Below are 115343 nucleotides of genomic sequence, written 5' to 3'. Positions count from 1 at the left end.
GAATTTTTCGGATGGTTGAAAGAAACCTTATAACAAAAGAAAGGGCTTGAAATATTTCAAGCCCTTTCTTTTGTTTATTTAGCACTATCATCCTTTAAGTGCTAGTCCCACATTTATTTTATTGATTACCTTTCTTTCCAAAGATGGACAATTTGATATATTTTGCAGGTTTTTCTTTGATATCTTTCATCAAATAATCTAAGCTTTGCGAAGCATTATTCAAATTATCATAGAGCTTTTCATCGTTTATCAGTAATCCTATTGAACCCTGCCCTTTATTAATCTTATCTACAATGGTTTGAAAATCTGTCATTGCCGTATTCGCTTTATCCATGGTTTGTTGAAAATCCAGCTTAGCAGTTTTGTCTGTTATCGTGTTTAAATTGGACATAATTGATGTAATCTGTCCACTATTATTTTTAAATGTATTGGTAATGATTTCCAAGTTAGACATGATCGTGTTCAATCGCTTTCTTTCTGAGCCAACTAATCCTTCAACATCTTTTGTTATTACCTCAACATTTTTTAAGGATGTAGATATACTGTGAACACTTTTCTTGAAATCATCTTGAAATTGATCATCCAATACAGCATTGACAACAGTCAATACAGAGTCTAATTTTATCGTGATATTTTCTACTCTTTTTTGAATGGGTTCCACTTTATCCATAATATTCGCTTGAATACCGGAAGCTAATCGGTCTCCATCTTTAGCAAATTCCTTGCTATCGCCCATTTCAAAAACAATCGCTTTTCCTCCTAGTAAGTCGGTGCTGGATATACGAGCTACTGTATTTTTAGGTATTTCATATTCAGAATTAATTTTAAATTCTGTTAAGATACTCCCATCTGGCTGTAAGGTCATTTTTGACACACGACCAATCTGATATCCATTTACCAATACGGGTTTGGAAGCTGTCAAACCATCGACTGCTCGATATGATGTATAAAAAGTATGATCACTGCTAAATACATCATTACCTTTCAAAAAGCTATAACCTATAAATAATAAAGCTACTGCAACTACGGCTAAAATTCCAACTTTGGTCTCGTTTGATACTTTCAAAATAATATTTCCTTAAGTTTTTTGAACACAATTTATGCTTTAAACAAGACAAAAGCAAATATGTTTAGCGTTCAACGCTTTTTTTGTAAGAACTTATTGCTGAAACTATATTTTGAACGATCTCTTGTTGCCCTTCGTCTGATAACATAAAAGCCTCTTCTGTACGATTACTCATAAAGCCGATCTCAGTCAATACAGCAGGCATTCCTGCCTCTGCTAGTACAGCTAATCCTTGCTCTAAAATTCCGCGGCTCACTCGTCCAGAATTCACATATTCTTGTTGCATCAAATTTGCCAATTTCACACTTTTCTCACGGTATTGATTTTTCATCAACGAAAAGATGATATAGCTTTCTGGATCTTTGGGATCAAAGCCTTGATAATTCTCTTTATAATTTTCTTCGAGTAATAGCGAAGCATTCTCACGAATAGCAGCTGTTTGTTGTGATAAGCGATGAGATCCCGAAACTATTGTTTCTGTTCCTTTGGAAGATCCTCCAGGTGCAGAATTGCAATGGATGGAAATAAAGATGTCTGCTTTAGCGGCATTAGCCATACGGATGCGTTTATACAAATCGATAAATTCATCTGATCTTCTGGTATACATCACACGTACTCCTGGTAATTGCTTTTCGATTTCCTTTCCTAATCTCAGAGCTACTTCCAAAGCAATATTTTTTTCCAAAGAACGGGAACCTCTTGCACCAGAATCTTTACCACCATGCCCAGCATCAATGACAATAGTTCTAATTTGATAGGCAGGCGGAGGAGTTGCACTCGTCAGTACCATGAATAACAATATCGCTGGTGCTAAAAAAAATATAAAATTCCGCTTTCTAATATTCAAATTTGATTTCATGTATATATTTTTAATTTCTATCATTTAAATAACAAAATGTAATGAGTATTATTGTATGCAAAATAGGAAATGTTAATCTCGTTAAAAAACGCCACTTTCTATTTGTTTTTGACTAATTTTGTCCATCTTAGTTTAATATTTTTACAAAAATAACATTTGTCTTTAATTTTGAAGTCGTTAACACACATTTTAACAATATTTCTTATACTTTCGATAAATGCTTTCTCAGCAGTTTCGCAAAGCAAAACTCCATTAAAGACAACTTCAAAAAGTCTTAAGGACTCTACTTCTCTCCAAAATGTACCAGATTCTATACGGGTTAAACGCGATTCTACGCTTATAGTCAAAGACAGTACCAAAAATAAAGGAGGACTTCAGGCAGAAGTAAGTATTATTGCACGTGATTCGCAACGTACTGAAGTTGACAAAAACATCAGTCATTTATATAAAGGAGCGAAGGTTAAATATCAAGATTTCGAATTATCAGCAGATTATATTCGACTCGATCGAAATAAAAAGCAAATTTTTGCCTCTGGTGTCATCGATCATAATGGAAAATATGTCGGTCGCCCTATTGTGATTTCTGGAGCTGAAAGTCCAAAAACAGTCGATTCACTTGTTTATGATTATGAAAAACAAGAGGGTAACACTTACGGGATTATGACGGATGTGGACGGTGGTTTCATTCAAGCAAAAGTCGTTCGTAAAAATATGTACGATGAAATGTCCTTGTATCACGGACTCTATAGTACCTGTAATTTACCCGAACCACATACGCATTTTGGAATTTTCCTAACGAAAGGTATTGTTACAAAAAACCAAATTATCGCTGGTCCATCCTATCTGGTCGTCCAGAATGTTCCTTTAAAATTTATTGGCTTCCCATTTGCTTTTTTTCCTAAACCAGATAAACGTTCTTCTGGTTTTTTATTTCCTTCCTTTGGAGAAGATTATACAAGAGGATTTGCCATGCGTGATATTGGTTGGTATTTAGCCTTCAATGATTATTGGGACAGTGAAGTAAGGGGTACTTTATATTCAAAAGGATCGTGGGAAGCTTCTATCAACACCAGATATACAGTCAACTATAAATACAATGGAGGTTTTAATATTCGCTATGCTTCCACAAAAGCGGGTGTAGAAGGAACCGACAATTATGGGACAAATAAAGATTTTAATGTTACCTGGAATCATACGCAAAGACAAGAAGCAAATCCAGGAACCTCTTTTTCTGCTAATGTAAACTTTGGAACGGGCTCTTACTTTAGAAATACGGGTGCCAATGGGACGAACACTTACAATGATATCACGAAGAATAACATGTCCTCTTCGATCAGTTATGGACGTGTATTTGCCGACGGGAAAATCAACTTTACTTCCAGCTTAAGTCATCGTCAAGACATGAGTACAGGTAATGTATACTTACAGCTCCCGAACTTTAGTTTAAACGTATCTTCTTTTAATCCTTTTGATTCCAAAGATCGCGCAGGCGAGCAAAAATGGTATCAACGGATTAATGTGGGCTATAGCTTACAGGGAACAAATACCTTGAATACTGGTGATTCTACTTTGTTTTCAAAACAAACATTGAAACAATTTACAAATGGATTTCAACACAATATTCCAATCAGTTTATCTTTAAATGCGTTCGAATATTTTCAATTCAATACCAGTGTAAATTATACGGAAAGATGGTATTTACAAAGTACGCGTCAGCGAATGGAAAATACAAAAGAGGGATATATTCCTGTAAAAGATACCATACAAGGATTTAGAAGAGCATATGATTATTCTGTATCATCTGGATTATCGACCAAAATATATGGTATGTATCCTAAGATTGGTAACATTCAAGCAATCAGACACATCATTACACCATCTATTAATCTAAACTACAGACCAGATTTTTCGGATGCTACATATGGATTTTATAAGAACTATGTCGATCAATACGGTATGATCAACCGCTATTCGATCTTTCAAGATAATGTTTATGGATCCCCTTCAGCAGGAAAATCAATGGGTATAGGTTTCTCTGTTGATAATAATATTGAAGCAAAAATAAAAAGCAAATCCGATACCACAGATGGAGGGTTTAAGAAGGTTCCTTTGATACAGGGGCTCTCAATCAGTGGAAATTATAATTTTGTAGCAGACTCCATGAAACTCTCCCCTCTTACTTTTTCTGGGAGAACAGCTTTATTTAAAGAAAAAGTTAATATAAACTTTAATGGAACATTGGATCCTTATGCGATTAATCAAGCGGGACAACGTTATAATAAATATGTGATTAATGAGGGTAAACTTGCACGCTTAACTAGTTTTGGTTTTTCTTTTGATTATAGCTTCAATCCTAAGGCTGCCCAAAACAGAAATAATAATATTGATTCTTTACGTAATCAAATTGGGAGCAATATGACACCAGAACAAGCGCAGGCATTGTCACGTATCAGTTCCGACCCTAACGCATTTGTTAATTTTAATATTCCATGGAATTTAGCGGGTTCATTCAGCTTCCAGTATTCTAAACCAGGACTCGAATCAACCATTACGAGCACCATAAATATTCATGGTGATTTTAGTTTAACGCCAAAATGGAAAGTTACTTTTAATTCAGGTTATGATCTTAAAGCAAAGGAAATAACCTTGACACAATTCAATATTTATCGAGATCTCCATTGTTGGGATATGGCATTTGGATGGACTCCATTTGGAAGGTATCAGAGTTACAATGTCACGATTCGAGCGAAATCTTCAATATTACAAGATTTGAAACTTTCGAAAAGAAATAGTTCAGGAGGCAGTTATTATTAATAACTGCTTTTTTATTATATTACATAATGAAAGCACAAATCATTACCATAGGAGATGAAATACTAATTGGCCAAATTGTCGATACCAACTCCGCATGGATCGCTACTCAGCTTCAAAATAACAATATCTCAATTACACAAATTCTTTCCATATCAGATCAAGAAGGAGCTATTTTGAAGGCATTATCTGAGGCACAAAACCAAGTGGATCTTGTATTGATTACGGGTGGTTTAGGTCCTACAAAAGACGATATTACAAAACAAACTGCTGCAAAATATTTTAATACCTCATTAGAAAAAGATCAAACTGTATTGGAACATGTTATCCAACTTTTTGAATCTCGTGGTAGAGAAATGTTAGAAATAAATAACCATCAAGCAGACATTCTTGTTGGAAGTGACGTCTTGTTCAATCAGTATGGAACTGCACCAGGGATGTGGATTCAAAAAGAAAAAACTATTTTCGTATTCCTACCAGGTGTTCCATTTGAAATGAAACATCTGATCGAAACACAAGTACTTCCCCGAATTTCGAATCGAGATAACAGCAATTATCTTGTACAGGAAAATATAATAGTAGGCGGAATTGGAGAGTCTTTTCTTGCAGAAAAAATAGCGGATATAGAAGCAGATTTACCTCCATCTATAAAACTAGCTTATCTTCCAACTTTATCGTTTGTTAGATTACGTCTATCTGGCAACGGTACTGATGAGCAAGAGATAAAAACAACAACACAATTATTTGCTAACAGATTGATCGCTAGATTAACGGATCATGTAATCGCCAACTATGATACAACTATTGAGGCATTTCTGGTTAAGAAATTCATCGATCTGCAATTGACCTTGACAACTGCAGAAAGTTGTACAGGAGGTAGTCTCGCAGCCATAATTACGACTATACCTGGTTGTAGTGCTATGTATGTTGGTGGTACAATCCCCTATTCTAACACACTTAAACAGCAGTTGTTAGGTGTACAAGAACAAACATTATTACAGTTTGGAGCAGTGAGTGAGCAAACAGTGATTGAAATGGCTGAAGGTGCTAAAAATAGATTTGGAACAAATTATGCGATTTCTACAAGTGGTATTGCTGGCCCAGACGGAGGCACTTTAGAAAAACCAGTGGGTACGGTATGGATTGCAATTGCAGGTGAAAAAGAAACCATCACCAAAAAATTTCATTTTCATAATGAAAGAATTATTAATATCGAAAGAACGAGGCAATTAGCTGTATATATGCTTTGGCAACTCCTAGTCAAAGAACATCAAATAGGGGTTGAATATTGAAATATTATTCCGTGAAAATTGATTTATCAGAAATTATATTTTACTTTGTAAAATATAAACCTTAAAATAACTAACTTAGTATTTAAAAGGATTGCAGCTTAATTATTATGGCATTGTATAAATTATTACTTCCAAAAATGGGGGAAAGTGTATCTGAAGCAACAGTAACAAAATGGTTAAAACAACCAGGAGATACGATCGTTGAAGATGAAGCAATTTTAGAAATAGCAACGGATAAAGTGGATTCCGATGTTCCTTCTCCAGTAAAAGGAATTTTAAAAGAACAACTTTTTTCTATTGATCAAGTGGCTCAAGTAGGTGATATAATCGCTATTATTGAAATTGAAGGAGATCAAACAGAGACAGAAATCGCTACTCCAACAACAACACAAGAACAAACTCCAATTGTTGAAGAGATAGAGACAGTAGTACCCAAAATACAGATTGAAGATCAAAAGATAGAAATACCTGGGTTAAATCAGATACAACCTATCATTGAAAATCATCAGTCTACCCTACATAATAGTCTGAGATTTTATTCGCCTTTGGTCAAGAATATCGCTGCTCATGAAGGTCTAAACCAACAGGAATTAGATCAAATTACAGGCACTGGATCAGAAGGACGTGTGACAAAAGAAGACATCTTAAAATATGTGGCAAGCAAAGGAAGCAAAACTATCCATGCGACTTCGGTTACCGAACATTCTGTGATCTCAACAAAAGCTGACGAGAAAGTTGCAACAAAAGCTAACGAAACGGTTCACACGATAAATTCTGGTGGAGATGAAATCATCGAAATGGATCGTATGCGAAAGCTGATTGCTGATCATATGGTAAAAAGTGTTCAGACCTCACCTCATGTATGTTCGTTCGTCGAAGCTGATGTAACCTCACTAGTCAATTGGCGTAATAAAGCGAAAGAAATTTATAAAAAGCGGGATGGAGAAAACATCACCTTTACGCCCATTTTTATTGAAGCTATTGCAAAAGCCTTACGGGATTTTCCAATGGTAAATGTTTCAGTCGATGGTAACACAATCATCAAAAAGAAAAATATCAATATCGGAATGGCAGCTGCTCTTCCAAATGGAAATTTAATCGTACCTGTTATCAAAAATGCAGATCAATTGAGCTTAGTAGGTCTTAGTAAATCTGTCAATGATCTGGCCAATCGTTCTCGATCTAATCAGTTAAAACCTGATGACACGCAAGGAGGAACATTTACATTCACTAATATTGGTGCGTTTGGTAATATTATGGGAACTCCCATAATTAATCAACCTCAAGCCGCTATTCTGGCAGTTGGTACGATCAAGAAGAAACCTGCTGTTATCGAAACAGAACATGGAGATTTAATCGGTATCAGACAGATGATGTATTTGTCTTTATCTTATGACCATCGTGTGATTGATGGTGCTTTAGGAGGTACATTCTTAAAGCGAGTAGCCGATTATTTAGAAAATTGGGATATCAATAGAGAAATATAAAAATCTTAATACATAAAAGAGGCTGTATCATAAGTGACTTTTCAATTTTTGTAACCAAATTAAATTTGGATACCTAAAGTTTTATAACTAAAACGGGCTTTTTTCGATTTGAAAATAGCCCGTTTTTTATAATCTATAAATAAAACAGAGAATGTTCAAAATTTTATTCTGTTTTAAGATTGTTGATTTTATTTATGATACAGCCTCTTTTCATATAAACACAAGTCTATTTTTGTTACGCGTTTAAATGTTTTTGGATAACAATTCGATATCTAAAATACAATAAAATGGAAGAGGTCAACAAACCTAAGGTCAAGCCATACCAAATTCCCTCTACACCCCATCCCAGATAAACTCCCATAAAATAACCACTTGGTAAGCCGATGATCCAATAAGCAATAAACGTAACCAAAGTTGGGATATTTACATCTCCCATACCTCTTAATATTCCTAGACCAACAACCTGGGTTCCATCAAAAAGTTGAAATAAACCTGCTATCACCAACAAATGAGCGGCAATAGTCACCACTGCCATATCGTTGGTAAAAATAAAAGGAAGGTAGTTATTAAACATGGCTAATATCGTTGCTGTCAATGTCATAAACACTAACACCAATTGATAAGATGAAACTGCAAAACGTTGGAGACGGAAGAAGTTTTTATTACCAAAACTATTCCCTGTTTTAATGGTTGCAGCCGCCGCAATACCACTTGCCATCATATAGGTCATCGCTGCTAGCTGAATAGCGACTTGATGAGAAGCCTGTTCGACGGCACCTATTGTTCCTGCTATCAGAGAAGCTCCCGCAAATGCACCTATCTCAAAAACATATTGCATAGCCACTGGTGCACCTATTGTTAATATTTTTCGAATTCGAATAATGTCAACAGTCCAAATTTTAAACTTATTGATATAAGGTTTAAAATACGATGATTTCATCACATAAAATAACATAACGACCATCATCATCACACGATCGATCAACGTGCTATACCCGACTCCACTAACGCCCATTGGTTTAATACCAAACATCCCTTTAACAAAAATAACCGCTAAAATAATATTCAGTACATTACCCCAAATGGTGATATTCATCGCTTGTTTTGTGAATCCCAAGCCTTCAGCAAATTGTTTAAAAGCACTGAAAATCATTAAAGGTAAAATCGATAGACTCAAGATGAGCAAATAAGGTTTTGCTTCTTTCACAACAGCAGGATCTTGATCAAGATGATCAATAGCCAGCATAGATCCAAAATAAACGAGGCAAAACAACAACACACCTGCCAACGCATTCAACCAAATACTATTTGAAAGTAACTTAGCACACTCCTCCTTATTATCACGCCCGTTTTCTTGCGCTATCAATGGTGTAATACCATAAGCGATACCAAGGCCAATAACCATCACAACCATGAATACAGCATTAACCAATGAAACCGCAGCCAAAGGAATTGTACCCGCAAAATGCCCTACAATTACACTATCCGCCATATGTACCAATGTATGACCGAGCTGAGAGATCACAACAGGACCTGCCAACATAAAGGTACTCCAATAATAAGGTTTGTAAGATTTTAATCGCTTCAACATATTTCCCGCTTAATTATTTGAAAAGATTTCAAAAGTACGAGATTTTTATCATTCCAAAGTCTCTTATTTGTCAACAAATCATGATGAGCGTATGAAATATCTATACTAAATTTTTACAATCTAAATGTCAATATTTCCTTAAATACTGTTTCATTTTTAAAATATTGCTGTAACTTAGCATTTATAATTTATTAAAAAAGTACCAAGATGTATAGTCAAATATTTGCATTTCTTAACATAGGAACATCAGAAATGATGTTGATTTTAGTAATCGCTCTTTTATTATTTGGTGGTAAAAAACTACCTGAATTGGCTAGAGGCCTAGGTCGTGGAATTAGAGAATTTAAAGATGCTTCAGAAGGCATTAAAAGAGAAATTTCAGATCAGATTAATAATTTTGAAAAAGATATTGATTTAAAGACGGAAGTGAATCCATTAGCTGAAGTTCAGGTTGCAGAACAAAAAGTAATAGAAGCTGCTGAAAATGAAAAGGCTGAGGACACTGAGAAAAAAACACCTCAATTTACAGCACCTGAAGGCACCATACAATACAGCCGCCAACCAGAATATGGCGAAGAGCCAAATCATTTTCAATACGGTTATTCTGATCATTTCGCAGAGACGGATCAAACAGAAGAAGCGATCGAAAAAACAAGTGTTGATCCTGCAAAAAAAGAAGACGCTCCTTCAAAAGAAGCCTAACTTTAAGCAAATTATTTTCAATAAGATATGTCAAATAAAGCTGTTGGATGATTTCCAACAGCTTTCTATTTTAATAAATATTACAGTCCCTATTTATGACACACGAAATTATCGTTTCGAAAGAATTAGCAATAAGCGAAAGACAAGTACGAACAACAATTGAATTATTGGACGAAGGAGCTACTGTTCCATTCATTTCTCGTTATAGAAAAGAAATGACGGGTAGTTTAGATGAAGTGCAAATCACTACCATCCGTGATCGCATGCAACAACTGCGTGATTTAGACAAAAGAAAAGAAGCGATCTTAAAATCTATTTCAGAGCAAGGAAAATTAACCCCTGAATTAGCAAACAAAATTCAAACAGTAGAAACAATGGCTAATTTGGAAGACATTTATCTTCCTTACAAACCCAAACGTAAAACACGCGCGAGTGTGGCACGTGAAAGAGGACTTCAACCTCTTGCTGATGTCTTATTGGCACAAGGAAATACAGATTTTAATGCTTTAGCGGAGTCTTTAATTGATGAAGAAAATGGTGTAAAATCTGTGGACGAAGCATTGGCTGGTGCGCGAGATATTATTGCTGAAGTAATTGCTGAAAACGCAGAGATAAGAGATAAAACACGTAAAATATTCTTAGATAAAGGACAATTTGTATCGCGTGTTGTTCCTGGAAAAGAGGAAGCTGCCATTAAATATAAAGACTATTATGAATGGTCTGAATCTTTGAAAAATGCACCATCGCATCGTGTACTAGCCATGCGTCGTGGTGAAAAAGAAGAATTTCTTTATTTAGATATAGAAGTCGTAGAAGAAGAAATTATTCCTGTCATTGACCATATCTACATCAAAGCTGCTAACGAAGCCGCAACGCAAGTTCGCTTGGCTTTATTAGATAGCTATAAACGTTTGTTAAAACCCTCTATGGAAACAGAGATTCGTGTCTTGACGCGTCAAAAAGCGGATGAAGAAGCTATTAAGGTATTCGCAGATAATGTGCGCCAGTTGCTCCTAGCAGCTCCTTTAGGTCAAAAAAGAATTTTAGCCATTGATCCAGGATTTAGAACAGGTTGTAAAACTGTCGTATTGGATCAACAGGGTGCTTTACTAGAAAACACAGCCATCTTCCCTCACAGTGGTGCTGGTGGCCTAGCAGAAGCAAACCGCACCATTCCATTTTTAGTAAAAAAATACGATATCGAAGCCATTGCTATTGGTAATGGAACAGCTGGACGTGAAACCGAGGATTTCGTTCGTAAATTGAATCTAGATCATGTGATCATTGTGATGGTTAATGAAAGTGGGGCTTCTATTTATTCTGCATCAGAGACGGCAAGAGAGGAATTTCCAGATCAAGATATTACGGTTAGAGGGGCTGTTTCTATTGGTCGTCGATTAATGGATCCGCTTGCTGAATTAGTAAAAATAGATCCCAAATCTATTGGTGTTGGGCAATATCAACATGATGTCGATCAAAACAAGTTACAGACATCCTTAGATGATACGGTGATGAGTTGTGTTAACAATGTTGGTGTGGAGTTGAATACGGCATCGAAACAAATTCTAGCTTACGTATCTGGCTTAGGTCCTGCTTTGGCACAATCGATCATCAATTACAGAAAAGAAAATGGGCCTTTCAAATCACGTCGTGAATTGAAAAAGGTTCCTCGTTTAGGTGATAAAGCTTTTGAGCAAGCGGCGGGTTTCTTACATATTCGCAATGCGGAGAATCCATTAGATGCTTCTGCTGTACATCCCGAACGTTATAAATTGGTTGAACAAATGGCAAAAGATTTGTCAACAAGTGTTCATGACCTGTTGAAAGATGCGGAACTAAGAAAAACAATTCCTTTGAAAAATTATATTTCTGATGAGGTTGGGCTTCCTACTTTGAATGATATTCTCGACGAACTGGCAAAGCCAGGACTAGATCCTCGTGAGAAATTTGAAGCATTCTCTTTTACAGATGGCGTGAACGCCGTTTCTGATCTAAGAATAGGAATGAAATTACCTGGAATCATCACGAATATCACTAATTTTGGTGCATTTGTAGATATCGGTGTCCATCAGGATGGTCTCGTACATTTAAGTCAGTTATCCAACCGTTATGTATCGGATCCACATGAAGTGGTAAAAGTACAACAACATGTTGAAGTAACAGTCACTGAAATTGATGAGAAAAGAAATCGTATCGGTCTTTCGATGAAAACAAATGAAGCTCCTTCTTCCCCAAAGCCAAAAAAGGATCATAAAAACTTTAAACCTAAAGAAAAAGAACCTGAAACAGATATGGCTTCTAAACTAGCAGCACTGGCAAGCAAATTTAAATAAAAACAAAAAGGACGATTTAAATGAAATCGTCCTTTTTATTTACAATATTTTCTATTTTAGAACTATGTTAACATTCGAAAAATTTTCAACTTCTGTTGCCTTGGCATTTCCTCCTCCTGAACTTTCAGTTTTGTTGGAATCACTGTGGTGGGATAAGAAAGGAGATTGGCAAAAAGCACATGATCTCATAGATCACCTACAGGATGCAAAATCGGCACATGTTCATGCTTACCTACACCGCAAGGAAAAAGATCTTTGGAATGCGCGATATTGGTATAACCGTGCTAAAAAACCAGCGTATATAGGTTCTTTAGATGATGAATGGGAAGAGCTCGTTAAAACTTATTTGTAATGATAGTGGTAGGGGCTAAAAAGAGCTTATCATAAAATAACTTCGGACTGTTACATACAGTCCGAAGTATAATTTTGAATAGCTTACTGGAGCTATTAATATCCTGGATTTTGAATTAATTTGGTATTCCTGTTCATCTCATCTCGATGAATAGAGATAAAATACATTTTATCTAACCAATTTCTATTTTCAATTCCTGGAGCAATCGTATTGACAGTATACGAATAGTTATAATTGTCTGGGTTGTACTGATATAAGCTAACGAGTTTACCTGCTTTCAATGTTCCAAAAATATTGATCAATGTTACCTGTCTTCCTAAAGTTTCCTTAGCAATCATCCAACGACGTGTATCAAAAAAACGGTGTTCTTCATAGGCCAACTCTACCCGTCTTTCATTTCGATAACGCCCTTTCAGACTTGCTCCTGATTCAGTAACGGCTGGCATACCTGCTCTAAAGCGTATTTTATTTAACCAGGTTCTTGCTTCAGCGTCTTCTCCAAGTTCAATACAAGCTTCTACATAGTTTAATACGGCTTCTGTGTATCGAAGAACTGGCCACGGTACGTGTTGTCTGGTATTTTGATCGACCATAGCAGGATCAGCATCCACAAATTTACGCATGTAATATCCTGTATAACTACCATTCCAATCTTCGACAGGAGAGTTTCGCGTATCTAAACCATATTGAATAGATTTGACTCCCGAAGCATTTGTTATTTCATATTGTCCAGTTTGAATTTGATTAAAAGGATCTCTGTTTTTGACATCATCTGTCCGAGGTTTCCATGTTGCACCGTCATAAAGAATAGAAGCGCCTAGTCTAGGGTCACGATCTTTATAAACATTTGCCTTATGTGTTGGGTTATTCCAATCAAACTTCTCTCCGGACAATGTTTCATAATCATCTACCAATAATTGTATTGGACTATTTCCTGACCAATTATGATAACCATTTGGTCCATTATTACGTCCAACATACGCACCTGCTTCATCCTTTAAATCATTGAAGAATCTTCCAAAGATCAAATCGCGTTTAGCATCGACATCAGCAACCTTTGAATTTCCTCCCATTGCTAAAGCGATATAATTAGCTCTTCCTTGCGTTGGAGAGGCAGGTGCTGACAAATCCAATTTGTACGCTAATTCTGATTGATCAAGTACTGCTTTTGCCGCTGTTTTAGCTTTTTGCCAACGTTCATTACGATTTCCCGTTACATATCCCAGATATTCTGGATTTGCATAGGCAGAGATGACAGTTGATTTTGCTTTTGCTGTAGGAACATCATGCAGGTCGGATGCAGCATACGTCAAAACTCGCGCTTTCAATGCTAGTGCAGCAGCTTCACTCGTACGACCATCTACTCGTGCTGTCCCTGCCAATAATGTGGCGGCATCATCACAGTCTTTAACGATAAAATTGACACATTCCTCATAGGTATTGCGTGCAACTGTAAGATCCGTATCTTCTAATGAATAAATCTTCGTGATAAGCGGGATTGCTCCATAAAACCGCAACAACTGTTGATAATAATAAGCCCGCAAGAAATAAGCTTCGCCCAACATTTGTTTGGCTTTCGCTTCATTATCAAACTTTGGCTCGATTAGATTTGCAATTGCGATATTAGTCGCACGGATACGTTTATACATATTTCCATATTCATATGCGTCAACAATCCATCCCTGATCAGCTGGATTTGATCGACTTTCCGTAATGGTATTTATACCTCTTCCCGGATGCGTAAACATGGATTCATCCGTTAATGACGCTAACATTTGCTCATTAAAACCACCTTGTCCCAAGCCATTATATAAGTCATTCACAAATGCTTGTGCTAATCCTGCGTCTGTCCACACTAATTCTTGCGGAACTTCAGACAAGGGTTTTGTATTGACAAAATCATCATTACAACTTGCAAATAGCCCTGTAAATAATAAGGCTGAAATCGGTATATAGAATAATTTTATTGTTTTCATAATAATAGCGAATTAGAAAGATAAAAGTATACCCGTGTTAATTAATCGGGCCTGAGGATAATAATGTCCTAATGTATTGGTTGATTCGGGATCATACATTTTTAATTTTGACCAAGTCAACAAATTCATACCACTGGCATATATTCTGAAACTTGAAATCCCGAGACGCTCTGTCACTTTAGCACTTAAATTATAACCAATCTCTACATTTTTTAACCGTAAATAATTATTTGAATGCAACCAATAGGTATTTCCTCCAGAATAATATTGATCTGAACGATCCGTGATACGTGGATGTTCGGCACTTGGATTGTCGATAGTCCATCTATTTTCATAAAATTCATGCAGATAATTTCCGATAGCTCCTGATTCGTCAGTTGCGATACGAACCTCTCCTCCCATTGCTCCTTGGAACAAAATAGAAAGGTCAAAATCTTTATAACGAAGACCTAGATTCAAACCTCCTTGAAAAGTAGGATTTGTATTCTTATCTGTACGTACACGATCATCTGGAGTAATTTTACTATCCCCATCGTAGTCTTTGTACTTCATATCCCCAGGTCTAAGATTATTGGTAATCGACGAATAGTCTAACGTGTTACTATTGATTTCTTCTTGGTTTTTGAATACGCCATCGTATTGATAGTACAATCCAGAATTGATTACTCTACCTGTAGTTTGCTGCCACAATGGAGCCCCAGGAGCTTCATCCCAAAAGATAATTTTATTTTTAGCATAACCACCGTTCACCGAAGCATTGTATCCCCAATCTCCCTTTTGATCACGATACCCTAAGTTGAACTCCCATCCTTTATTATCTACTTTTCCAATATTCTCAGCGGGCAATGTCATACCTGTACTTTGAGGAATGGAAGCATTTTTTCTCCAAAGAATAGAATTACGACTGTTTTTAAAGATGTCAAATTCGAAATTCATCTTTCCTCCTAAAAATTGTGCATCAATACCTAAGTTGTAGTTATTGGCAACTTCCCAAGTGATAAAATTATTAGGAACACGGCTTTCGTACAATGTTTTGACCAAATCATCTCCTATAATATAGGTTCCGAATTTATACGTAGAGAAATATTGGTATTCTTGGAGAGCTCCATCGTACTCGATATTATCATTTCCCATTTGTCCATAAGAGGCACGTACTTTGAAATACTTAATTGCGGCAAGATTATCCTTCCAAAACTTCTCTTCAGAAGCCACCCAACCCAACATAGCACCAGGAAAGAATCCATAACGAGAATTTCCAGGGAACATATAGGAACCATCATAGCGCCAAAGTAGTTCGGCAATGTATTTAGATTTATAGTTATAATTGAAACGACCAAAGTAATTCAATCGCGCACGTTGCCACGCTGCTCCATCATTATTTTTCTCGCCATCACCACCTGCAAACAAATAGTCGATATTATCGGAAAGAAAATAACGTCGATAAGCAGAAAAATTGTCATTTTGAATTGTTTCTCTATTTGCTCCTGCTAAAATATTAAAGGTATGGTCACCGATCACTTTATCATATGACAATACTCCGCCTAATAGAATATTCAATTGATCTTCGTCCGCTTGATTTAAACGAGGATCAGCAGGACCACGTTTACCGGCAACCAATTGAGGTGTTACTCCATCAGCTTCATAAGCTCCTTGCCATGTATATAAATACCAAGGCGTTTCCCATTTTTTAGTTTTCTTAATATATTTATCTACCGCAGCATTTCCTGAGAACTTCAAACCTTCGACCCAAGGAATGGTAATATCAATTTGTCCATTCGTTTGGAAGTAGTAACGTTTGTCTCTATCGTATCCTGTTTTATTCGTCGTGATGACTACAGGATTTTCACCATTTTCGATATCAGGCCCAGGCATTCCATTTGGCCAATATGCAGGTTGTGTAGGATTTCCGCGCATTAACATTCTAAAGATGGTCCCTGCTCCTTTGGTTGGGAAATTCCGATTCTCTTGACGACCTAAAACACCAAATTTGGTTGTGATGTATTTACTAATCTTCGCATCAAGATTAATTCTTAGATCATATTGCTTATATCCAGTTGCCGAATTTTTATAATAACCATCTTGATTCTGGTAACCTAATGAAGCTAGGTATTTTACATCCTCATTTCCTCCTGTTATTTGTAAATTATGTTTCTCTTGTGGTGACCAGTTTTTCAATGTTTCACCATACCAATCTGTATTTGGATGTCCCCAAGGATCTGTTCCATCTTTAAATAGTTGAACATCTTCTGGTGTAAAAGGAGCTGAAACAGTTGTATTATTTGGACGAACATAGTTGCCTGTACTCTTGAAGGCTTCTTGTGCTGCCGCCCATTCAGATACAGGTAGTTTATAAATCTCTAATTCATTTCTCAATTCTGAATATTCGACAGCATCTGTCAATTCTGGAATTACTGTTGGCTGTGAAAAACCTTTATTAAAGCTGTATGATAATTTTGGTTTACCATTCGTTCCTCTTTTTGTCGTCACTAAAATAACACCATTTGCAGCTCGAGCTCCATAAATAGCTGCGGAGGCATCTTTTAAAACGGAGATATTATCAATATCAGCTGGATTTAAACGTTCAAATCCACCTTGACGTGCAGGGATTCCATCGATAACAATTAAGGGGCTAGAATTTCCCAAGGTGTTTGTACCTCGAATACTAATGGTAGAACCATCATAACCAGGTTCTGCAGATCCGTTTGTTGCAATGACTCCAGGTACCCGACCAGCTAAAGCATTCGAAACATTTAGAGCAGGTGATTTCGCAAGTTCATTACCTTTAACCGCGACTACAGATCCGGTAACCGTTTCCTTTTTCTGAACACCATATCCAACCACAACCACTTCATCTAGGTTGGAGTTTGAGTTACTCAGGCTAACCAAAATACTGGTGCGACCTTTGACTTCCTCATCTGTTGAAATCATTCCGACCATTCGAAAATTCAACTTACCATGAATAGGAACGTTATTTAAACTGTATTCCCCATCTTGATTTGTCGTCGTAGCTAGATTTGTTCCGACTACAGAAACGGTTACTCCTGCCATTGGAGATCCATTATCAGCATTAGTTACTACGCCTTTAACAGTAATTTTTTCTTGTGCAACATGTAAGAAAGTAGGACTCTTAGGATTTGCAAGTACTGGTGATTGGAAAATAGTAGATAAGGAAAATATTGTTCCTATCCAAAAAGCTCTTTTCCATTGATTTTGATTTAAATTAAGATTACTCATAATTTTTGATTTGGTTTAACATAGTTGATAGATGATATTAAATCAACGAAAAATGCTGTTTCTTTGGCAAGAAAATGCCAATAATTAAGAAAAACAGAATCTTTGGTAGATTTAATGGGTTTAAATTGGTATTGTATACATAACACTAAGATTGTATAATGTACACCATCTAATATACTCTAAATTATTCTAATTTGAAAAAAAATAAGCTTTTTTTATTTGATAGGTAAAATTAGGTTACAAAAAATAAGCATTAAAAACCATTGGGTAGCTAAACTTTAAGGATTAAGAAGTTATCAACAATTTTATGTGAATAACTCATTAGAATGTGAATAAGCATATCGCGATGCAGTCTATTGATAAAATTACCAAGCTCTTCATTCGGTCACTAAAAATAGACTAGAAAATTCAAAATTATTTAATAATAATGAATTACGCTTTAATAAAGCACTATTTAGATAACAAAGACTTGATTTAAATAGGCTAAAAGTAGTATTTGAGCGTTTGAAGTTTTCAACATTTAAATACACATGTGTGGAAAAGCTTAGTATCCAGTCAATAGGTTATCCACAATGTTGATTAACATTGTGGGTAACTACATATCTCCCAATTAATCATATTATAAAATAGACAGCTACATATTTTGTGATAATTCAGGATAAACACCTTTCAGTCTTACTCAAGGGCTATTGAACCTGTGTACAGAGCGATAGAAAGATACAATAATGTTAGGACCACATATGAGCTAAAAAATGATCACACCAGTGCAAAGACACAGTCAGGAAATCATTAAAAACCAAAAATAGCATAGCTCAGCTGTAAGGAGATATCCGTACCAAGAAAAACCAATGTAAGGATATATCCGTATAGCTTTTTATAATTGTAAGGATTTAACCGTTTAACTATCCGAATGCTGTAAGGATAATTCAGGATAAGACACAGTATAAAACATGGGGTTCAACTGGTAAACTAGTAGGGAGCTGGTTCGTACCTGATTCGTACTTTGTTCGTACCTCGTTCGAACAAAAACGAATCAGGTACGTTTGAAGTACGAACAAAGTTCGTTTAAAATACAAGGTAAATTAGAATTTGATAACGACTTAGCTCCTATCCCAATACTTCCAAACATTTTCTTACTTGACCTGATCTATTATGACAGGGTGCACATATTTAAGATAATCAGTATTACAATTTTATAAGGATTAATTCTCAAACTCAGGTTAGTATGAGTGTTAGATAGGAATAGAGATTTCCATGCATATCCATGAGGAACATAATAAAAAAAGAGCTATTCAGATTTGAATAGCTCTTTGCAAAATGGATAAATTAAATTTATGCGAACAAATCAGAACTTAAATAACGGTCACCGCGATCACAAGCAATGAAAACGATAACACCCGCTTCAAGTTCATTTGCAACTTTTAAAGCGGCAGCAAATGCACCTCCTGTACTCATACCTGCAAATATTCCTTCTCTCTTCACCAGTTCTCTAGCCATTTCGGTAGACTCTTTTTGAGATATATCAATGATCCGATCGACACGGGAAGGATCAAATATTTTTGGCAAATATTCTGCAGGCCAACGGCGAATTCCAGGAATAGAAGATTCTTCGGTGGGTTGACAACCAACAATTTGAATAGCAGAATTTTGTTCCTTTAAATAAATAGAATTACCCATTATCGTACCTGTTGTCCCCATAGCACTCACGAAATGGGTTATCTTTCCTTCAGTATCCCGCCAAATTTCTGGGCCAGTCGTTTTGATGTGAGCTCCATAATTATCGGGGTTGGCAAACTGATTCAAAATGAAATATTCTCCAGTACGACCTTTCTCTTCCGCATAGTCGCGACAGATCTCCATCGTATCTAACAAGATAACTTTTGCTCCATATGCCTCCATCGTCAATGTACGTTCTCGTGTAGAGGTAGAGGGCATCACTAATTCCAAGTGCAAGCCATACATCCCTGCGATCATAGCTAAAGCAATACCTGTGTTCCCACTTGTTGCTTCAATCAGTTTCGTATCTTTCGTGATTTCGCCTCTTTCGATTGCCGAACGAATCATATTCAAGGCTGCTCGATCCTTTACACTACCTCCTGGGTTATTTCCCTCCATTTTCGCATAGATTTTCACCTTTCTATTTTCGTGAAACTGCGTGATTTCGACTAACGGTGTATTTCCAATGGTGTCTATGATGTTTCCCATATTTATATTAAAGGTTTGGAATCAATGAATTTAGTAAGCGCTTGATGATAAACGGTCGTGTAGGGTTCAACGGAATTCGTTAACCAAACATTTCCTCCTATAATAGAATGATGACCGACAATTGTATCTCCTCCCAAAATAGTTGCTCCTGAATAGATAATCGCATAATCTTCTATGGTAGGATGACGCTTTACATTCGAGAGCACTTTCTCTACACTCAATGCTCCAAGAGTCACTCCTTGATATAGTTTAACATAATTACCAATCACACAAGTCTCTCCTATCACCAAACCTGTACCATGGTCAATGTATAAATGATGTCCGATATTTGCCCCTGGATGGATGTCAATACCTGTCTTAGAATGTGCGTATTCTGTTAAAATACGAGGTATCAAGGGGACACCAAGTTCATGTAGCTTATGCGCAATTCGAAAAATACTAATCGCAAAAAAACCTGGATACGTACGGATAACTTCTCGATGATTTTTAGCTGCAGGATCTCCTGCTATTAAAGCCTCAGCATCCGCACTCATTAACGCATATAGGCTTGGTAAAGATTGAAAAAAATCTTGTGCTACTCGAAAGTGATCGCATACTTCACAAGCCTTGGATTTGCTTAGCAATTGTTCCAATTCTATCTCGGATTGTCCAAAAGCGAGCTTCACATCCTCCACCGATTTTATTCCACCAGCATTTCGCTCTGGAAACAATAAATCTAAAATATGGACAGCCCAGCTCGATATTTTTTTATTGGAAGGCATTTCAAATACCTCCAATTGTTTTTGATAAATATGTTCGTAAAAATTATTCATGGCTTTAGGCCTTATTGTTATATAACAACACAAATATACTATACTTATATGGTAGATAAAATATACAATTTTACAAAACTAATTTTTCAAAAAGTAATTGTAAAGTTATTGCTGGATCTTCACACAATCCTGGATGTACAGCCGAACACTGAATAACCGTACTTCTTTTTGCTGTCAACCACCGAAAACGTTCAGTCTGATCCAGCAAGGCTAGTTTTCCGCCTTCTTTTGCTCCTGTGCAGATGTTGACAAATGATTTTAAATGTGCTTTTATCATGTGCATGTCAACGTCAGGACATAATAATCGAACACGAGATTCATCAATTTGGAACAACATATTCGCAAACCGATGTTTCCTGCAGTACAATGCTACACCAACATTAATAAATTCTTCTCTCTCTACACGTGGTACCAGTCGTACCACTGCATACTCATACAATGTTTTTTCTGGCATCTTCTATTTGATTTAAAAAGTGATCGGCATGCGCTAATCTATTTCTTAAAAATGACACGTAAACTTCTCGAGCATCACGAGCACTTAGGTTTCTCGTTTCATCATCCAACCATTCATCAGGTACAACATCTACAATGTTGCGGATTACTTCTTCTGTAAAAAGAGGACGATATTTTGCATCAATCTCTGAAACTTGACTGGCATTTTTCAACAGCACATGATCCTTTATTTGAACAAATGGTTTTAGAGCTTGCTCCTCCCAATTATCCCAACTATGATGAAAATACAGAGAGGCTCCATGATCGATTAGCCATAATTCATGGTGCCATATTAACATATTCGTATTTCGAACAGTTCTGTCGACATTCATTAATAAAGCATCTAACCATACTATTCGAGAAGCTTCTTCTCCACTAATCTGGTCAACGTTTGCATCAAATGTAATTGCTCCATTTAGAAAATGAACACCCAAATTCTTACCTATGCTAAATTTCAGCAGATCTTGAATTTCTTCATCTGGTTCTGTCCGACCAAAAGATTCATCCAGGTCTGCAAAAACAATCTCAGGCATACGAAGATCAAGTAAACGAGCCAACTCACCTCCTATCAATTCTGCAATTAATGCTTTTTTTCCTTGGCCTGCTCCCCTGAATTTAATGACATAGCTAAAACCATCGTCTGCATCAACCAACGCTGGCAACGATCCTCCTTCACGAAAAGGTTGTAAATAGCGTGTAATCTTTACCTCTCTTATTTCTGGTTTTTTAGTACTCATTTTTTTGACTTTTTTGATTTCTACTATCCAAGCAATAAATCCTTTAATCAAATATCAACATTTTTCCTTTTTATTGTAGGATTTCATCCAAATTGGACACAACTGTGACGCTTAAAAATGGTTATTTCTAATTATATTTGTGACAATAGTTCACTTCATATATCTGGTGAAATACGTAAAAATAGTTATGAACACAACTCAGGAATATAATACCGTTATCCAGCATTGCCAAGATTTGTTTATCAAAAAAACGAAAGATTATGGAACAGCTTGGCGAATTTTGAGGTTACCCTCCATTACCGATCAAATCTATATCAAAGCACAACGTATCCGGACTTTGGAAATTAAAAAGGTCTCTAAAGTGGGTGAAGGAATTCTAGAGGAGTACATTGGTATCATCAATTACTGTATCATAGGAATGATTCAGCTTGAATTGGGAGAGGAAGGAGAAGAGAACTTAGATCCTAATTTTGTGAATGAAAAATATAACGAAAAAGTAACTGAAACCAGGGATTTAATGTTTGCAAAAAACCACGACTATGGAGAAGCATGGCGTGATATGCGAATTTCTTCGCTGACTGACCTGATATTAATGAAGATTCATCGTGTTAAACAAATCGAAGATAATGATGGTGAAACTATTGCTTCTGAAGGAATCAGAGCCAACTATCAAGATATGTTGAATTATGCTGTTTTCGCTTTAATAAAAATGGGATTAGCTAATACCAAATAAAATGGCATCAGAGATCGTTAACAATCACAATAAAAGTCAAAAAACCAATTACCTTCTTTGGTTCGCTCGCTTATTCACTGGCTTATTATTTATTTTTTCAGGTTTTATTAAGGCAAATGATCCGACCGGATTTGGCTATAAACTAGAAGAATATTTTCATGTATTTCACCTAGACGCTTTAAATGATTACGCGACAACAATTGCCGTAGTTATCTGTGCATTTGAAATTATATTGGGGGTATGGTTATTACTAGGTTTTTACAAACGTTTAGTCGCGTGGGGCCTTTTGCTCCTGATTATCTTCTTTACTTTCCTAACCTTTTACTCGGCATTTTTTGAAGTCGTAACTTCATGTGGATGTTTTGGTGATGCCATTCCATTGACTCCTTGGCAATCATTTGGTAAGGATCTTGTATTACTCGTGCTCATCCTGATTATTTTCATATACCGCAACCAGATCAACCCACTTATAAAAAATTCGTTTAGCCGTGGACTTTTGGCTACAGTAACAGCTGTTATATCTTTTGGAATTGGCATTTATACCGTCAACTACCTGCCATTTATTGATTTTTTACCCTATAAAGTTGGCAACAATATACCAGCATTGATGGTATTGCCAAAAGGGAAAGAGGGCGATGTTTATGAACAGATCTACAACATGAAAAATGTGAAGACTGGGGAAACAAAAAAAATCACAGATAAAATCTATATGTCTGAGAAGGTTTGGGAAGATACAAATTGGGAAATTATAGGCGAACCAGAAAGCAGGTTAATAAAAAAAGGTTATCAAATACCTATTCCAGATTTGTTGATTACAGATGCCGAAGGTAACGATCATACTCAAGAAATTATCAACAATCCGTATTACAATTTAATAATCGTAGCAAAAGATTTATCAAAATCCAATATAGATGCTATTGAGAAGATAAATAAGATCGCGACAACACTAACAGAGAGCTATAATCTGAGAATTGTGTTATTAACTGCAAGTTCGTCTGAAGAATCGGATTATTTAAGTGATAAATTGCATTTGATTTCAGAGGTATTCTATGCCGATCTTATTCCTCTTAAAAGTATGGTACGTGCCAATCCTGGGATTCTACTGTTGAAATCAGGAACAGTAATTAATAAATGGCATTACAACTCTTTTCCTGAAGCAAAAGAGATCGAAGATCAATATTTAAGTTTAGATAAATAATAATAAGTATGCCTAAACCTATATTTTTAATTGGCTACATGGGCAGTGGGAAGACCACGTTAGCCAAGAAACTAGCAAATAAATTAGCATTACCTTTCATTGATACAGACGATGAAATCGTCAAAGAGGTTGGGATGTCAATTACAGAGTATTTTCAACAACACGGTGAGGAGAAATTCAGAGCATTAGAACGGTTACAGTTACAAAAAACAGCAAATCAAGAAGTAATTGTTTCTACAGGTGGCGGCTCTCCTTGTTTTTTTGACAATATGCAATGGATGAATGAAAATGGTATTTCTGTTTACTTACAGATGTCTACTAAATCATTATTTGACCGCTTATCTCAATCAAAACCGAATAAAAGACCTATTTTAATTGGAAAAACAGAGCAAGAATTATTTGATTTTATTGACGAAAAACTGATAGAGAGAGAACCTTTTTACCGTCAGGCACATTTGGTTATTGATCATATGAACACATCTGTAGAGGAGCTTATCGTATTATTACAAAAACAGCTATAACATCCTTTTCATATGATTAGCAAAATAAAATGCTTTCTTTTTATTGTTTTTATTCCTGTTTTCTTTGTTTCTTGTTTTAGAAATAGTACTTCAACGGACGTATTAGTAAACAATAAAAACCTGAATTTAAAAACAGTAGAAGAGCTTTATCAATTTTTAACATATGATGAAAATCGGTATCCGCTTATCAGCCTTCATCGCGGGGGACCTACAACAGGCTATCCTGAAAATGCAATTGAGACTTTTGCATTTAATGCCAGTTATAGACCTATCATTGTAGAATGTGATGTGCGCTTAACGAAAGACTCTGTTTTGGTACTGATGCACGACAACACCTTGGATAGAACTTCCAATGGTTCTGGTCAAGTTGAATCAAGCACACTTCAAGAGTTAAAGAATTTGAGACTAAAAGATTCGAATGCTAAATTAACGCCTTACCGAATTCCGACTTTAGAAGAAGCCTTAGCTTGGGGTAAAGGAAAAGTTGTTTTCACATTGGATGTGAAACAAGAAGTTCCTTATGATTTAGTGATTCGGGCTATTCGTAATCAAAAAGCAGAAAGTAATGCTGTAATCATTACTTACTCGGCAAGTCAAGCTTCAATTGTTCATAATTTAGCCTCAGATTTAATGTTATCAGCACCTATAAAAAATGCCACTGATTTGCGACGTCTAAATGACCGGGATATCCCTGATAATAGAATTGTTGCTTTCATTGGAACTAGAGAAGCTGACAAAAGCTTGATCAATGAGCTTCATAATCATGGCATTATGTGTATCTTAGGCACACTGGGTAACTTAGATAAACAAGCGAAACAAAAAGGAGATCAATTGTATGCCAAATTTATTGAAAATGGGGCAGATATCTTAAGTACAGACCGACCTCTTGAAGCTGGTCGGGTCTTAGATTTTTATATCAAAAAAAGAAACATTACATCCAAGTTTATTCAATAAACCTGCTAACGATACATCCGGATTAAAAAGATCTTTTCTTATTAGGAGTAAGAAAAAGCAATGATTTATCATACTTTTGCTTTTGATTAAAACGAGTTTCATAAAACAAAATAGGCATCTGTAGATGCCTATTTTGTTTTATCGGATTATTTCTTCATTGTACCCTGATCACGTAATCGGACATGCCAGCTAAAGGCTTCTTCTAGGATATGTGGAGTATGTCCTCCTCGGTCACAAGCTCGGTCATAGTAGTCTTGTAGTTGTTCCTTATAATCAGGATGTACACAATTCTCAATGATTACTTTTGCACGTTCCCGAGGTGCTAGACCTCTTAGATCAGCTAAACCAATATCAGTTACCAAGATGTCTACATCATGCTCGGTGTGGTCCACATGAGATACCATGGGCAATACATGGGAGATACGATCCTCTTTTGAAGCTGCTTGAGTCACGAAAATACTTAAGTATGCATTTCTAGCAAAATCTCCTGATCCTCCAATACCATTCATAATATTGGTACCAGAAGTATGCGTAGAGTTCACATTGCCATAAATGTCAAATTCAATCGCTGTATTAATTGCGATAATACCTAGACGACGAATTAATCCTGGAGTATTTGAGATATTCTGTGGTCTTAAAACCATTTTATCTCTGTATTTATCCAAGTTTGCAAATACACGATCATAGCATGCTTTGGAAACAGTGATAGAAGAAGCCGAAGCAAAATCTATTTTCCCTGCATCAATCAGATCAAAAGTACTATCCTGCAATACCTCTGAAAACATAGTCAGATTACGGAAGTTGCTATTTTTAAAACCCGTCAAAACAGCATTGGCAACTTTACCAATGCCAGCTTGTAAAGGCAATAGGTTTTCTGATAAATGTCCCATTGCGACCTCTTTTTCAAAGAAGCTTAGAATATGGCTCGCAATAGCCGTTGTCTTATCATCTGGTTCTGCAATATCTGCCGGACTATCTTCAATGTTGGTAAAGACTATTCCAACGACTTTAGCTGGATCTAAAGCGATCGTTTTTCTTCCGATTTTATTTTCAGGAGCAACAATAGGTATTACATTTCTTCTGGGATAATCTTCTGCCTGATAAATATCATGAATACCGCGAATAGCCATTGGAACTGCTGTATTTACTTCCAGTATTACTTGTTTCGCCAAAGCAGCAAAAGTCGCTGAATTTCCAACAGATGTAGTTGGAATAAAACTACCATCAGCCTCTATTGCTGTCACTTCTAAAACGGCAATATCAACAGCTGCCAAATTTTTATTATGTAATAATTCGGCTGTTTCACTTAAATGTTGGTCTATAAATAAAACCTCACCAGCATTAATCTTCCCTCTTAATATACGATCAACTTGAAAGGGCATACGCTTAGCCAAAACACCTGCTTCAGCCAATTTACCATCTGTACCGTGTCCTAAGGACGCACCTGTAATCAATGTTATTTTTAAAGGATCTGTCTTAGCACGTTCTGCCAATGCTGGCAAAACAACCTTACTATCGCCTGCTTTTGTGAATCCACTTGAGCCAACGACCATACCATTTTTAAATAGCTGTGCAGCTTGCTCTGCTGTAATTACTTTATCATGTAAACTTTCCAGTTTAATTCTATCGTACGACATATACTTTTAACTTATTTCTTCAATTTACTAATATTCTCACACTAGATATATTTATTTAGTTGTTTGAATATTAGCATAAACAATATTAGGTTATTTTTTTTGCTCCAACTTATTGCAATTCGTCACAAAATTATCCAATAAAGACGATACATTTGTAATGGGTTATAAATCAGAAATTAACATTTAAAATTACACAGATTGATCAGATTAACAATTAGAATTTAAAAAATTAATCAACTAATAATCAAACAATTACAATTAATAAAAAGTATTAAAATGTAATACACACTTACTTACAAGGTTAAAACAGTAAGTAATAGAGGTGAGTAACGACTTACATTCGTGAAGAAATACATCGCTATTGCATAAAAATTTTAACTTTGTAACGGAAACTGCAAAGAACATGAATAAAAAAAGCACTATAATTGATCCAAAATATGTCAATCGTTATTATGTAACAGAGGTTGACTCTTTTGAGGATAGTATCTACTGTCATCATGCGATTATTGGTGAAAACTTTATCCCTGAGCACGTTCACAATAAGGATCAATTTCTATATACAGAAGGTGGTGTTGTTTTTTTAAAAACGGCAGAAAAGTCTTATTTTCTTCCAGCTAGACATTATATATGGATCCCAGCGGGAGTTCGACATAGCATACATCCTAGCACACCTCAGGTGGTGATGCGTAATCTCTATTTCCCGAAATACGAAACAGATCAAGAGTTCTATAAAAAAGTAAACATCTATCCTGTTCATGATCTATTAAATGAATTGATCATGTTTACAAATCGTTGGAATGGAAATATCTTTCCTGTAGAAGAACCTAAATATTCTTTAGCAAAAGCTTTTAAACTCTTGCTACCAGAAATCTCTCAGCATGAACTTCCATTGGCCTTACCTTATCCAAATAATCAGAAACTAAAGGATATTGTGACCTATTTGGAAAGTCGTATTGAGGAAAATGTCAGTTTCAAAGTCCTCTCTCAAAAATTCAACATTAGTGAACGTACTTTAGCAAGACTCTTTCAAAAAGAATTGAATATGTCTTTTATTCAATACTATACCATACTCAGAATGTTAACAGCGCTAAAACTTCTTTTAGATGAAAAGTTGAGTGTTAACGAGGTTGCACTAAAAGTAGGCTATAGCAGTTTGCCAACCTTTAGCAATACATTCAATAAAGTTATTGGAGTAAGACCTAGCGAATATGTTAAACAAAAAGAATTGTTAATCTAATTTTTTTAAGTATTTTAGGTCGCGGATACCTAAAATCTTAATAATGAATTATAAAAAACTATTTTTTGGTTTGGCGGGAATTGCACTATGCGTTTTTGTTAATGCTTCATCTCTCCACAAAAAACCAAAAGCCATTCAATTATTCAACGGGAAGGATATTAAAAATTGGACTCCCAAAATTAGTAAACACAACGTTGGTGAAAACTATGCGAATACTTTTCGTGTAGAAGATGGTTTATTAAAAGTAAGATACGATGGCTATGATCAATTTGATCAACAATATGGTCACTTATTCTACAACAAAGAGTTTTCTGCTTATATATTACGTGTTCAATACCGTTTCGTAGGCGATCAAGCGAATGGAGGAGAAGGTTGGGCATGGCGTAACAGCGGCGCTATGTTACATGGTCAGGATCCTAAAACCATGCTTAAGGATCAAGACTTTCCGATTTCGATTGAAGGCCAATTGTTAGGTGGTGATGGAAAAAATGAACGCACCACAAGTAACTTATGTACACCGGGAACCAATGTGGTTATCAAAGGAAAATTATTTACTCCTCACTGTCTCAGTTCTACATCAAAAACATATCATGGGGATCAATGGGTAACAGCAGATTTTCTAGTTTTAGGAGATTCTATTATTCAACATTTCGTAAACGGAGATTTGGTGTTGGAATATGAAAAACCGCAATATGGGGGCGGTAATGTGAGCAACTTCGACCCTAAACAAAAGAAAGATGGTCAATTAATCAGTAAAGGAAGTATTTCATTACAAAGTGAGAGCCACCCTATAGATTTCAAAAAGGTTGAATTATATGATCTAGCACCTTATATGAAAAATCCAGAGAAACTAAAAAAGGTTATCGCAGAAGTAATGAAAAAATAGAAAGGAAGTGCATAAAAAAAGTGTCGAAATCTCGACACTTTTTATTTACATTCATTCGCTTGGAAAAGAGAAAATCCAGGTAAAGTACAAACATAAAGAAAAGGGATACAGAGAACTGTATCCCTTTAAATTTTATACTAAAAAGCTTAAACTAATCCGTTAACAAACTTAGTTAACTTAGATTTGTTGTTAGAAGCTTTTTTCTTGTGGATAACATTTTTCTTAGCCAAACGATCAAGCATAGAAATTACACGAGGCAATAAAGTTTTAGCTTCTTCTGCTGAAGCAGTAGTGCGTAATTTTTTAATTGCGTTACGAGTAGTTTTTGCTTGGTAACGGTTTCTTAAACGCTTTGTAGCGTTTGCTCTAATTCTTTTGATCGCTGATTTATGATTTGCCATTTTTTTAGCTAATTTTTATTCGTTCTTTACTTAAAATTCGGAATGCAAAAATAACATCTTATTTCTAATATTCAAAATCTATTTTAAAGTTTTCTATACTTATCTTTGCATCATGCAAAAATTATCAATGGATCAGCTGCAACGTGCTGATGTTGAAACGTTCAAAAATCAAGAGAAAACTGCTATCACGTTAGTGCTAGATAATGTGAGGAGTATGCATAATGTCGGATCAGCTTTTAGGACAGCTGATGGGTTTGCTATAGAAAAAATATTTTTATGTGGCATCACCGCAACTCCTCCTCATCGCGAGATTGAAAAAACTGCACTTGGCGCTACCCAGTCTATTCCATGGGAGCATGTTCAAGAAACAACAAAAGCTGTTAACCTATTAAAAGAACAAGGATACACCATTATTGCGATTGAACAAGCGGAAAATAGTATCATGCTACAAGAGTTTACCCCATTAAAAGAAGCTAAATATGCTTTAATATTTGGCAATGAAGTAAATGGTGTAGACGAAGAGGTGATGGAACACATCGACCATTGTATCGAAATTCCTCAATTTGGAACCAAACATTCTTTTAATGTTTCTGTCACAATTGGCATTGTATCTTGGGATTTTATTCAAAAAAGCAAGTTTTGCTAATTTTTTATCAATTATGGTCATATAAGTATTCATATTACTTCCTATTTTCAATGCAAAATAGTAGATTTGTGATGCAAAATTTTAAGAAGAAATGAGTGTATTAGTTAATAAAGATTCAAAAGTAGTTGTTCAAGGTTTCACTGGAACAGAAGGTACTTATCATGCTAGTCAAATGATTGAGTACGGAACAAACGTAGTTGGTGGTGTTACACCAGGAAAAGGTGGTCAAACACATTTAGATCGTCCCGTATTCAATACTGTAAAAGATGCTGTAGAAAAAGCTGGTGCTAACGTTTCTATTATTTTCGTACCTCCTGCATTTGCAGCTGATGCGATTATGGAAGCTGCTGAGGCAGGTATCGGTGTTATTGTTTGTATTACTGAAGGTATCCCTACTAAAGATATGATTCAAGTAAAATCTTACTTGAGCGACAAAAAATCTCGTTTAATCGGACCTAACTGTCCAGGTGTCATCACTGCTGATGAAGCAAAAATCGGTATCATGCCAGGTTTTATCTTCAAAAAAGGTACAGTTGGTGTTGTTTCTAAATCAGGTACATTAACATATGAGGCTGTTGATCAAACTGTGAAAGCTGGTCTTGGTATCACAACTGCTATTGGTATTGGTGGTGATCCGATCATTGGTACGACAACAAAAGAAGCTGTAGAACTATTAATGAACGATCCCGAAACTGAAGCTATCATTATGATCGGTGAGATCGGTGGTGGTATGGAAGCTGAAGCTGCTCATTGGATTAAAGAACATGGAACTAAACCAGTGGTTGGTTTCATCGCTGGTCAAACAGCGCCTCCAGGACGTCGTATGGGACATGCTGGTGCTATTGTTGGTGGAGCTGATGATACTGCAGCTGCTAAGATGAAAATCATGGCTGAGTGCGGTATTCGTGTAGTAGAATCTCCTGCAGAAATCGGAAAAGCAATCGCTGAAGAATTAGCTAAGAAAAAATAAGCGTAAGCTTTATAAATAAAAAAGAGGTTGCATGTACTACATGCAACCTCTTTTTTTAGGACGAACTATTCGTTTTTAAATAGACAACAAGACAATCAGCTAATTTTCAACTAATGTATTGCTCTTTGATTTATCATTTTTGTTCTCATAATATTCAATCATTCTGGACAATTCATTTAGATCCAAATCAGCTTTAATGTCGACAAATACATAGTCTTCCTCATCTGCTATTCCAAGAAGTATACGCTTGACATGATCTTTTTTCATTTCTGTATTAATAGTGATTTTGGAACCATCACTATATAAACTCATCATCTCTTCGAAATTATTCTTTTTTAAATAGGTATTAAACTTCTTCATTAGGTTTCCCTTCCCTTCTCCAGAAATGGTCATGATCTTCAACTTCTTAATCTTCCGAAAAGCTAATGCTGCGATTGCATCATCTTCATTCAGTTCTTTAATCTTGCCCTTGAGAAATGCTTTTGTTAAAAACATGGGTACTCTTATCGAGGCAACTTCTGTATCATTCGTTAGATCCTCCTTATTTACGAAAGACATATTCGGGCTGGTTTTTACAAAACAACTTTGCAATGTTAAACAAAAGAATAAAAGTACTCCTATGATTATTGATTGTCTCATGTTCAACTTATTTAGTATTCACTAATTTATTAACATCATCATAGCTGACCTTGCCATCGAGGATCATAAAAATTGTACTTCCTTCAGATTGAATACTGAGCAATAAATTTTTGATAACATCTGTTGCCGTATCTTCCGCCAAAAATTTAATTTTATTACCTTCCGAATTTATGGTAATCAATTCTTCGTACTTCAATTTATCAATAGCTTTTGCAACATCCGATTGTACGGTTGGATTAGCTTCTTCTAAAATCAACATTTTGATTGCATTAATCTTAGAAAGTAAAGGCTTAATACTATTTACTTCACTATCGGACAGTTTCATCTTGTTCAACATGCTAAACATAGGTTTTCCGATTTTAATTGAAGTCACACCTTTTCCTTCTTTATATTGCTCAAAAATTTCATCTAATCTTGAGATTTGAGCCTGTGCTAAACTGGAGCACAATAGCGCGATTACTAATAATACCGTTTTCATAATTTCTATAATTCAATATTTAAACATTTTATATTTTCTACTTCTTTCATACCTTTCTTTAAATTCAATGAAGCAAATTGCAAAGCTTCTTCAGTAATCTGTAAAGCTTCTGCCTCATTGGTAATCTTCACACCATTCACTTCCACATAAAACTCTTGTGGAGTTACTTGATTTTCGGATTCAGGTACCAAAACAGGTGCATGCTTTTTAGGAACATGTTTCTTGAATTGAGCTAGCCGATGTGATACCTTTTCTGTATTTTCTTTCGTATCTAATACAGGTTTAACTGTAACTACATCATCTTTCAGCACTTCTTTTAAAGGTTTTGTTTGACTTATTCTCTCATGTTCTGTACTTGTGTTTTTGTTATTGGGAAAATACCAAACACCAAGACAGATCAATAATACTGCAGCCGCAATTGAAGAAAGAATCTTCCATAAATTCCGTTTAGGCAATTGATGTATAACAATCTTTTCTTCAGCAGTCGCTAAAAACTGTTCGAAATCAAGATTCATCTCCTCTCCTCCTTGCTCACCCAGTACTGAAAAATACGCATCTTCACGATGTTCTTTGAGCAGTTTTTCTTCAGCCAGAGATGTTTCTCCAGCTAGATACTTAGCCTTTAATTGCTCTAATTCTTCTTTCTTCATAATCAAAAACTTTTGTCAAATTAGCTTTTACGACATTCCGTGCTCGTGACAAATTCACGCGTACAGCATTTTCATCTATTCCAACCAATGTGACGATATCTGCAATTTCGTATTCTTCGATATCTCGCAAATACATGACTAACCGTTGCTTTTCAGGAAGACGATCAACCATCTTCAAGATTAGCTCTCGCGTCAAAGCTGGATACTTTTCTTGTTGCATGTCTTGATCAAGTTGTCCCATATACTTAGCCTTAACTCCTTCACGATTTAATCGATTCAGAGCAAAGTTTTTAGTCATGCGCATGGCATAAGCCTCCACATTTGACACTTTCAACAATTCAACCCTCGATTCCCACAATTTCAATAAAACTTCCTGAACCAAATCAAATGCATCATCTTGATCGAGCAAAAACCTATTCGCAAAACGAAATAATCGATCCTTAAGGATGAATACTGTCGTTTTAAAGGTTTCTTGGTTCATAAATTTTAATCGCTTTATATAGAAGACAAACTAGGCAGTAGAAATATTACATGCTTTTTAAAAAAAATATAATTGGTATTATAATGTATAAAAAAACCGAAGCTACAAGCCTCGGTTTATCATGCTATTCATCAGCTGATGGCCCATATAATCCCGGTACAGGTATATTTAACAAGCGCAAATAAACGGTCAACTGACCTCTATGGTGAATGAGGTGATTTGTAATGACAAATCGTATAGCACCTGCTTTAGGTAATCTTACAATTTCCCAATCACCTGCTCTCAATACCCATTCTTTTAACCAATCTTCTTCAGGTAGTTGATCAATGGTCTGTTTATTCACAATTAAGCCTTTTTTCAGAATATCTTTCAACTCCTCAACAGAATTGATTTTCAAAGGTTGGTAATCTGTTTTAAAATCAAAAACATCTTTTGGAATAGCTTTAGAAACCCAACTGTGTAATTCAACAACATGAGCGGCCAATTCGCCTAAACTCATTGATTTTTCATGTGGTCGCCAATCCAAATGATCATCTGTAATGCGATCTAAAATACGTGCAGTATTGTTTGTCTCTTTTTCTAACTCAATTAGAAAACTTTTTTTAATACTCATAACCTTATCTTAAATAAAAAAATGATTTGCTTAAACTACCCTAAAAATAATACTAATACTCGAAACCTTCATGAAGATCATGTAAAATCCAATGCTTACTTTTAATATTTTTTTGTTCACTTTTTAATAATTGAATGAAATCTTGAATCCCCACTTCTTCATTACCATTGGCATGAATCAAAACAATGCTCCCATCCTTCACATGTTGTCCTTTTGCCAACCAAGCATCAGATCCAACGGGTATCAGTCCAAAACCCAATACTTCTTCAATAATTTTTTTACTTGAAACAAGACCAGGAAATCTAAAAAATACAGATGGAACTATTCCCTTTTTAAGCATTAACATTTCATTTGCTAAAATTTCATTGGTCACATCAGTACCTTCGGCTAATAAAAAATTATGATTCAAAGGATCTTTATTCACCTTATGATTATACGTATGATTGATCCAGGTTATAGTTAACAATCCTTTATTCTTCTGATCTAGCAACCAATGCAAATCTGCTTCATGGTTCAATATCCATTTTCCAGAAAGTGAAATAGCAACGGGGAGCGAACTTTCAACACCTTTAAACGCTGAAAATAAAGACTCAAAAACAACTTTGTCTAGAGGTTTATGTGATGGACATAAATCAATTGTCAAATTGATTCCCATTTCTTTAGGAAAAGCAAAATCGATCCCAGCATCTTGAAGAACACCCTCATTATTACGAACACGTTTAAAACTTTTTGAATAAACGGATGGAGAAAAATAACCAATTTTCTGAATATTACTTACAGCTACGATTTTGCAATCCGTACTTTTCATTACGTATGTATCCAAGGTGTTTGGATTCACGGATAAAACATAGTCTTGTCCATCATTACGAAAACTTCTAATACCGATATATTGCTGTCCTTTATAAGAAAGAGCTGTAAAATGTACCTGATAATTCACAATATGTTCATAACATTGTGAATAAATAGCACCTGGTTTAATAAGCATGAATAAAATAATTAAACCAATATACTTAAATATAGAATTGAGCCATTTTTGTTCCATCGAAAATTATATCAATAAGTCCAAGTACTATAATAAGATAGATTGGTTATATTATAAGGATTCATAATAGCAGCATGTGCAGCCTCCTTCGCAATTTTACTCTCTACATAACTTATAGTAAGAGGAACAAAAGTATTTCGTTTCACATTTTCCTTAAATAGAGCCTCATACCATGTACAAGCGGCAATAAATCGACCATAATTTAAATTAAGATGATAGCCATCACGTGTGAAATGATCTCCTATATAGGTTGTTCTTGCATTTTGTATTGCCGTGCCAACAGGTACGAGTATGGAGAAATCACCCCAATCATAGACTCTTTCAGATGTGGATACAATAGCTTGATACATATTTTTTTGATTCCGTTCATATAGACTGAAACCAGCATGATCAGCATCATGTTGATAAGCCCATGTTTGATGCAAAATATACTTTGTTTCTGGATATTTTACATGTTGCGTTATATAGGCATAGAGAAGGGGTAAATCTTTTGAATAAGTTTCATATTTTCCTGAAAGAGGGCTCGCTTGTTGAAAGCTAATATAATCCCATGGTTCGTCGAGTAAAGCTGTCGAGATTTTCACCTTATCTATCACTTGCTTCACTCCGATCTCATTTATTTTCCGATAGCTATAAGAACTACTATCTCCCAAAGCATTTTTAACGTGTAGCTCAAGTGGAGCACCTCCTATATATAGGTTACCAATAACTATTTTCTTCCCCCTAGCATTCGCTAACTCGTATAAATTATTTTCTAGCGCATCTTCTGAAAAACTATTTCCTATAGCCAGTATACGTATAACCCCATCGTCTAATGCATTATTCATGGGTTGTGCAGACAATCTTGATAAAAAAATAAGACAAAAAAGAAAAATGATAAAAGGAATTTTACAGTTATTCATATACGTGGACTTTCAACAGTTAATCTCTAAATTAAAAAATATCTTTCAATTTGAACACAAAAAAAGCCTCCTCAATGAGGAAGCTTTAAAAAAAACCAACCTATAACCTTAAATCTTATCTTTAATTTTCAACACAGATAATGCGCCCAATAGCATAAAAATACCTGCTAATAAAATCCCATAAATAGAATGGCTGTGGAAAAACAACTTGATGATATATCCCCCAAAGAAACCACAAACAATTTGAGGAAACGTAATAAAGAAATTAAAAATACCCATATAAACACCCATTTTCTTTGCAGGTAGACTATCACTAAGAATAGCATAAGGCATAGCCAAGATACTTCCCCAAGCCAGACCTATCCCAATCATGGGGATAATTAAAAGATTCGGATCTTTAATGATAAACATAGAGATCAACGCGATACCTCCCATAGTCAATGAGAACGCATGCGTCTGTTTACGTCCATATCTATTTGCAATTTTAGCTAAAAATAAAGCATACACCGCTGAGACAGCATTATAAATACCAAACAACACACCAACCCAATTTGCCGCGTCCATATATAATTTAGACTTTTCACCATCTTTTAAATAAAAGATATGTTCTGCTATAGCAGGTGTTGTATAGACCCACATCATAAAGAGTGCAAACCAAGAAAAAAACTGTACCAATCCTAATTGCTTCATGGTCTTTGGCATCAATTTAAAATCTTCCAGAATTGTCAGTAGACCTGAGCGATGCTTAGTCGTTTCGACTTCTAATGCTGCATCTTCAAAAGAAGCAATTTCTTCAGGAGTATATTCCTTTGTCGTAAAAATTGTCCATAAAATCGAGGTCAACAATAAAGCTGCTCCACAATAAAAAGAATAAATGACGTTCTGAGGAATTACCCCTTCAGCAGCTGTCCCTTCCACTCCAAAATAATTGGTCAGCACATAAGGTAACCAAGAACCTATAACAGCACCAAATCCAATAATAAAAGTTTGAATCGAGAACCCAAGACTTCGTTGCGAACTGGGTAGATTATCTGCTACTAAAGCTCTAAATGGCTCCATGGTAACATTGATCGAAGCATCCATGATGGTCAACATACCTGCACCTATCAATAAGGGGGGTAATATTGCTGTGAATAATGCCGCATTAGGCATAAGTATCAATGCTATTGCTGTTAAAATGGCTCCAACCAAAAAATAAGGTTTTCTTCGTCCAATTCTATTCCATGTTCGATCACTATAATGTCCAATAATCGGTTGTACGATCATCCCGGTAATGGGTGCTGCTAACCAAAAAAGTGATAAATGTTCAACATCAGCTCCAAAAGTTTGGAGAATACGTGATGCGTTTCCATTTTGAAGAGCAAATCCCGTTTGAATTCCCAAAAAACCTATACTCATATTAATGATCTGAGCAGTAGACATTTTTGCTTTATGCAGTTTCGAAGTCATAATTTTTTATTGCTTAGATGGTTGTAAGCGGTTCAACCAAGATTGATTCTCCATTAAAAATAACATTAATTTCCTGATCAGACTTGTTGACCAGTTCAAAATCATCCTGTTTTACTTTCACAAATAATTTCACTCCCCTGAACTGCACATGAAAAGCATAGCTATCCCAGGTTTTGGGAATAAAAGTCTGAAAACTTAATGTACCATCTTTCACCCGCATGCCCGCAAAACCCTCTACGATCGACATCCAGGTTCCGGCCATCGATGTGATATGCAGACCGTCTTCTGTATCGTTATTATAGTCGTCCAAGTCTAACCGGGCCGTTCTGAGGTAAAACTCATAAGCTTTGGCCTCGTTGCCCAGTTTCGAAGCTAAAATAGCATGTACACAGGGAGAAAGTGAGCTTTCATGAACAGTTCGGGGTTCATAAAAATCATAGTTCCTTCTGATGGTATCCAGGTCATACTCATCCTCGAAAAAATACAGCCCCTGCAGTACATCCGCCTGTTTAATAAAACATGACCTTAAAATACGGTCCCAGCTCCACTTTTGATTGATCGGACGTTCCGTATCAGGTAAATCGGAAACCAGCACCTGTTCTTTATCCAGATAACCATCTTGTTGCAGGAAGATCCCAAGATCATCGTCAACCGGATAATAGAAGTGATCAATAATATGCTGCCACAGCACGGCTTCCTCTTCCTTAAAAGCTATTTTTTCAACTATGGAAGTTAATTTAGTATGGACACTGTTTTTTAAAGTATGTATGGATTCCAGTGTATATTTGAGACACCATGCTGCGATGGTATTGGTATACCAGTTATTGTTGACATTATTTTCATATTCATTGGGACCTGTAACCCCCAACATGACATATTTTTCCTTTTCTGTACTCCAGTTCACCCGCTGTGCCCAAAAACGACTGATAGCAACCAGCACCTCAAGTCCATAATCTTCTATGTAGGACCAGTCGCCTGTATAGCGCTGATAATTATAGATGGCAAAAGCAATTGCCCCATTTCGGTGGATCTCCTCAAAGGTGATCTCCCATTCATTATGGCATTCCTCTCCGTTCATCGTTACCATGGGATACAAAGCAGCCCCATTTGAAAAACCAAGCTTTGCCGCATTTTCAATCGCTTTATCCAGATGCTGATAACGGTATAACAATAAATTACGGGCAACATCTGCAGGCTGTGTAGCCAGATAAAAAGGAACACAGTATGCTTCGGTATCCCAATAGGTCACCCCCCCGTACTTTTCTCCTGTAAAACCTTTCGGGCCAATATTAAGACGGGAGTCTTCTCCTGTATAGGTCTGGTATAACTGAAATATATTGAATCGGATCGCTTGCTGGGCAGCAACATCGGCAGCGATCTCAATATCACTTTCATTCCAGAAACTCTCCCAGGACGATGCCTGTTTATCTTTTATTTCATCGAATGATAAAGAAGTGATATGTGCAACATTGGCTTTTCCGGCCTGCTCCAGTTCACCCTCGATATGATTTTGGGAGGTTACCATCGAAACACGTTTTTCAACAGCGAAGACATCCTGATGTACCAATGAAACTTCTACAGCTTCGGAAACACGTGCTCCCTGTTCTTTGGAGAATTTCGATTCAAGGGCTGTATCATTAACGGTAAACCTATTGATCAGATCAGCCCGGACAATGAAATCTGTTTTCTTTGTTTTCATCGTCACAGACAGTTGTGAATCTGTGCTGCTTGATATAAAATTCCAGAAATGTTCATCATAGTTACTGTCCCGATTGACCACATCACCTTCCAGATAGGACACTACCTGTAAAGATGCCTTCTCCTGATTAAGCACCTGAATAGTATATCTCAAGGAAGCTGTTTCGGACAGGAAAAGATGGAATACCCTTGTACTTTCGATACGGACTTCTGTTCCATTTTGAAGTTTTGCTTCAAAAGATCTTGTCAGCAGTCCATGCTTCATATCCAGCCTGCGCTGAAAATTACGTACCTCGCATGTTGCCAGATCCAACAGTTCGCCGTTTACTGTTATATGGAGTCCGATCCAGTTGATCGAGTTGATGACCTTTGCAAAGTATTCAGGGTAACCGTTCTTCCACCAGCCTACCCGAGTTTTGTCAGGATAATAAACCCCGGCTAAATATGATCCTGAAAGGGATTTTCCGCTATAATCTTCCTCAAAATTTGCACGCTGTCCCATTCTTCCGTTTCCAATGGAAAAGATACTTTCTGAAACTTCATTATATGCTGGCTCAAACCCCTCTTCTATGATATTCCACTCATTGTGGACGATGTAATTCTTCATTGCAAAATCAATTTATTAATTCAAAACTTCCTTCAGACTACTGATCGATAGGTCGGTTCCCTGTAAACCGGAACCAATACCGATCACTTTCATTCCTGCAGCTCTTGCGGCATCTACCCCAGCCTGTGCATCTTCAAACACCAGACATTCTTCTGGAAGCAGTTGCAGTTCACTCGCGGCTTTTAAAAAAACCTCGGGATCTGGTTTTGACAGGGTCACCACATTGCCATCCACAATAACATCAAAAAAAGAAAAAATTCCTGTTTTCTCAAGGATAAGTGGTGCATTCTTACTTGCCGATCCCAATGCGATCGGATAACCCTTTTGTTTTAACCAGTGCAGCAGTTCCATTGATCCTGGCAAAACCTCACCTACTTTCATCTGGAGAACTAAATCTAAATACCAGCTGTTTTTACGTTCTGCCATATCTTTTTTTTCGCTTTCTGAGGCTTCTGCACCTGCCCAATTCAAGATCTTCTCCAAGGAAGCGATTCGGCTGACTCCTTTTAACTGTTCGTTCTCAATCTCTGTAAATTCAAAACCCAGTTCCTGGGCAAGCCTTTTCCAGGCTTGAAAATGGAATACCGCAGTATCTACCAGCACACCGTCCAAATCAAAAATTACCCCCTTTATTTCTCCCAAAAGATTTATTGCGTTTTTCATTTCTTTATTTTTTTAGTTCAAACACGAGTGTTTGATGAGGTTTTAATGTTATTTCTAATGGTATATCTTGCTCTACATCTGTCAGGATATTTTTCATTCGTTTTGCTCCTTTTAGACTTTCCTGATATCGTGGTAAAGACAGCGTAATCTCCTTGGCATTACAATTCATAAAAACCGAGACAACTTGAGTTTCATTGGATCTGAAATAGACATATACATTATTCTCCGGAACATAATGTTGTGTCGTTCCATATTGCAGTACTGTATTATTCTTACGATAATTTGCTAACTTTTTAACATGATTGAATAGCTCATTTTCCGAATCAGATCTACCTACTGTACTAAATTTATTTACAGTATCACCTTCAAATCCCCCTTTAAAATCTTCTCGAAGTAAGCCATCTGGTTTATTGAAATTTTTCATTAACACCTCGGCGCCATAATACATTTGAGGAATCCCACGGGATGTCAAGAGCCAAGAAAAAGCCGATTTATACTTTTCTAAATTTTCCTCCACTACAGAGAAAAAGCGATCTTTATCATGATTATCTAAAAAGATGACGTTCGCCAATGGATTAGGATACTGATAATCTGATCCTAGAGTAGCATACAATCTATTTGCTTGTTCATTATTCAGAGCATCTCCTATAGCATAATTTAATTGAAAATCAGTGACACCGTCAAGTTTCGTATCGATCGATTGACCAACACGCTGTCCACCTAAGAAATAGGCCTGATTAGGAACAGACTGTACCCATGTTTCACCAAAGAAGGAGAAGTTTGGATATTCATTCTTGATAGCGGTTGTCCATTTCGCCATGAAAGCCAAATCATTGTAAGGATAGGTGTCAATACGAAAACCATCAATCCCAGCATATTCAATCCACCAAATATGACTTTGAAGAATATATTTTTGAACATATTCATTCTGTTGATTCATATCAGGCATTGTTTCCACAAACCAACCCTTTTCCATTTTTTCACGGTCAACAGTCGCAGCATAAGGATCAAAAATAGTTTGATCCCTATAAGTAGTTTGTGTAAAACTTGGCCATTCATGCAACCAATCTTTAAACGGTTTATCTATGACAGTCCAATGATACAATCCCACATGATTTGGTACAACATCATGTACCAATTTCATTTTTCGTTTGTGCAGCTCTTCTCCAAGTTTACGATAAGTTTCATTTGTTCCAAATCGAGGATCGACCTGATAATTTTCTGTATTTGCATATCCATGATAGGAAGCTTGTGGCATATCATTCGTCAATACAGGTGTCAACCAAACAGATGTAACACCTAGATCGTTTAAATAATCCAGATGTTGAATAATACCTTCAAGGTCACCCCCATGTCGTGCATACATGGAATCGCGATCTACATTCATTTCCCTTAAACCTTTTACCTGGTCATTCTTTTTATTTCCATTCGCAAAACGATCTGGCATGATGAGGTAAATCAGATCTTCGGCATGAACACCTTGTGCTTTAACAGCAGATGCATCTCTATTTTTCAATTCATAATTATACCGTCCAACAAGTTTGTTATTTACATAAAACTCAATGGGGTAAAAACCTGCAGTTGCATCGGCTTCAATTGCTACATCAAGAAATAAATAATTAGAATTTTCAACTGTGTGCGTTTTTAAGAGTGTTAAGCCCTCTTTTTGAATTTTAACGGTACTTTTTCCGAGATTCTTACCATAGATAATTAATTGCACATTGGAAGTTTTCATTCCCACCCACCAATTCATCGGTTCAACCCTTTGAATAGAAAAATTATCCTGACAAAAAGCATAAGAAAGCTGAAGTAGTATAAAAACACTACTTAACAATAGACGTATCATGATTCAATAAAAGTTTGTTGAAATAGGGAGCTAAATGCTCCCTATTATATTAGTTTTTAGAAATTTTAGCTGTATAGCCTCCTGGTGTCAAATTTAATTCAACATCATATGTACCTGCAGCATCAATGACTAGATTTGCACCATCTTGTTGTAAAGCAGAAACAGTTCCACCCATATTGACAGCCCAATCATCGTTCATTCGGAATTTTAATTCACCGGCTACAAGGTTCAATTTTACTTTCCAAGTATAAGTTCCTTTTCCTCCTGCAAACGTCATATCGGTATCAGCATCCCAACCTTTAGGAGTTGCACTACCAATCACACCCCATGTTGATTTCAATAATTCATATGTTTTTGCTTCCGCATCCATACGAATTCTATAAAAGCCATCTGCAGCAACTGTAATATTTCCAGCGTCACCACTTTGTAGCAAGGTTCCTTCAGTAGCTCCTTTTCCGAAAGCATCTGTCCAATCTACATTGGTAGGTAAAAACTTAAATCCAGAACCATCAACTGTGATATACTCAAATGTCTCAAACTTAAATTTACTATCTTCATCATATAAGCGCATAGGAACTCCTAATGTTGGTTCCCAACCCGCACCTATAGAACCTCCGACAACAAACATTTGTGGATTACTTTCGGTAAATGTGATGGGTTTTGTTTTCTCAATAGTCTGTCCTCCTGAAGTATACGTAACTTTCAATAAAGCATCCCCAATCCAAGAGGCTTCGTTTGGAATATCAAATTCTTTTGAAGCAATAAATGTATTTGGATCAACTGTAATATTTTCTGTAATCAAAGCTTCAGTACCATTTACAGGTACAATAGAGAATGTAAATTCAGTAATTTGGTTGGCAATAAAACCGACTTTTAATTTTTTCCCGACTTGAATAGTCGATACCGTATTCTCATTGATCGAAACTATAGCATCGTCAATACCATGTTCCACTTTTTTACAAGAGAACAAGAGGCTAAAAACACCAACGAGTAAAACTAATAGTAATCGAAATATATTAAACATTTTCATAATTTCTATTCATTTAAAGATTAATAACCAGGATTTTGCACCAATTTATTATTATTTGCTATTGCCCTAGCTGGAATAGGAAACAAACGTTTATAAGTTTCTCCAGGATTTGCAGGTTTAAATAATTGAGCATCTTCCCATTTTCCAAAACGAATCATATCAGTTCGTCTCGTCAATTCAAATGTAAATTCTAAGGCACGTTCTTTATAAATCGCATTCAAAGTCAATGTACTTGCTGTAAAATATTTCTCTGGATTAACAGGGAAAGCACGTTTACGGACTTGATTAGCGGCATCTAATGCTTGTGTAGCACTTGCGGCTGTAGCTCCTCTTAAAACAGCTTCTGCTTTCATTAATAAGACATCTGCAAGGCGGAATACAACAACGTCATTACCCGCATTATTGCTGATTTGATTTTTGTCAGGATAGTATTTAATACAACGAGCCCCAGCTAAACGTCCACCGTCATCTGCACCTCCAATATCAAAGTCAGATCCAGGCAATAAGTTATAAGCATATGGATCTAAAACTACATTAAGACCGTTATAATCCAGTGGCTGTCCTGTTGAATTATATTGTTGACCATATAACCATTGTTTTTTACGATTATCCGCATTTTCAAACAAGTCAAAATAAGCAGGTTGAGCACTCCATCCATTCCAAGGGTTAATACTCAATTCAAATGTTTGACGATGGGCATAATGCAATACACGGTTAAACAACGTATTACCTGTTGCACGAGAAGCATCATAGGGAATAGAAAAAATAGGTTCTGGACTTGACGGACCATTATCTGGTTTAAATTGTGTCAAGAAATCATTTTCTAAGCTATATTTTCCTGAATTAATGACAGCATTGCTATGTTCTACAACCTTATTCCAATTTGCAGTACCACTATAAACTTGTGCATTTAGATACAATTTTGCCAATAAGGTATGTGCAAACCATTTTGTTGGTCTACCATAAGTAGCTTCGCTTTTTTCTTCACTTAAATTTGCAAGATTATCTTCTAAGTCTTGAACAATAAATTGATACACTTCTGCTCGAGGTTTAGTTGCCGGCAATTCTGTTCCTGTATCAAAACTGGTTACTAGCGGAATATTTCCATAAGCATCCATCATCAAAAAATAATACCAAGCACGCATGGCTTTTATTTCTGAAATAGTCTGTGCTTTCGTAGTCGATTCTGGAGCTTTTTCCAAAACACTTAACACACGGTTACAAGTACCAATGGCATTAAATCCCCAATCCCAGTTATTTTGAACCACTTCATGTGATGGTGACCAGGTATGATAGTGCATATCGCGCCATTTACCTCCATCAAACCAATCTCCCCCTCTTGTGGGAATAACAACTTCATCGGCTCCTGCCGTTTGAAGACTAAAGTAATTATCAAAATAACCTCTAGCAGCAGTATATACAGGTCCTGTTACTGCAATAAACTGTTCTGGAGTTTTAGGAAATGTATCTTCTGTATATGCGGAATACATCTTATCGTCGAACTTGGTGCAAGACTGTCCTGCTACCAATAGTCCAGCAAACAAGAATAAGTTAATTTTACTGAATCTCTTTTTCATAACTAATTGTGAATAAAGGTTAAAAAGTTAATTTTACACCTAACAAGAATGATCTTGTTTTTGGATAATAATTTCTATTATCAATACCTGGAGCTAAGCCACTTAAACTTACTTCTGGATCTACACCAGAATATTTTGTCAGGGTGAACAAGTTTTGTCCAGATACATATAACCTTGCATTTCTAAAATATTTAGACTCTTTCGTATGGAAGGTGTACCCTAAAGTCGCATTATCCAATCGTAAGAAGGAACCATCTTCAATGAATCGGCTAGAAGCAATTAATGGTGTTTCAAATATTCCTTCTTTAACAGCATCTTGAGAGATATTCGTTACATTAGCTTGTTGCAGGCGACTCAAATCGGCACGTGTTGCATTAAAAATTTGATTTCCATACATACCACGTAGAAAGAAATTGAAATCCCAATTTTTGTATTGAAAACTGTTATTCCAACCGTAGGTAAATTTAGGAAGAGCTTGTCCCATCACCATATAATCATCAGGTGCAGAAATTTGATCTTGTGTTACTAATTCACCCGACGGTTTTTGATAAATTGTTTTTTGAGCAGTTGCATCATAGCCAATATAATTGGCTACATAAAACGTTCCTAAAGCATAACCAGGCAAAACAATTGCAGCAGTTTGACCCGTCCATCCATCTAAACCAATACTTCCTTCATAACGCTGTGAAACACCAATGTTTGCAATATTAGAAGCCAATGATCCTACTTTATTGACGTTCTTAGCAAAGTTAACCGTCGTGTTATATGAAAAATCACTATTACGATAAACTACAGCATTCAAAGTAATCTCCACCCCTTTATTATTCATGCTCGCTCCATTCGCTAATAAGCGATTGAACTGATACGGAGGTGATGGAACATCATACTCATACAATAAATCCTTCGTTTCTTTATTGTAATATTCAATCGTACCACCTAAACGACCTTTCCATAATTCAAAATCTAATCCCGCATTGAACATCGATGTACTTTCCCATTTCAAATCAGGATTTTCATTTTGATTGACACCATAAGCATTCACCCAATTTCCATTATATAAAAATTGACCATTCTGAGGACCAAAAATAATAATCTGACGATATGGATCTATATTCTGATTTCCAGATACGCCATATCCCACACGTAGCTTTAATTCACTAAATAAATCTTGGTCTTGCATAAAACTTTCTCTGCTAATTCTCCAAGCTCCAGAAATAGAAGGGAATGTCGCCCATCTATTATTTTTTCCAAATTTTGAAGAACCGTCACGACGTACAGATGCACTTAATAAATATTTTTCATCATAGTTGTAACCCACACGACCATAGACTGAAATCAATAAAGACTCTAAAATATATGGGTATGAACCATATGGATTATATCCGTCTGGTAATGTTCCTAAATTAAGATTATTAGCTCCTAAATCATCTGACATAAATCCTACAGAAGAGGCTACAACTCCATCATTATTTTTTGTTTTTTGATAAGAATAACCAGCCATCGCATCAAACGAGTGAAGATTCTTAGTGAAATTATAGTTAATATAAGACTCAAAAATCTTATCTATATTTTTCAGATTTGAACGTTCTGCAAAACCTCTTCCTAAAGCCTTAGAATCGAAATCTGTTCGATGCATATAGTACTTCTTATCAAATTGATTTTGTTGATATGATATCACATTTGTCCAGGTCAATCCTTTAAAAATTGTAAGGTCTGCTTTTAAACTCGCCAATAAGGTATTGTTATTTCGCTCCTCATCACGTTGGTTCAACATGGCTACTGGGTTGAAATAATTTGTCCTTCCTGGAACTTGGAAATAACCATCATATGCTGCGTATGCCGCATCATCAGAACGCACTGGAGATGTTGGTAAATAGCGTGCAGCCCCATTGAATATTCCATAATCCACATGATTGGACTTATTCATACTATTGGCAACATTGAAAGCCAACTTCAATCGATCATCAAAAGCATTTTGATCAACACCAACTCTTGCTACAACCCGTTCAAGATCACTTCTCTTTACAATTCCTTGATTATTAAAATAATTGATAGAAGCATTGTATCTTGTACCTTCTGAACCACCTGTTAATGACAAATTGTGATTATGAGAAACCCCTGTTCGAGTTATTTCATCTTGCCAATCTGTATCAAAACCAGTTTCGGAAGCAGCAACCGCTAAACCATTGTCTTCCACAAATTGCTTATGCTCAGTTGCACTTAATACATTTACACGATTTGCTACACGTTCAACAGCAGCATAGCCACTATAAGATAAAACAGGCTTGCCTGCTTTTCCACGTTTCGTCGTAACGAAAATAACACCATTTGCAGCTCGAGATCCGTATATTGCTGTTGATGAGGCGTCTTTCATAACATCCATCGAAACAATATCATCTGGCGCTACCAATTCAATATTTGCACCAACCACTCCATCGATAACATATAATGGAGAAGAACTCGCTGTCAATGATGATGGCCCACGCAATTGTATTGTTGATCCAGCTGTAGGGTCACCTCCTGATCTATTAACAGTTAAACCAGCAACTTTACCTGCTAATAATTGATCTGGAGAACTGACTACTCCAGCGTTAAATTCTTTAGGTCCTACACTAGAGATAGAACCTGTAATTTGTTTTTTCTTAGCCACACCATAACCAATTACCACTACTTCTTCTAAGTTACTGGTAGTCGAATTTAATGTGAAATTTAAAACATTTGCTCCTTCAATAATTTGAATGGGTAAATCCATAGAGCTATAGCCAATCATATTGACTGTAATAGTCGTTTTACCTAGCGGTAATTGACTAATCTTATACTCCCCGTTTTGATTTGTTGCTGTCGAAATTTGACTTCCTTTGACTTGAATAGTTGCTCCTACTAATACTTCTCCCTTGTCATCTAACACTTTACCTGAAAGTGAAGAGTTTTGAGAGAAAGCATTAACCCAAAGCATCATCAAAAGACCAAAGGTCATTACAGCTCGTAATGTAAATTTGCTCATAATGTAATTGATTTTAGTTTGTTTAGTTTGTTAATTTAGTTTTACTTAAGAGGTAGTATTCCCCAGGTTTAATGGTAATATGATTATTTGTACTCCAATTTAGGTTCGATTGGTTCATATTATCATACCAGGTACCCGATAAAGTTGTTGTTATTGTAAGTTGTCTATCTACAACATCGAAATTACCAATGACAAGTACTTTTTGATTGCCGTCAGTCATTACATAATACTTTAACCCATCCTGCAATGAGGATGATAATAATGTTGCTTTTCTAAAAATTGAATTTGCTTTTTTCAAGCGTATTAATTTCGCATAATGGTCAAATAAACCCTTACGTGACGAATTTTTTAAATAATCCCATTTCAAAGGTTTTTCCCCAGTTCTTCCATTCTCATCAATTGAAATATCATAACCAAATTCACCAAATTGCCAAATCATTTTAGGCCCTGGACTTGTTAATAAGAACGTTGCTGCAACTTTGTTTCTATCTAAAGCTGTTGCTAGGTTTTTAACCGAATAAGAACCATCAATAGCTCCATATTGTGCATTTTTAAATTGGATACGTTCCTCATCATGAGATTCCATATAGCTAACCAAATTGGGTGTTTCAAACCCATGTGACTCGGCAAACAATCGACTCAAATCTGATTTAGATTCTGTATTATAGCCCATTGTCGCTTCATTGAAACGCCCATTTAAATTATTCCATAAAAGCATCCCTTCAGCTGCCAATTCTCTCTCTTCTTCATCTGCAGCAAAATGTTCTAAGATCACATAACAATTTGGATCAAGTGTTTTTAGATAATCATGATAATTTTTCCATATCGCAATTCGACTGGCATCATAAGCTGACCAAGAAGCAACATTATTGTCTGACGTACCTGAATTTTTCTGTGTGAATCCTTTTGATAAATCAAACCGGAAACCATCTACTTTAAATTCCTCCATCCAATACTTCAAAACATCCTTTACAAAAGTTTGTGTGAAGGGACTTTCATGATTGAAATCAAATCCAACATTATAAGGATGACGCGCTACAGTGTTAAACCAAATATTACTCGATGAAGTCGCTCCATTTTCAAAATACAGTTGGGCAAGAGGGGATTGTCCAAATGCATGATTCAATACAACATCAACAATGATAGCAATACCCTGTTGATGAAGGTTGTCGATTAAACTTTTTAATTCGTTTTCACGTCCATAATACTTATCCAAAGCCAAATGATAAGAAGGGTTGTAACCCCAACTGGAGTTTCCTTCACTTTCTTGAATAGGCATCAATTCTACTGCATTAATACCCAACCTTTTCAAATAAGGGATTGAATCACGGATAGATACAAAATTATGCTCTTTAGAAAAATCACGTGTTAATAGTTCATAAACAACTAAATCATAAGGATTTGGTTTATTGAAGTTCTGAACTTTCCAAACATATTCTTCTTTATTTAATTCCAATACACTCACATTACCTTGCGTCTGGTTTGTGGGATAAGCTGGTAAATCAGTAATTGTGCTACCAATACCAGTATCATTGATTGGGTCTAAAATAAGGTTGCTATAAGGATCAGCTATTTTTAATTGACCATCTATTAAAAATTGATATGTGTATTTTTTTGAAAAATCAAAATCTGTTAACGTCAACCACCATGTATTTCCATCTGGTGTTTGTTTCAGAACATACTTGGATTCAGCTTGATAATTATTGAAACTACCCAATAAAAAAACATTTAATTTGCCGGGAGCTGTCAATGCAAAACTAACCTCCTTCTTTTGCTTATCGATTGTTATTCCATTTTTCTTAACACCTAATGGTAATTCAGCAATTACTGGTTTATCATTAACGAAGACCTGTAACTTCTCTTCAAAGATTTTTCCATTTGCCTCAATTCGGGCAGTAATAAGATGCAAACCAACCCGTCCAAGTTTACATGTGAAAGTATGTTTTAATGCTCCATTTACACTTTCTTGCAGCACCTGATCAATACTTAACGAAAGTTTACCTTGTACATTTGATAAAACTTCTATAGCAAGTTCTTCGTTCAATAAATAAGATTCTTGTTCTGTTCCTAATACATAGGTAGGTTGCGTATTTGGTTTTAAAAATATAAGAGCAGCTTTATTTTTTGTTGCAACTGGAACATAGATATCAGAGCCGTCTTTATTCCTTAACACTTTAGTACCAGTAGCATTTCGCACCAATAATGCGATTTTCATAACTTCATTTCCATTGACACCTTTGAAAATCTGACTTGGGTTTAATGTAATTGCATACCTACCATCAGATTGACGAATGAGTTTATATGCATCTACATTTTTTGACCAATCTGTTGCAACTTCCTTCCAATCATGCTCATCTTTACTGGCTGTTGTAATTAGACCTAGGTGTAAGTATAGGGTTTCATTGGTCGAAACAAGTGCTCGATTACCTTTATTTAAATCAAAAAAGAAAGTAATAGATTCATCCCAATAATTAAATAGTTGATTGCTTGTAACTAGCCCAATACCACTAGGAGTTACTTCTTCCTCTTGTGATTCAGAAGGTAAGTTGTTTTTCTTACAACCAAAAAAAAGAATAGATACAATAAAAAAAATGCAAATAAGATAATGCTTCATAACTATTTATAATTGGTTGTATTATTTTACGGGAACGTTCCCAATATATTATTTAAAACAAGCCTATCCTTTAAAATGTACTATGAATTAAATAATGAAATTCCTTTACAATTGGCTACTATATATTGGGAACGTTCCCAATATTTTATCTAAGATAAAAAGCTAAATAGTTAAATCCAAACTTTTTAGTAATTTTTTTTACTAGATTTTTGAAAAATTAAGGAAGATTGTAGGTAAGTAATTTCTTGATTAGAGAACATAATCGGTTTAGCAATCAATTCACAGAGGTATTCTGTTGCTACTTTTCCCATTTCATAAGCAGGTTGTTTAACAACACTTAATGCTGGTTCTAACATATCTGCGATATCTAAACATGAAAAACAGATCAACTTCAATTCAGCAGGAATATGTATGCCTTCATTTTTTGCAACACGCATAGCAGATATAGCCAAACGTTCAACAGCTGCAAAGAGTCCATCAGGTCGTTGTATTCTATACAAGTTCTTTATGTCCTCCATATTACCTTCAGACTCATTCACAGTGTCGAGGATCAAATTTTTATCAAAAGGAATTTGATGTTTTTCTAAAGCAGCTCTGTAACCTGCCATACGTACTTTACCGATAGATACATTCTGGTTAATCACCAAATAAGCTATTTTTTTACAGTCATTCTCAATTAAATGTTCTGTAGCAGCAAAGCTAGCTTCAAAGTCGTTACCTGTCACATAGGTAGCATTAACATCATCATAAGTCCTATCAAAAAAAACGAGCGGTATATTATTATCCTTCAACACTTGGAGATGACTATGGTCATGTCCTTCTCCAGATGCAGACATAATTACACCATCTACTCGACCATTTACCAATGATCGGATAATAGATGCTTCTTTATCAACACGATGATCAGTTACATAAATTAAAGTATGATAATTTTTCGATCTAGCTACTAATTCAATTCCTTTAATAGCCTGGCTAAAAAATTTGTTACCAAATTCTGGAATAATAATAGCAATGGTACTACTTTTATTAGCTCTCAAGTTACTGGCATACATATTAGGAGAAAACCCCAATTCATTTGCCATTTTCAAAATACGTGCTTTGGTATTTGGATTAATATCATTACCATTCCGGAAAGCCCGTGATACGGTTGATTTGGATAAACCCAAACGTTCTGCTAATTCTACAATTGTTATCTGTGACATTTGTGCTAAAATAAAAGCATCTCAAATATAGAAATAAAATCGAAAGCTTAAGAAAGTATATAGCACAAAAAAGCCTTTACTTTTCAGCAAAGGCTTCTGTATAAAAAAAGGCACCGACCTACTCTCCCACCTGTTACGGCAATACCATCGGCTCTGGCGGGCTTGACTGCTCTGTTCGGAATGGGAAGAGGTAGACACCGCCGATATAGGCACCTAAAATGTTTTTTAGATATTAGATTTGAGATGGGAGATTTGAGATAGTATATGGTCGCCCATGTATTTATCTTAAGTCTCATATTTGACATCAGATCGGAGGTCAGATCATTCCTTTCGGAAAATCTAGGTCTCTCATATCTATCGTCTCATATCTAATCTATAGACAATTGAAAGAAAAAATCAAAGAGGAAGACAACAGTGTATGCGTTGCTTGAGAAAGCTTCGGGTGATTAGTATTGCTCAGCTATGGTATCTCTACCTTTACACCTGCAACCTATCAACGTAGTCATCTGCTACGGCCCTATAAGGAAGTCTCATCTCGTGGCTAGTTTCGCACTTAGATGCTTTCAGCGCTTATCTATTCCCGACGTAGCTACCCAGCCGTACACCTGGCGGCATAACTGGTTCACCAGCGGTCAGTCCATCCCGGTCCTCTCGTACTAAGGACAGATCCACTCAAACTTCCAACGCCCACAACAGATAGGGACCGAACTGTCTCGCGACGTTCTGAACCCAGCTCGCGTGCCACTTTAATGGGCGAACAGCCCAACCCTTGGGACCTTCTCCAGCCCCAGGATGTGACGAGCCGACATCGAGGTGCCAAACCTCCCCGTCGATATGAGCTCTTGGGGGAGATCAGCCTGTTATCCCCAGCGTACCTTTTATCCTTTGAGCGATGGCCCTTCCATACAGAACCACCGGATCACTATGTCCGTCTTTCGACCCTGGTCGACTTGTCGGTCTCACAGTCAAGCAAGCTTATGCCATTGCACTCCGCGTACGGTTACCAAGCGTACTGAGCTTACCTTTGAAAGCCTCCGTTACCTTTTTGGAGGCGACCACCCCAGTCAAACTACCCACCAAACAATGTCCTCCCCATCGGGGAGTTAGAAACCGGATACAGAAAGGGCGGTATTTCAAGGTTGATTCCATGACTCCTGGCGAAGCCACTTCAACATCTCCCGCCTATCCTACACATCCTGTACCCAATTCCAATGTTAAGCTATAGTGAAGGTGCATGGGGTCTTTCCGTCCCGTTGCGGGTAATCGGCGTCTTCACCGATACCACAATTTCACCGAGCTCATGGCTGAGACAGCGCCCAGATCGTTACACCATTCGTGCAGGTCGGAACTTACCCGACAAGGAATTTCGCTACCTTAGGACCGTTATAGTTACGGCCGCCGTTTACTGGGGCTTCGATTCAATGCTTCTCTTGCGATGACATCCCCTCTTAACCTTCCAGCACCGGGCAGGTGTCAGGCCTTATACCTCATCTTTCGATTTTGCAAAGCCATATGTTTTTGTTAAACAGTCGCCTGGGCCTTTTCACTGCGGCTTCTTGTACTGCTACAAGGAAGCGCCCCTTCTCCCGAAGTTACAGGGCCATTTTGCCGAGTTCCTTAGCCATGATTCACTCGAGCACCTTAGGATTCTCTCCTCGACTACCTGTGTCGGTTTACGGTACGGGTTTTTATAACCTGAAGCTTAGCGGGTTTTCTTGGAAGTCTGTTTACCTGCTCTATCAGCGCCACCGAAGCTTTGCTGTACTATTGGGTCTCAGCAGGGTCGGCGGATTTGCCTACCGTCCCTATACCTACGCCTTTTAACGGACTATTCCGTCAGTCCGCGGCAGTGTCACTACTCCGTCACCACATCGCAGTTATAAAAAGTACTGGAATATTAACCAGTTGTCCATCGGCTTTCTCCATTCGGATGCGCCTTAGGCCCCGACTAACCCTGATCCGATTAGCGTTGATCAGGAAACCTTAGTCTTTCGGTGGGCGGGTTTCTCACCCGCCTTATCGTTACTTATGCCTACATTTGCTTTTCCATACGGTCCACGGTCCATTACCAGGCCGCTTCGCCCCACATGGAATGCTCCCCTACCAGATGCAGCTTATGCTGCAAATCCATAGCTTCGGTAATACACTTGATGCCCGTTTATTATCCACGCCCGGCCGCTCGACTAGTGAGCTGTTACGCACTCTTTAAATGAATGGCTGCTTCCAAGCCAACATCCTAGCTGTCTGGGCAACCGGACCTCGTTAGTTCAACTTAGCGTATATTTAGGGACCTTAGCTGATGGTCTGGGTTCTTTCCCTCTCGGCCTTGGACCTTAGCACCCAAAGCCTCACTGCCGGCCATATCTTATAGCATTCGGAGTTCGTCTGGATTTGGTAGGATTTGACTCCCCCGCACCCAATCGGTAGCTCTACCTCTATAAGACTCCATGCCGACGCTGTTCCTAAAAACATTTCGGGGAGTACGAGCTATTTCCCAGTTTGATTAGCCTTTCACCCCTACCCTCAGGTCATCCGGAAACTTTTCAACGTTTATCGGTTCGGTCCTCCATTACATGTTACTGCAACTTCAACCTGCCCAAGGGTAGATCACAAGGTTTCGCGTCTACCTCATCTGACTATGCGCCCTATTAAGACTCGCTTTCGCTTCGGCTGCGCGGCTGAACCGCTTAACCTTGCCAGACAAGAGTAACTCGTAGGCTCATTATGCAAAAGGCACGCCGTCACTGGACCCGCCAGCTCCGACCGCTTGTAAGCACACGGTTTCAGGTTCTTTTCACTCCTCTGTTCGAGGTTCTTTTCACCTTTCCCTCACGGTACTAGTTCACTATCGGTCTCTCAGGAGTATTTAGCCTTATCAGATGGTGCTGACAGATTCCCACAGGGCGTCTCCGACCCCGCGGTACTCAGGGTACTGCTAGGCTAGCTTTCTATACGTGTACCGGGCTATCACCGTCTATAGCTGGGCTTCCCATCCCATTCCACTTCTGTCTGCTAATGCCACATCGCAGCCCTACAACCCCGGTCATGCCGTAACATCACCGGTTTGGGCTCTTTCCCGTTCGCTCGCCACTACTTGGGAAATCATTATTATTTTCTTCTCCTACGCCTACTTAGATGTTTCAGTTCAGCGCGTTCGCGTTTTATACAGCATACCTTCAGTATGCTAGGTTGCCCCATTCGGAAATCTTCGGATCAAATCACATTTGCTAATACCCGAAGCTTATCGCAGCTTATCACGTCCTTCATCGCCTCTGAGAGCCTAGGCATCCCCCGTGTGCCCTTATTTACTTTCTTCACCTCATAGCCCTTTTGCTACTATGGGTTGCTTTTGATATATAACCATGGTGCTACGCATCGATCCGTTCGGCTTTTGACCGAGGGTCTTCTCAATACATCAAGCACACCACAGTATGGTCTCTACTGTTGTCTTCTCTTGTAATTTTTTTTCTTTCAATATGTCAAAGAACTCTTCTTCTAGATGTGAGATCAGAGATGGGAGATTTGAGATCTGGTATGGTTGCCCATAAGTGTCTCTTGTCTCATATCTATCGTCTCATATCCAGAGATGTGGAGAATATCGGAGTCGAACCGATGACCCCCTGCGTGCAAGGCAGGTGCTCTAGCCAGCTGAGCTAATTCCCCTTTGTGTAGACAGCAGAGTTCAGAGCCGAGATCCGAGACTATTTACTCTGTCTCTTGTCTCTTATCTTTCATCTCTGATCTTAGATGGTAGTCCCGAGCAGATTTGAACTGCTGACCCCTACATTATCAGTGTAGTGCTCTAACCAACTGAGCTACGGGACTAGCTTATCATTCTTCATCTCTCAATGGACCATCCTAAAGGGACGGGCACATTTCTTCAAATGTTCATCTTTGTTTTCTTAATATTAACCATGTGTATACGTAACGAGCTTCAATTCCGAATGCTCTAGAAAGGAGGTATTCCAGCCGCACCTTCCGGTACGGCTACCTTGTTACGACTTAGCCCCAATTATCGGTTTTACCCTAACACGCTCCTTGCGGTTACATGCTTTAGGTACCCCCAACTTTCATGGCTTGACGGGCGGTGTGTACAAGGCCCGGGAACGTATTCACCGCGTCATTGCTGATACGCGATTACTAGCGAATCCAACTTCATGAGGTCGAGTTGCAGACCTCAATCCGAACTGTGAATGGCTTTTAGAGATTAGCATCATATTGCTATGTAGCTGCCCGCTGTACCATCCATTGTAGCACGTGTGTAGCCCCGGACGTAAGGGCCATGATGACTTGACGTCGTCCCCACCTTCCTCGCTGTTTGCACAGGCAGTCTGTTTAGAGTCCCCACCTTGACGTGCTGGCAACTAAACATAGGGGTTGCGCTCGTTGCGGGACTTAACCCAACACCTCACGGCACGAGCTGACGACAGCCATGCAGCACCTAGTTTCGTGTCCCGAAGGACTGATCCGTCTCTGGATCATTCACTAACTTTCAAGCCCGGGTAAGGTTCCTCGCGTATCATCGAATTAAACCACATGCTCCTCCGCTTGTGCGGGCCCCCGTCAATTCCTTTGAGTTTCAATCTTGCGACCGTACTCCCCAGGTGGATAACTTAACGCTTTCGCTGGGACGCTGACTGTGTATCGCCAACATCGAGTTATCATCGTTTAGGGCGTGGACTACCAGGGTATCTAATCCTGTTTGATCCCCACGCTTTCGTGCATCAGCGTCAATCACACCTTAGTGAGCTGCCTTCGCAATCGGAGTTCTAAGACATATCTATGCATTTCACCGCTACTTGTCTTATTCCGCCCACTTCAAGTGTATTCAAGTCCTACAGTATCAAAGGCACTGCGACAGTTGAGCTGCCGTATTTCACCACTGACTTATAAGACCGCCTACGCACCCTTTAAACCCAATAAATCCGGATAACGCTTGGATCCTCCGTATTACCGCGGCTGCTGGCACGGAGTTAGCCGATCCTTATTCTTCCAGTACATTCAAGCCCCTACACGTAGAGGTGTTTATTCCTGGACAAAAGCAGTTTACAACCCATAGGGCAGTCATCCTGCACGCGGCATGGCTGGTTCAGAGTTCCCTCCATTGACCAATATTCCTTACTGCTGCCTCCCGTAGGAGTCTGGTCCGTGTCTCAGTACCAGTGTGGGGGATTCTCCTCTCAGAGCCCCTAGACATCGTAGCCTTGGTGGGCCGTTACCCCGCCAACTAGCTAATGTCACGCGAGCCCATCCATATCCTATAAATATTTGATCATTCAACGATGCCGTTAAATGATGTTATGCGGTATTAATCTCTCTTTCGAGAGGCTATCCCCCTGATATGGGCAGGTTGCTCACGCGTTACGCACCCGTGCGCCACTCTCATGGAACCAAAGCAAGCTTTGATCCCAATCCCGTCCGACTTGCATGTATTAGGCCTGCCGCTAGCGTTCATCCTGAGCCAGGATCAAACTCTCCATTGTAAAATGAAGGGTAAGATCAAGACTATTTATAATAAATAGAATTGTCTTGTATTTTTATTTCTAATTCTAAAATTGACAGGTTGATTTTTTTAACTTTCGCTGTTTCTCAACACTACTCGTTACGTTACATGATTATATTTTTAAAGAACTTGCTTCGCATCCGCTTCACGCTTCTGCTTTTATATCTTCGGCATTGCGCCCCGATCTTTTCTTGTTTTATTCCCTTCGTTTCCGTTGGGACTGCAAAGGTAGAAATCTTTTCCGAAATTCCAAAATAAATATAAATTTATTTTTTATCGCTTCTCCTCAGATTTCTGCGTTCAAATCACTTTAAACCCTCCTTTTTTCAATGCCATTCCTCTCGGAACAACCCCTCCTCCCTTGCGGAGTGGTGCAAAGATAGCAACTTCTTAGGCGCAATTCCAAGAACCGTGTAGAAATAAACCGACACCCCACCCTAACTACCTAACATAGTGGGGGATAATTTACATACGCGATACAACTTCAATACCGTTAAATCCAAGTCCTATTATAAGATTGTCTAGGTATATCTCATATTTATAAATATCTTTAGCAATCTTAAACCAAATATTTTAAAAATATTAAGCACCATGGCTAAAACGACCTTAAAAGACATATCTAAAGCACTAAACATTTCGATATCAACAGTATCTAAAGCCCTAGCAGATAGCTATGAAATTAGTGAAAAGACGAAAAAGATCGTTCAAGAATATGCTTCTAAAATGAATTTTAGTCCCAATAAGGTTGCCCAAAGCTTAAAAATTGGTAAAACAAACACGATAGGGGTTATTGTATGTGCCATTAACAATACGTTCATGTCTGAAATATTAGATGGTATTCAGAAAGCTTCCATAGAAACAGGATATGATATTGTTATTATGCAAAGTAGAGAAGATATTATGATCGAGAAAGCTTGCATAGAGGTTCTAAATGCTAGAGGTATTGATGGATTATTAATTTCCCCCGTAAGCGAGACCTCGAATATCAATTTATTACAAGAATTACAAGAAAATGAAACACCAGTAGTAATTTTTGATAGAATCGTAAATCAATTAAAAACAGATAAAGTTGGGATCAATAACTTCGAAGGAGCTTATAAAGCCACTAAGCACTTAATAGAACAAGGAAGAACAAATATTTTACATATTACAGGACACCAATTAGGTGTATCCAAAGATCGGTTAAATGGCTATAAAGATGCTTTGAGAGAATTTGACATTCCTTTAAAGCCGTATTACTTTATTGAATGCAATATTCAAGATACTGAAATACTTGATCAGCAAATAAAAACCGCAATTCTAAAGGCTCTAAGCTCTGATAACAAACCTAACGCTATTTTTGGAGCTACAGATGTGATTACAACAAGAACTCTTGGCATCTTAGCAAATCTTGGGATCAAAGTTCCAGAAGAAATCGCTGTAATCGGATTTTCTAATATTTCTATTCCTTTTGCCCTTAATCCTGCATTAAGTAGAATTAAGCAACCTGCTGGTGAAATAGGGAATATAGCCATGAAAAAGCTTATTTACCTCATCAAACACCCGACTTACAATGACTTTGAAACCGTAGAACTAGAAACTATATTAGAAATAAGAAAATCGAGTTCTTTAAATTGATAAATTTAACGACTTCCACATTCATGAAGTCATCTTATTTTTTAAAATATGCCGATGCATTATTGTAACAGATATCCGTAATCATCTTTCCAATCATACCGACATCATTAGGCAAATATCCTTTTCTGATATCTTCAGCAAAAATATTAGATAACAATCTTCTAAAATATTCATGTCTTGAATAGGATAAGAAGCTCCTTGAGTCTGTCAACATACCGACAAAACAGCTAATCAATCCATAATTAGAAAGTGCATTAATTTGTTCTGTCATACCATCTAGTTGATCCTGAAACCACCAGCCTGAACCAAATTGAATTTTACCTTTAACACCTTCTTCTTGAAAATTGGCAATCATAGTACCAAAAACAGCATTATCAGCAGGGTTTACATTATAAATAATAGTTTTTGTCAATTGATCTGTACTATCCAAATAATTAAAAAAGTCAGCCATTCTTTCTGCTTGTAAATAGTCGCCTATACTATCGTATCCGGTATCTGCACCTAAAATTGCTAATTTCCCTTTATTTGTATCCCGCAAAGGACCTAAGTGAAATTGTTGTACCCAATTTTTTAAATGATAACGTTTACTCAATTCACTTAAGACATAAAAAGTAAAACTATCTTCAACCTCTAAAGCCTTTGTATCATCTCCGTTAATGACATTCATGAGAACAGCATCCACTTCGGCGATATTAAACTTACCTTTTTGCGGTAAATATTTTAACCCATGATCAGAGGCTACACATCCCAATGAGTCAAAGTAATTGATCCGTTGATCTAACGCCTCTAACAAAGAATCTAAGTTGTGAATTTTTATATTCGATATCTGAGCTAATTTTTGAAGGTATGCCCTAAAAGAATCTCCCTTTGCTAATTGAAAAGCTTTGTCTGGACGAAACGTAGGAAGCACTTTAGTTTTAAAATTTTTATTATCCCTTAAAGATTTGTGATACATCAAGCTATCTATCGGGTCATCAGTCGTACCCACCATTTCAACATTAAAATGAGTGAGCAAGCCTTGTGTGCTACATGCTGAAGTATTTAATTGTTGTTTTGTTTTCTCATAAATATCTTTTGCATTAGCTAGACTCAGTAATTCAGTGATTCCAAATGGATTTTTTAATTCCATATGTGTCCAATGGTATAACGGATTTCTCAATGTTTGAGGAACAACTGTAGCCCATTTTTGAAATTTTTCAAAATCAGAAGCCTCACCAGTAATATATTTTTCCTCAACACCTAAGGTACGCATAGCGCGCCATTTATAATGATCCCCATGCAACCAGATCTCCGTTATATTATCAAATTGATGATCATTGCAGATCTGATCTGGAGGAAGATGATTATGATAATCTATAATTGGTAGATCTTTTGCATAATTGTGATACAATTGTTGCGCAATATCTGATTGCAAAATAAAATTTTCATTTATAAAATCCGACATATCTAATTTCTTTATTCACCCAAAATACCATATTCCAAACCTCTCAACTCTGCAAGCCCCCTTAATCGTCCAATAGCAGAATATCCAGGATTAGATACTTTTTTTAAATCATCTAACATCTGATGGCCATGATCAGGTCGAAATGGAATAGGTATTGTCCTATTCTGATTTTCTTCACACAGCACTTTCATGACAGCGTACATATTCACATCTCCATCGATATGATCAGCTTCATAAAAACTGCCTATATGATCTTTTCTCACATTTCTTAGGTGTGCAAAATAAACGCGATCTTTCACTTTTTCTAATATTGATGCCACATGATTTGTTTGACTTGCACCAAGAGAACCTGTACAGAAACAAATTCCATTAAAAGGCTTATCTACCCCTTCTAAGATAGCAGATAAATCCGATTGATTGCTCACAATCCTAGGAAGACCTAAGATTGAATACGGTGGATCATCGGGATGGATCGACATTTTAATTCCTTCTCGTTCACAGATCTCAGAGATTGATGATAAGAAATAGAGTAGATTTTCTAATAATCCCTTTCTACCGATCTTACTATAGATTGCAATACTCTTATTTAAATCCGTTAAACTAATATCATTTTCTCCTGGAATTCCCATTAAAACAATACGTGCTAACTCTTCGAAATCAGATGCTGCATACGAAGAAATTTTCTCCGCTACTTGTTTTAAAATCTCTTCTGAATAATCTTCTGCAGCAAGTTCCCGCTTCAAAACATAAATATCAAATATTGCAAGATCAATCCAATCAAAATACAAAGCTTTCGAACCATCCTTCATCATCAAATCTAATTGGGTTCTAGTCCAATCCAAAACAGGCATAAAATTATACGTAATAATCTTAATACCACATTTTGCTAGATTCTCCAATGATTTTTTGTAATTGTCAAGATATTTCTCCGCATCCTGATTGCGCGTTTTTATTGCCTCATGAACAGGAACACTCTCGACAACAGACCAAACTAACCCTTGATCTTCAATCATTTTTTTACGCGCTAAGATATCTTCTATTGGCCAAATATCACCATGAGGAATATGATGCAATGCTGTCACAATTCCAGTTGCACCAGCCTGTTTGATATCATCTAAAGAAACGGGATCATTCGGTCCATACCATCTCCATGTTTGTTCCAGTTTGTTCATATCTTATTTTCTAAACGCCAGACCAAGCATTAAACCCACCGTCAACAAAAATTGTTTCACCAGTAACCAATGCTGACGCATCACTTAACAAATACACTAAAGTTCCTTTTAATTCATCAGGTTCTCCTAATCGTTGAAAAGGCATTCCATTTATAAATTTTTGTGTACGCTCTGAATACGAGCCATCAGGATTAATTAATAAATTTCTATTTTGTTCTGTTAAGAAAACTCCGGGAGCAATTGCATTGACGCGGACTTTATCTCCGTAACGTAATGCCAGTTCTACAGACATCCACTTGGTATAGCCATCGACACCATGTTTAGCTACCGTATAGCCCAATACTCGAGTCAAAGGTCTACTGGCCGCTAATGAAGAAATATTGATAATAGATCCTTTGCCCGATTCTGCTATTACACGTCCAAAAATATGTGTTGGTATAATGGTACCAAATAGATTAAGTTCAACCGCTTTTAGGGTATCATGGACATCATGATCAAAAAGATTCTGATCTGGTGCAATAGTCGCTCCGGGGATATTTCCTCCAGCTGCATTTACCAAACCATCAATCGTTCCCCATTTTGCCAATATCTGATCTTTTGCACGCACTACATCTTCCTCATTCAAGACATCCACTTTTATCGCTAATGCCTCAGCACCCTTTGCTTCGATTGCTTGTACGCGTTCTTGGAGTTTGCTCTCATTTCTTCCCAATACAGCTATTTTTGCTCCTGCTTCGGCTAAAGCATCTACAAAAGATTTCCCAAGTACGCCAGTGGCTCCGGTAACAACAACAACATGATTGCTTAATGAAAACTTATCCAATATACCCATTTTATAATTATTAGATTTTAAGTCCCAATTTTATGAAATAAATAATTGCTAAAGAAACTTCCTTAACAGTTTATTTACTAAAACGTTTGCGGACATTTAGTGAAAAAACAAGTTATTAATATAATTATTTATACTACTTTAGAAAAGCAAATTTATCGTTTATGAATTACAATAAAGTCCTTTGCTTTGGAGAAATACTGTATCGCCTACAAGCAAAAGGAGATCATTTTTTTAATACTGATCCGTCTGTCGTGTATGCTTATCCTGGAGGCTCAGAGGCCAACGTCGCCGTTACTTTAGCTGCGCTCTCTATACCTTCCTCCTATGTATCAACTGCGCCTAATCATTCTTTAACACAAGAAATATTAAGGCTATTAAAGGAGAAAAATGTGGATATCAGTAAATTTGTATTTGGTGGTCAGCGTTTAGGCTCCTATATATTACAATCTGCTAATGGATTATCCAAAGGTGAGGTCATCTATGACCGTAACTTTTCTTCATTTTCAGCTCTTAAAATTGGAGATATCGATTGGGATCTACTATTCAAAGATTGTTCTTGGTTGCATTGGACGGCTCTTACGCCGGCACTTAGTGTTGATTTATCAGACCTGATGTTAGAAGGGTTACGGATTGCGCAGGAAAAAAAAATAACCATATCTGTAGATTTAAATTATAGAAATAAACTTTGGCAATATGGTGTGGAGCCTATTACTATTATGCCACGTTTAGTTGCTTACTGCGATGTTATTATGGGTAATATTTGGGCTGAAAACAAAATGCTGGGAACATCCATTCATAAGAAACTTGATAGAACCACTTCTCCAGATGAATATTTTGATTACGCCAGTACAGTTGCTCAGGAAATATTTGAAAAATATCCGAAGTGTAAACATGTTGCCAATACATTTCGTTTTATGGATAATGCTCAGCATAATCTATTTTATGGAACCTATCACAGTCCATTGGAAAATAAGATGAGTCAAATTTTGGAAACAAATGAGGTGATTGATCGGATTGGTAGTGGAGATGCATTTATGGGCGGGTTAATTGCTGCGATTTATCAGAAAAAGTCTTCCCAACAAATCATCGATACGGCAACAGAAATTGGTTTTAAAAAACTATTTAATAAAGGCGATTTTCTCCATTTAAAATAATGAATATGAATACGATCTTATCTGCGATTGAAAGCGCACCCATTATCCCAGTATATTATCAAGATGATATTGATAATTGCATCCAAATTCTTCAACGCTGTTATGATGGTGGTATACGTGTTTTTGAATTTGTCAATAGAGGGTCTGAGGCGACGAGAAATTTCCAGTTGCTAAAAAAATACCGCGATGAAAATCTAAAAGATTTAAAATTAGGTATTGGAACTATAAAAAGTAAACAAGAAGCATTAGATTTTCTGAATTTAGGTGCAGAATTTATTGTAAGTCCTATTGTAAAACCCGAAATAGCAGAGGTAACATTAAAAAATAATATCCTTTGGATCCCAGGCTGCATGACTCCAACTGAGATTTCCGTAGCAGAAGAACTAGGCGCTCCACTAGTCAAACTTTTTCCAGGAGATGCATTAGGTCCAAATTATCTAAAAGCTATTCAACCTTTATTTCCATCGTTAAAATTTATGCCCACTGGCGGAGTATTATTAGATGAGAAAAATCTTACGGACTGGTTCAATGCAGGAGTTTCTGCTGTAGGCATGGGATCTAAACTATTTAGTAATCCTACGGAATCTGAAACCACAAGTTATATTGAAGATCGACTAATAAAAGCTTTCCAGCATATTAAGACGATTAAATAGGTTAGATCATTCTATTTAATGACTATAGTTTAAACCAGTAAGAGCAACAAAAGAATAATACAGTCTATATCTTTCAATCCGATATAAATTTTAATACCAGTTCCTCAAGAATAGTTTTATTCTTGATGTTCTACTTCGGTTGTATCTATAACTTGTGGGATTTCTTCCTCACCCTCCTCTTCAGCTTGGGAATTTTTAATATCATCATTCGTGTATTGATAATACTCATCAAAAGTTTTGGTTTGACGGTTGTAAATCAACACATGTTTTGAACTTTTATTTTGCTTGATAATACCATCTGTTGGGGCAGGTACCAATTTCATCTCATCCATATAAATCAGGTTCCCTTTGGCAAAACGTTTGATGGTTGGCAACTCATTACTGAGTTCTTTCCAATACAAGAGGTTGCCTGTCTCTGTTATAATGAAGATAGCGCTACTGCTGAAATCTTGTTTTTCTAATAAAAAAGCCAATTCCCTATCCCCCTGACCTGTAAAATTACCATAAGCGAGTACTCTAGCCGCACGATCTTTAATTTTTGTAAAAAAGTATTGATTATCATTCTCATTGGTATAGAAATTATTATCCATAAAGATTTTCACAATAGCCCTTTGAAACGACACTGGAATATCGTTATATTCCGGAATAGTAAAAGTAGCACCTTTCCAATTTGCATAATCTTCTTGACTAGCCCAACCATTTACTAAAACACTATCAGCAGAATATGCTTGGTCATCTCCATAATTATAATCTTTCTGACGTTGTATGTATCCACCATAGCTATACGCAACAACAACAGCTATTGCAATTAGTGCAACCAACACTACAATCCAGATAATGGTTTTCTTTTTATTCTTACCTTTTGAGTCTTGTGGATGATTAGATTCTTGCGGATGATTCGTATTGAAATTAGTTCGATCCATATTTTGTTTTTATTCTTAGCTTAATAATATTTTAAAACATTCACTGTGTGCGTATTTCGCATAAAATTCATTTGCATGATTACGATTACTGTTATTCTATAATAGCCGATGTCGTTCGTTAAAAATATAAATGGATGTTTCAATTTCATCAAGCATTTACAATTCGTTGGAGTTGATTTACGATTCGTAAAGAATATGGTATTGAAGGTGTACTGTTAAGCTTGGTATAATAATGCGTTATATTTTTAAGGAGAAACACTTTCCTGGCTTTAACTTCATATGAAGATATTAAAATACGGATCAATGGGATAGATACAGAATTTTAAATCCTTAATTAAATCTATTTATACATTCGCAATAAAAAACATTTATTCAGCTTACGGCAGTAAAGGTTATAAAATCCATACGCTATCATCTTCAAATCTATATCTTATTGCCGTTATTTAATTTTATTGATTCTGTTCTATTTCCAGACAGAGTCTTGGATTTTATATTGGATTTAAGTGGTCTCTGAAAGAGTGCGCACTTAAACTGGCTAGGGTCATACCACGGAAAGCCTATCAAAACTTGTTTCGTTTCCAAATTTCTAATAATTGTTCTAATCCAAAAATAATATTGACTTGGTTTTTTTCCGTATTTTTTGGAAAGTATTAAAACGTCCTCGTAATACCTCATTAATTCATCAAGATCTTCAGAAATATTCTTTGTCGTTACTAAAAAATTCTTGTCAGCATAGGGAATGTAAGGTGGTTCCGTGAAATTTGTTTATGGTCATTCTTATTCCAAAAAAATATTCTTTACTCGTAAGAAACGCAACTGTTATCTCAAAGTTGGAAATTGTTGTTCTGTTAATCCATTCGTTTTCTTTCATAATGCAATTTGTCAGTAATTACGTCCTTCGAGAAAGGTTTGTCAATGGTGGGTATTTGAAAAACGTCAGCCGAGCCTTAACACAAAGGTTCATGAGAATTACTGATGTTAAGTTTTGTAGGTCAGACTCACTGTTGCCAAACCCAATGTTAGCGGAAAGTTTTAGTTTAATCGTATTCTTCTAATTTTTGCCAATCAATCCTGTCGTAGTTTTTATAAAGTTTTCGCAGTTCATCCCTTACTTCCATAAGCGCAAAGCCCAAAAGATTTTTGTCTCTCCATGTGTTAGGATTTAAAACCTTTCCGTTGTTTTCACTCAATCCAATTCCCCAAATCGTGTCCAAAGGACTTGTTTCTACCAAAATTTTATTTTCTGTCGCAAGTAAATATTGTCGAATTCCCTTGTTTTGGCTAAACTTGAAATAGTTTCCATTAAGCACTATTGAGTATTTTACTCTGTCCCAAATAGTTTGGTCAAAATTTTTCACTTTTTTTCCTAATGCTTTCATTTCTTTTGGGTCAGTTGATTTCATTATCAAACCCGCAATCTCTTCATCCTCAAACAAACGGGCTTTTTCGGCCATCATATATTGTTCCGTACAGCAATAGGTGTCTGCATCAACTTTAAAAATTGATGGCTGCCATTGCCCTAAACATGATTTGTCAACTATTCCAATATTTGGTTTCCAAAAGAAAATGTACGTTGGTTTTTCGGTTTCAAATTGTCCGATCAGTTTGTTCCGTGAATACTCCATTTCTCCCCCCTTATTCCATAGTTGTACATGCTCGCATTCAAATTCCTCTACATCTTCAAAATCATAGTCAATGTTATAATATTCTCTCCAGGTTTTAGGGGCAGGAAACATTTCTTGGTATTTTTTATTTTCATCGTCAGTCAATGTTTCTAACCAATCAAAAAGATTGTTCCGATAACTTTCGCCATATCCCATTCTCCAGCCAATGCTAAATTGAGAAATATGAGGATACATTAGCCATAATGGTGGCATTGGTCTATTAATAGTAAATTTATTCTTCATTATGTTTTTAGTTTCTCGGGTGTTCTGTTAGTTTTCCACTAACAGTTTGGGTATTGTCGAAGGGGGATTTTTTGTACTAAAGTAAATCGAAGAAAGAATGTTGAACCTTACACAAGTATTCAATCGAAACTGTTCAGCTCCGCTTTTGGCAATACCTTGTTGGTGACAGTTTTTTATTCGTCAATATTTTTCAGTCTGTAAACATAGCATCCAATTACTGATGAGTGGTCTTGAACTAAATTGTTCATTGGTTCTTTTCGCAATAGGTTTGTCATCATAAAATCGCCACCTGCAGCAAATGTAAAAAAGAGACCAAATACTAAAAGTCCATAATGTCCTAATAAAATAGCAATAATGCTCGGAATAAATCCTAAAATTATTGCGGGCATTAATGCACCGATTATGTAATGCTTTAATAGTAGTGGCTCTTTACAATGACAATAAGGTGTCACATATTTCCAAATAACACCAAATTTCATTGATTGAAGTCCGTTTTTTGCAAACTGAGACCAAGTAATTCCGTGTATCAATTCGTGAAGTACGATACCTACTATCATTCCCCCCACTATGATTAACAAACTTGCATTCCCAAAAACATTTTTAAAATATATGAAAGGGTTTTCAAGGATGGAAGAACCCCATACTAAATAATAAATTGATGCAAAAAGCAAAACAAACGGTACAGCATATAAGATTCCTAAAATTTGTGCTTTACCAGGGTTAATTGTCAGTTCATCCTTTTTGTAATTATCTAAATTTGTCATACTTATTTTTTTGTAATTAATAAAGCTACTGAAGCACCAACTAAAATTCCTATGATGATTAAACTTATAGTAAAAATAAGAAAAGTAAGAAGCGTTAGTAGAAAGTTTTTGGGTTTACTTATTTTGTTAAAAAACTGGGAATACCCCCAAAACAATAAAACAAAATCAAGCAATGTTAGTATTCCTGTAGTAATACTAAGGTTTGATGTGTCTTTGTAGATATATAATAATGGGAATGTAATTATGTGAAGAACCAATCTTTGTCCAGCCAAAAATGCGTTTAAAACTAAGTGTTCTATGAAATTTCTGTGCTGTTTTTTGTACACAACAAAACTACCGAAAGCATAAAATGGTAGAAAAATAAGAGTTGCCCAAGAGTAATGACCTGATATCCAATCTTTTATTTCTTCATAGAAGTTTATTTCCTGAGCTGAACGAGATCTTTGAAGCTCTGGGACAAATTCAACATTAAAATTATGTATTAGAAGTCCATAAATGGTCGCCAAAATAATAACTAAGGATAGCGGTTTAAAATGTCGTATCCGTTTTCCGTCAATAAATTCACGTATTGTATGTCCCGGTCTAGTAAAAAGTTGTTTAATGGTATAAAAAATACCATTGTCAAAGTGAAGAAGTCCGTGTTGAATGTCGTGCCAAAGAAAATGAGTGTTAATCTCGTGCGTGTCGGCTGATTGTCCGCATGTGTTACAAAAATTTCCTTTAAAATGTTGAGTGCAATTTTTGCAAGTTTTAGTCATAAGTTTTTTTTTCTTCTGTCTTGGTTGTTACTATTTATTAGGTTTCGGTAAAATTGCCACCAACTCCCAAATACACGCATAGCGTATTTTGAATAATTTAAACAAAAATATAAAATTTTATATCATTGTGCAATGAACAATCATTCAATAGATTTTTAGTTAAACAACGAGTAGAGCTTGGCGATCGTATGGCATTTGAAAAACATCAGCTGAGCCTTTACATAAAAATTCAATCGAAAAACAACCGTTGAACTTTGCAGTTTCACCTCACTATTGCAAAATCCTTGTTACTAGAAATAGTATTGTTCTGTAAGCCTGTTTAATAAATCTTGTTCTTTTTTTCCTAAAGTTCTTATTTGTTGGGCGTTTTTTAAACTTTCAATCGTTTTGTTTATGCTTGTTAATTTTGATTCGTTAGTTTTGTCGGTTTTTGATTTCGCGATAGACTTATTCGCTTGTTCTATAAATTTTTGATAGTTTTTCCAGTCCTTTTCTGTTAAATGAACAAATGGGTTAACTTTTATGGGTTTTGATTTGATACTGTCTTTTACGATTGCGATTTCTTCTTGTGTTGCGACTTTTGAGTTAAATAGTTCAAAGTCTGCAAATCCGTCAGAATTATTCTCAAACCATATTTTTGCTTTTTCTGAAAGGAATACAAAACCTGTATTTACAGCTAAAAAAATATCAGTTTCCTTCCAAGAATTTTCAATTAAAAAAAGATTTTGTCTGCCTATTGCATCTTTATCCTTTTTCCCAATTAACACTTCCTCACATAAATTTAATACCCAAATTGGTTTCATTTTATTTGCAATGTCGGGATTGTGTTTTCTTGTAAAAATATAATTTTCAGGTTCTCCTCCGGCTGGATATAATTTTGGCTTGTCAGCTTCTAAGTCCCAGTTTGTCCAGTCAATATCAACAACTTTATGAAAAAAAGTTTTTTGATAATCAAAACCTTTTAAGTCAGATTGTTCAAGCTTTTGTTTCATTATATTTGAAATCAACAAATAATCTGACCAATAATAAACTGGTGGAACAAAGGGTCCAGTTCTCTCTATCAAAATTTTTGTTTCATCATTTTCATCAGGAAATGCATAGCCCACAAGTAATGTATTTCCATAGTCGCCCCAAGGCATTTTTTTGTTTCTAAAAATATAAAAGTTCATAGTTTTCGGGTCAGTACTTTGGTTGGGAATATTGCTGGCAACGAGCAGGACTTTGCGATGTTGCGGATATCAAAGCACTACTTCTTCCGATTTATCTTCAAGAAAAGCCGATATTATCATTGAAAAACTACCGTTGAGTTTTGAAATCAGCCCGTATGATGCCAAGCACTCTTATTAGCTACTTTATTTCATTATTTGATTCAGATGATGTTCAATATGGATAACATAGTCATTCATTAAGAATCTCAGGTCAGATATATCATCTTCTTCCAATTCAATTTTATAATTCAAAGTATTTTCGGTTTGCTTTTTCATCAAAAATAAAATTCGATTATTTATAGAATTCCAAAACTCAATAACTTCCTTTATTTCAGAATTTTGATAATCATTTGCTTTCACTAATTCATCTTGATTATACTTTTTTACTTTATAAGGTTTATTATCAAATTGGATTTCCGTAAATCTTTGAAGATTGTTTATTCCAGAATCGATTAAATGCCCCATTATTTCTTTTTTCGACCATTTTTTAGGAGTTGATTTGAAAGTCAATTCAGATTCCGAAAATTTCAAAATATATTCGGTTCCAGTTTTTACTAATTGCTCTAATTTTTTAATTGCTTCTGTCATTTTCGTACTTTTAGCGAAAGTAATATACAAAAAATGGATCATACCGAAAAGTTGGGGGATAATATTTTTAAGCATACAATTTCATCCCTCTGTATAAGAAGAATGTAGTATCCCTTACTCCGCGAAATACACTTCTAAAAGCTTTAAGTTTAGCGTTGAAGGATTCTGCAGATGCATTTGTACTTCTGTTATCGAAGTAATGTAAGATATATTGATGATGTGCAGCTATTGACCTTGCTACACTCTCAAATGAAATTATTCCTACCTTCTCAACCTGATTATGCCACAGGCCTAGCTTGGTAAAAGCTATTTTCTTGTCTTTGCATTTGTTGAAGATATCGCCCAGGACAATTCCTAGATCGTAAGCTTGTTTTAGTTTGGGAAACCGCAGGAATAAAAGTTCTGCACGATGTTTCTGACTTTCTGTCCATCTACTTGGGTACTTGAAAAGGAGATGCCTAGATCTAGCTAAAAGCTGCTTAAGAGTATCTCCGTTGACTAGCAGCTCAGGTTCATAGGTTTGTCCCTGTTTTCTGGATACCGTTATATTCTTACTTTCAGTATCCAATACTTCCCAACGATATTTTATCCGAAGCTCCTGAACAGCGTCGTAAGCTAGCTTTTGAACATGAAATCGGTCGACCACTCGTCTAGCATTCCTGAAACATCTGCGGATAGCTTTGGCCATGTTTGGCGCCATATCCATGGTCACTTCCTTAACCTTGTTTCTTGATCGTAAAGGAATCTTTTCTAAGACAGTAATGATGTCTTCGGCCTTAGTGCCCCGTATAGTGGCTAAAATGGTTCCTTTCCTACCTTTTGCAGATTTGCTACTTATTATCGTATAAAGTTCGCCATTACTAAAACTGGTCTCATCAATGCTTAGGTGTTCGGAGATGTTTTCAGGGAAAAGAATCCATTGTTCAGCATGAGGCTTCTGATCCCAGTCATGGAAATCACTGAGATGATTCTTGTATTGATCCTGTAATTGCTTACCATCCACATGAAAAAATAGTCCCACCAAATGGGCGCTTACAGGATGGTTATCCAAATATCTTCTTTAAAAAAAGCCCGAATTCCGTTGTCATTCGAGCACCCTCACGTACGAGGTTCCAATCTCTTGTGATAATATCTCCAGTATCAAGAACCGTCCAACGACGACGACGAATATGTAGCGTAACTTTCTGCCCTCGAATAGGGAAGTCTGAAATCTCGGTGGAAGGCATAAAACCTTTCGACTCTAGCTTACTGTTCTCAAAACCAGCTGGAACTATATTGAGTTCATCTAAATAAATGTGGAGTTGATTATCAACCTGATCGACCTCTAAAATTTGAAAGTATTCTAAAAGCCCTTCAGGCATTAATAAGGATAGTAATTTACGTTCAGCCTCTTGCAAAGTATATTGTATTTAAAATGCTAAACTAACAAATTTTTAATATTCCCCCAACAATTCATCTTGATCCCAAAAAATCTCGCAAAACCATTTTTATAAGTTTATTTAGGTGTTAACTTATTTTAGGAAGAGACACATAAAACAAAAAAAAGCTCTAACTTTCGTTAGAGCTTTTTTTTGTCGGGGTGGCAGGATTCGAACCTACGACCTCCACATCCCAAATGTGGCGCGATACCGGGCTACGCTACACCCCGAAAAGTATCACCTTTTGTTTACTGTGATGCAAATATACAGTGATTTTTATATTTGCCAAATATATTTTTCACTTTATTCAATAACCCCCTGATTGATTGTGAAATAAATATTTCTTCTTATATATCAATATTTATTATCGATTCAAGATCTTCTATTTTATGTATAGTTTATTGCTTTTAGTTTGACTACTATTAGTCATTATTTCACCAATTGCAGGATGTAAAATAAGAATTTTCTATAAGATGAATCTATTGACCTTAGTTCAGTAAGGACTCAAATCTCCTAAAAAACAATGTTTATGATTGAATGATGTTCGGTTATTACACACATCATCAAAGTTGTCTTGTGATGTCTATTAAATGATAGTCCGTATGAGCTATTAATGGAGTATTCCATATACATGGTAAGATTTATTGAAAATCCATTTTTGATTACGTATATCGAAGACTTCGATTTTAAATTTGTTAGAAAAAATAGGCTTTAAATAAGCCGTTCTTATTGGTTTGCTATCTATATATTAGGTTAAGTTAGATGGTTAGTTAGATTAGTTGTTGACAATATTAATGAGTACAATTAAGTGGGGCAACATGATGATTCGCTAATCATAAACATACCGACTTCATAAATAGACGTTCAGAAAAGTAATAGATGATATTATACAGAAGTTGTGAACAGTCCTCTAGCTGAAGTGTTCCAAAGGGTCACTTCGATCTTCTTTGAAAACTAAAGTCTCAGACCAAAATATTATTGTATAAATGTTATAGTTGGTAACTGCAAAAGTTATAAATGTGGACACTATTATCTCTATATCTTATTGTCATTGTTCCGTTTTAAATTTCATTGGTTCTACTCTATTTCCAGACAGAGTCTTCGGTTTTATATTGGGATTTAAGTGACCGCTGAAAGAGCGGACACTTAAACCAGAGGGGTAATTTTAGTAACTCTTTGATTACATCAATTGCTTTTAGCAATATTAACAATCATACATATAGTATAAAAATTAATGTTCAGCTACAGAAAATCTTTAAAGTCAAACTTCACCACTATACAAAAAAGATGAGAATTTAAGCAAGAGAGAGAATTTGAGGGGAAAAGTAAAGTGCACAAAAAAGCCTTTACTTTTCAGCAAAGGCTTCTGTATAAAAAAAGGCACCGACCTACTCTCCCACCTGTTACGGCAATACCATCGGCTCTGGCGGGCTTGACTGCTCTGTTCGGAATGGGAAGAGGTAGACACCGCCGATATAGGCACCTAAAATGTTTTTTAGATATTAGATTTGAGATGGGAGATTTGAGATAGTATATGGTCGCCCATGTATTTATCTTAAGTCTCATATTTGACATCAGATCGGAGGTCAGATCATTCCTTTCGGAAAATCTAGGTCTCTCATATCTATCGTCTCATATCTAATCTATAGACAATTGAAAGAAAAAATCAAAGAGGAAGACAACAGTGTATGCGTTGCTTGAGAAAGCTTCGGGTGATTAGTATTGCTCAGCTATGGTATCTCTACCTTTACACCTGCAACCTATCAACGTAGTCATCTGCTACGGCCCTATAAGGAAGTCTCATCTCGTGGCTAGTTTCGCACTTAGATGCTTTCAGCGCTTATCTATTCCCGACGTAGCTACCCAGCCGTACACCTGGCGGCATAACTGGTTCACCAGCGGTCAGTCCATCCCGGTCCTCTCGTACTAAGGACAGATCCACTCAAACTTCCAACGCCCACAACAGATAGGGACCGAACTGTCTCGCGACGTTCTGAACCCAGCTCGCGTGCCACTTTAATGGGCGAACAGCCCAACCCTTGGGACCTTCTCCAGCCCCAGGATGTGACGAGCCGACATCGAGGTGCCAAACCTCCCCGTCGATATGAGCTCTTGGGGGAGATCAGCCTGTTATCCCCAGCGTACCTTTTATCCTTTGAGCGATGGCCCTTCCATACAGAACCACCGGATCACTATGTCCGTCTTTCGACCCTGGTCGACTTGTCGGTCTCACAGTCAAGCAAGCTTATGCCATTGCACTCCGCGTACGGTTACCAAGCGTACTGAGCTTACCTTTGAAAGCCTCCGTTACCTTTTTGGAGGCGACCACCCCAGTCAAACTACCCACCAAACAATGTCCTCCCCATCGGGGAGTTAGAAACCGGATACAGAAAGGGCGGTATTTCAAGGTTGATTCCATGACTCCTGGCGAAGCCACTTCAACATCTCCCGCCTATCCTACACATCCTGTACCCAATTCCAATGTTAAGCTATAGTGAAGGTGCATGGGGTCTTTCCGTCCCGTTGCGGGTAATCGGCGTCTTCACCGATACCACAATTTCACCGAGCTCATGGCTGAGACAGCGCCCAGATCGTTACACCATTCGTGCAGGTCGGAACTTACCCGACAAGGAATTTCGCTACCTTAGGACCGTTATAGTTACGGCCGCCGTTTACTGGGGCTTCGATTCAATGCTTCTCTTGCGATGACATCCCCTCTTAACCTTCCAGCACCGGGCAGGTGTCAGGCCTTATACCTCATCTTTCGATTTTGCAAAGCCATATGTTTTTGTTAAACAGTCGCCTGGGCCTTTTCACTGCGGCTTCTTGTACTGCTACAAGGAAGCGCCCCTTCTCCCGAAGTTACAGGGCCATTTTGCCGAGTTCCTTAGCCATGATTCACTCGAGCACCTTAGGATTCTCTCCTCGACTACCTGTGTCGGTTTACGGTACGGGTTTTTATAACCTGAAGCTTAGCGGGTTTTCTTGGAAGTCTGTTTACCTGCTCTATCAGCGCCACCGAAGCTTTGCTGTACTATTGGGTCTCAGCAGGGTCGGCGGATTTGCCTACCGTCCCTATACCTACGCCTTTTAACGGACTATTCCGTCAGTCCGCGGCAGTGTCACTACTCCGTCACCACATCGCAGTTATAAAAAGTACTGGAATATTAACCAGTTGTCCATCGGCTTTCTCCATTCGGATGCGCCTTAGGCCCCGACTAACCCTGATCCGATTAGCGTTGATCAGGAAACCTTAGTCTTTCGGTGGGCGGGTTTCTCACCCGCCTTATCGTTACTTATGCCTACATTTGCTTTTCCATACGGTCCACGGTCCATTACCAGGCCGCTTCGCCCCACATGGAATGCTCCCCTACCAGATGCAGCTTATGCTGCAAATCCATAGCTTCGGTAATACACTTGATGCCCGTTTATTATCCACGCCCGGCCGCTCGACTAGTGAGCTGTTACGCACTCTTTAAATGAATGGCTGCTTCCAAGCCAACATCCTAGCTGTCTGGGCAACCGGACCTCGTTAGTTCAACTTAGCGTATATTTAGGGACCTTAGCTGATGGTCTGGGTTCTTTCCCTCTCGGCCTTGGACCTTAGCACCCAAAGCCTCACTGCCGGCCATATCTTATAGCATTCGGAGTTCGTCTGGATTTGGTAGGATTTGACTCCCCCGCACCCAATCGGTAGCTCTACCTCTATAAGACTCCATGCCGACGCTGTTCCTAAAAACATTTCGGGGAGTACGAGCTATTTCCCAGTTTGATTAGCCTTTCACCCCTACCCTCAGGTCATCCGGAAACTTTTCAACGTTTATCGGTTCGGTCCTCCATTACATGTTACTGCAACTTCAACCTGCCCAAGGGTAGATCACAAGGTTTCGCGTCTACCTCATCTGACTATGCGCCCTATTAAGACTCGCTTTCGCTTCGGCTGCGCGGCTGAACCGCTTAACCTTGCCAGACAAGAGTAACTCGTAGGCTCATTATGCAAAAGGCACGCCGTCACTGGACCCGCCAGCTCCGACCGCTTGTAAGCACACGGTTTCAGGTTCTTTTCACTCCTCTGTTCGAGGTTCTTTTCACCTTTCCCTCACGGTACTAGTTCACTATCGGTCTCTCAGGAGTATTTAGCCTTATCAGATGGTGCTGACAGATTCCCACAGGGCGTCTCCGACCCCGCGGTACTCAGGGTACTGCTAGGCTAGCTTTCTATACGTGTACCGGGCTATCACCGTCTATAGCTGGGCTTCCCATCCCATTCCACTTCTGTCTGCTAATGCCACATCGCAGCCCTACAACCCCGGTCATGCCGTAACATCACCGGTTTGGGCTCTTTCCCGTTCGCTCGCCACTACTTGGGAAATCATTATTATTTTCTTCTCCTACGCCTACTTAGATGTTTCAGTTCAGCGCGTTCGCGTTTTATACAGCATACCTTCAGTATGCTAGGTTGCCCCATTCGGAAATCTTCGGATCAAATCACATTTGCTAATACCCGAAGCTTATCGCAGCTTATCACGTCCTTCATCGCCTCTGAGAGCCTAGGCATCCCCCGTGTGCCCTTATTTACTTTCTTCACCTCATAGCCCTTTTGCTACTATGGGTTGCTTTTGATATATAACCATGGTGCTACGCATCGATCCGTTCGGCTTTTGACCGAGGGTCTTCTCAATACATCAAGCACACCACAGTATGGTCTCTACTGTTGTCTTCTCTTGTAATTTTTTTTCTTTCAATATGTCAAAGAACTCTTCTTCTAGATGTGAGATCAGAGATGGGAGATTTGAGATCTGGTATGGTTGCCCATAAGTGTCTCTTGTCTCATATCTATCGTCTCATATCCAGAGATGTGGAGAATATCGGAGTCGAACCGATGACCCCCTGCGTGCAAGGCAGGTGCTCTAGCCAGCTGAGCTAATTCCCCTTTGTGTAGACAGCAGAGTTCAGAGCCGAGATCCGAGACTATTTACTCTGTCTCTTGTCTCTTATCTTTCATCTCTGATCTTAGATGGTAGTCCCGAGCAGATTTGAACTGCTGACCCCTACATTATCAGTGTAGTGCTCTAACCAACTGAGCTACGGGACTAGCTTATCATTCTTCATCTCTCAATGGACCATCCTAAAGGGACGGGCACATTTCTTCAAATGTTCATCTTTGTTTTCTTAATATTAACCATGTGTATACGTAACGAGCTTCAATTCCGAATGCTCTAGAAAGGAGGTATTCCAGCCGCACCTTCCGGTACGGCTACCTTGTTACGACTTAGCCCCAATTATCGGTTTTACCCTAACACGCTCCTTGCGGTTACATGCTTTAGGTACCCCCAACTTTCATGGCTTGACGGGCGGTGTGTACAAGGCCCGGGAACGTATTCACCGCGTCATTGCTGATACGCGATTACTAGCGAATCCAACTTCATGAGGTCGAGTTGCAGACCTCAATCCGAACTGTGAATGGCTTTTAGAGATTAGCATCATATTGCTATGTAGCTGCCCGCTGTACCATCCATTGTAGCACGTGTGTAGCCCCGGACGTAAGGGCCATGATGACTTGACGTCGTCCCCACCTTCCTCGCTGTTTGCACAGGCAGTCTGTTTAGAGTCCCCACCTTGACGTGCTGGCAACTAAACATAGGGGTTGCGCTCGTTGCGGGACTTAACCCAACACCTCACGGCACGAGCTGACGACAGCCATGCAGCACCTAGTTTCGTGTCCCGAAGGACTGATCCGTCTCTGGATCATTCACTAACTTTCAAGCCCGGGTAAGGTTCCTCGCGTATCATCGAATTAAACCACATGCTCCTCCGCTTGTGCGGGCCCCCGTCAATTCCTTTGAGTTTCAATCTTGCGACCGTACTCCCCAGGTGGATAACTTAACGCTTTCGCTGGGACGCTGACTGTGTATCGCCAACATCGAGTTATCATCGTTTAGGGCGTGGACTACCAGGGTATCTAATCCTGTTTGATCCCCACGCTTTCGTGCATCAGCGTCAATCACACCTTAGTGAGCTGCCTTCGCAATCGGAGTTCTAAGACATATCTATGCATTTCACCGCTACTTGTCTTATTCCGCCCACTTCAAGTGTATTCAAGTCCTACAGTATCAAAGGCACTGCGACAGTTGAGCTGCCGTATTTCACCACTGACTTATAAGACCGCCTACGCACCCTTTAAACCCAATAAATCCGGATAACGCTTGGATCCTCCGTATTACCGCGGCTGCTGGCACGGAGTTAGCCGATCCTTATTCTTCCAGTACATTCAAGCCCCTACACGTAGAGGTGTTTATTCCTGGACAAAAGCAGTTTACAACCCATAGGGCAGTCATCCTGCACGCGGCATGGCTGGTTCAGAGTTCCCTCCATTGACCAATATTCCTTACTGCTGCCTCCCGTAGGAGTCTGGTCCGTGTCTCAGTACCAGTGTGGGGGATTCTCCTCTCAGAGCCCCTAGACATCGTAGCCTTGGTGGGCCGTTACCCCGCCAACTAGCTAATGTCACGCGAGCCCATCCATATCCTATAAATATTTGATCATTCAACGATGCCGTTAAATGATGTTATGCGGTATTAATCTCTCTTTCGAGAGGCTATCCCCCTGATATGGGCAGGTTGCTCACGCGTTACGCACCCGTGCGCCACTCTCATGGAACCAAAGCAAGCTTTGATCCCAATCCCGTCCGACTTGCATGTATTAGGCCTGCCGCTAGCGTTCATCCTGAGCCAGGATCAAACTCTCCATTGTAAAATGAAGGGTAAGATCAAGACTATTTATAATAAATAGAATTGTCTTGTATTTTTATTTCTAATTCTAAAATTGACAGGTTGATTTTTTTAACTTTCGCTGTTTCTCAACACTACTCGTTACGTTACATGATTATATTTTTAAAGAACTTGCTTCGCATCCGCTTCACGCTTCTGCTTTTATATCTTCGGCATTGCGCCCCGATCTTCTCTTGTTGTATTCCCTTCGTCTCCGTTGGGACTGCAAAGGTAGAAATCTTTTCCGAAATTCCAAAATAAATATGAATTTATTTTTTATCGCTTCTCCTCAGATTTCTGCGTTCAAATCACTTTAAACCCTCCTTTTTTCAAGGCCTTCTCTTGCGATACAGCCTCTCCTCCCTTGCGGAGTGGTGCAAAGATACCAACTTCTTAACCGAAATTCCTAACCTTTTCCGACTTATTTCTTAATATTAACCTTAACTGGCTGTAACATTGAACGATTAATTTCTACCACAGGGAAATAAAATAGGTACGGCTCTCTGGATAACAATAAACTGTTCTGCTATCCATCGCAGGTAATGACGGGGGTCAACTGGGGACCAAATTGGGATCAACTCCTACCTGTGGGCACAGTGAGAGCAGGGTACCCACGGTCCAGAGCTGGTCCTTAGTTCGTTTTAATTTGATCCCTGGGATACCTATATCCGTTTATTTGCTCTTTACAGGATTCATATTCTTTCTTTTATCAAAAGAAAAAATACGACAACAAGGTGCATGGGTATATCATATGATTTGATTCTCAGATATTGTTTTATATGATCGAGGCTAACATAAAACTTCATATTAACATGAGTCTTAAATTTAGGAATAGGTAAGTGACAACGTTATTCAAAATAGAAAAAATAATAGCTCCATCTTTACTAAGCCATTCTATTATTCTCTTGATGGTCAAATTGATCATAAATTGGCATCAATAAAATTCATTTCAAAAGAAAGAAGACGTCAACGGACTTCCTCTAAAAACTGATAGGATAGCGATATTCAGAAAACAAAAAAAGCTCATCTCTATGGAGATAAGCTTTTCTATGCTGTAAGACTTTTTTATTTTTTGAATACCCAAAAACGTTGAAGTGTATAATTAAACCCTAAAGAAACTATAATTTCGACAATAACTTTGGACAACAACGGATGCAAATGCCATCTATCATCTAACAGATAGATACCAGAGGATTTTAAAAGAATACTTCCGGCAACAACAACGACAAACTTTCCTAATTGCTTTCCTAATGGTGAGGATGTATTATTAAAAGACCAATACCTATTAATGACAAAATTAACAATGGCTCCTAAAGAGCCACTAATTACATTTGAGAATGCTGGTGAAAAATTTAATAACTTATAACAGATTGTATAAATACCAAAGTCTGAAAGGCCACCAACAAAAGCAGATAGCTGTGCCCTCAAGAATTCTTTTAGTTTTGAGTTCATCTTATAAATTTTCAGACTTTTTAGCTTCCTTTTCTTCTTTATCTCTCGCATCTCCCAAGACTAATAATTTCTTGGTATCGATGATATTAATAATAAAAAGGATCGCACAAATTCCCATAACCAAATAATGGATGGCTCCTACAGAGAAAACCTCAATCAATAAAACAATACAAATGATAACTCGGATTTCCGTAGGTCCTACAATACCAGCATCTATAGTATATTTATCTGTAACCTTATACCGCAATAGTGACAAAATCATTGCCCAACCATATAAGGATACTAAAACAAATCCTGTAAGTTCAAAATTACCTTGAGCATAGAAAACATATCCTAGTCCAATCATCACTGTACTAATCCAGTCCATGACAATATCTAAAGAAAACCCATACCACTTACGAGATTTATTCCTGTAGTAGGCAATTCGACCATCAAGTGAATCGCCGAACCATTGAATAAAGAAACCTACAATTCCCAAGAGCAAGTAATCAATATGATAGTATTTACCTAAAATAAAACTTGCCATAATCATTATAGATCCAAACAAGCCAATTCCTGTAAGACCATCCGATGAAATCCAGTTGGGAATACGAGGCACCAAATAAGAAATAAATTTCTGCTCCGGATTACTCAATATATTTGTCCTTTTTCTATCTTCAAAAAGTTTCTTATTTATTTTTTGACCACTCATCTCTCTTTTATTAAAGCCATTTATGATCGCGATACCATTGAAGAGTGATCTTCAAACCTGTGTCCAAATCATATTTAGGATTATATTGAATATTTTCTTTTGAAGCACTGATATCACAAGCCCAACTAGCAGCTGTCAATTCATTCAATCTCTCTGGGTATAGCACTGGAATAGCCTTCGATTTTTTATAAGCTAACTCCATCACCCGAGCGACACCTTTGACTATGGTAAATGGAATATGAAACCTAAACAGTGATTTAGCTGTATATTTTTTGAAAATGGCTGCCATATCATAACGATCATAGACAAGACCATCTGTAATATTATAGGCGGTCATTTTACCTGTATCAAAAAAGCAAGCATTCAAGATGGCATCTACCAAATCTTTTACAAATACAAAAGTTAGTTTTTGAGGTGATTTCCCAATATAGGCATCGAATCCAGAATTTAATGTTTTAAATAGAACAAAAAGATCTTTCTCTCGAGGTCCATAAACTGCAGTAGGTCGAATAATAGAAAGCTTATCGTTTTGCTGTTTTTCAAGCATTTGCTCTGCTAAGACTTTACTTCTACCATATGCTGTTACAGGATGGAATTTATTACGTTCATTTATAGCTGGGGCATCATAAGCTACAGGACCAACCGCAGCCAAACTACTGATAAAAACAAAACGCTCTAAAGGAATATTGGCTTCACGTATTGCTCCTGCCAAATGTTCGGTATAACCAACATTTACATCAATAAGATCCTTTTCATTTTTCGCTCTTGTCATTGCAGCGGCGTGAACAATATAAGCATATTGTTCTTGTTCCAAAAGTTCAATTAATGATTCCTTATCTTTAAAATTTGGATAGACAAATTTATTAACAAAAGCTTTGATTTCACTGACATCACTGGTTTTCCTTACGGCTGCATGCACCTCTAAGCCTGCTTCATGGGCAGCTTGAACAAGGTGATAGCCGACAAAACCACTTGCGCCTGTGATTAAGATTTTTTTGTTCATAGCGCCTGCTCATACAAACGATACCGTTTGTATAATTCCCCATTGATTTGTTCTATGGCATGATTCATCATATAATTATGCTCTAACATCCAAGAACATTCAGCTCCTTTGACAGTAAATCCATCTCCAGAGTTTTTTATTATACGGCCATAAAGACAAGCTTCTATTCCCTGTTTACGATACTCATCCAATACACCTAACATCAAAACACGAATTAGATTCACCTTTTTTAATCCAAATAATAATTTAAAAATACCTGTTGGAAATAATCTTCCACGTTTAATTTTAATTAAAATTTGATTGATATCAGGCACCCCTAAAGCAAACCCAACGACCTGACCATTCTTTTCTGCTAATAGCGCATACTTAGCGTCAACGATCATTTTCATGTCTTTAGCGGCATAATTGAACTCATCCTCTGTCATGGGCACAAAGCCTAAATTTTTATCCCAAGCTTTGTTGTAGATTTCTCTAATTTTTTCTGTTTCATTCTTAAAATCCTTCAAATTTATTTGTCGGATTGTTATACCAGAGCGGTTTAATCGTTCTTCCAGTTTTTCCAAAAGAAGAACAGATCTTTTATTCGCTTTATTTTCCATGACCAAATACGCACGTAGATCAACTTTTTGTTGAAAACCTGCATTTGTCACTAAATCTGGATAATAAGCAAAATTATAGGGCATCATGGCAACAGGAGGACTATCAAATCCTTCAACCAATAGGCCACAAGTATCATTAGTCGTCAAATTAATTGGACCAACAATATTATTTCCTCCTTTGGCTTTTACCCAATCTCTGGCTGCTTGAAATAATGCATTAGCAACTTCTTGATCATTAATCGTATCAAAAAATCCCCATTGTCCCTCTTGGACTTCATTAAAAGCATTGTGATTCACATTCCAAATAGCAGCAATACGACCAACTAGTTTTTGATCTTTGTACGCTAAAAATAATTGTGTAGAGGAATGTTTGTAGAAGGGATGCTTACCTGGTGTTAATAAGTCTAACTGTGCGAGATAAAGCTCGGGTACATAACAAGAATTTTCCGCATATAAACTATGCGGAAAATCTATAAATAACCGTTTTTGTTCCTTTGTTTCAACGGGAATAACCTGTATCATAACAGAATTATATTAAAGATTCAACATCTGCGGATTTGAAGACTTTTACCATCTTCTCAACGGCTTCATCAATTTGATCAAAGCTATGCGTTGCCATAAGTGAGAAACGAATCAATGATTCTTCCGCAGGAACAGCAGGCGAAACGACTGGGTTTACAAAAACACCATCATCTTGAAGCATTTTGGTTACCCAGAATGTTTTTTCATTATTTCTGATAAAGATTGGTAGAATAGGACTTTCAGTCTCTCCTAGATCAAAACCACTCTCTAACAATAATTTTTTTGCGTAATTCGTATTCGCCCACAATTTCTCGATATGCTGAGGTTCAGTTTGGACAATTTCTAGAGCTTTCAAAGTGGAAGCAACAGAAGCTGGAGTCATACTTGCGCTAAACATCACAGAACGAGCAGAGTGTTTCAAATATTCGATCACATCAGCATCTCCAGAAACAAAGCCTCCTAAAGAAGCTAACGATTTACTGAAGGTACCCATAATCAAATCAACCTTATCTGTTAATCCAAAATGCGATGCTGTACCCGCCCCTCTTGCTCCAATAACACCTAAACTATGTGCATCATCCACCATAACAGTTGCATCGAATTCATCTGCAATTTTAACCAAATCCGGCAATTTAACAATATCACCCTCCATGCTAAAAATACCATCTGTAGCAATCATCTTGGCACTTTCCTCTGGCAATCTAGCAATTTTGGCACGTAAATCGTCCATATCATTATGCGCATATTTGATTACTTTAGAAAAAGACAATCTACTTCCATCAATAATAGAAGCATGATCACGCTCATCTAACAGAATATAATCATTACGCCCAGTGAGACACGACAACGGGCCTAAGTTTGATTGAAAGCCAGTACTAAATAAAATAGTAGCTTCTTTTCCTACATAAGCCGACAATTTCTCTTCAAGCTCAACGTGAATATCTAAAGTCCCGTTTAAAAAACGAGAACCAGCACAGCCTGTGCCATATTTCGCTAGTGCATCTTGAGAGGCCTTTATAATACGTTCATCAGTCGTCAATCCCAAATATGAATTAGAACCAAACATTAAAACACGTTTGCCATCAATTTTCACTTCGGTATCTTGCCTCGATTGAATCGGTCTAAAATAAGCGTATAAGCCTTTGGCCTTTAATTCACTAACGATTTTAAATTGCGATATTCTTTCGCCTAATTTTCCTTTACTCATGCGATTAAAAGGTATTTCTTAAATTTTATAATTGTTCTTGATTGAAATGATTACCAAAATCCAGCTTAATCATTCACACTTTCAACGCCTACTTCCAAATAGATTAATACAAAATGATCTTATAATAATGTAATGAAATACAATATTAAATCAAAAACGATGCAAACATACGAAAACAAAAGCTGACTTTCACTTAATCTAAGTCATATTTTTCACATATAAATATCGTAAAAATAATTTTAATTTAACACTTAAATTAAAATCCAATAATCACAATGATAAAAAAACAGCATTATAATATTTATATTTGCTTCCCATGGATTGCATACAACAACTTTTTAACTGGGTTTGCATCAAAAATGGAATAATAAATATATTAAGAAATTATGGCAATATCATCAGATATCAATATAAAAAATAAAAGAGCTTCATACGAATATCACCTATTAGACAAATATGTCGCTGGAATACGACTTTTGGGAACAGAGATTAAATCAATAAGAGAAGGAAAAGCAACCATTAACGATAGTTTTTGTAATTTTTTTGATGATGGGTTATATCTACGAAATATGCATATCGCAGAATATTCGCACGGATCTTTTTACAACCATGAAGCAAAACGTGATCGTCAACTTTTATTAACCAAGAAAGAATTAAAAAAATTACGTTTAAAGGGTGAAGAAAAGGGATTTACAATTGTTCCCTTACGCATTTTTATTAGTGGAAGAGGATTTGCTAAAGTAGAAATTGCCTTAGCTCAAGGTAAAAAAGACTTCGACAAACGCGATACAATTAAAGAAAGAGAAGGTAAACGAGAGTTGGATCGTGTATTGAAAAGATAACTAAACGGGTAACATAATAGGCCTCTACGGTTGCTCTTTCCCTATTTTAAATCAAACGTATGAGATTTGTCACCTATAAAAAGAATGGAATAATAGTGATCTATTATTCCATTCTTTTTATAACGAACAAACTTTAATCAATCTTCAATTTCTAAGCCTTGCAACACAGGTATCGGTTGTTTATTATCATCTAAAGCTACAAAAGAAAACACGCCCTTTACAGCCAATTCTCGTCCATCTTTGTACATATCTTCTAAGAAAATCTCCACTTTTACTTTTAAACTTGTTCTTCCCACATGTATTACTTCTGCAATAGCTTCAATCATACTCCCTGCTGGAATTGCTTTTTCGAAATCAATTTTATCTGAAGAAACCGTAACGAGTGCTTTTCTACAAAAACGTGTTGCACACATAAAGGTTACTTCATCCATAATCGCCATTGCTTTTCCACCAAATAAATTAGCATGGTGGTTCGTTGTAAATGGGAAAACAGTCATGAAATGGTGCGTTTTCGACTCCTCAATTCTCTCTTGTAATGTCATTTTTTTTTAATTCTTACCTTGTTCTACGTCCACTCCAATTCCTTTTAACAACATTGAAGCATTAAATATTTTACATTCCCCTATTTTCAGTTTATAATCGAAGAGCATCTCATCATTAATAACCTGAATATCAAAATGATAATTTTTGACCACTTTTGGATATTCATCTGCTAATGTTGATAATTGTAAATCATGCGTTGCTACCATTCCCTTTCCCTTCTCACTGATCAGCTTTTTTATGATCGCACGAGATCCTAAATATTTATCAACAGAATTTGTCCCTCTTAGCATTTCATCAATTAGAAAGAAACTATCGGTACGCACCGCAACTGTTTCCAGAATAAACTTCATCCGATCCAATTCTGCCTTAAAAGTAGAAGTACTTTCATTTAAGTTATCCTTGATACGCATATAGGAAATCAAATGATAGATGGGGATTCGAAATGAACGTGCTGGTACAACAGCACCTGCATAAGCCAATACCGCATTGATCCCAATGGTACGAAGAAAAGTGCTCTTTCCAGCCATATTCGAACCGGTTACTAAAGCAATCTGATGATCTTCGTTTGTATAGGTATTTGCAATCGCTTTCTCTGTAGAAATCATGGGGTGCGACATATCCACAGCTTCAATAGTATCATCCAATTGTTCCAGAATAATTGTTGTCGTCCAATCAGGATGATTGCGCTTCCATGTCCCTAAACTTACAAGAGCTTCCATTTCTGATAATGTATCAAAGGAATCTAAAATATTTGCTTGATATTTCGACCTCCAGTCAACAATCGCCAACACTTGTTTAAAATCCCATAGCAAGAAAATATTTAAAATTGTTCCCACCATCATGTTATTCCGAGCGTCCAGATTACCGATGAGTCTTCCCAATTTTTTAAATGCACTCGAAACGGAATCTGTTGCGTCTTGAATTTTCAATCGATTCTGCAACTGTATGTTCCGCTCTGCTTTCCACGTCCTATTTTCGACAAGTTCCATACTCGAAGCATACGCACCCAAAAGATGACCAACTTTATCAATACGGCTAGAGAAAAATGAAACTTTACCCCCATTTGCCATCGTCCATAATAAATGAATCAAGCCGATAACGACAGGCAGAAAAGTAAAGAAGGGAATAAAAATAGCAAAGACAATAGAACCAATAAATAAAAAAGGCGCTAATTTCACATAAATTCGCATGAATGCACTACCAAAACTAAAATCTCCTGATTCAAAATAGGTACTTAGAAATGATTTGACATCTAATTTTTGATTCAAATTAGATAAAAGCTTTGCTTGAAAATCTTGACTCCAATGAACATCTTCTGCAATTTCACTAGACGCTTCTTGTCTTCTTAAAATATCTGAGCGATCAGAATTCGTTAACAGCCAACTTCCTAATACGGATATACTTAATTTAGTTGCGGAACGATTTAATAATTGAAATAAAGAATGGTTTCCCACAATATCCAGATCTGAGCTATAAGGGTGTTTACTATCTTCTAAATCTGTCCCATTATCATAGATATTAACACCATTATTTTTTATGGTAATCTCATTCACATTGACTGCTAGTAATGCTTGCTGATAGTCTCTTCCTTTTTCCAGTTTACTTTGTCGGTTCACTAGAAAAGCGAAAAGAAAAATAAGTGCAAAAAATAAAACCAAGACCAGCATCAGGCTTTCAAGCTGAAAGGAATAGAATAATGCGGCACCACCCAAAATAATAACAGCTAACCGATAAAAACTATTTTGGTTTATCGTTCGATTTAGTTTTTTTACTTGTTGTTCGATTTCCTCCTTATTTTTATGGTAGAAATCCATTATCTGATCACGCATATATTTTCATAACTAAAAAAGATTGGGGTTTACCAAGCTTGATCTCCAACTAAAGGTACAAATCTAAATGTATCGAGTTCAATACGATCAAAATCATTTTCTCCAGCACGAATGATCGTCATCATCTTTTGTTCCTTTTCATCCCCTACTGGGATGACGAAAATACCACCAATTTTTAATTGCTTCAACATAATTTCTGGGACGAAGGGGGCACCAGCAGTCACAATTATTTTATCATACGGTGCATGTTTCTCAACACCTTTTGAACCATCACCACAAAAGAAATGCGGTTTATATCCCATATATGGCAACACTTGTATGGTTCTATTATATAAGTTTTCTTGACGTTCTATGGTATATACCTCTGCCCCTAGTTCCATTAAAATACAAGTTTGATAACCAGAGCCCGTACCAATTTCTAATACTTTGTCTCCTTTTTTGACATGTAGTAATTCCGATTGATAGGCAACGGTATAGGGTTGAGAGATGGTTTGTCCATCACCTATGGGAAAAGCGATATCTTTATAGGCCTGATTCCAAAATGTTTCATCAAAGAAAAAATGTCGTGGCACCTTAGCAATTGCATTCAAGACATGTTGATCACTAATGCCTCTTGTTTTTAGTAATTGAACCAACTGCTTACGAGCACCCTTTTCTCTATAATTATCTACAAATTTATACGCCATTGTGATTCAAAAATACTATTGTTATTTAACAAATACCACTATAAGAACAATTTCAAAACTAACCGACTAACCTGCAAGGTCTTTCATTTTAAAAGAAAAATATTTGTCAAAAAACACCAACTGATCTAAAAATTAATACGGGTCAACATCGATAACAACTCGAGCACCTGTATTCGATTTATCAGCCGCAAAGTCATTTTTCACCACTCGAATCAAATCCTTCACCTTAGCCATACTGATGTTATTCCGTTCAATTTTTAATGTGATCGTCTGAATAAAGTAATTACGTACACGTCCCACTAAAGGTGTTTCCGGACCTAAAACACGGCTACCTAGCTGCTGACGCAAAGCTGAGGCAAATTTCTTAGCACCATCATAACATTTCTGCATATCCATATTTTTAATATCGATACGAATCACCCGATAAAAAGGAGGATAGCCAAAATTCTTACGTTCTTTTATTTCCGTATCAAACATAGCTTGATAGTCATTAGCAACTACCTGTTCTAAAACACGATGTTTTGGTGTATACGTTTGGATAATGACCTGCCCTCCTGCTTCCCGACGTCCTGCACGTCCTGCTACTTGAGAGAACAAGGAAAAAGATCTTTCATAAGCTCTAAAGTCTGGGAAATTGATCATCGCATCTGCATTAATAATACCGATCAAACTAACTCTTCCAAAATCTAAACCTTTAGCGACCATTTGCGTACCGATAAGAATATCAAATTCATGTTCGTCAAATGCACCTATAATTTTATCAAAACCATGTTTACCCTTAGTTGAATCTAAATCCAAACGCCCGATGCGGACCTTCGGCATCAGCAATTCCAACTCTTCTTCTACACGCTCCGTTCCAAACCCTTTACTCTCAATATGGGGCATACCGCATGCAGGACAGATTTTAATAGGAGATTCCACGTGTCCACAATAATGGCAATGCATCATATTCGAACTTTTATGATACGTCATACTGACATCACAATTCACACATTTGGCCACATAACCACAGGTATTACACTGGGTAATCGTGGTGTGTCCCCTACGATTTTGGAACAAGATGACTTGTTCTTTTCGTTCTAAGGCTCCTTCGATTGCTTTTAGTAAAGTTCCAGAAAAATAAGAAAACATGTTCTCTTTCCTTCCTTCCTGTGGAATATCAATAATATGAATTTCGGGCAACTGTGCATTCCCAAATCGCTCTAGTAGCTGCACAAAACCATATTTATTTGATTTAGCGTTATAAAAACTTTCAATGGAGGGTGTTGCCGATCCCAATAACACTTTTGTTTGATGAATATGACCTAAATAAATAGCGGTATCTCTCGCGTGATATCGAGGTGCAGGATCATATTGTTTATACGAACTCTCATGCTCTTCATCAATAATGATGATCCCTAAATCTTGGAAAGGTAAGAATACCGATGAACGTGCACCAATGATTACCTGAAACTCATTTTTTAAAACTTTATGCCATACTTCAGCACGTTCATTATCATTAAATTTAGAATGATAAACACCTAATTTATCTCCAAAATGTAATTTCAATCTTGCTGTTATTTGCGCTGTTAGCGCAATTTCGGGCAATAAATATAAAGCAGACTTTCCTGCTGCTATCGCTTGCTCAATTAAACGGATATAAATCTGTGTTTTTCCAGAGGCGGTGACACCATGCAGTAAAGTGACATCCTTCGCTTCAAAACTTTGCTGTATCTCATCAAAAGAACGTTGTTGATTGGTATTGAATTCAAAGTTTGCATCCAGATCCAGATCCTGCCCTTGAAAACGGCTCACAACCTTTTCCTTTACTTGAAATACAGCTTTATCGATCAACGTGGTTATCGCACTAGAACCACATCCTGAAGCTTCCATAATCATCTGACGCGTAATATCTGTTTCCTTTTTTGACAATTGCATAAAAGCTAACACGGCATCTTGTTGTTTTGGAGCTCGTTTTAATGAATCTAACAACTGACGTTTTCCGTCTTCATTGCAAAATTCAGGCGAAAGCGAGAAAAATACTTTGGTCTTGGGTTTATAGCGTTCCGCTATCTCTTCAGAAATCAAGACGATTCCTTTATCAAACATGGTTTTCAATATCGGAAATACAGATTTCTGACTTAACAGTTTGACAATATCGTTTACTTTTAACTCTCCTGCCACTTCCAGTGCTTCAATAATCAAATATTCCTTGTCTGATAGCGAAGAACGATCGAAATCTTCAGGAATAGACGAAATGATTTTAGTTTCACTCGCCAATTTCAAAGCAGATGGCAATGCTGCCTGCATCACCTCTCCCAATGAACACATATAATAATCTGATATCCAATCCCACAATAGTAATTGTGCTCGATCAACTACAGGTTTTTCATCAATAATATCTAAAATATACTTTGCCTCATAATGTTTTGGGGCCTCCTTACTTATCTGCTTCACAATAGCCGAATAAATTTTGTTTTTTCCGAACTGCACCATGACACGTACACCAATCTGGATTTTATCATTCCACTCCGATGGAATACGGTAAGTGTATGTGTTGGCTATTGCTAAAGGCAGAATGACGTCTACAAAAACTGTAGTTCGGTCTGTGAAAAATAAATTTTGAGGCTCTGGCATGCTAATTTCAAGTATGATGTAAAATTACTAAAAAATAAGCCCTCGAAAAAATTTGAATTTTTCCGAGGGCTTATTTTACAAAGAGCTTGTGTATAAGCTATGATTTATTTTTAAGTGCAGCGATAAATAATGCGATCCAACCAACAATGAAAGCGACTCCTCCTAAAGGTGTAATAGGCCCTAAAATTGCAGGATTAACAAATCCAACAATTTCTCTAACACTTAACAGATATAAAGAACCCGAAAAGAAAATCAATCCGATTATAAAAGAAATAAATGATACCCGAATAGAAGCTGTTTTAGCTCTTGAAAAAGTAGACAAAAACAATAAGGCTAAAGTATGATAGAAATGATACTGATTAGCTGTTTTCCATGTTTCGATATGCGCTGCACTAACCTTCCCTTCTAAACCATGTGCACCAAAAGCACCTAAAATAACAGCCAGTGCACCAAATAATGCAGCCACCAGAATGATTTTCTTATTCATTAATTTAAAATTATGTTTATATTTTAATAATGCCGCATAAATGTATCAAATCTTCCTTATAAAAACAGAATATTTATTAAATTTATTGCTATAAATGGGGTTCTTGTCTTTGAAAAGTAGGGTTCCAGATAATTTTTAGTACGTTTGTTATTAGATATGAGAAATACGATCATTGTTACGGTGTTACTTTTTATTGCTGTTATTGCGGCCTCTATTTATTACTTCTCCGACAACAGCAATAAGCAAAAAAATGCAACAAAACCACTTCAATATTTACCAGCAGACACTTATTTTATTGCTACTTTCAAAAACAATCAAGCAACGGATACTATATTTCAAAATTTTGAATTATTTGAAGCCATTCAAGGGAAGCAAAATTTTGAAGATTTAAAAAAGATAAAACAAGATTTTCTTCGTTCAAAAGCACTGGAAGAAAACGTTTATGATGAAGAAATCATTCTTTCTTACCATCCCGGTCAAGCAGGTATAGCAACATTATATACCATTGCATTACATGAAAAATTAAACAACCAAGAATTAGCGACACTATTTCATTCGATAGATAAAAAATATAAGTTAAATCAAACAGATACACTAGATCATACTATTTATAGTTTTGATCAAGGAGCTAAGGACTCTATCCTGTACTGTACACTTCATGAAAACATCCTTTTTGCGAGTTACGAGCGATCGCTTATTCATCAAGTAATTGACAAAAAAGTACCCAAACTAGCTACCAAGCAGATTGAATTCTTCGTCAATCATAATAGTAAAAATACACCTTTAAGTCTTTATTTCAATAACAATCAAATTGCTGCATTTGCAAGAAAAATAATGCGTAGTAAGTTTGGCGTCTATCTCAACCAAATCGATTCTTTACATGGAGAGACAGCCTGGAATTTAAACTTTAAAAATGATGCACTTATTTTTAAAGGAGAAACTAAGCTTGATTTAAATCAGCAAACTTATTTACGTCTATTCGCAAATCAATCGGGACAAGTACAGACCCTAGCCAATTTTTTACCAAAAAATACAGCTTCATACATTAATTATAGTTTATCTGACATCAACAGCTTTCATAGTGCCCTCCACGACTTATTTGTGTATCGTAAGGAAGCTGACAAAATCGCAAGTCAGCAAAAAATGATTGAAAATGAAGGAAAGGTTCTCTTCCAAAAAGACATATTACCGCTATGGAATGACGAATTTGCAATAGCTGAATTGGACAATGAAGATCTGTTAGGGCTTGTAAGTTTAGCCGATACCAACAAATTCTTGGAAACGGCCAAGAAAATAAGTAGTAATCAAGGCGATTCTATATACCAGTTTGATTACTCTAATATACTATATACTAGCTTTGGAGATCCTTTTAAAACTTTTCAACGCCCCTATTTTACAAGAATAGGTAACGTTCTTTTTGTCGCTAACCAAACAAACATTTTACGAAAATACCGTAAAGCATATGAAGAGAATCAATTGCTATCTGGCACTGCTGTTTTCAAAAATCATAGCGCTATACAAAGTAACAGGGCTAACATTACTTTCTATATTGAACCCGAAACTGCAAGCAATACGATCATTAGTAATTTAAAATCGGAATATGCAAAGGATTATAGAGACAAAGAAAATTTTGGTTATCAAAATTTCTACTCCACATCCTTTCAGCTAACTGGTAATCAGGGTGGATTTGTTTCTGGATTTTTCGCTTTGTATAAGACAACGAATCGTTTGGGAGGAACAGCAGAATGGACATTTCAGATGAATTCAAAATTGATCAATAATCCATGGGTTTTTGATCAATCTGATACCTGCAAATTCATTTTAGTACAGGAACAGGACCATACCGTATATGCATTAAATCCATCAGGCAAAGAATTGTGGAAAACATTATTCCAAGGAGAAATCATGGGGCAACCTATTCAATTGCCAGATCGCAGTATTTTGTTGAATACTAGAAGTCGGGTTTACCGCTTCTCTCCAGATGGGAAAATGATTCCAGGATTTTCACTTGCATTAGAAAACAATGCTTCTGGAGGTTTAACAATAACCAATTTCAACAATGAAAAAAGAATTTATGTTCCTTGTTCAAATCAAATCGCAGTATACGATTTTGAAGGAAATAAAATCAAAGAATGGGAAAATCCAAAATTGGATAGTAAAATTCTGTACGATTTAAAAGCAACGACTATAGCCAATAAACATTTCATCATTGCAGGGACCAATGCTGGTTCTATTTACTTCTTTAACGAAAATGGTCATTTGTATCATCAACAAGACTTGGATATAGACGGTCAGACATTAAAAAACCCGATTGGTCTTATTACGACTTCAGATGAGAAAAATTCTTTTGTTATTCTAGCAAAAGGTAAAGGAGAGATTTTTAAAGTACCATTTGAAGGTATACCCACCAAAGTGAAGGTGGGTGACTGGAGTAATAGCTTCACCTTCAATTTTGAAGATGTAAGTGGTACTGCCGACAAAGATTATGTCATCATCAGTGAAAATAAGCTCATGGTCTATAACCAAAAGGATGTGACGAAGTATTTTGAATACAAATTTGTAGATGACATCAGTAATAGACCGATATTTTTTAAGGCCACCAACAACAATGATCTTATGGCTGTAGGAACTGACAATCGGATGATTTATATCTTTAATGAAGATGGCTTTGTCCGAGACGGATTTCCAATTGACGGACTGTCAAAATTTTATTTTGGCCCCATTAATTTTGGAAACAACGCTTCTTATTTAATAAGTTCTAAACGAGATCATAAGCTTTATGCTTACAAGTTTTAACAAATTATAAACATAAAGTTTGAAAAGTAAAAATTATCTTGCAAAAACCCCTCAAATGTTTATAAAAAAATGCTAGAAATATTTTTTTTTATAGTAGGTTTGCAGACTTAATACGAATATGCTGACATCAGAACAACTAAAAACACTTTTATCAGAACCTAAAAGAATTGTAATCACAACGCATTTCAAGCCTGATGGCGATGCATTGGGTTCTTCCTTAGGTTTATTTTATTGGCTCAAAGCCTATAAACATGATGTAAGCCTTATTGTCCCTTCCGACTTTCCTGCTTTTTTAGACTGGTTGCCTGGTTTGGAACATGTCCGCATTTACACACAAGATGTACCAGCGAATCAACAAATAATTGCTGATGCCGAGCTCATTTTCTGTCTAGATTTCAATGGACTCGCTCGTATACATGATATGGCAGAACCCATTAGAAATGCAAAAGGCATTAAATGTATGATTGATCACCATTTAGAACCTGAAGGTTTTCATGATTACGAATATTGGGATCCAAAAGCAGCAGCAACAGCACAGTTAATTTTCAGGTTTATAAAAGAAGAAATGCATGATGAAGAGCATATCTCCTCAGATATGGCAACATGCCTCTATACCGGGATTATGACTGACACAGGGTCGTTCCGCTTCCGCTCTACTACATCAGAAATACACCGTATCATTGCCAACTTAATAGATTGTGGAGCGCAAAATTGGGCTATTCACGAATCTATTTACAACAGTTCATCAGAAGGACGATTAAAATTCTTAGGATATTGTCTTTTAAACCGTTTAGAAGTTATTCCAGCATACAATACGGCCATGATTTATGTGACGCAAGAAGATTTAAAAAGCTTTGAGATTATCACAGGAGATACCGAAGGACTTGTCAACTATGCTTTGTCGATAAAAGGCATTCGATTAGCGGCATTAATTATTGATAGAACTGAACAAATTAAATTATCTTTGCGATCAATTGGGGAAATTCCCTGCAATGAGATCTGTAAAACACATTTTAACGGAGGTGGCCACTTGAATGCATCGGGAGGAAGTTCTCGTGAGGATTTGCAAACGGTCATCAATACATTTAAATTAGCTTTACCAAATTATAAAGAAATATTAACAAAATAAGATAGCAATTAAAACTGAAATGAAGAAATCAATTCTATTATTCGCAGCAGCAGGTCTATTATTAACTGCTTGCCAAAATTTCAAAAAGGCTGAAGGAGGCCTAGAATACAAAATCGCAAAAGATGCTGGTGCTGAAAAAGCTGTATCTGGTGATTTATTGTCAGTTGACATGATTGTTAAAACTGATAGAGATTCATTATTAAATAGTACTTACGATGCTGGTGTTCCACAAATTGTACAATTATACCCAGATAGTATCATCAAACAAAATCCTGGTGATCCAACTGGATTATTCAAATTTGTAGGTGAGGGTGATAGCTTGGTGTTCAAAATCAATTTAGATTCTGTAGCAGCTAAAACAAAACAACCAAAACCAGCGTTTGCTGACAAATACATTATCTATACGTTGAAAGTTCAAAAACACTTCAAAAAAGGTAAATTAACAGATCAACAATTAGGTGAGCAAGTAACGAAATATTTTGATAGTCAAGTAGCAAAATTAAAAACTGCTGAAGCAGGAAAAGTTGATGCTTACGTTAAAAATAACAAGTTAACACCAAAGAAAACTGCTTCTGGCTTACAATATGTGATCACAAAACAAGGGGCAGGTAAAAATGCTGCTATTGGTGATACTGTTGTTGTAAACTATGTTGGTAAATTGACAACTGGTAAAGTGTTTGACACGAACCAACCCGATTTAGCTAAGAAAGAAAAAGTATTTAACCCACAAAGACCTTACGAAGCTTTACGTTTACACTTAGGTGTTGATGGTGTTATCCCGGGTTGGACAGAAGCTTTTCAATTATTAAACAAAGGTTCAAAAGCGACATTAGTCATTCCTTCTGCTTTAGCTTATGGTGAACGCGGAGCAGGTGGTGGTATCCCTCCATTTGCACCATTGGTATTTGAAGTTGAAGTATTAGACATTATTGCAGGTAAAGCTCCTGTAGCGACACCGATGACAGCTCCTTCAGCTGGCGCACCGAAGGTTGCTGCACCAACAACAGCTACTCCAGTGAAAAAATAAGTAAAGAAAATATCAAGTAAAACGCTTATCGGATAACCGATAAGCGTTTTTTTTATGAAATAAAATTATAGAGACAGACTTACTTTTTGATTCTTTTCAAACTAAATCTTCCATTTCTTAGCTATCTATGGAGCGCTTAGTTTTCACACAATACCTCCATAAAATCTTGGAAAGAGACATCCTCTTATATTATAACGAGGTCTGTGCAAGTGAAAAAAATGGACTAATGAGACTGACTATCGGAGTATTATGGATCTCAGCAGATCCTATTTTTTATAAAAAACCTCTATCTCAATTGAGGGAATCATTCAAAAAGGATATCTAGGATTAATAGATTTTGATTATTCAAAAGTGATTAAACTGTGTATTGTAATGAAAATTTTTGACCATACCAAAAAATAGAATCTGTGCCTGTCTATATGCTTTATAATATGGATCCTAACGATTTTGCTGACTCAGGTTCGCCGTTATGAATATCCATAACGAAATACTGGTGCTAGTTTTAATCTGGTTTGAGATGTTACAATTAACGATTTAACAGAACGAGCGTTAAAGTCGTTTGAACCCTATAGCTATTCATTACTGCTATATGCAGTGGGTAGCAAGATTGATCCATACACATCTGTTATGAGAGATAAGGATGTAAGCCCATAATACAAAAACAGGCCTTCGATATGATCAAGGGCCTGTTTTTGTATTATGGGCTTTTATCGGTTAGTTTGCCCGAACACAACGCACATGGTAATAATCGAAAAGTCCACTTGAACTTCCTGCAAAAGGAGTTCTTTGCGGCGCTGCTCCTGCAGCATCAGTTTTCATTTTTAAAGCATAATAACCAGGTGTATTTCCATCATTTGACCAATAGAAACCTTCATTAGGTTTAGACCAACTTCCTGAACCCCAATTAAATTGACCTAACATAGCAAATGTAACATTATCATTTGGATTACCATCACTTGTAAACTTGATATACGTAAAGCCAGAAGCTAGATCTTTGCCTGATGTTATTTGAGAGCTGTTGATCATTTTGTTAATTTCTGAAGAAGTAGGTGTTCTCCAATCTCCAGCAATACTTTGAGCATTAAGCACTCTTCTACAAGGATCTCCTGAGTTTGTAGCTGCAGAATTTCCTCCATCACCTACAGATGCCTTTGCATTATAAAAATAGGTATCATTAAAATTGTCATTATTAAATCTTCTAAATGGATTGTTGCTAATATATTGTGGTCTATTTGTACTTAATATGCTTCCATCATCATATAGATTCCCTTTAGCCCATTTTACTCCCTCTACAACAACAAAGTTTTTGGTAAATTTCATATACCAGTTGAGACTTAAATTTGTTGCTTCAGCTGCAGTATTGAATGTAAATGAATAAGGACCTGTATAGGTTTGACTAGTAGAAGAACTGTAGGCAACATTTAAGTTGGACACCTGTATAGTAGCTCCACCTGTTGTTGGACTAGCATCGTCTTTAATAAAATAGAAATAGCCTGCCATAACTGAATCCTTTGTAGTCGTCGGATTAACCTGTTGTAATGTCAGTGGAGAGGCATAACTAGTCGGAGTAAACGATGGCGTAGCTTTCGTCATCGTGTTCGATTTTAAGTCAAAATTACCTGTGTAAAAATTGCCTGCAACGGTATATTTTACATTTGCGGATACAATTCTAGCACCCAATCCTCTTGTGTCGACTACCGCACCTATACGCATTACCTTACGTGTAAATATAAGCGCCTGATTGATGTTTACCACTTGATTCGGATTGATATTAGGAATAGTAAATGTACCATTCACAAACAAAAAATCAGCATCTTGTTTTGTTGGCACTGTTGGAGTAGTATGATTCAAATCAGCTATACTTGCAGTCGTATTATACGAAAAGGCATAGTAAGCATATTCTACTCCTTTTTCCAAAGGAATTGGATCTGCTTGACCAGCAGTTAACTCAACAGAAGTTACAAAAGCACCTGTTGCATTATTGTAGATCATGACGCGATATTTAATACCAGTAGCCATAACTGCAGCACGTAACGTACGTGCCTGATTACCACTAGACAAGACACCGTTACCGACTTGGATAATCGACGTTTGTGTTTGTGGAGCAGCTTGTGATGTTTCTACATCAAAATCAGAAAAATTATAAATTTTCTGAATATTTCCCGTATTTGTACTGCGTGCTTGTTTTTCATTTGAAGCTGCAGTTCCTACAGTAGATGTTTCATTAGGATCCTGGATTCCTGCAATATTAAATAAAACAGAAGAACCATCAGCCGCTATCTTAGCACTTTCTTCATTTTTGGAGCAGCTCACAAAACTTTGAGTCAATCCAATGGCAAAAAGAGCCACGATACATATTTTAAATTTGTATGTTTTCATCTTAAATTCTAAATCTTTTTTTGAATATATCAATTACAATTCGATTGGACCAGTAGGGCTATCAACGTTCTGATCTACCCAATCTGGCGTTGTAGGGTTTAATTGATTTGGAGCGGTTCCTCCAAATGTTACAGCACCAGACAAAGCTGCTAATCCTTCCTCCATCTCAATCACACTACAGTTGATTAGAGGTTCTACATATTTATTCTTCATTATCATTGTTTTGTTTGTTTTTGTATTTTTTTGTAGTTAAATAACTATTAACTTAAATCAACTCGTTAAATAAATATAGTTTAGCAACTTGATTTAACATTTCGTTAACATTATCAGATATCCGTTGTCAAATATAGGTCATTTGATTAATTTTATTAACCTTTTATTTACTGATTTCATTAAACTGTAGTTAACAAACTACAGCATAAGCTCTAAAATATCAATTAATTAGGGTAATAAAACGCAGTTAAATCGGCATTAAAATGCAATTAAGTAGTAAATGTTAAAAATATTTCAAAAATTAAACCTTATTGTTAAAAAAACATTACTATGCAAGCATATTATTTAACTTTATATTACAACGTTTGTTAGACAATAAATTATACTAAACGGAAAACATGGGAATTTATTTTTTCTAATCAAGAAAATTGTAGCAAATACACTACAACCAAACTTTTGTATAGCAAAAAATACCTTAATTTCCAATAGAGTTTAATAATATTGCTGGGTTTTAATTATTTAAACGATGGGAAAATCGAAAATAATCTATTTAATACTTTTACTTTTAATCTTAGTTGGGCTATTTTGCTTACCATTAGTAAAAATTCCAATTTCAGTATCTGCTAAAGGGATTATTCGACCAATCGAGGAGAATAGTAAGGTTAGTTTAGCGGTCGGAGGAAGAGTATTAAATGCGAATATATTTGAAAATAATCAACAAGTAAATAAAGGAGACACCTTGCTTGTTATTGCTGCTGACCAGATCAGTAACAAAACTACACAACAGCAATTATTAGCATCTGACTATGCGTTACAGCTTGCTGACTTAAATAAACTTGTACGTGGTCAACGTAGTGGTCTACAAACAGGACAATATCAAAAAGAGGCTGCATCACTTTTTCAACGATTGGGAGAATTAAAAGCACAAACAACTTTGGCTGAAAAAGAATACCAAAGAGCAAAGAATCTTTTTGATCAAGGTGTAGCTTCCCAAGCAGAATATGAAAAAGCGCTGTATAACTATCAACAGCTTAAAAGTCAAAGCAATAGCATTACTGAGCAACAGTTAGCCCAATGGCAAGGTCAAAAACGAGATATCGAACGACAAATGCTCAATGTCAACACGGAAGCCAAACAATTAGAAATTGAAAGTGATAACTATATTATACGAGCTCCTATTTCTGGTAGACTTAACAATTATTCAGGTATCCGTCAGGGAAATTATGTCACAGTAGGCCAAGAGATCGTTCAGATCACTCCTGAAAACAGATTGATTGCTGAATGTATGGTTCCTTCTTCAGAAATTGGATTCATCAAGCAGGGGCAAAAAGTTCGATTTCAGATCGACACCTACAACTATAATCAATGGGGTATGATCGACGGAAAGGTATTAGACATTGATCAAAACATTGTTGTAAACGAACAATCTGGTGCCAGTTTTTTTAAAGTTCGATGCAAGTTGGACAAAAATTTCCTGAAGTTGCGGAATGGATTTAAGGCAACTATCTCCAAAGGTAATACGTTAACTGGACGTTTTTATCTGACTGACCGCACCCTTTGGCAACTGTTGTTTGATCGGGTTGACGATTGGTTTAATCCAAATTTGATTTAAGCAATATAAGAAGTTTCATCAATCATCATAAGTTTTATAAAGCTTATAAACAGAGATGAATATGAGTGACTCATGATACTTCATTGCTGTTCAAGAACAAATTATAATGAAAAAAGAAGTAGTAGTAAAACAACACGATATTCAGGACTGTGCAGCAGCATGTTTAGCCTCTATTTCAGCACATTTTGGCTTAATGATGCCGATTGCGAAAATAAGACAGCTCTGTCACACAGATACCAGAGGAACGAACATCCTTGGTGTAGTAGAAGGTCTTCAAGCATTAGGATTCTCGGCCAAAGGAGTTCGTGGAGATCTAAACGCATTGAGACAAATACCACTACCAGCTATCGCACATGTTGTCATGCACAATCAATTGCAACATTTTGTGGTCATCTATGAAGTTTCAAAAACCAAGATTAAAGTTATGGATCCTGGCCCTGGACGCATGGAAGAATACAGCATAGAAGAATTTGAAAAGATTTGGAAGGGTGTTTTAGTCATACTAGAGCCCAATGAGTATTTTGAACAGCGAAATGAAAAAGTTAGCACTTACAAAAGATTTTGGAATCTGGTACAACCACATCGTTACATTGCAGTACAAGCGCTTATTGGTGCTATCGTCTACACCGTTCTTGGGTTATCTACTTCCATCTATATACAAAAGATTTCCGACTATGTGCTAATCGATGGTAATACTCGGTTATTGAATTTATTGTCCATAGGTATGGTTGTTATTCTGATTTTTCAGATTTTCATCGGTACCATGAAAAGTATCTTAGTCTTACAGACAGGACAACGCATTGACCGTTATTTAATTCTAGGCTATTACAAGCACCTGCTTTCTCTACCCCAACGTTTTTTTGATACAATGCAGATTGGTGAGATTATTTCTCGGGTAAGTGATGCTGTGAAAATAAGATCCTTTATCAACGATGTCGCCATTCAAGTTGTTGTAAATTTTTTCATTGTCTTCTTTTCCTTTGCTTTGATGTTTACTTACAATTGGAAATTGGCCATGATCATGGTATTGGTTATTCCTTTTTATTTTGCCGTTTACTGGCTCACCAACTACTTCAATAAAAAGGTCGAACGCCGTATGATGGAAGAAGGGGCACAATTAGAGTCCCATCTCGTCGAATCGCTAAATGCTGTAAGAACGATCAAACAATTTGGAATTGACACTTATGCCAACAATAAAACGGATATTCGTTTCACAGTTTTATTAAAAACGATTTACAAATCCGTGATGAACGGAATCTTCACTTCAAATTCTTCAGAATTTCTTTCCCGATTATTTACAATTATCCTGTTATGGTCTGGTTCCTATTTTGTGATTAGTCAAGAGATGACTCCTGGTGAGCTTATTTCATTTTATGCATTAATCGGTTATTTCACAGGTCCGATATCTCAACTGATTGAAAGCAACAAGACGGTACAGAGTGCATTGATTGCATCTGATCGATTATTTGAGATCATGGATCTCGAACGAGAAGAAAACACAAATAAAATGGATCTTCATAAAGAACAGTTAGGAGACATTATATTTAACGATGTGCATTTCCGTTATGGTTCAAGAGAAGAAATCTTTCAGGGATTTAACTGTACAATCGAACTGCATAAAATGACAGCTATTGTAGGACCTAGTGGCTCTGGTAAAACAACTATAGCTGCACTTATTCAAAATCTATATCCAGTCAATAGTGGAAAGATCAGTATTGGTGAACTAGATGTCAGCTATATATCCAAATATTCCTTACGTAATTTAATCAGCATCGTTCCTCAACATCTGGATATTTTCTCAGGTAACCTCATAGAAAACATTGCTCTTGGAGAAGAATTTCCAGATCATACCCGTATTCTGCAGATATGTAAAGACATTGGTATTTTGGAGTTTATTGAATCCTTACCAAACAGTTTTCAAACTCACTTAGGAGAAAATGGTTCGTTGCTTTCAGGTGGCCAGCGCCAACGTATTGCTATTGCACGTGCTTTATATAAAAATCCTGAAATCATCATCTTGGACGAAGCGACCTCGTCTTTGGACTCAGATTCTGAAGATTATATACAACAAGCTTTAAAAACACTCCAAGATAACGGGAAAACTATTATTGTCATCGCACATCGGTTAAGCACAGTCACTTCAGCTGATAAAATAATGGTCATCAAAGAAGGTAAAATTGTGGAAGAAGGAAACCATACTCAACTATTACAAGACAAAGGTGTCTATTTTAATTTATGGAAAAAACAAACCAACATATTGTAATACGAGCAGAAATGAAAAAAATAGTTGTTATCATCCTATGTACAGCCTATTGCTTATTTGCCCAATTAGCTAAAGCTCAACCCTGGAAACTAGAACAATGCATCAATTATGGTTTGACCAATAGTTTTGCCGGACAAGCAAAACAGCTTAGTGAAGAGGATAAAAAGAACAATTTTCAGATGGCACGGTTCGACCGTTTACCCACTATCAAAGGTTATATGGAAAATCAGTCCAATTTTGGACAAACTCAAGATATGTATGGACGACAACAACGCAATGACAATTTGAATGGTAGTATTGGCATCAGTGGTGAAATTACACTATATTCTGGAGGAATTTTAAAAAAACAAATACAAAAAGCAAGCACTGATATAGAAACTGCTCATGTCGAAACCGATATTCAAAAACAGGATCTGACCATCCAAATCATTCGATCCTTTTTAGATGTTCTTTTACAAAAAGAAATATTAAAGACAAGAGATACGGCGGTTTATTTTGCAAGGACACAATATGAGAAAGCAGAAAAGACGACTAAAGCGGGGCAAACAGCGCAAACGATAGTCTACGAAGCCAATGCACAACTTGCAAGAGAGGAGCAACAGGCTGAAGTAGCAAAAATAGAAGTTAAACGATTATTGATGCGTTTAGCCCATCTTATTCAAGTGGAGCATTACGAAACCTTCGAGATAGAGGACAAATTCCCTGACGAACAGGTGATGCAATTATGGAGCTCAAGCAAAATCAACATCTGGATGGAGGAAGCTATTCGTAACAATCCACTACTCAAAAAATACGAGCCCATGCAGCGTTCTTTAGCGATGGAAGGCGCCATCTATAAAGCGCAAAGAAGACCTAGCTTAAAAGCAGGTGCAGCTATAGGTAGCCCCTTCTATTTTGGTTTAAATGGTCACAATGCATATGGATTGCCCAATAATAGCTTTTTCCCACAAATAAAGGATAATTTTTCACAGCAATTAACACTTTCGTTAAATATCCCAATATTTGATAAACATAAATCAAGCTCTCAGTATAGACAAAATTTAATTGCGATAGATCAGCTAAAAATCGAAGAAAAACAAGCCTATATTCAGCTCAAGCAAGATATAGAATCCATTCAATTTGACTATCAATCTTACTTTCAACAATATCAGTCTGCAAAAAAAGCGACCGAAAGTACTCGAATAGCACTCGATCACACCATAAAGAGTTACGATGCTGGACGTATCTCTGTATACGATGTCTATCAGTCCCGCAATCAGTTTCTAGCGACACAAAGTGAATGCCTTCAAGCAAAATACAAATGTTATTTCAGTGTGCAGTTATTGCAACTTTATATAGGACGATTACAAAAATCAGAATAGTATTTGAATCTACTAAATCATACATAACCTAATAATTAGCGCTCTGAAAAACATCCCTGTATAGCTGAAAAAAAGGTTAAAAAACAGCACAAATCAGCATTATAAAAAAGGTTAAAAAATTATCGTAAACAACTAGCTACAAGGAGTAAAAAAGCGATTGATATAATTTTTTTAAATAAAATTAAGTTTTATTTTTGTTAAGGTTAATCAAAAGAAAGATTGAAAAACCAAAGATTAATACAAAGGAAATTAAAAAAATTAAAAAAGATGAAAAATTTAGATTTAAACAAATTAGGCGTTCAAGAATTGAACACAAAAGAAATGCAAAATATTGAAGGTGGTACTTTTGGAACTATCGGACAAATTTTCAAAGTTGTTGGAAATTTTTTCTCTAACCTTGGTGGTATATTAGGTGGTGTTTTCAACATCTAATTATTGCATTTAGTTAAATAAAAAGGCACTTTCATCGCTGAAAGTGCCTTTTTATTTATACCTATAAATAGGCCTGATTACCGCTATTTTTTTGTTTCGATAGCTTTTAAGTATACTATATCTCCTACATACTCCGAGATCTTTTACAAGAACACATAAGCGTTTTAAAGCCTAATGCAACTACCCAACCCGAAATACTGTTTTTTTTCAGCAGACATAAATCCGAAAGATTAGAAGGCAAACCTTCCCTATAAAATAATAATATGAAATAGCGTTATTTTCCCATAATGCTGGTAAAATACAATCAGCAAAAACATACATATTAAAGACCTTGAGGCTATAGGATAAAGATCCATCTCAAGCTAAAAAGAAGTTCATATTCATTTCACTACAATCATTTATATTACTTTTTTAAGGGAAGATTACAGATCTGTCTAGTTTTTTGATTCTTTCCAAACAGAAATAGCGACTAACAGTCGATATACTTAACCATTGTAGGAAGCACAAGCCATAATCGTACTGCAATTTTACATATTAAGTACTCCTTTTATTTCTTTTGTATCTATTAGGAATCTTCACTACTTCAAGAATGAAGATGTTATATTAAAATTATTATTTCAGATTTTATAAACGATTTTGTGCGCTCATAGGTTTATACTATAAAAAGTTTTATCGTATACTTCTGTGATATGTCAGAAGGATTAAGTATCATAATTGCTAAAGAGATGAGCACAGAACAGTTATGGATAGGATGCTCGAGCTATACTACCCCTTCATGGCAAACGTTGTTTTATCCGACAGACTTACCAAAGAGTAAATGGTTCGCGTATTATTGTCAATATTTTAAAACATATGAATTCAATGCAACATTTTATCGTTTCCCAACTGTAAAAAATTTGTTATCATGGCATGATAAAACCCCTGATCATTTCGAGTTTAGTGTAAAGGTTCCAAAAATAATTACACACATTAAAAAACTTCAAGATTGCACGGAAGAAGTCAGTGATTTTTATCAGATAAGCAAAGAAGGATTAAAAAATAAACTGGCATGCATTCTATGGCAGTCCCCTCCTAGTTTTAGCTTTACCAGAGAAAGATTGGATTTGCTTATCAGCCTGATGGATTCACACTTTGAGAATGTTGTTGAATTCAGACATGTAAGTTGGTGTAATACCGAAGCAACAAAAGATCTGGAGAAAAATTCTATAACCTTCTGCAATCCAAACTATCCTCATCTCCCTACATCCATACAACAAACAACCACAACCGGTTATTTTCGTCTGCATGGCAATCCGCAATTATTTTATTCGGAATACAGCAAAAAGGAAATAACTGATCTTTATGAGGAAATAAAGAATTATGGATTTAAGAAGGTATATATTTATTTTAATAATACAGCGTCAACTGCTGCTATAAAAAATGCATTGCAGCTACTCGAATTGATAAAACAATAAATCTGTAAGAAGTGATCAGTTCATATAAATATGGCTATAAAGATTAATAACAAGAATTGCTAACTGTTATTCAATTTTTGTAAATCCTTGTCTTTCATCGCAATCTTTTATATTGAATTTCCCGTTTATATAGGCTGATTTTCCAACTGTTTTTTCTCCAGTCTCTAAATCCATACATAAACCATAGGAAATGGTCTTACTCGCATAGTCAAACGTTATTCTTTTCACTGGTAAACTATAATGACCCTTCCCATCTTCGACATGAGTGAAATTACATACGGTTAACATCATTTTTTTTCCAAAAGCGACCTTCTTTACATATATATTCTTTTTCTTTCGGAAAACAGTTGCATAATTACAAGAAAATACTAGTTCATCCATTTGGCTTATCAGCAAGAATTCTTGTAGGTTTAAATTGTGTATTTCGGTAAAATATTGGTGATATCTATTATCTTGCAATATAATCCGATCATCATTGATGATATAACTCCAATGATACGAGGTAGGACTGGAAAGATGATAAAGTATAAAATCACCTTTTTCAGATTTATATTTTTCTAACACAAAGTTGAGGGTATCGATCGTTTCTTTGAATTTATTTAGGTTCTTCAGATCAGTTTTTAAAATTGTCTCTTGTAATATATGTGTGAAATTTTGGAGATCAGGATCATTCTCTTCTGTACCACTATTTTTCGCTGCTTGATCATATGCTAACAAGCTATTTATTAAATTCGACTCTAAAGCCTCCTGTCCGAAAAGAAAAAGAGGTAAGAATACTGTTGACAGGATGAAGAGCAGTTTTTTCATTTCTTTTATTTTTTTTCGGTAGTATCATCCACATAATAAATCATATCTGCCAACCAGCTTCTTTGAACGGATACACGGACTTCTCCAGAGAACTTATTTAATCCTGGACGAGCAATCGCTCTACTCACCGTTCCATCTTCAAGCCTAATGCTCCATGTGGCTCTACTTTTTCCTATAGGCCTATACACCGCTATGATTTCAGCTTTCATTATTTGAGGGGTAACGAAAGCGACACTCAGCCATGACACATAAAAAAGGAATATGTAACCAATGAAATAAATTAAAACCCCAAGTCCAAGACTTTTCCAGAATTCTTTAAAAAAAATACGCCATCCCGATACATCAAAAAATAAGGTAAAAAGGGTAATGTACAGCAGAATACCTACACCCACGGCAACATATAAAACCCAAAGGTGATACGATAGGGGTAAATCCAGATAAGTTGGTAAGAGCAATGCTATTATAAGGATAGGTGGTAATAGCCAACTACTAATTTTTTTTACCGTTTCCATTTCTTATTGGTCCATTGTTATTTGTGTTTTCTTTTTCTAGATCTACTTAGCGCTTTATTAAGCATTAACCTCACTATTTTTTATATGATCTGTTTGTACAGCCCTAAAATAAAAAAAGCATTTCAAAAGAAACGCTTTTTTAAGATTTAATTAAAAAATAGTCGTTTTACAGAGACTCTACATCTTAAGAACTTACCCACGCCATCAAAATCAAGAAGGTATACAATATGAGTTTGTCTGCAAGATTTCAATTGTTTTCAATATATTCGTAACTAGAACGCTTGGATACGTTGTGCTAGCACAATTTTTTGACAGCAACAATTTGCATAGATTTTACGTTTTTTGTACCGCATCAAACCTCGTTCATAAACGATGATGGCAGAGCAATAGCCATTCATCAGATTTATTATGCAGATGATAGATGAGAACTCTTATAGCTCATTCCTTGTAGAAGGATAGTTTGATAATTTTTCCAAATTTTATTCCCGAAAAAATAAAGCAATCTACTTCTTCTCAAGCATAAAACTTGCGTCTTTCTAGTGAACCTTAAACAAAAACGCCCAAAGTCGAACACTTTGGGCGATAAACGAGTTATACCAGAATTGTTTTTTACATTATTTAATTTAACATTAGATCTCAGAAAATACATTGAAAATGTAGTTTAACTTACAACCACAATGTTTTACTAAAACATTTATTTGCTATCTATTCTTTAACCAATGCGGTTTGGGAACAGATTCAATAATATATGTTTAAATTTCAGAAAAGTTAATGCTTTAAAACTACTAAAACCTAAATTTAACAATATTGACTGATTTATTCACACTAATACTGATAATCAATTTTCATACTATAATTTGTAGAATCCCAAGTACCTTCCAACATCTTAATAAGTGCATCAATTATTTTAATTAACTCAGCTGTAGGAAATGGTTTTCTGCTGAATAATCTCTTAAAGTCCTTATCCTCTGTAGAAATAGCTTGTAGTTCTGTAACAGAAATATATGTTCCTTTAGCCTGCAATGTTGCTTTTACATTTTGTAAAACTTGAAGCATCAATTGTTCGTCTGATTGTGTAATAATATAATCGTTCCAACCAAGGGACATACTTCCTGTGGAGTAACCATCAATATGAAATTTAATAGAATAAAGTAAATCATCTTTATTAGTTAAATTATACTGTATCTTCTTTAATTCATCACAAATGTAACAGTATACTAATTGCATAAATTCTTCTTCTACCCAGAAGCCCTTATTATAATTATATTCAATAAATGTAGCTGACATAATATTAATAGTTTAGTTTAATTAAAAAATTATCGTTATTATATTGATTAAAATTAGTCAATATAAATTGATCTATTTGTATTTTCAAGTAATCCGAAGATTGTCCTATAGCTGCAGATATTTCATCTAAGTACTTATAATCAATGACTACCTTATCAAGCGGTGGTTTTCCCACATCAGGATTATTTATTTTTTTAAAATGTTTATCTATTGAACCTAAAAATCCTGTGCTTTTATTATTCGGAATATATTCTCCTAGCCAATTATTATAAAAACGATTTATATCCTGTTGTTGTAATAGTTTTTGAGGTAAATCGAATTTAATACCTAAAGGATCTAAACTTTGACTATTTAAAGTTCCTCCTTGCATTATTATATCTCCTGCTTCATTAATTAATGATCCTTTTGCTTTTCCACCATATTTTAATTCTATTTCAATAAAACTATCAGTCTCATGTAAACGATAGAATTGATTTGTAGCCATATCTTTAAAATTAGGCGGTAACATTTCCGCTCTTCTATTGTTAAAATAATCTATATGATGTGTTGCGTCTGGATATTCTAATAAGCGATCAATATGTACTTTTGCATTAGATTTTATCATATTAAAACCTTCATCAGAGCATTTACCATATCTCTCCACAAATTTAAGCGTTCCGTCTTTCTTTAATTGTAAAAAGATTGAACTTAACACCGGCTCATCATAATATCGAAACCAAGATTTCACCAAAGTAACATCATCTGCAAATTTAGTATAATACGCAGCTCCAATATCGTCAAAAGTTTTCAAAAATGCGGTAATGGATTCTGGTGGAGCTTGAGATTCTATCAATGCTTTATATACATTCTTCAGATTGATATCATCATAAAGACTAACTAACCGATTCGCAACATCTGTATTCTCCAAAAATTTTATATTATTGGATAAAGGAATATCTCGAGTAGCCATTATTTTCCAACCATTCATCATTTCTGGTGTTTTGAACCGTTCTAATCGAGCAACATCATATCCAAAATCTTCAACAAATTTTGCACGTAATGTATCTGTCCAATTTTCCGCTTTCTCCCACCATAATTTAAATTCCTCAGAAAATAGTTTACTATTCTTAGGATCTCGCACATACGTCCAAAAAGTATTGGTAGCCTCTACGCTTTCTCCAAGTGGAGCTGCAAACCTACGAAGTATTTTAGAAATATCTGGATCTAAAGTATTCGCGAGAGGTGAGTCCAGTATCTGTTTTGCAACATTTTTGACTTTACGCGCAGCCACAAAATCCAATACTCCTCCCACAAGCCCGATATACATAAACAAATCGGCCATTTTTTGATAATATTTGCATTTATCTTGATCATATTTGCTGTTAGTAACTTCACATACTTCCTCGACTTGTTTGGCATAGTTGTAATAAATAGACGCTAAACCAGCGGTAATCTCCACTGCTGCAGCAAAACCATGCGAAAGTTCTAACCGTAAAAGAACAGCTTCCGCTTCGGTAACAGCTAATCGCCCTGTAATAGCTCTTCCAAATTTGGTTAGTTGGAGGATATACCTAAGTTTAGTCAAATTAGCTAAAGGAATTAAAGTCAAGGCAATATCTACTCCAATTTGTATACCTGTTTTAATATTATCGGTCACTTTCTTGTCATCGATATACTTGAGATAGAAAAGCGGAATAGCCATCTCCTGTTGACCATTAATATAGATTTCCATTATTTGTTGGTCACCACTTATACTTTCTGTTCCCATCAATAATATGCAACGAAACATATGGAAGGCCTCTTCTTTATGTGTTTCTGTATCATCATCTAGTTTGACTACAATCTGGCTCTTATCAAATTCAAAGGAATAATTAGTATCATTGAAAAACAACCAAGCCGTACTTGTCTTGTAATTGATGGAAATTGGTTTGTTATCTTCTTTCCCTATAATATCATCATCTGATAGTAAATTATTGGGATTATAAGAGCTACGCAACCAAACTTTATACATCTCGTTCATAAATCCATCTAGATTATTGACACCAACCAAAAAATGGCTATTCTCAATACCTTTATATAAGAGTTCAAACAAGGTTTCTCTATCAGAGGTTTGTGCTTTAGCTAGTTCGTTTAAAAAAAGGTTCTCTTCTCCTGTTTGAATTGTCCGAACAATCTTGATAACGATTGCTTCTCTATTTATGCCGCCAAAAGCAGTCCTTACCTCACCCTGTACCGCATCATCAAGGGTAATTCCCACGATTTCCACCCTTTCATCAACAATTACTTTAAGTATTTCTAACCGTTTATTTAATGGTACGATACGTAATGCTGACTCGGACAAAATATGTCCAAATAGTAGCAACGCATTTTTCTCACTATTGCTGTTTAGGTAAAGTTGATTTTTATAAACAGTTTCAAAGAATGAGTCAAAATTGGTTTTGTATGCACTAAGCATTTCCAAAGATGTTTCTGTATGTATCAGTTCATTTTTCCAATAATTAGATTGTGATACGATAAATTCATTGAATGCATTGTTTTTATTCAAAATTGGAAATATACTTTGCTCGATCTGATCAATAACCAAAGCAATGGATGCAAGTATTCCGACTGCCTGACCACGTTCACTACTCTTGATATTGAGACTTCTTGTAACAACATCAATATTATTGGCATAGTAAGATCTTGCTGTATCTCCCAATTCATATGATACTGGCTCCTTTTTTGCACTTTCTGGAATCACCAATTGACCATCATTCTCATCATATACTGATTCACCTTGATAAAGCCAAGTAACTTCCTGTGATTCGAACTCTTTTTTGTATGGCGGTTCGGTATTAGCTCGTACAAGCTTGATTGTATCTTTACTGATAATGGCATCGGATAAAACATCAATATCAAATTTCTGCTTAGTTATTAACGTAGCGTGATCTAGTTCACCCGAAAGATATTTTAAAAATTCTTTTTCAACATAAAACCCTGCTGTTACAGTGTGTACTTTCTCGTCTCCATTGTCTTTGTTTAACACTACTTGTTTTTGATAATCTCCTTTACGAAAATCACGAGCTTCAAAATATCGATAGAAATCTTCTTTATATTTAAAAGCGACTATGACACCCGTAAAAACATGATACTTCTCCTCACTCAGATCATCTATATTCTTGATCTTATATCCTAAGTTTAATATTCCTGCTAATCCCATCGTCAATTCATATTAAAAGTTACAAAACTATTATTCGACTGCACATCCTTGAACAGATCCTGAATACTGCTTGCATACTGAAATGAAAAATAGCAGTATTGATCGATCGTGTAGACCACGATATCTTCATCGATGCTTTGCAGTTTAAGTTGTCCATCTGCAGTTTCTCCAGATAAAGCCAATCTAAATTTTTTGTATTGCACATTTTCTATTGACAGAAATTGATTTCCTGCCCCATGTAGATCCAATAAGATCAGCTGAACATTATGCAATGCTGCTATTCCCATAGCGGCGATCAAACGATCGTTTTCAGTTTTTGTCAATCCAATCTGGATACGATTGACTCCCTTACCATCAATAGATACTAGGGAAATACCAGGGATGTTGAGCTGATTGTCACTGAAATAGCTAAAGTCAAAATAGCTTCCTGAATCAGCATGGAAAAAGTCTCCGCTGTTCGAAGGCAATAATGACGAAGAGCTCGTTCTCGTATCCGGTAATGTACGTTCACTACCTACTGCTGAATATAAGGCATCTACGGCTTCAGCGACATAGGTCACCCGATGCAAATCGCCCATATAACGCGATGTATCGCGTGTAATAACGGTCTGTACAGCCCATATTCCTCTTTGTTCCTTATCATAATAAGGACTCATCAATTTTAGCTTCTGTATAGCTAATAAGGAATTGTGTGTTTCTTCGCTCGACTTGAACACCGATGCGGCGTTGATTTGATCAAAAATATCGTTTACATTGCCGATGGTTGCATTTCCAAAAGCTAGATCATCTTCTACTTGATAGGTGTATGTTTTACCTCTGTACAATACTAAATCAAATGTTGCAATGGGAGACTTAGCTCCATTATTACCGATATTGGTATGCAAGAGTGTAATCGGCTTGCAGTATGATGGTAAAATCTCGTTTACAGCTACAGGAATTGATAAATCTTCAAGAGAAATGAAACCCTCTTTTGTCGAAGAAAGCAAGTTCCCGGCTTGCGCATAAAATGCGACATTCTTATTGTAGTCGATAGGAAACTGTAAAACCAATTTGTTTTCGTTCGCATCATGATTTTGAATTTGACTATCGATTAAGATTGGCCAACCATTTTCCGCATAGTTGCTTTCCACAAGCGCTGTATCTGTGCTACCTTTCAGTAAGCTAAAGACCGTACTTTCCCCCACATTATAGTTGTTATAGAAATTGTAAGAGCGCCCTCGATCGCTTTGGATATAGAGGTAAACGTTATTCTTCGTTGAAAGGTTCTGCAACAGATTGTTGTAGATATTTGCTCCATTAAGCTTACCCAATACGGTATCAACAGTTCCTCCGTTAGCATGATAACCATAGAATGCGGCGATATCCAAAAATTGAAAGATTTGTTCTTTTTTCAGTTTCTTTTGATAAGCATCACTTATGGTCGCGATATTAATTTCTACCTTCTTGGCACTTGCATAAGCGATATCTAATCGAAACAGACTTTCATCTTGTGGATTTTCAAAATCCCCATAATCTAGCACCACATCAATGCCACATTCACCAGATTTAAACTGTCCCAAAGATTTTCCCATATCGATCATGGGCAATTCATAGGCATCGTTTTCTGTTGTAATTCCAGCATCACTAACAAGAGATGAAGTCTTAAAGAATACAGAGGACAATAATGTGTCCATTTGAAAGCCGGCGTTGTATCCAATATATTCGGCTTTAAATTCTGGGGTTTCCCCCTGTTTGTACAAACTTGTAAAACTCTTCTGTATTGTTTGTATGAAATCGGAAGTATCTGGCCCTTCGATTACTAGAGGGGTTGAATCTTGTGTAAAAAATTCAGATCGTTGTAGACCTCTATAAACAAAATACTTGATCTTTACACCAGCTATAGGCTGTGTATATGGTTTTAAAATTAAATTGACAGTATCTGACTCAGCTCCCTGCTGAGGTAAGATAAAGACTACACCTTTACAAATGGCATAAGCCATACTGGGTGAGCTGACATCAAATGAAGCTGTTACCTGAAATCTATTTTCATCAACAACTCCAAATGCTTGTTCTTTACGCTGGGAAATCAATTCCCCCTTGGCGACAAAGAAGTATGAATTATCGTTACTCATTGTTATCTTATTTTATGTTAACTATTTAACCATTTGGTCATCTTTGCGTTATCGTCATAAGGCAAATGAAAAGAATGCGAACAGCTAATTCTTTTTAACATGTCCAACTTTCTTACGGAGTTCGAACCCGATGATATCCATTATTGGTCTTATATTTTCACTATGGAATACATCAACGATGTACTTCCAATAATGAAACAGTAAATCTATTTCCTTTAGATAAAGCAAATTTAGTGAGCAAGTGAGGGTAAAACTTACTGAAATTGTGTGTTTTCTCTCGGTATCTGAGAACTACCGAAAAGTCGGGAAATAAATGGGTAGGTATGAATCAGATTTATCTGTTTTTATTTCAATAACTTGATCATTCAGATGGTTGGCAATCAGAAGTACATAAACGTATTAAAGCTTCGGGCAAACGTTGCCCGAAGCTTCAATAGAAATAATAGACTATGTAAATCAGAAAATCTTTATTGAGAAAGCTCCCAGTCTAAATGAAATATCTAAGTCAAAGTCTCGTCAAAATTATTCTGATCATTATTCTCCAAGAGCTTGATCTATGATGCCATTCGGATCAACAATACATTTGCATTGCGACAAGTCTTGTCAAACATGTTTTGATTTTTACTTCAAATCAATCCGTTAAAACAGCTGTTTCCATCTGCTTTAACGAATCGATTGCATTATCTAGGCTATATTAATAAGCCACGGCATTATTGAATACCAATGCTGGTAAAGTCGCTGCGTCTGTCAAACGACCATCAGCCTGATTTAGACGATAAAGCGCGCCATTACGACCATCGGATTTATCGGTTTCAGTTCCTGCTGTTTGGCCCAATAGCATTTTTGCGGATGCACTTACGCTATTTGCCTTCGCATTCGGGAATTTGGCTAAGAAATCAGCCCCACTAAACGCTTGAGAGAACTTCATACCGGCTATTCCATTCGGCACATAATCAATTGGATTGTTGAATCCATAATCGACACCATCTGCCGCACAAGTAAAGGCACCATTCATACAAGTTACTGAAGGATAGCTATTCGGGAAGATCACATTCAGGTCAAAGGTTAACCCTTTACCATTTCCTGTGTTCACAACACCTTCTGCCGTAACCGATGTAACAATTGTAGACTCTGATCTGGCAATAGGTATCATCGTTGCCCATGCGATAGGATGCGATGTAAAACTAGTTTGTGTAAACATCCCACCTATAATACTGATGTTAGGAACATGCTTGAAGATATTCGGTTCAAACAAGATACGGTTACACTTACCAAACGTATATAGCGCAGTAGCAATTGTTCCATTGGCATTGCCAACATCTTTACCATTCCAGAACAACTCTCTACGGATCACAAAGAAACTGTTATACCCACTTGTGAAGTTACCGAAGTTACCATTACCAATAAAGTTGAACGCATGGCTGATATCGGTCAGATATTTATTTTTCCAAAATAAGGATACCGGAACGAAATCGTCTGTTCCATTGACAGATGAACTTCGGAAAGCTCCACCATCGATACCTTTGTAGTAGTCGAAACCTAAATAAGAATTCTTAAAGATTTCCCAAACAGATGTCAGATTCACAAAACTATCCAGGAAGCCTGTTTCTATCTTACGGAATCCACATCGGAAGAACGTTCCTGTCAATTCGGTCGGTTTAGTAATTTGACTTAGCATCGTAGCCGGGAAGCTCCATCTTAATGTGGTAATATTCCTTCCGAACTCATAGAATGTAGCGACCATTGTCTCCACTTCTGGTGTTTCCAATTGGAATCCACTCACAACAGTAGCATTTGGTAATCCAGCCAAGCTGTAATCCAAGTTTGTCAAGGTAGCTGATTTAACCTTCACAATTTCGACTACAAAATTATTGATCGATGGAGCCATATATCCTGCCGAACTTTTTGTCAAGGCTTCACACAATCTAAAATAGTTCACAGAATCACCTGTTGTAACCTTGATCTGA

At 36.5% G+C, this 115343-nt stretch carries 83 protein-coding genes, 5 tRNA genes and 6 rRNA genes (2 of these 94 only partly in view); 27 read left to right on the top strand and 67 right to left on the bottom strand.

Features of this window, described 5'->3' with window-relative positions:
* Nucleotides 1-33, top strand: the final stretch of a protein-coding gene (locus tag LZQ00_RS01175) for a S9 family peptidase (RefSeq protein WP_234511204.1). 1998 nt of this gene lie to the left of the window's left edge; the window shows 33 of its 2031 coding nt (coding positions 1999-2031); its start codon lies off the left edge, out of view; it ends in the stop codon at nt 31-33.
* A gap of 85 nt (nt 34-118) precedes the next feature.
* Here LZQ00_RS01175 and LZQ00_RS01170 read toward each other — a convergent pair whose 3' ends face one another.
* Nucleotides 119-1066, bottom strand: a complete 948-nt coding sequence (locus LZQ00_RS01170) for an MlaD family protein (RefSeq protein ID WP_234511203.1) — start codon at nt 1064-1066, stop codon at nt 119-121.
* 64 nt (nt 1067-1130) lie between these two features.
* A complete protein-coding gene (locus LZQ00_RS01165; RefSeq protein ID WP_411028059.1) occupies nt 1131-1925 on the bottom strand; it encodes an N-acetylmuramoyl-L-alanine amidase family protein in 795 nt (264 codons plus the stop codon).
* 156 nt (nt 1926-2081) lie between these two features.
* On the opposite strand from LZQ00_RS01165, the gene LZQ00_RS01160 reads away from it, so the two are divergent.
* From LZQ00_RS01160 to LZQ00_RS01150, 3 genes are all read left to right on the top strand, one after another.
* Nucleotides 2082-4739, top strand: coding sequence for a putative LPS assembly protein LptD (locus LZQ00_RS01160; protein WP_234511201.1), 2658 nt, complete (start codon nt 2082-2084; stop codon nt 4737-4739).
* A gap of 26 nt (nt 4740-4765) precedes the next feature.
* Nucleotides 4766-6028 carry a competence/damage-inducible protein A gene (locus tag LZQ00_RS01155; RefSeq protein WP_234511199.1) on the top strand — a complete coding sequence of 421 codons (1263 nt, stop codon included), beginning with the start codon at nt 4766-4768 and terminating at the stop codon, nt 6026-6028.
* Nucleotides 6029-6135: 107 nt separating this feature from the next.
* Complete coding sequence (locus tag LZQ00_RS01150; protein WP_234511197.1) at nt 6136-7515, top strand: dihydrolipoamide acetyltransferase family protein; 1380 nt, start codon at nt 6136-6138, stop codon at nt 7513-7515.
* Nucleotides 7516-7750: 235 nt separating this feature from the next.
* Here LZQ00_RS01150 and LZQ00_RS01145 read toward each other — a convergent pair whose 3' ends face one another.
* Nucleotides 7751-9106 (bottom strand): MATE family efflux transporter, encoded by a 1356-nt coding sequence (locus LZQ00_RS01145; RefSeq protein ID WP_234511196.1) that lies wholly within the window; start codon nt 9104-9106, stop codon nt 7751-7753.
* A 207-nt stretch (nt 9107-9313) separates the two neighbouring features.
* Here LZQ00_RS01145 and LZQ00_RS01140 point away from each other — a divergent pair, with 207 nt between their 5' ends.
* The 3 genes from LZQ00_RS01140 to LZQ00_RS01130 all read left to right on the top strand — a co-directional run bounded on the left by LZQ00_RS01140 (nt 9314) and on the right by LZQ00_RS01130 (nt 12493).
* The gene (locus LZQ00_RS01140; RefSeq protein ID WP_234511194.1) at nt 9314-9808 is read left to right on the top strand and encodes a twin-arginine translocase TatA/TatE family subunit; all 495 of its coding nucleotides are present in this window, start codon (nt 9314-9316) and stop codon (nt 9806-9808) included.
* A gap of 95 nt (nt 9809-9903) precedes the next feature.
* Nucleotides 9904-12141 (top strand): Tex family protein, encoded by a 2238-nt coding sequence (locus tag LZQ00_RS01135; protein WP_234511192.1) that lies wholly within the window; start codon nt 9904-9906, stop codon nt 12139-12141.
* 64 nt (nt 12142-12205) lie between these two features.
* Nucleotides 12206-12493 carry a hypothetical protein gene (locus LZQ00_RS01130; RefSeq protein ID WP_234511190.1) on the top strand — a complete coding sequence of 96 codons (288 nt, stop codon included), beginning with the start codon at nt 12206-12208 and terminating at the stop codon, nt 12491-12493.
* A 95-nt stretch (nt 12494-12588) separates the two neighbouring features.
* On the opposite strand, the gene LZQ00_RS01125 is transcribed toward LZQ00_RS01130, so the two are convergent.
* The 6 genes from LZQ00_RS01125 to LZQ00_RS01100 all read right to left on the bottom strand — a co-directional run bounded on the left by LZQ00_RS01125 (nt 12589) and on the right by LZQ00_RS01100 (nt 21949).
* Nucleotides 12589-14469, bottom strand: a complete 1881-nt coding sequence (locus LZQ00_RS01125; RefSeq protein WP_234511188.1) for a RagB/SusD family nutrient uptake outer membrane protein — start codon at nt 14467-14469, stop codon at nt 12589-12591.
* A 12-nt stretch (nt 14470-14481) separates the two neighbouring features.
* Nucleotides 14482-17703, bottom strand: coding sequence for a SusC/RagA family TonB-linked outer membrane protein (locus tag LZQ00_RS01120; protein ID WP_234511187.1), 3222 nt, complete (start codon nt 17701-17703; stop codon nt 14482-14484).
* Nucleotides 17704-19035: 1332 nt separating this feature from the next.
* Complete coding sequence (gene cysM, locus LZQ00_RS01115; protein ID WP_234511185.1) at nt 19036-19908, bottom strand: cysteine synthase CysM; 873 nt, start codon at nt 19906-19908, stop codon at nt 19036-19038.
* A gap of 2 nt (nt 19909-19910) precedes the next feature.
* Nucleotides 19911-20720: a serine O-acetyltransferase gene (locus tag LZQ00_RS01110; protein WP_234511183.1), complete on the bottom strand. Its 810-nt coding sequence runs from the start codon at nt 20718-20720 to the stop codon at nt 19911-19913.
* Nucleotides 20721-20790: 70 nt separating this feature from the next.
* Nucleotides 20791-21174 carry a DUF3037 domain-containing protein gene (locus LZQ00_RS01105; RefSeq protein WP_234511181.1) on the bottom strand — a complete coding sequence of 128 codons (384 nt, stop codon included), beginning with the start codon at nt 21172-21174 and terminating at the stop codon, nt 20791-20793.
* On the bottom strand, nt 21152-21949 hold the full coding sequence (locus tag LZQ00_RS01100) for a HipA family kinase (protein ID WP_234511180.1): 798 nt from the start codon (nt 21947-21949) through the stop codon (nt 21152-21154). Before LZQ00_RS01100 ends, LZQ00_RS01105 begins: the two co-directional genes overlap by 23 nt.
* A gap of 187 nt (nt 21950-22136) precedes the next feature.
* Here LZQ00_RS01100 and LZQ00_RS01095 point away from each other — a divergent pair, with 187 nt between their 5' ends.
* From LZQ00_RS01095 to LZQ00_RS01080, 4 genes are read left to right on the top strand one after another with little or no spacing between them, the layout of a single operon-like run.
* A complete protein-coding gene (locus tag LZQ00_RS01095; RefSeq protein WP_234511178.1) occupies nt 22137-22682 on the top strand; it encodes a DUF1599 domain-containing protein in 546 nt (181 codons plus the stop codon).
* Between the two features lies 1 nt (nt 22683).
* A complete protein-coding gene (locus tag LZQ00_RS01090; protein ID WP_234511176.1) occupies nt 22684-23880 on the top strand; it encodes a BT_3928 family protein in 1197 nt (398 codons plus the stop codon).
* A gap of 8 nt (nt 23881-23888) precedes the next feature.
* A complete protein-coding gene (locus LZQ00_RS01085; RefSeq protein ID WP_234511174.1) occupies nt 23889-24401 on the top strand; it encodes a shikimate kinase in 513 nt (170 codons plus the stop codon).
* 12 nt (nt 24402-24413) lie between these two features.
* Nucleotides 24414-25355 (top strand): glycerophosphodiester phosphodiesterase family protein, encoded by a 942-nt coding sequence (locus LZQ00_RS01080; RefSeq protein ID WP_234511173.1) that lies wholly within the window; start codon nt 24414-24416, stop codon nt 25353-25355.
* Between the two features lie 146 nt (nt 25356-25501).
* Here LZQ00_RS01080 and LZQ00_RS01075 read toward each other — a convergent pair whose 3' ends face one another.
* On the bottom strand, nt 25502-26992 hold the full coding sequence (locus LZQ00_RS01075; protein ID WP_234511171.1) for a succinate CoA transferase: 1491 nt from the start codon (nt 26990-26992) through the stop codon (nt 25502-25504).
* Between the two features lie 403 nt (nt 26993-27395).
* On the opposite strand from LZQ00_RS01075, the gene LZQ00_RS01070 reads away from it, so the two are divergent.
* A complete protein-coding gene (locus tag LZQ00_RS01070; protein WP_234511169.1) occupies nt 27396-28229 on the top strand; it encodes an AraC family transcriptional regulator in 834 nt (277 codons plus the stop codon).
* Nucleotides 28230-28272: 43 nt separating this feature from the next.
* The gene (locus LZQ00_RS01065) at nt 28273-29115 is read left to right on the top strand and encodes a DUF1080 domain-containing protein (protein WP_234511167.1); all 843 of its coding nucleotides are present in this window, start codon (nt 28273-28275) and stop codon (nt 29113-29115) included.
* Between the two features lie 146 nt (nt 29116-29261).
* On the opposite strand, the gene rpsT is transcribed toward LZQ00_RS01065, so the two are convergent.
* Nucleotides 29262-29516: a 30S ribosomal protein S20 gene (gene rpsT, locus LZQ00_RS01060; protein WP_045753328.1), complete on the bottom strand. Its 255-nt coding sequence runs from the start codon at nt 29514-29516 to the stop codon at nt 29262-29264.
* 112 nt (nt 29517-29628) lie between these two features.
* On the opposite strand from rpsT, the gene LZQ00_RS01055 reads away from it, so the two are divergent.
* Together LZQ00_RS01055 and sucD are read left to right on the top strand one after the other, a co-directional pair.
* The gene (locus LZQ00_RS01055) at nt 29629-30162 is read left to right on the top strand and encodes an RNA methyltransferase (RefSeq protein WP_234511166.1); all 534 of its coding nucleotides are present in this window, start codon (nt 29629-29631) and stop codon (nt 30160-30162) included.
* Nucleotides 30163-30253: 91 nt separating this feature from the next.
* Nucleotides 30254-31132 carry a succinate--CoA ligase subunit alpha gene (gene sucD, locus LZQ00_RS01050; protein WP_234511164.1) on the top strand — a complete coding sequence of 293 codons (879 nt, stop codon included), beginning with the start codon at nt 30254-30256 and terminating at the stop codon, nt 31130-31132.
* Nucleotides 31133-31231: 99 nt separating this feature from the next.
* On the opposite strand, the gene LZQ00_RS01045 is transcribed toward sucD, so the two are convergent.
* The 21 genes from LZQ00_RS01045 to LZQ00_RS00945 form a co-directional block, all read right to left on the bottom strand.
* A complete protein-coding gene (locus tag LZQ00_RS01045; protein WP_234511162.1) occupies nt 31232-31771 on the bottom strand; it encodes a DUF4252 domain-containing protein in 540 nt (179 codons plus the stop codon).
* A 7-nt stretch (nt 31772-31778) separates the two neighbouring features.
* Nucleotides 31779-32249: a DUF4252 domain-containing protein gene (locus LZQ00_RS01040; RefSeq protein WP_234511161.1), complete on the bottom strand. Its 471-nt coding sequence runs from the start codon at nt 32247-32249 to the stop codon at nt 31779-31781.
* A 5-nt stretch (nt 32250-32254) separates the two neighbouring features.
* Nucleotides 32255-32899, bottom strand: coding sequence for a hypothetical protein (locus LZQ00_RS01035; protein WP_234511159.1), 645 nt, complete (start codon nt 32897-32899; stop codon nt 32255-32257).
* Nucleotides 32865-33380 carry an RNA polymerase sigma factor gene (locus tag LZQ00_RS01030; RefSeq protein WP_234511158.1) on the bottom strand — a complete coding sequence of 172 codons (516 nt, stop codon included), beginning with the start codon at nt 33378-33380 and terminating at the stop codon, nt 32865-32867. Before LZQ00_RS01030 ends, LZQ00_RS01035 begins: the two co-directional genes overlap by 35 nt.
* A gap of 124 nt (nt 33381-33504) precedes the next feature.
* The gene (locus LZQ00_RS01025) at nt 33505-33993 is read right to left on the bottom strand and encodes a DinB family protein (protein WP_234511156.1); all 489 of its coding nucleotides are present in this window, start codon (nt 33991-33993) and stop codon (nt 33505-33507) included.
* 52 nt (nt 33994-34045) lie between these two features.
* On the bottom strand, nt 34046-35035 hold the full coding sequence (locus LZQ00_RS01020; protein ID WP_234511154.1) for a polysaccharide deacetylase family protein: 990 nt from the start codon (nt 35033-35035) through the stop codon (nt 34046-34048).
* Between the two features lie 11 nt (nt 35036-35046).
* Nucleotides 35047-35862 carry a DUF4886 domain-containing protein gene (locus LZQ00_RS01015; protein ID WP_234511153.1) on the bottom strand — a complete coding sequence of 272 codons (816 nt, stop codon included), beginning with the start codon at nt 35860-35862 and terminating at the stop codon, nt 35047-35049.
* Between the two features lie 183 nt (nt 35863-36045).
* Complete coding sequence (locus LZQ00_RS01010; protein ID WP_234511151.1) at nt 36046-37386, bottom strand: MFS transporter; 1341 nt, start codon at nt 37384-37386, stop codon at nt 36046-36048.
* Between the two features lie 13 nt (nt 37387-37399).
* Entirely contained in the window at nt 37400-39691 is a 2292-nt protein-coding gene (locus LZQ00_RS01005; RefSeq protein ID WP_234511149.1) for a family 65 glycosyl hydrolase domain-containing protein, read from the bottom strand.
* Between the two features lie 15 nt (nt 39692-39706).
* Nucleotides 39707-40354, bottom strand: a complete 648-nt coding sequence (pgmB, locus tag LZQ00_RS01000; protein ID WP_234511147.1) for a beta-phosphoglucomutase — start codon at nt 40352-40354, stop codon at nt 39707-39709.
* Between the two features lie 4 nt (nt 40355-40358).
* On the bottom strand, nt 40359-42200 hold the full coding sequence (locus LZQ00_RS00995) for a glycoside hydrolase family 13 protein (protein WP_234511145.1): 1842 nt from the start codon (nt 42198-42200) through the stop codon (nt 40359-40361).
* A 49-nt stretch (nt 42201-42249) separates the two neighbouring features.
* Entirely contained in the window at nt 42250-43224 is a 975-nt protein-coding gene (locus tag LZQ00_RS00990; protein ID WP_234511144.1) for a SusF/SusE family outer membrane protein, read from the bottom strand.
* A gap of 26 nt (nt 43225-43250) precedes the next feature.
* Nucleotides 43251-44807, bottom strand: a complete 1557-nt coding sequence (locus LZQ00_RS00985) for a RagB/SusD family nutrient uptake outer membrane protein (protein ID WP_234511142.1) — start codon at nt 44805-44807, stop codon at nt 43251-43253.
* A gap of 19 nt (nt 44808-44826) precedes the next feature.
* The gene (locus LZQ00_RS00980; protein ID WP_234511140.1) at nt 44827-47811 is read right to left on the bottom strand and encodes a SusC/RagA family TonB-linked outer membrane protein; all 2985 of its coding nucleotides are present in this window, start codon (nt 47809-47811) and stop codon (nt 44827-44829) included.
* Between the two features lie 22 nt (nt 47812-47833).
* Nucleotides 47834-50425, bottom strand: a complete 2592-nt coding sequence (locus LZQ00_RS00975) for an alpha-amylase family glycosyl hydrolase (protein ID WP_234511138.1) — start codon at nt 50423-50425, stop codon at nt 47834-47836.
* A 185-nt stretch (nt 50426-50610) separates the two neighbouring features.
* Nucleotides 50611-51627: a LacI family DNA-binding transcriptional regulator gene (locus LZQ00_RS00970; protein WP_234511137.1), complete on the bottom strand. Its 1017-nt coding sequence runs from the start codon at nt 51625-51627 to the stop codon at nt 50611-50613.
* Between the two features lie 105 nt (nt 51628-51732).
* A 5S ribosomal RNA gene (rrf, locus tag LZQ00_RS00965) occupies nt 51733-51844 on the bottom strand.
* Between the two features lie 210 nt (nt 51845-52054).
* Nucleotides 52055-54942, bottom strand: a 23S ribosomal RNA gene (locus LZQ00_RS00960).
* Between the two features lie 274 nt (nt 54943-55216).
* Nucleotides 55217-55290: transfer RNA gene (locus LZQ00_RS00955), tRNA-Ala, on the bottom strand.
* 85 nt (nt 55291-55375) lie between these two features.
* Nucleotides 55376-55452 (bottom strand) — tRNA-Ile (locus tag LZQ00_RS00950).
* 128 nt (nt 55453-55580) lie between these two features.
* Nucleotides 55581-57110 (bottom strand): 16S ribosomal RNA (locus tag LZQ00_RS00945).
* The 16S, 23S and 5S rRNA genes sit together here with 2 tRNA genes alongside, the layout of an rRNA operon.
* A 611-nt stretch (nt 57111-57721) precedes the next feature.
* On the opposite strand from LZQ00_RS00945, the gene LZQ00_RS00940 reads away from it, so the two are divergent.
* Nucleotides 57722-58747, top strand: coding sequence for a LacI family DNA-binding transcriptional regulator (locus tag LZQ00_RS00940; RefSeq protein ID WP_234511135.1), 1026 nt, complete (start codon nt 57722-57724; stop codon nt 58745-58747).
* Nucleotides 58748-58781: 34 nt separating this feature from the next.
* Here the strand turns inward: LZQ00_RS00940 and uxaC are convergent, their stop codons facing one another.
* From uxaC to LZQ00_RS00925, 3 genes are read right to left on the bottom strand one after another with little or no spacing between them, the layout of a single operon-like run.
* Nucleotides 58782-60191 (bottom strand): glucuronate isomerase, encoded by a 1410-nt coding sequence (gene uxaC, locus LZQ00_RS00935; RefSeq protein ID WP_234511134.1) that lies wholly within the window; start codon nt 60189-60191, stop codon nt 58782-58784.
* Between the two features lie 11 nt (nt 60192-60202).
* The gene (uxuA, locus tag LZQ00_RS00930) at nt 60203-61363 is read right to left on the bottom strand and encodes a mannonate dehydratase (protein WP_234511131.1); all 1161 of its coding nucleotides are present in this window, start codon (nt 61361-61363) and stop codon (nt 60203-60205) included.
* A gap of 10 nt (nt 61364-61373) precedes the next feature.
* Nucleotides 61374-62195 (bottom strand): SDR family oxidoreductase, encoded by an 822-nt coding sequence (locus tag LZQ00_RS00925; protein WP_234511129.1) that lies wholly within the window; start codon nt 62193-62195, stop codon nt 61374-61376.
* A gap of 161 nt (nt 62196-62356) precedes the next feature.
* Between LZQ00_RS00925 and LZQ00_RS00920 the strand changes: the two genes are divergently transcribed.
* A complete protein-coding gene (locus LZQ00_RS00920) occupies nt 62357-63349 on the top strand; it encodes a sugar kinase (RefSeq protein ID WP_234511127.1) in 993 nt (330 codons plus the stop codon).
* A gap of 5 nt (nt 63350-63354) precedes the next feature.
* Entirely contained in the window at nt 63355-64002 is a 648-nt protein-coding gene (locus tag LZQ00_RS00915) for a bifunctional 4-hydroxy-2-oxoglutarate aldolase/2-dehydro-3-deoxy-phosphogluconate aldolase (RefSeq protein WP_234511124.1), read from the top strand.
* A 116-nt stretch (nt 64003-64118) separates the two neighbouring features.
* Here the strand turns inward: LZQ00_RS00915 and LZQ00_RS00910 are convergent, their stop codons facing one another.
* The 19 genes from LZQ00_RS00910 to spt all read right to left on the bottom strand — a co-directional run bounded on the left by LZQ00_RS00910 (nt 64119) and on the right by spt (nt 83812).
* Nucleotides 64119-64925: a hypothetical protein gene (locus tag LZQ00_RS00910; RefSeq protein ID WP_234511121.1), complete on the bottom strand. Its 807-nt coding sequence runs from the start codon at nt 64923-64925 to the stop codon at nt 64119-64121.
* A 1037-nt stretch (nt 64926-65962) separates the two neighbouring features.
* Nucleotides 65963-66832 (bottom strand): NADAR family protein, encoded by an 870-nt coding sequence (locus tag LZQ00_RS00905; protein ID WP_234511119.1) that lies wholly within the window; start codon nt 66830-66832, stop codon nt 65963-65965.
* Nucleotides 66833-67005: 173 nt separating this feature from the next.
* Complete coding sequence (locus LZQ00_RS00900; protein ID WP_234511116.1) at nt 67006-67596, bottom strand: DUF3267 domain-containing protein; 591 nt, start codon at nt 67594-67596, stop codon at nt 67006-67008.
* Between the two features lie 2 nt (nt 67597-67598).
* Nucleotides 67599-68354 carry a DUF3667 domain-containing protein gene (locus LZQ00_RS00895; RefSeq protein WP_234511114.1) on the bottom strand — a complete coding sequence of 252 codons (756 nt, stop codon included), beginning with the start codon at nt 68352-68354 and terminating at the stop codon, nt 67599-67601.
* A gap of 290 nt (nt 68355-68644) precedes the next feature.
* Complete coding sequence (locus LZQ00_RS00890; RefSeq protein WP_234511112.1) at nt 68645-69523, bottom strand: hypothetical protein; 879 nt, start codon at nt 69521-69523, stop codon at nt 68645-68647.
* 183 nt (nt 69524-69706) lie between these two features.
* Nucleotides 69707-70150, bottom strand: coding sequence for a DinB family protein (locus LZQ00_RS00885; protein WP_234511109.1), 444 nt, complete (start codon nt 70148-70150; stop codon nt 69707-69709).
* A 67-nt stretch (nt 70151-70217) separates the two neighbouring features.
* The gene (locus tag LZQ00_RS00880; protein ID WP_234511107.1) at nt 70218-71201 is read right to left on the bottom strand and encodes a transposase; all 984 of its coding nucleotides are present in this window, start codon (nt 71199-71201) and stop codon (nt 70218-70220) included.
* Nucleotides 71194-71547, bottom strand: coding sequence for a transposase (locus LZQ00_RS00875; protein ID WP_234509126.1), 354 nt, complete (start codon nt 71545-71547; stop codon nt 71194-71196). The genes LZQ00_RS00880 and LZQ00_RS00875 overlap by 8 nt, the downstream gene beginning before the upstream one ends.
* Nucleotides 71548-71724: 177 nt before the next feature.
* A tRNA-Pro gene (locus tag LZQ00_RS00870) sits at nt 71725-71798 on the bottom strand.
* Nucleotides 71799-72943: 1145 nt separating this feature from the next.
* Nucleotides 72944-73055, bottom strand: a 5S ribosomal RNA gene (gene rrf / locus LZQ00_RS00865).
* Nucleotides 73056-73265: 210 nt separating this feature from the next.
* Nucleotides 73266-76153, bottom strand: a 23S ribosomal RNA gene (locus LZQ00_RS00860).
* A 274-nt stretch (nt 76154-76427) separates the two neighbouring features.
* Nucleotides 76428-76501, bottom strand: a tRNA-Ala gene (locus LZQ00_RS00855).
* A gap of 85 nt (nt 76502-76586) precedes the next feature.
* A tRNA-Ile gene (locus LZQ00_RS00850) sits at nt 76587-76663 on the bottom strand.
* Between the two features lie 128 nt (nt 76664-76791).
* Nucleotides 76792-78321, bottom strand: a 16S ribosomal RNA gene (locus LZQ00_RS00845).
* Nucleotides 78322-79403: 1082 nt separating this feature from the next.
* Nucleotides 79404-79790 carry a GtrA family protein gene (locus LZQ00_RS00840; RefSeq protein ID WP_234511104.1) on the bottom strand — a complete coding sequence of 129 codons (387 nt, stop codon included), beginning with the start codon at nt 79788-79790 and terminating at the stop codon, nt 79404-79406.
* A gap of 1 nt (nt 79791) precedes the next feature.
* Nucleotides 79792-80481 carry a CDP-alcohol phosphatidyltransferase family protein gene (locus LZQ00_RS00835; RefSeq protein WP_234511102.1) on the bottom strand — a complete coding sequence of 230 codons (690 nt, stop codon included), beginning with the start codon at nt 80479-80481 and terminating at the stop codon, nt 79792-79794.
* Nucleotides 80482-80491: 10 nt separating this feature from the next.
* Complete coding sequence (locus tag LZQ00_RS00830) at nt 80492-81484, bottom strand: NAD-dependent epimerase/dehydratase family protein (protein ID WP_234511099.1); 993 nt, start codon at nt 81482-81484, stop codon at nt 80492-80494.
* A complete protein-coding gene (locus LZQ00_RS00825; protein ID WP_234511097.1) occupies nt 81481-82605 on the bottom strand; it encodes a hypothetical protein in 1125 nt (374 codons plus the stop codon). Before LZQ00_RS00825 ends, LZQ00_RS00830 begins: the two co-directional genes overlap by 4 nt.
* A gap of 7 nt (nt 82606-82612) precedes the next feature.
* On the bottom strand, nt 82613-83812 hold the full coding sequence (gene spt / locus LZQ00_RS00820) for a serine palmitoyltransferase (RefSeq protein WP_234511094.1): 1200 nt from the start codon (nt 83810-83812) through the stop codon (nt 82613-82615).
* A 386-nt stretch (nt 83813-84198) separates the two neighbouring features.
* On the opposite strand from spt, the gene smpB reads away from it, so the two are divergent.
* On the top strand, nt 84199-84654 hold the full coding sequence (gene smpB, locus LZQ00_RS00815; RefSeq protein WP_234511091.1) for an SsrA-binding protein SmpB: 456 nt from the start codon (nt 84199-84201) through the stop codon (nt 84652-84654).
* Nucleotides 84655-84791: 137 nt separating this feature from the next.
* Here smpB and LZQ00_RS00810 read toward each other — a convergent pair whose 3' ends face one another.
* The 5 genes from LZQ00_RS00810 to LZQ00_RS00790 form a co-directional block, all read right to left on the bottom strand.
* Nucleotides 84792-85196 (bottom strand): acyl-CoA thioesterase, encoded by a 405-nt coding sequence (locus tag LZQ00_RS00810; protein WP_234511088.1) that lies wholly within the window; start codon nt 85194-85196, stop codon nt 84792-84794.
* Between the two features lie 6 nt (nt 85197-85202).
* Complete coding sequence (locus LZQ00_RS00805) at nt 85203-87026, bottom strand: MutS-related protein (protein ID WP_234511086.1); 1824 nt, start codon at nt 87024-87026, stop codon at nt 85203-85205.
* A 29-nt stretch (nt 87027-87055) separates the two neighbouring features.
* Entirely contained in the window at nt 87056-87712 is a 657-nt protein-coding gene (locus LZQ00_RS00800; protein ID WP_234511084.1) for a protein-L-isoaspartate(D-aspartate) O-methyltransferase, read from the bottom strand.
* A gap of 132 nt (nt 87713-87844) precedes the next feature.
* Nucleotides 87845-90328 carry a primosomal protein N' gene (gene priA, locus LZQ00_RS00795; protein ID WP_234511082.1) on the bottom strand — a complete coding sequence of 828 codons (2484 nt, stop codon included), beginning with the start codon at nt 90326-90328 and terminating at the stop codon, nt 87845-87847.
* 97 nt (nt 90329-90425) lie between these two features.
* The gene (locus tag LZQ00_RS00790; RefSeq protein WP_234511079.1) at nt 90426-90815 is read right to left on the bottom strand and encodes a DUF423 domain-containing protein; all 390 of its coding nucleotides are present in this window, start codon (nt 90813-90815) and stop codon (nt 90426-90428) included.
* A gap of 156 nt (nt 90816-90971) precedes the next feature.
* On the opposite strand from LZQ00_RS00790, the gene LZQ00_RS00785 reads away from it, so the two are divergent.
* From LZQ00_RS00785 to LZQ00_RS00775, 3 genes are all read left to right on the top strand, one after another.
* Complete coding sequence (locus tag LZQ00_RS00785; protein ID WP_234511077.1) at nt 90972-93611, top strand: hypothetical protein; 2640 nt, start codon at nt 90972-90974, stop codon at nt 93609-93611.
* A gap of 118 nt (nt 93612-93729) precedes the next feature.
* On the top strand, nt 93730-94740 hold the full coding sequence (locus tag LZQ00_RS00780) for a DHH family phosphoesterase (protein ID WP_234511074.1): 1011 nt from the start codon (nt 93730-93732) through the stop codon (nt 94738-94740).
* 19 nt (nt 94741-94759) lie between these two features.
* The gene (locus LZQ00_RS00775) at nt 94760-95767 is read left to right on the top strand and encodes an FKBP-type peptidyl-prolyl cis-trans isomerase (RefSeq protein ID WP_234511071.1); all 1008 of its coding nucleotides are present in this window, start codon (nt 94760-94762) and stop codon (nt 95765-95767) included.
* A 714-nt stretch (nt 95768-96481) separates the two neighbouring features.
* Here the strand turns inward: LZQ00_RS00775 and LZQ00_RS00770 are convergent.
* Together LZQ00_RS00770 and LZQ00_RS00765 are read right to left on the bottom strand one after the other, a co-directional pair.
* Entirely contained in the window at nt 96482-98146 is a 1665-nt protein-coding gene (locus tag LZQ00_RS00770) for a hypothetical protein (protein WP_234511068.1), read from the bottom strand.
* 33 nt (nt 98147-98179) lie between these two features.
* Entirely contained in the window at nt 98180-98359 is a 180-nt protein-coding gene (locus LZQ00_RS00765; RefSeq protein ID WP_234511065.1) for a hypothetical protein, read from the bottom strand.
* A 526-nt stretch (nt 98360-98885) separates the two neighbouring features.
* Here LZQ00_RS00765 and LZQ00_RS00760 point away from each other — a divergent pair.
* From LZQ00_RS00760 to LZQ00_RS00740, 5 genes are all read left to right on the top strand, one after another.
* Nucleotides 98886-99971 carry an HlyD family secretion protein gene (locus LZQ00_RS00760; protein ID WP_234511062.1) on the top strand — a complete coding sequence of 362 codons (1086 nt, stop codon included), beginning with the start codon at nt 98886-98888 and terminating at the stop codon, nt 99969-99971.
* Between the two features lie 106 nt (nt 99972-100077).
* Nucleotides 100078-102234 (top strand): peptidase domain-containing ABC transporter, encoded by a 2157-nt coding sequence (locus LZQ00_RS00755; RefSeq protein WP_234511060.1) that lies wholly within the window; start codon nt 100078-100080, stop codon nt 102232-102234.
* Between the two features lie 11 nt (nt 102235-102245).
* Nucleotides 102246-103595 (top strand): TolC family protein, encoded by a 1350-nt coding sequence (locus LZQ00_RS00750; RefSeq protein ID WP_234511057.1) that lies wholly within the window; start codon nt 102246-102248, stop codon nt 103593-103595.
* Nucleotides 103596-103862: 267 nt separating this feature from the next.
* Nucleotides 103863-104027 (top strand): bacteriocin, encoded by a 165-nt coding sequence (locus LZQ00_RS00745; protein ID WP_234511054.1) that lies wholly within the window; start codon nt 103863-103865, stop codon nt 104025-104027.
* 689 nt (nt 104028-104716) lie between these two features.
* A complete protein-coding gene (locus LZQ00_RS00740; RefSeq protein WP_234511051.1) occupies nt 104717-105481 on the top strand; it encodes a DUF72 domain-containing protein in 765 nt (254 codons plus the stop codon).
* Between the two features lie 66 nt (nt 105482-105547).
* On the opposite strand, the gene LZQ00_RS00735 is transcribed toward LZQ00_RS00740, so the two are convergent.
* From LZQ00_RS00735 to LZQ00_RS00710, 6 genes are all read right to left on the bottom strand, one after another.
* Nucleotides 105548-106288 carry a hypothetical protein gene (locus LZQ00_RS00735; protein WP_234511049.1) on the bottom strand — a complete coding sequence of 247 codons (741 nt, stop codon included), beginning with the start codon at nt 106286-106288 and terminating at the stop codon, nt 105548-105550.
* 5 nt (nt 106289-106293) lie between these two features.
* The gene (locus LZQ00_RS00730) at nt 106294-106800 is read right to left on the bottom strand and encodes a hypothetical protein (RefSeq protein ID WP_234511046.1); all 507 of its coding nucleotides are present in this window, start codon (nt 106798-106800) and stop codon (nt 106294-106296) included.
* 825 nt (nt 106801-107625) lie between these two features.
* Nucleotides 107626-108087 carry a hypothetical protein gene (locus LZQ00_RS00725; protein WP_234511044.1) on the bottom strand — a complete coding sequence of 154 codons (462 nt, stop codon included), beginning with the start codon at nt 108085-108087 and terminating at the stop codon, nt 107626-107628.
* 4 nt (nt 108088-108091) lie between these two features.
* On the bottom strand, nt 108092-111265 hold the full coding sequence (locus tag LZQ00_RS00720) for a hypothetical protein (RefSeq protein ID WP_234511041.1): 3174 nt from the start codon (nt 111263-111265) through the stop codon (nt 108092-108094).
* A 2-nt stretch (nt 111266-111267) separates the two neighbouring features.
* A complete protein-coding gene (locus LZQ00_RS00715; protein WP_234511038.1) occupies nt 111268-113376 on the bottom strand; it encodes a hypothetical protein in 2109 nt (702 codons plus the stop codon).
* A gap of 694 nt (nt 113377-114070) precedes the next feature.
* A protein-coding gene (locus LZQ00_RS00710; protein WP_234511036.1) for a hypothetical protein crosses the window boundary here: on the bottom strand, nt 114071-115343 show its 3' portion. Its footprint extends 770 nt past the window's final position; 1273 of the gene's 2043 nt are visible here — the last part of the coding sequence; its start codon lies off the right edge, out of view — the gene reads right to left on this strand; its stop codon occupies nt 114071-114073.

This window comes from Sphingobacterium sp. SRCM116780, assembly GCF_021442025.1.
GTDB lineage: Bacteria > Bacteroidota > Bacteroidia > Sphingobacteriales > Sphingobacteriaceae > Sphingobacterium.
Note: the sequence above shows the minus strand (reverse complement) of the source record. Positions and strands in the feature narration are given on the sequence as shown.

Bases quoted from the DNA above. Each gene is read 5' to 3' on its own strand.
- LZQ00_RS00920 (WP_234511127.1), top strand. From the start codon at position 62,357: ATGAATTACAATAAAGTCCTTTGCTTTGGAGAAATACTGTATCGCCTA.
- LZQ00_RS00890 (WP_234511112.1), bottom strand. From the start codon at position 69,523: ATGAACTTTTATATTTTTAGAAACAAAAAAATGCCTTGGGGCGACTAT.
- spt (WP_234511094.1), bottom strand. From the start codon at position 83,812: ATGAGTAAAGGAAAATTAGGCGAAAGAATATCGCAATTTAAAATCGTT.
- LZQ00_RS00750 (WP_234511057.1), top strand. From the start codon at position 102,246: ATGAAAAAAATAGTTGTTATCATCCTATGTACAGCCTATTGCTTATTT.
- LZQ00_RS01125 (WP_234511188.1), bottom strand. From the start codon at position 14,469: ATGAAAACAATAAAATTATTCTATATACCGATTTCAGCCTTATTATTT.
- LZQ00_RS00825 (WP_234511097.1), bottom strand. From the start codon at position 82,605: ATGATACAGGTTATTCCCGTTGAAACAAAGGAACAAAAACGGTTATTT.
- LZQ00_RS00760 (WP_234511062.1), top strand. From the start codon at position 98,886: ATGGGAAAATCGAAAATAATCTATTTAATACTTTTACTTTTAATCTTA.
- LZQ00_RS01025 (WP_234511156.1), bottom strand. From the start codon at position 33,993: ATGAGTATTAAAAAAAGTTTTCTAATTGAGTTAGAAAAAGAGACAAAC.
- LZQ00_RS00840 (WP_234511104.1), bottom strand. From the start codon at position 79,790: ATGAACTCAAAACTAAAAGAATTCTTGAGGGCACAGCTATCTGCTTTT.
- LZQ00_RS01100 (WP_234511180.1), bottom strand. From the start codon at position 21,949: ATGAGTACTAAAAAACCAGAAATAAGAGAGGTAAAGATTACACGCTAT.
- uxuA (WP_234511131.1), bottom strand. From the start codon at position 61,363: ATGAACAAACTGGAACAAACATGGAGATGGTATGGACCGAATGATCCC.
- LZQ00_RS01110 (WP_234511183.1), bottom strand. From the start codon at position 20,720: ATGAATAATTTTTACGAACATATTTATCAAAAACAATTGGAGGTATTT.
- LZQ00_RS00970 (WP_234511137.1), bottom strand. From the start codon at position 51,627: ATGTCACAGATAACAATTGTAGAATTAGCAGAACGTTTGGGTTTATCC.
- cysM (WP_234511185.1), bottom strand. From the start codon at position 19,908: ATGGGAAACATCATAGACACCATTGGAAATACACCGTTAGTCGAAATC.
- LZQ00_RS01045 (WP_234511162.1), bottom strand. From the start codon at position 31,771: ATGAGACAATCAATAATCATAGGAGTACTTTTATTCTTTTGTTTAACA.
- LZQ00_RS00915 (WP_234511124.1), top strand. From the start codon at position 63,355: ATGAATACGATCTTATCTGCGATTGAAAGCGCACCCATTATCCCAGTA.
- LZQ00_RS01130 (WP_234511190.1), top strand. From the start codon at position 12,206: ATGTTAACATTCGAAAAATTTTCAACTTCTGTTGCCTTGGCATTTCCT.
- pgmB (WP_234511147.1), bottom strand. From the start codon at position 40,354: ATGAAAAACGCAATAAATCTTTTGGGAGAAATAAAGGGGGTAATTTTT.
- LZQ00_RS01070 (WP_234511169.1), top strand. From the start codon at position 27,396: ATGAATAAAAAAAGCACTATAATTGATCCAAAATATGTCAATCGTTAT.
- LZQ00_RS00780 (WP_234511074.1), top strand. From the start codon at position 93,730: ATGCTGACATCAGAACAACTAAAAACACTTTTATCAGAACCTAAAAGA.
- LZQ00_RS01030 (WP_234511158.1), bottom strand. From the start codon at position 33,380: ATGAACCAAGAAACCTTTAAAACGACAGTATTCATCCTTAAGGATCGA.
- LZQ00_RS01065 (WP_234511167.1), top strand. From the start codon at position 28,273: ATGAATTATAAAAAACTATTTTTTGGTTTGGCGGGAATTGCACTATGC.
- LZQ00_RS01150 (WP_234511197.1), top strand. From the start codon at position 6,136: ATGGCATTGTATAAATTATTACTTCCAAAAATGGGGGAAAGTGTATCT.
- uxaC (WP_234511134.1), bottom strand. From the start codon at position 60,191: ATGTCGGATTTTATAAATGAAAATTTTATTTTGCAATCAGATATTGCG.
- LZQ00_RS00765 (WP_234511065.1), bottom strand. From the start codon at position 98,359: ATGAAGAATAAATATGTAGAACCTCTAATCAACTGTAGTGTGATTGAG.
- LZQ00_RS01145 (WP_234511196.1), bottom strand. From the start codon at position 9,106: ATGTTGAAGCGATTAAAATCTTACAAACCTTATTATTGGAGTACCTTT.
- LZQ00_RS01095 (WP_234511178.1), top strand. From the start codon at position 22,137: ATGAACACAACTCAGGAATATAATACCGTTATCCAGCATTGCCAAGAT.
- LZQ00_RS00790 (WP_234511079.1), bottom strand. From the start codon at position 90,815: ATGAATAAGAAAATCATTCTGGTGGCTGCATTATTTGGTGCACTGGCT.
- LZQ00_RS00830 (WP_234511099.1), bottom strand. From the start codon at position 81,484: ATGAACAAAAAAATCTTAATCACAGGCGCAAGTGGTTTTGTCGGCTAT.
- LZQ00_RS00905 (WP_234511119.1), bottom strand. From the start codon at position 66,832: ATGAAGAATAAATTTACTATTAATAGACCAATGCCACCATTATGGCTA.
- LZQ00_RS01090 (WP_234511176.1), top strand. From the start codon at position 22,684: ATGGCATCAGAGATCGTTAACAATCACAATAAAAGTCAAAAAACCAAT.
- LZQ00_RS00770 (WP_234511068.1), bottom strand. From the start codon at position 98,146: ATGAAAACATACAAATTTAAAATATGTATCGTGGCTCTTTTTGCCATT.
- LZQ00_RS00990 (WP_234511144.1), bottom strand. From the start codon at position 43,224: ATGTTTAATATATTTCGATTACTATTAGTTTTACTCGTTGGTGTTTTT.
- LZQ00_RS00715 (WP_234511038.1), bottom strand. From the start codon at position 113,376: ATGAGTAACGATAATTCATACTTCTTTGTCGCCAAGGGGGAATTGATT.
- LZQ00_RS01035 (WP_234511159.1), bottom strand. From the start codon at position 32,899: ATGAAGAAAGAAGAATTAGAGCAATTAAAGGCTAAGTATCTAGCTGGA.
- LZQ00_RS00835 (WP_234511102.1), bottom strand. From the start codon at position 80,481: ATGAGTGGTCAAAAAATAAATAAGAAACTTTTTGAAGATAGAAAAAGG.
- priA (WP_234511082.1), bottom strand. From the start codon at position 90,328: ATGCCAGAGCCTCAAAATTTATTTTTCACAGACCGAACTACAGTTTTT.
- LZQ00_RS00745 (WP_234511054.1), top strand. From the start codon at position 103,863: ATGAAAAATTTAGATTTAAACAAATTAGGCGTTCAAGAATTGAACACA.
- rpsT (WP_045753328.1), bottom strand. From the start codon at position 29,516: ATGGCAAATCATAAATCAGCGATCAAAAGAATTAGAGCAAACGCTACA.
- LZQ00_RS00900 (WP_234511116.1), bottom strand. From the start codon at position 67,596: ATGACAAATTTAGATAATTACAAAAAGGATGAACTGACAATTAACCCT.
- LZQ00_RS00985 (WP_234511142.1), bottom strand. From the start codon at position 44,807: ATGAAAAAGAGATTCAGTAAAATTAACTTATTCTTGTTTGCTGGACTA.
- LZQ00_RS01015 (WP_234511153.1), bottom strand. From the start codon at position 35,862: ATGAATAATGCATTAGACGATGGGGTTATACGTATACTGGCTATAGGA.
- LZQ00_RS01010 (WP_234511151.1), bottom strand. From the start codon at position 37,386: ATGACTTCGAAACTGCATAAAGCAAAAATGTCTACTGCTCAGATCATT.
- LZQ00_RS00725 (WP_234511044.1), bottom strand. From the start codon at position 108,087: ATGTCAGCTACATTTATTGAATATAATTATAATAAGGGCTTCTGGGTA.
- LZQ00_RS01080 (WP_234511173.1), top strand. From the start codon at position 24,414: ATGATTAGCAAAATAAAATGCTTTCTTTTTATTGTTTTTATTCCTGTT.
- LZQ00_RS00980 (WP_234511140.1), bottom strand. From the start codon at position 47,811: ATGAGCAAATTTACATTACGAGCTGTAATGACCTTTGGTCTTTTGATG.
- LZQ00_RS01005 (WP_234511149.1), bottom strand. From the start codon at position 39,691: ATGAAGAATTACATCGTCCACAATGAGTGGAATATCATAGAAGAGGGG.
- smpB (WP_234511091.1), top strand. From the start codon at position 84,199: ATGGCAATATCATCAGATATCAATATAAAAAATAAAAGAGCTTCATAC.
- LZQ00_RS01165 (WP_411028059.1), bottom strand. From the start codon at position 1,925: ATGAAATCAAATTTGAATATTAGAAAGCGGAATTTTATATTTTTTTTA.
- LZQ00_RS00735 (WP_234511049.1), bottom strand. From the start codon at position 106,288: ATGAAAAAACTGCTCTTCATCCTGTCAACAGTATTCTTACCTCTTTTT.
- LZQ00_RS00995 (WP_234511145.1), bottom strand. From the start codon at position 42,200: ATGATACGTCTATTGTTAAGTAGTGTTTTTATACTACTTCAGCTTTCT.
- LZQ00_RS00895 (WP_234511114.1), bottom strand. From the start codon at position 68,354: ATGACTAAAACTTGCAAAAATTGCACTCAACATTTTAAAGGAAATTTT.
- LZQ00_RS01085 (WP_234511174.1), top strand. From the start codon at position 23,889: ATGCCTAAACCTATATTTTTAATTGGCTACATGGGCAGTGGGAAGACC.
- LZQ00_RS01075 (WP_234511171.1), bottom strand. From the start codon at position 26,992: ATGTCGTACGATAGAATTAAACTGGAAAGTTTACATGATAAAGTAATT.
- LZQ00_RS00720 (WP_234511041.1), bottom strand. From the start codon at position 111,265: ATGGGATTAGCAGGAATATTAAACTTAGGATATAAGATCAAGAATATA.
- LZQ00_RS00910 (WP_234511121.1), bottom strand. From the start codon at position 64,925: ATGGATCGAACTAATTTCAATACGAATCATCCGCAAGAATCTAATCAT.
- LZQ00_RS00800 (WP_234511084.1), bottom strand. From the start codon at position 87,712: ATGGCGTATAAATTTGTAGATAATTATAGAGAAAAGGGTGCTCGTAAG.
- LZQ00_RS00775 (WP_234511071.1), top strand. From the start codon at position 94,760: ATGAAGAAATCAATTCTATTATTCGCAGCAGCAGGTCTATTATTAACT.
- LZQ00_RS00755 (WP_234511060.1), top strand. From the start codon at position 100,078: ATGAAAAAAGAAGTAGTAGTAAAACAACACGATATTCAGGACTGTGCA.
- LZQ00_RS00730 (WP_234511046.1), bottom strand. From the start codon at position 106,800: ATGGAAACGGTAAAAAAAATTAGTAGTTGGCTATTACCACCTATCCTT.
- LZQ00_RS00740 (WP_234511051.1), top strand. From the start codon at position 104,717: ATGTCAGAAGGATTAAGTATCATAATTGCTAAAGAGATGAGCACAGAA.
- LZQ00_RS01135 (WP_234511192.1), top strand. From the start codon at position 9,904: ATGACACACGAAATTATCGTTTCGAAAGAATTAGCAATAAGCGAAAGA.
- LZQ00_RS00805 (WP_234511086.1), bottom strand. From the start codon at position 87,026: ATGCGTGATCAGATAATGGATTTCTACCATAAAAATAAGGAGGAAATC.
- LZQ00_RS01120 (WP_234511187.1), bottom strand. From the start codon at position 17,703: ATGAGTAATCTTAATTTAAATCAAAATCAATGGAAAAGAGCTTTTTGG.
- LZQ00_RS00925 (WP_234511129.1), bottom strand. From the start codon at position 62,195: ATGGGTATATTGGATAAGTTTTCATTAAGCAATCATGTTGTTGTTGTT.
- LZQ00_RS01040 (WP_234511161.1), bottom strand. From the start codon at position 32,249: ATGAAAACGGTATTATTAGTAATCGCGCTATTGTGCTCCAGTTTAGCA.
- LZQ00_RS00975 (WP_234511138.1), bottom strand. From the start codon at position 50,425: ATGAAGCATTATCTTATTTGCATTTTTTTTATTGTATCTATTCTTTTT.
- LZQ00_RS01140 (WP_234511194.1), top strand. From the start codon at position 9,314: ATGTATAGTCAAATATTTGCATTTCTTAACATAGGAACATCAGAAATG.
- LZQ00_RS00810 (WP_234511088.1), bottom strand. From the start codon at position 85,196: ATGACATTACAAGAGAGAATTGAGGAGTCGAAAACGCACCATTTCATG.
- LZQ00_RS00785 (WP_234511077.1), top strand. From the start codon at position 90,972: ATGAGAAATACGATCATTGTTACGGTGTTACTTTTTATTGCTGTTATT.
- LZQ00_RS01155 (WP_234511199.1), top strand. From the start codon at position 4,766: ATGAAAGCACAAATCATTACCATAGGAGATGAAATACTAATTGGCCAA.
- LZQ00_RS00940 (WP_234511135.1), top strand. From the start codon at position 57,722: ATGGCTAAAACGACCTTAAAAGACATATCTAAAGCACTAAACATTTCG.
- sucD (WP_234511164.1), top strand. From the start codon at position 30,254: ATGAGTGTATTAGTTAATAAAGATTCAAAAGTAGTTGTTCAAGGTTTC.
- LZQ00_RS00885 (WP_234511109.1), bottom strand. From the start codon at position 70,150: ATGACAGAAGCAATTAAAAAATTAGAGCAATTAGTAAAAACTGGAACC.
- LZQ00_RS01055 (WP_234511166.1), top strand. From the start codon at position 29,629: ATGCAAAAATTATCAATGGATCAGCTGCAACGTGCTGATGTTGAAACG.
- LZQ00_RS01105 (WP_234511181.1), bottom strand. From the start codon at position 21,174: ATGCCAGAAAAAACATTGTATGAGTATGCAGTGGTACGACTGGTACCA.
- LZQ00_RS01020 (WP_234511154.1), bottom strand. From the start codon at position 35,035: ATGGAACAAAAATGGCTCAATTCTATATTTAAGTATATTGGTTTAATT.